102 protein-coding genes and 3 pseudogenes (2 of these 105 cut by a window edge) are annotated in these 115,343 nt (G+C 50.6%); 63 read left to right on the top strand and 42 right to left on the bottom strand.

Annotation, left to right across the window (positions count from 1 at the left end):
* The 9 genes from EBB_RS22285 to EBB_RS22245 all read right to left on the bottom strand — a co-directional run.
* On the bottom strand, positions 1-1,028 hold the 5' portion of the coding sequence (locus EBB_RS22285) for a phytoene desaturase family protein (RefSeq protein WP_192395866.1). It extends 526 nt beyond the left edge of the window; the window shows 1,028 of its 1,554 coding nt (coding positions 1-1,028); it begins with the start codon at positions 1,026-1,028; its stop codon lies off the left edge, out of view.
* A 333-nt stretch (positions 1,029-1,361) separates the two neighbouring features.
* Positions 1,362-1,595: an integrase core domain-containing protein gene (locus tag EBB_RS22280; protein ID WP_306790035.1), complete on the bottom strand. Its 234-nt coding sequence runs from the start codon at positions 1,593-1,595 to the stop codon at positions 1,362-1,364.
* A 5-nt stretch (positions 1,596-1,600) separates the two neighbouring features.
* Positions 1,601-2,233, bottom strand: coding sequence for an IS3 family transposase (locus EBB_RS22275; protein ID WP_229427645.1), 633 nt, complete (start codon positions 2,231-2,233; stop codon positions 1,601-1,603).
* A gap of 11 nt (positions 2,234-2,244) precedes the next feature.
* On the bottom strand, positions 2,245-2,556 hold the full coding sequence (locus tag EBB_RS22270) for a transposase (protein WP_192395864.1): 312 nt from the start codon (positions 2,554-2,556) through the stop codon (positions 2,245-2,247).
* A gap of 155 nt (positions 2,557-2,711) precedes the next feature.
* A complete protein-coding gene (locus EBB_RS26220) occupies positions 2,712-2,966 on the bottom strand; it encodes a transposase (protein ID WP_225587714.1) in 255 nt (84 codons plus the stop codon).
* Positions 2,967-3,118: 152 nt separating this feature from the next.
* Positions 3,119-3,763, bottom strand: a complete 645-nt coding sequence (locus EBB_RS22260) for a DUF4276 family protein (RefSeq protein WP_192395863.1) — start codon at positions 3,761-3,763, stop codon at positions 3,119-3,121.
* 4 nt (positions 3,764-3,767) lie between these two features.
* A complete protein-coding gene (locus EBB_RS22255; RefSeq protein WP_192395862.1) occupies positions 3,768-5,042 on the bottom strand; it encodes an AAA family ATPase in 1,275 nt (424 codons plus the stop codon).
* A 189-nt stretch (positions 5,043-5,231) separates the two neighbouring features.
* On the bottom strand, positions 5,232-6,515 hold the full coding sequence (locus EBB_RS22250) for a DUF2130 domain-containing protein (RefSeq protein ID WP_192395861.1): 1,284 nt from the start codon (positions 6,513-6,515) through the stop codon (positions 5,232-5,234).
* A gap of 129 nt (positions 6,516-6,644) precedes the next feature.
* Positions 6,645-8,237 (bottom strand): SulP family inorganic anion transporter, encoded by a 1,593-nt coding sequence (locus tag EBB_RS22245; protein WP_192395860.1) that lies wholly within the window; start codon positions 8,235-8,237, stop codon positions 6,645-6,647.
* A 345-nt stretch (positions 8,238-8,582) separates the two neighbouring features.
* On the opposite strand from EBB_RS22245, the gene pgaB reads away from it, so the two are divergent.
* From pgaB to EBB_RS22115, 26 genes and pseudogenes are all read left to right on the top strand, one after another.
* Complete coding sequence (pgaB, locus tag EBB_RS22240) at positions 8,583-10,496, top strand: poly-beta-1,6-N-acetyl-D-glucosamine N-deacetylase PgaB (RefSeq protein ID WP_225587713.1); 1,914 nt, start codon at positions 8,583-8,585, stop codon at positions 10,494-10,496.
* 7 nt (positions 10,497-10,503) lie between these two features.
* A complete protein-coding gene (gene pgaC / locus EBB_RS22235; RefSeq protein ID WP_192395859.1) occupies positions 10,504-11,850 on the top strand; it encodes a poly-beta-1,6-N-acetyl-D-glucosamine synthase in 1,347 nt (448 codons plus the stop codon).
* Entirely contained in the window at positions 11,847-12,281 is a 435-nt protein-coding gene (gene pgaD, locus EBB_RS22230; protein WP_192395858.1) for a poly-beta-1,6-N-acetyl-D-glucosamine biosynthesis protein PgaD, read from the top strand. The genes pgaC and pgaD overlap by 4 nt, the downstream gene beginning before the upstream one ends.
* An 81-nt stretch (positions 12,282-12,362) precedes the next feature.
* Entirely contained in the window at positions 12,363-12,887 is a 525-nt protein-coding gene (locus EBB_RS22225) for a glycine cleavage system transcriptional repressor (protein ID WP_192395857.1), read from the top strand.
* 4 nt (positions 12,888-12,891) lie between these two features.
* A complete protein-coding gene (locus EBB_RS22220) occupies positions 12,892-13,365 on the top strand; it encodes a peroxiredoxin (RefSeq protein ID WP_192395856.1) in 474 nt (157 codons plus the stop codon).
* A gap of 188 nt (positions 13,366-13,553) precedes the next feature.
* Positions 13,554-13,793 (top strand): OadG family protein, encoded by a 240-nt coding sequence (locus EBB_RS22215; RefSeq protein WP_192395855.1) that lies wholly within the window; start codon positions 13,554-13,556, stop codon positions 13,791-13,793.
* Between the two features lie 53 nt (positions 13,794-13,846).
* Positions 13,847-15,652 (top strand): sodium-extruding oxaloacetate decarboxylase subunit alpha, encoded by a 1,806-nt coding sequence (gene oadA / locus EBB_RS22210; protein ID WP_192395854.1) that lies wholly within the window; start codon positions 13,847-13,849, stop codon positions 15,650-15,652.
* Between the two features lie 131 nt (positions 15,653-15,783).
* Positions 15,784-16,911, top strand: coding sequence for a sodium ion-translocating decarboxylase subunit beta (locus tag EBB_RS22205; protein ID WP_033156515.1), 1,128 nt, complete (start codon positions 15,784-15,786; stop codon positions 16,909-16,911).
* 24 nt (positions 16,912-16,935) lie between these two features.
* Entirely contained in the window at positions 16,936-18,177 is a 1,242-nt protein-coding gene (locus EBB_RS22200) for a glycosyltransferase (RefSeq protein WP_192395853.1), read from the top strand.
* Positions 18,178-18,225: 48 nt separating this feature from the next.
* Positions 18,226-19,296 carry a glycosyltransferase gene (locus tag EBB_RS22195; RefSeq protein WP_192395852.1) on the top strand — a complete coding sequence of 357 codons (1,071 nt, stop codon included), beginning with the start codon at positions 18,226-18,228 and terminating at the stop codon, positions 19,294-19,296.
* A complete protein-coding gene (locus tag EBB_RS22190; RefSeq protein ID WP_192395851.1) occupies positions 19,296-20,180 on the top strand; it encodes a glycosyltransferase family 2 protein in 885 nt (294 codons plus the stop codon). The genes EBB_RS22195 and EBB_RS22190 overlap by 1 nt, the downstream gene beginning before the upstream one ends.
* A gap of 15 nt (positions 20,181-20,195) precedes the next feature.
* Complete coding sequence (locus EBB_RS22185; RefSeq protein WP_192395850.1) at positions 20,196-21,551, top strand: flippase; 1,356 nt, start codon at positions 20,196-20,198, stop codon at positions 21,549-21,551.
* A gap of 43 nt (positions 21,552-21,594) precedes the next feature.
* The gene (locus tag EBB_RS22180) at positions 21,595-22,209 is read left to right on the top strand and encodes a hypothetical protein (protein WP_192395849.1); all 615 of its coding nucleotides are present in this window, start codon (positions 21,595-21,597) and stop codon (positions 22,207-22,209) included.
* The gene (locus EBB_RS26795) at positions 22,203-22,961 is read left to right on the top strand and encodes a DUF268 domain-containing protein (protein WP_192395848.1); all 759 of its coding nucleotides are present in this window, start codon (positions 22,203-22,205) and stop codon (positions 22,959-22,961) included. The genes EBB_RS22180 and EBB_RS26795 overlap by 7 nt, the downstream gene beginning before the upstream one ends.
* Positions 22,962-23,000: 39 nt before the next feature.
* Complete coding sequence (locus EBB_RS22170; protein ID WP_225587712.1) at positions 23,001-23,762, top strand: FkbM family methyltransferase; 762 nt, start codon at positions 23,001-23,003, stop codon at positions 23,760-23,762.
* Positions 23,759-24,631 (top strand): alpha-1,2-fucosyltransferase, encoded by an 873-nt coding sequence (locus tag EBB_RS22165; RefSeq protein WP_192395846.1) that lies wholly within the window; start codon positions 23,759-23,761, stop codon positions 24,629-24,631. The genes EBB_RS22170 and EBB_RS22165 overlap by 4 nt, the downstream gene beginning before the upstream one ends.
* Before the next feature lie 132 nt (positions 24,632-24,763).
* Positions 24,764-25,522: pseudogene (locus EBB_RS26210) on the top strand (IS5 family transposase).
* Positions 25,509-25,748 carry a transposase gene (locus EBB_RS26205; protein WP_225587711.1) on the top strand — a complete coding sequence of 80 codons (240 nt, stop codon included), beginning with the start codon at positions 25,509-25,511 and terminating at the stop codon, positions 25,746-25,748. The pseudogene EBB_RS26210 and the gene EBB_RS26205 overlap by 14 nt, the downstream one beginning before the upstream one ends.
* Positions 25,749-25,936: 188 nt before the next feature.
* On the top strand, positions 25,937-26,905 hold the full coding sequence (locus tag EBB_RS22150; RefSeq protein ID WP_192395845.1) for a hypothetical protein: 969 nt from the start codon (positions 25,937-25,939) through the stop codon (positions 26,903-26,905).
* Between the two features lie 195 nt (positions 26,906-27,100).
* Positions 27,101-27,778, top strand: coding sequence for a class I SAM-dependent methyltransferase (locus EBB_RS22145; RefSeq protein ID WP_192395844.1), 678 nt, complete (start codon positions 27,101-27,103; stop codon positions 27,776-27,778).
* A complete protein-coding gene (locus tag EBB_RS22140; RefSeq protein WP_192395843.1) occupies positions 27,775-28,512 on the top strand; it encodes a ParB N-terminal domain-containing protein in 738 nt (245 codons plus the stop codon). Before EBB_RS22145 ends, EBB_RS22140 begins: the two co-directional genes overlap by 4 nt.
* A complete protein-coding gene (locus tag EBB_RS22135) occupies positions 28,509-29,321 on the top strand; it encodes a methyltransferase, TIGR04325 family (protein WP_192395842.1) in 813 nt (270 codons plus the stop codon). Before EBB_RS22140 ends, EBB_RS22135 begins: the two co-directional genes overlap by 4 nt.
* Positions 29,322-29,422: 101 nt before the next feature.
* Entirely contained in the window at positions 29,423-30,037 is a 615-nt protein-coding gene (locus EBB_RS22130; protein WP_223146907.1) for a class I SAM-dependent methyltransferase, read from the top strand.
* Complete coding sequence (locus tag EBB_RS22125) at positions 30,034-31,029, top strand: NAD-dependent epimerase/dehydratase family protein (protein WP_192395840.1); 996 nt, start codon at positions 30,034-30,036, stop codon at positions 31,027-31,029. The genes EBB_RS22130 and EBB_RS22125 overlap by 4 nt, the downstream gene beginning before the upstream one ends.
* Entirely contained in the window at positions 31,026-32,129 is a 1,104-nt protein-coding gene (locus tag EBB_RS22120; protein WP_192395839.1) for a DegT/DnrJ/EryC1/StrS family aminotransferase, read from the top strand. The genes EBB_RS22125 and EBB_RS22120 overlap by 4 nt, the downstream gene beginning before the upstream one ends.
* Entirely contained in the window at positions 32,126-33,076 is a 951-nt protein-coding gene (locus tag EBB_RS22115) for a glycosyl transferase (RefSeq protein WP_192395838.1), read from the top strand. The genes EBB_RS22120 and EBB_RS22115 overlap by 4 nt, the downstream gene beginning before the upstream one ends.
* A 16-nt stretch (positions 33,077-33,092) precedes the next feature.
* Here EBB_RS22115 and EBB_RS22110 read toward each other — a convergent pair whose 3' ends face one another.
* The 5 genes from EBB_RS22110 to EBB_RS22090 all read right to left on the bottom strand — a co-directional run bounded on the left by EBB_RS22110 (position 33,093) and on the right by EBB_RS22090 (position 38,419).
* Positions 33,093-35,213 (bottom strand): YgiQ family radical SAM protein, encoded by a 2,121-nt coding sequence (locus EBB_RS22110; RefSeq protein ID WP_192395837.1) that lies wholly within the window; start codon positions 35,211-35,213, stop codon positions 33,093-33,095.
* Complete coding sequence (locus EBB_RS22105) at positions 35,210-36,013, bottom strand: spermine/spermidine synthase domain-containing protein (RefSeq protein ID WP_192395836.1); 804 nt, start codon at positions 36,011-36,013, stop codon at positions 35,210-35,212. The genes EBB_RS22110 and EBB_RS22105 overlap by 4 nt, the downstream gene beginning before the upstream one ends.
* 210 nt (positions 36,014-36,223) lie before the next feature.
* Positions 36,224-36,844 carry a glutathione S-transferase family protein gene (locus tag EBB_RS22100; protein WP_192395835.1) on the bottom strand — a complete coding sequence of 207 codons (621 nt, stop codon included), beginning with the start codon at positions 36,842-36,844 and terminating at the stop codon, positions 36,224-36,226.
* 28 nt (positions 36,845-36,872) lie between these two features.
* Positions 36,873-37,334, bottom strand: coding sequence for an amine oxidase (locus EBB_RS22095; RefSeq protein ID WP_192395834.1), 462 nt, complete (start codon positions 37,332-37,334; stop codon positions 36,873-36,875).
* Positions 37,335-37,483: 149 nt separating this feature from the next.
* A complete protein-coding gene (locus tag EBB_RS22090; protein ID WP_192395833.1) occupies positions 37,484-38,419 on the bottom strand; it encodes a hypothetical protein in 936 nt (311 codons plus the stop codon).
* Between the two features lie 276 nt (positions 38,420-38,695).
* On the opposite strand from EBB_RS22090, the gene EBB_RS22085 reads away from it, so the two are divergent.
* From EBB_RS22085 to EBB_RS22070, 4 genes are all read left to right on the top strand, one after another.
* Complete coding sequence (locus EBB_RS22085) at positions 38,696-39,073, top strand: hypothetical protein (RefSeq protein WP_225587710.1); 378 nt, start codon at positions 38,696-38,698, stop codon at positions 39,071-39,073.
* A 307-nt stretch (positions 39,074-39,380) separates the two neighbouring features.
* Complete coding sequence (locus EBB_RS22080) at positions 39,381-39,767, top strand: hypothetical protein (RefSeq protein WP_225587708.1); 387 nt, start codon at positions 39,381-39,383, stop codon at positions 39,765-39,767.
* Between the two features lie 114 nt (positions 39,768-39,881).
* Positions 39,882-40,532 (top strand): DUF2760 domain-containing protein, encoded by a 651-nt coding sequence (locus EBB_RS22075; protein WP_192395831.1) that lies wholly within the window; start codon positions 39,882-39,884, stop codon positions 40,530-40,532.
* On the top strand, positions 40,529-42,364 hold the full coding sequence (locus tag EBB_RS22070) for an Hsp70 family protein (protein ID WP_192395830.1): 1,836 nt from the start codon (positions 40,529-40,531) through the stop codon (positions 42,362-42,364). Before EBB_RS22075 ends, EBB_RS22070 begins: the two co-directional genes overlap by 4 nt.
* A gap of 114 nt (positions 42,365-42,478) precedes the next feature.
* Here the strand turns inward: EBB_RS22070 and EBB_RS22065 are convergent, their stop codons facing one another.
* The 5 genes from EBB_RS22065 to EBB_RS22045 form a co-directional block, all read right to left on the bottom strand.
* Positions 42,479-43,366, bottom strand: coding sequence for a YiaD family glycine zipper/OmpA-like lipoprotein (locus tag EBB_RS22065; protein ID WP_192395829.1), 888 nt, complete (start codon positions 43,364-43,366; stop codon positions 42,479-42,481).
* Between the two features lie 276 nt (positions 43,367-43,642).
* The gene (locus tag EBB_RS22060) at positions 43,643-44,821 is read right to left on the bottom strand and encodes a PepSY-associated TM helix domain-containing protein (RefSeq protein ID WP_229429440.1); all 1,179 of its coding nucleotides are present in this window, start codon (positions 44,819-44,821) and stop codon (positions 43,643-43,645) included.
* A gap of 219 nt (positions 44,822-45,040) precedes the next feature.
* Positions 45,041-47,509 (bottom strand): TonB-dependent siderophore receptor, encoded by a 2,469-nt coding sequence (locus EBB_RS22055; protein WP_192395827.1) that lies wholly within the window; start codon positions 47,507-47,509, stop codon positions 45,041-45,043.
* Between the two features lie 196 nt (positions 47,510-47,705).
* Entirely contained in the window at positions 47,706-48,668 is a 963-nt protein-coding gene (locus EBB_RS22050) for a FecR family protein (RefSeq protein WP_192395826.1), read from the bottom strand.
* Positions 48,669-48,740: 72 nt separating this feature from the next.
* Positions 48,741-49,280, bottom strand: coding sequence for an RNA polymerase sigma factor (locus EBB_RS22045; RefSeq protein WP_192395825.1), 540 nt, complete (start codon positions 49,278-49,280; stop codon positions 48,741-48,743).
* Between the two features lie 267 nt (positions 49,281-49,547).
* Between EBB_RS22045 and EBB_RS22040 the strand changes: the two genes are divergently transcribed.
* A complete protein-coding gene (locus EBB_RS22040) occupies positions 49,548-50,669 on the top strand; it encodes a sensor domain-containing diguanylate cyclase (RefSeq protein ID WP_192395824.1) in 1,122 nt (373 codons plus the stop codon).
* On the opposite strand, the gene galE is transcribed toward EBB_RS22040, so the two are convergent.
* The 5 genes from galE to EBB_RS22015 all read right to left on the bottom strand — a co-directional run bounded on the left by galE (position 50,666) and on the right by EBB_RS22015 (position 56,348).
* Positions 50,666-51,712, bottom strand: a complete 1,047-nt coding sequence (gene galE / locus EBB_RS22035) for a UDP-glucose 4-epimerase GalE (protein WP_192395823.1) — start codon at positions 51,710-51,712, stop codon at positions 50,666-50,668. The two genes, EBB_RS22040 and galE, sit on opposite strands and share 4 nt — an antisense overlap.
* A gap of 15 nt (positions 51,713-51,727) precedes the next feature.
* The gene (ttcA, locus tag EBB_RS22030; RefSeq protein WP_192395822.1) at positions 51,728-52,585 is read right to left on the bottom strand and encodes a tRNA 2-thiocytidine(32) synthetase TtcA; all 858 of its coding nucleotides are present in this window, start codon (positions 52,583-52,585) and stop codon (positions 51,728-51,730) included.
* Positions 52,586-52,632: 47 nt separating this feature from the next.
* On the bottom strand, positions 52,633-53,853 hold the full coding sequence (gene fabB / locus EBB_RS22025; RefSeq protein ID WP_192395821.1) for a beta-ketoacyl-ACP synthase I: 1,221 nt from the start codon (positions 53,851-53,853) through the stop codon (positions 52,633-52,635).
* A gap of 10 nt (positions 53,854-53,863) precedes the next feature.
* Positions 53,864-54,379 (bottom strand): 3-hydroxyacyl-[acyl-carrier-protein] dehydratase FabA, encoded by a 516-nt coding sequence (gene fabA, locus EBB_RS22020; protein WP_033156420.1) that lies wholly within the window; start codon positions 54,377-54,379, stop codon positions 53,864-53,866.
* Positions 54,380-54,455: 76 nt separating this feature from the next.
* Positions 54,456-56,348, bottom strand: a complete 1,893-nt coding sequence (locus tag EBB_RS22015; protein ID WP_225587706.1) for a transglycosylase SLT domain-containing protein — start codon at positions 56,346-56,348, stop codon at positions 54,456-54,458.
* 127 nt (positions 56,349-56,475) lie between these two features.
* Here EBB_RS22015 and EBB_RS22010 point away from each other — a divergent pair, with 127 nt between their 5' ends.
* Positions 56,476-58,272, top strand: a complete 1,797-nt coding sequence (locus EBB_RS22010) for an ABC transporter ATP-binding protein (protein ID WP_192395819.1) — start codon at positions 56,476-56,478, stop codon at positions 58,270-58,272.
* Positions 58,272-59,102: a PHP domain-containing protein gene (locus tag EBB_RS22005; protein WP_192395818.1), complete on the top strand. Its 831-nt coding sequence runs from the start codon at positions 58,272-58,274 to the stop codon at positions 59,100-59,102. Before EBB_RS22010 ends, EBB_RS22005 begins: the two co-directional genes overlap by 1 nt.
* Here the strand turns inward: EBB_RS22005 and EBB_RS22000 are convergent.
* The 7 genes from EBB_RS22000 to EBB_RS21970 all read right to left on the bottom strand — a co-directional run bounded on the left by EBB_RS22000 (position 59,099) and on the right by EBB_RS21970 (position 72,260).
* Positions 59,099-61,939 carry an EAL domain-containing protein gene (locus EBB_RS22000; protein WP_192395817.1) on the bottom strand — a complete coding sequence of 947 codons (2,841 nt, stop codon included), beginning with the start codon at positions 61,937-61,939 and terminating at the stop codon, positions 59,099-59,101. The genes EBB_RS22005 and EBB_RS22000 overlap by 4 nt on opposite strands.
* Position 61,940: 1 nt before the next feature.
* Positions 61,941-64,085, bottom strand: a complete 2,145-nt coding sequence (locus EBB_RS21995) for a putative bifunctional diguanylate cyclase/phosphodiesterase (RefSeq protein WP_192395816.1) — start codon at positions 64,083-64,085, stop codon at positions 61,941-61,943.
* Positions 64,085-66,829, bottom strand: coding sequence for a response regulator (locus EBB_RS21990; protein WP_192395815.1), 2,745 nt, complete (start codon positions 66,827-66,829; stop codon positions 64,085-64,087). The genes EBB_RS21995 and EBB_RS21990 overlap by 1 nt, the downstream gene beginning before the upstream one ends.
* A gap of 32 nt (positions 66,830-66,861) precedes the next feature.
* Positions 66,862-67,482 (bottom strand): YfiR family protein, encoded by a 621-nt coding sequence (locus EBB_RS21985; RefSeq protein ID WP_225587704.1) that lies wholly within the window; start codon positions 67,480-67,482, stop codon positions 66,862-66,864.
* 42 nt (positions 67,483-67,524) lie between these two features.
* A complete protein-coding gene (locus tag EBB_RS21980; protein ID WP_225587702.1) occupies positions 67,525-69,528 on the bottom strand; it encodes a TonB-dependent receptor plug domain-containing protein in 2,004 nt (667 codons plus the stop codon).
* A gap of 68 nt (positions 69,529-69,596) precedes the next feature.
* Positions 69,597-71,564 (bottom strand): TonB-dependent receptor plug domain-containing protein, encoded by a 1,968-nt coding sequence (locus EBB_RS21975; RefSeq protein ID WP_192395813.1) that lies wholly within the window; start codon positions 71,562-71,564, stop codon positions 69,597-69,599.
* Positions 71,565-71,999: 435 nt separating this feature from the next.
* The gene (locus EBB_RS21970) at positions 72,000-72,260 is read right to left on the bottom strand and encodes a DUF2024 family protein (RefSeq protein ID WP_033156411.1); all 261 of its coding nucleotides are present in this window, start codon (positions 72,258-72,260) and stop codon (positions 72,000-72,002) included.
* 989 nt (positions 72,261-73,249) lie between these two features.
* On the opposite strand from EBB_RS21970, the gene EBB_RS21965 reads away from it, so the two are divergent.
* From EBB_RS21965 to EBB_RS21925, 9 genes are all read left to right on the top strand, one after another.
* Positions 73,250-74,008: a class I SAM-dependent methyltransferase gene (locus tag EBB_RS21965; RefSeq protein WP_192395812.1), complete on the top strand. Its 759-nt coding sequence runs from the start codon at positions 73,250-73,252 to the stop codon at positions 74,006-74,008.
* Between the two features lie 193 nt (positions 74,009-74,201).
* Positions 74,202-74,537, top strand: coding sequence for a trypco2 family protein (locus tag EBB_RS21960; RefSeq protein WP_192395811.1), 336 nt, complete (start codon positions 74,202-74,204; stop codon positions 74,535-74,537).
* Positions 74,538-74,562: 25 nt separating this feature from the next.
* Positions 74,563-76,014 carry a trypsin-like serine peptidase gene (locus tag EBB_RS21955; RefSeq protein ID WP_192395810.1) on the top strand — a complete coding sequence of 484 codons (1,452 nt, stop codon included), beginning with the start codon at positions 74,563-74,565 and terminating at the stop codon, positions 76,012-76,014.
* Positions 76,011-76,997 carry an AAA family ATPase gene (locus tag EBB_RS21950; protein ID WP_192395809.1) on the top strand — a complete coding sequence of 329 codons (987 nt, stop codon included), beginning with the start codon at positions 76,011-76,013 and terminating at the stop codon, positions 76,995-76,997. The genes EBB_RS21955 and EBB_RS21950 overlap by 4 nt, the downstream gene beginning before the upstream one ends.
* Positions 76,997-79,966: a formylglycine-generating enzyme family protein gene (locus EBB_RS26200; RefSeq protein WP_223146906.1), complete on the top strand. Its 2,970-nt coding sequence runs from the start codon at positions 76,997-76,999 to the stop codon at positions 79,964-79,966. The genes EBB_RS21950 and EBB_RS26200 overlap by 1 nt, the downstream gene beginning before the upstream one ends.
* Before the next feature lie 118 nt (positions 79,967-80,084).
* A complete protein-coding gene (locus EBB_RS21940; RefSeq protein ID WP_192395808.1) occupies positions 80,085-80,903 on the top strand; it encodes a formylglycine-generating enzyme family protein in 819 nt (272 codons plus the stop codon).
* Positions 80,904-81,037: 134 nt separating this feature from the next.
* Complete coding sequence (locus EBB_RS21935; RefSeq protein WP_503466901.1) at positions 81,038-81,475, top strand: hypothetical protein; 438 nt, start codon at positions 81,038-81,040, stop codon at positions 81,473-81,475.
* A 79-nt stretch (positions 81,476-81,554) separates the two neighbouring features.
* Positions 81,555-82,682, top strand: a complete 1,128-nt coding sequence (locus EBB_RS26565; protein WP_192395807.1) for a PEP-utilizing enzyme — start codon at positions 81,555-81,557, stop codon at positions 82,680-82,682.
* A gap of 111 nt (positions 82,683-82,793) precedes the next feature.
* Positions 82,794-83,081, top strand: a complete 288-nt coding sequence (locus tag EBB_RS21925) for a hypothetical protein (RefSeq protein WP_192395806.1) — start codon at positions 82,794-82,796, stop codon at positions 83,079-83,081.
* A 54-nt stretch (positions 83,082-83,135) separates the two neighbouring features.
* Here the strand turns inward: EBB_RS21925 and EBB_RS21920 are convergent, their stop codons facing one another.
* From EBB_RS21920 to EBB_RS21910, 3 genes are all read right to left on the bottom strand, one after another.
* Positions 83,136-83,612: a hypothetical protein gene (locus EBB_RS21920; RefSeq protein ID WP_192395805.1), complete on the bottom strand. Its 477-nt coding sequence runs from the start codon at positions 83,610-83,612 to the stop codon at positions 83,136-83,138.
* Positions 83,613-83,853: 241 nt separating this feature from the next.
* Positions 83,854-84,708, bottom strand: a complete 855-nt coding sequence (locus EBB_RS21915) for a hypothetical protein (RefSeq protein ID WP_192395804.1) — start codon at positions 84,706-84,708, stop codon at positions 83,854-83,856.
* Between the two features lie 82 nt (positions 84,709-84,790).
* Positions 84,791-85,540 (bottom strand): DUF2971 domain-containing protein, encoded by a 750-nt coding sequence (locus EBB_RS21910; protein ID WP_192395803.1) that lies wholly within the window; start codon positions 85,538-85,540, stop codon positions 84,791-84,793.
* A gap of 581 nt (positions 85,541-86,121) precedes the next feature.
* Here EBB_RS21910 and EBB_RS21905 point away from each other — a divergent pair.
* From EBB_RS21905 to EBB_RS21885, 5 genes are all read left to right on the top strand, one after another.
* Positions 86,122-86,466, top strand: coding sequence for a nucleotidyltransferase family protein (locus tag EBB_RS21905; protein ID WP_192395802.1), 345 nt, complete (start codon positions 86,122-86,124; stop codon positions 86,464-86,466).
* Entirely contained in the window at positions 86,463-86,867 is a 405-nt protein-coding gene (locus tag EBB_RS21900; RefSeq protein WP_192395801.1) for a HEPN domain-containing protein, read from the top strand. The genes EBB_RS21905 and EBB_RS21900 overlap by 4 nt, the downstream gene beginning before the upstream one ends.
* Before the next feature lie 73 nt (positions 86,868-86,940).
* Complete coding sequence (gene hrpA, locus EBB_RS21895) at positions 86,941-90,834, top strand: ATP-dependent RNA helicase HrpA (protein ID WP_192395800.1); 3,894 nt, start codon at positions 86,941-86,943, stop codon at positions 90,832-90,834.
* Between the two features lie 42 nt (positions 90,835-90,876).
* Positions 90,877-91,584 carry a rhomboid family intramembrane serine protease gene (locus EBB_RS21890; RefSeq protein WP_192395799.1) on the top strand — a complete coding sequence of 236 codons (708 nt, stop codon included), beginning with the start codon at positions 90,877-90,879 and terminating at the stop codon, positions 91,582-91,584.
* 155 nt (positions 91,585-91,739) lie between these two features.
* A complete protein-coding gene (locus tag EBB_RS21885) occupies positions 91,740-92,063 on the top strand; it encodes a hypothetical protein (RefSeq protein WP_033158040.1) in 324 nt (107 codons plus the stop codon).
* Between the two features lie 787 nt (positions 92,064-92,850).
* On the opposite strand, the pseudogene EBB_RS21880 reads toward EBB_RS21885, so the two are convergent.
* Positions 92,851-94,122: pseudogene (locus EBB_RS21880) on the bottom strand (IS256 family transposase).
* Between the two features lie 353 nt (positions 94,123-94,475).
* Between EBB_RS21880 and cysK the strand changes: the two are divergent.
* A complete protein-coding gene (cysK, locus tag EBB_RS21875; RefSeq protein WP_192395798.1) occupies positions 94,476-95,453 on the top strand; it encodes a cysteine synthase A in 978 nt (325 codons plus the stop codon).
* Between the two features lie 142 nt (positions 95,454-95,595).
* On the opposite strand, the gene EBB_RS21870 is transcribed toward cysK, so the two are convergent.
* The 4 genes from EBB_RS21870 to EBB_RS21855 all read right to left on the bottom strand — a co-directional run bounded on the left by EBB_RS21870 (position 95,596) and on the right by EBB_RS21855 (position 98,299).
* Positions 95,596-96,153, bottom strand: a complete 558-nt coding sequence (locus EBB_RS21870) for an IS3 family transposase (protein ID WP_192395797.1) — start codon at positions 96,151-96,153, stop codon at positions 95,596-95,598.
* Complete coding sequence (locus tag EBB_RS21865; protein ID WP_225587194.1) at positions 96,102-97,448, bottom strand: IS5 family transposase; 1,347 nt, start codon at positions 97,446-97,448, stop codon at positions 96,102-96,104. Before EBB_RS21865 ends, EBB_RS21870 begins: the two co-directional genes overlap by 52 nt.
* Before the next feature lie 129 nt (positions 97,449-97,577).
* Positions 97,578-97,925, bottom strand: coding sequence for an IS3 family transposase (locus EBB_RS26560; protein ID WP_225587838.1), 348 nt, complete (start codon positions 97,923-97,925; stop codon positions 97,578-97,580).
* Between the two features lie 59 nt (positions 97,926-97,984).
* The gene (locus tag EBB_RS21855; RefSeq protein WP_192395795.1) at positions 97,985-98,299 is read right to left on the bottom strand and encodes a transposase; all 315 of its coding nucleotides are present in this window, start codon (positions 98,297-98,299) and stop codon (positions 97,985-97,987) included.
* Positions 98,300-98,370: 71 nt separating this feature from the next.
* Between EBB_RS21855 and EBB_RS21850 the strand changes: the two genes are divergently transcribed.
* From EBB_RS21850 to EBB_RS21830, 5 genes and pseudogenes are all read left to right on the top strand, one after another.
* Positions 98,371-98,661 (top strand): PDC sensor domain-containing protein, encoded by a 291-nt coding sequence (locus EBB_RS21850; protein ID WP_192395794.1) that lies wholly within the window; start codon positions 98,371-98,373, stop codon positions 98,659-98,661.
* Between the two features lie 124 nt (positions 98,662-98,785).
* Complete coding sequence (locus EBB_RS21845) at positions 98,786-101,089, top strand: PAS domain S-box protein (RefSeq protein ID WP_192395793.1); 2,304 nt, start codon at positions 98,786-98,788, stop codon at positions 101,087-101,089.
* Positions 101,090-101,105: 16 nt separating this feature from the next.
* Positions 101,106-103,604 (top strand): GGDEF domain-containing response regulator, encoded by a 2,499-nt coding sequence (locus tag EBB_RS21840; RefSeq protein WP_192395792.1) that lies wholly within the window; start codon positions 101,106-101,108, stop codon positions 103,602-103,604.
* A 117-nt stretch (positions 103,605-103,721) separates the two neighbouring features.
* Positions 103,722-103,997, top strand: a complete 276-nt coding sequence (tnpA, locus tag EBB_RS21835; protein WP_192395791.1) for an IS66 family insertion sequence element accessory protein TnpA — start codon at positions 103,722-103,724, stop codon at positions 103,995-103,997.
* Between the two features lie 186 nt (positions 103,998-104,183).
* Positions 104,184-105,796 (top strand): annotated as a pseudogene (locus EBB_RS21830) (IS3 family transposase).
* Positions 105,797-106,284: 488 nt separating this feature from the next.
* Here EBB_RS21830 and EBB_RS26190 read toward each other — a convergent pair.
* Both EBB_RS26190 and leuA read right to left on the bottom strand, forming a co-directional pair.
* Positions 106,285-106,731 carry a class I SAM-dependent methyltransferase gene (locus EBB_RS26190; RefSeq protein ID WP_225587700.1) on the bottom strand — a complete coding sequence of 149 codons (447 nt, stop codon included), beginning with the start codon at positions 106,729-106,731 and terminating at the stop codon, positions 106,285-106,287.
* 14 nt (positions 106,732-106,745) lie between these two features.
* Positions 106,746-108,521: a 2-isopropylmalate synthase gene (gene leuA / locus EBB_RS21820; RefSeq protein WP_442785865.1), complete on the bottom strand. Its 1,776-nt coding sequence runs from the start codon at positions 108,519-108,521 to the stop codon at positions 106,746-106,748.
* A gap of 118 nt (positions 108,522-108,639) precedes the next feature.
* Here leuA and EBB_RS21815 point away from each other — a divergent pair, with 118 nt between their 5' ends.
* The 3 genes from EBB_RS21815 to EBB_RS21805 all read left to right on the top strand — a co-directional run bounded on the left by EBB_RS21815 (position 108,640) and on the right by EBB_RS21805 (position 110,374).
* Positions 108,640-109,113 carry an Lrp/AsnC family transcriptional regulator gene (locus tag EBB_RS21815; RefSeq protein WP_192395790.1) on the top strand — a complete coding sequence of 158 codons (474 nt, stop codon included), beginning with the start codon at positions 108,640-108,642 and terminating at the stop codon, positions 109,111-109,113.
* Between the two features lie 119 nt (positions 109,114-109,232).
* Entirely contained in the window at positions 109,233-109,457 is a 225-nt protein-coding gene (locus tag EBB_RS21810; RefSeq protein WP_192395789.1) for a thioredoxin domain-containing protein, read from the top strand.
* A complete protein-coding gene (locus EBB_RS21805) occupies positions 109,454-110,374 on the top strand; it encodes an EamA family transporter (RefSeq protein ID WP_192395788.1) in 921 nt (306 codons plus the stop codon). Before EBB_RS21810 ends, EBB_RS21805 begins: the two co-directional genes overlap by 4 nt.
* A gap of 59 nt (positions 110,375-110,433) precedes the next feature.
* Here the strand turns inward: EBB_RS21805 and EBB_RS21800 are convergent, their stop codons facing one another.
* Complete coding sequence (locus EBB_RS21800; protein WP_192395787.1) at positions 110,434-111,144, bottom strand: autoinducer binding domain-containing protein; 711 nt, start codon at positions 111,142-111,144, stop codon at positions 110,434-110,436.
* A gap of 235 nt (positions 111,145-111,379) precedes the next feature.
* On the opposite strand from EBB_RS21800, the gene EBB_RS21795 reads away from it, so the two are divergent.
* From EBB_RS21795 to EBB_RS21765, 7 genes are all read left to right on the top strand, one after another.
* Positions 111,380-111,811, top strand: a complete 432-nt coding sequence (locus EBB_RS21795) for a GNAT family N-acetyltransferase (protein WP_192395786.1) — start codon at positions 111,380-111,382, stop codon at positions 111,809-111,811.
* A gap of 7 nt (positions 111,812-111,818) precedes the next feature.
* Positions 111,819-112,934 (top strand): NAD(P)H-dependent oxidoreductase, encoded by a 1,116-nt coding sequence (locus EBB_RS21790; RefSeq protein WP_192395785.1) that lies wholly within the window; start codon positions 111,819-111,821, stop codon positions 112,932-112,934.
* 11 nt (positions 112,935-112,945) lie between these two features.
* The gene (locus EBB_RS21785; protein WP_192395784.1) at positions 112,946-113,464 is read left to right on the top strand and encodes a class IV adenylate cyclase; all 519 of its coding nucleotides are present in this window, start codon (positions 112,946-112,948) and stop codon (positions 113,462-113,464) included.
* 49 nt (positions 113,465-113,513) lie between these two features.
* Positions 113,514-113,939, top strand: coding sequence for a PaaI family thioesterase (locus EBB_RS21780; protein WP_192395783.1), 426 nt, complete (start codon positions 113,514-113,516; stop codon positions 113,937-113,939).
* The gene (locus EBB_RS21775) at positions 113,939-114,292 is read left to right on the top strand and encodes a cupin domain-containing protein (protein WP_223146905.1); all 354 of its coding nucleotides are present in this window, start codon (positions 113,939-113,941) and stop codon (positions 114,290-114,292) included. The genes EBB_RS21780 and EBB_RS21775 overlap by 1 nt, the downstream gene beginning before the upstream one ends.
* A 209-nt stretch (positions 114,293-114,501) precedes the next feature.
* Positions 114,502-115,062 (top strand): histidine phosphatase family protein, encoded by a 561-nt coding sequence (locus tag EBB_RS21770; protein ID WP_192395781.1) that lies wholly within the window; start codon positions 114,502-114,504, stop codon positions 115,060-115,062.
* A gap of 65 nt (positions 115,063-115,127) precedes the next feature.
* Positions 115,128-115,343 carry the beginning of a LysE family translocator gene (locus EBB_RS21765; protein ID WP_192395780.1) on the top strand. It continues 405 nt past the right edge of the window, so only the first 216 of its 621 coding nucleotides appear in the window; the start codon lies at positions 115,128-115,130; the stop codon falls past the right edge of the window.

Here is a 115,343-nt window from a genome sequence, read left to right as displayed (position 1 = left end):
TCATGGGCGTGGTCTTGCTCGGAGAGGGGCAGGTCGGTGGCGATATAGCAGGCGAAAATCGACAAGGACGCCGACAGCTTTGCCAAGCCTTCGCAATAGCCGCTCGGCAAATGTTCCTGGCCAATTAGCAATTCGGCAGTTTGCTGGATGTCGATATTGGACACCACCGTTTCGGCCCGGATTACCTGGCCGTTTTCCAAAACAATGCCGCAGGCCTTACCGGCTTCGACGCAAATCCGCCGCACGCTGGCATTCAGCAAGACTTCGCCACCTTGGTTTTCGATAGCGGCCGCCAGTTGATTGGCGTAATTCTGGAAACTGCCCCGGCAGTAATAGCCGCCTTCGTAGGTGTATCCGGCCATCATCGAAGCCCAATACAGGAAAGACAGTTGCGAGGGCGGTAAACCCAAGTAAGGCCAGAGCATCGCGCAAGCGCTTTTCAGGCGGGCATCCACTAAAAACTCGTCCAATGCCTCGGCCAAGGTGGTGCGGCGGTAGCGGAACAAATTGCCGAGCATTTGCATGGGGGAAACCCGCGTTGCCTTACTTTGGGATAACACTTCCTCGGCCAGCATGGCTTCTTCCGCCAGGACTTTGCACAGGCGGATTAGTGCCAACAAACCTTCTTTTTCTGCCGGAAAATTTTCGGTTAAGCCTGCTACGAACGCTGCTTCGCCGGCCCGCAAGGGGATTTCGAAATCCGGAAAAACCGCGCGGGCGTAAGAGGGGACGGGGATGAACAAGCTCTGCGGATCGATGCCTACCGCCCGGCAAATCTTATTCATAGTGCTGCCGTTGCCGTAACCTTCCGGGCTGCAACCGCTGACCAGATGCACGCCGGCATCGAAATGAAAGTGGCGGCGCTTGAAGCCATGGGCATAACCGCCCGGCCTGTCGTGCCTTTCCACCAGCAACACCGACTTACCGGTTTTCGTCAGCAATGCGCCGGTACTAAGGCCACCAATCCCCGCGCCAATGACGACGACGTCATAAACTTCTTTTTTCGATTCCGTGTGTATGCCGCGCATTGGCTGTCTTCTATGGAGATAAATAGCCGGCTAGCTTAGGAATAAACTTAATGGAAAACAAGTGGTAGGTTTTGTATCGAGGCAATGGCGCGGGGGAAGCAATTGTTACTCAGCGTCGCGTGTCGGGTACAGGCGGTTCGTCCCATTAGGCTCTGGTTCCCAAGCTCCAGCTTGGGAACCCAGCCCTCGGAAGCTCCAGCTTCCCAAGTCCTCACCAGTCTTTAACCACCTCGATCAAGCCCTCCATTCCGGCGTAATTCCGTGCGCTGGAATAGCGCCAATGCTCAGGCAAATCCACATAACTGTAATGGTCAACAAAAACCGGACACCTGTTTAGGCAGCGTTTGTCGTAAATTCCCGCTCGAATTCGATCGGGGATTGATAGCCCAATGTTGAGTGCGATCGACGGCCATTGTAAAAAGCCAAATAATCGATCACGCTCAGTTTTGCCGCCTCTTGGGTTTTGAATTTTTCGTAGTTGAGCTGTTCATGCTTCAAGCTACGAAAAAAGCGTTCCGTCGGTGAATTATCCCAACAATTGCCTTTCCGGCTCATGCTCTGCTCCATCTTCATCACCGCCAGATGTTGCCGATATTCCCGACTGGCATACTGGCTGCCACGATCCGAGTGATGCAGCAAACCAGGCGGCGGTTTACGGCGCCACTTGTGCCCTGTGGGTAGAAGGCCATTTGCAACGCCTGGACACAGAGCGAGGTCCGCATATGGTTATCAATGGCCCAGCCCACCACTCGGCGGGAAAATAGATCGATCACGACCGCGACATACAGCCAGCCCTGTAACGTCCAGACATAGGTAATATCCGTGGTCCACACTTGATTGGGCTGAGCGACCTTGAATTGGCGATCCAACCGATTGGGGGATATGGCCTCGCTGTGGTTGCTATCCGTGGTCACTTTAAATCGTTTGGGATAGCGAACCTTCAACTTTAAATCTCGCATGATCCGCCGCGTTTTAAAGCGGCCAACGGCAAAACCTTGTTTCTGCAACCGATCCGCTAAACGACGCGAACCAAAGCACTGCTTGTTATCGGTAAAAATCTGCTTCACGTTTTCGGCAATTTGTTGATCTTGATGTTTTTTATCGTCGTTTAGTGGATTGTTACACCACGCATAATAAGCACTGGTGCTCACCTGCATCACTCGACACAGCACGATCACTGGATACGTCTTCTGTTGCTCTCGAATAAACGCGTACTTTATTCGGTTTCTTTCGCAAAGAAGACGGCGGCCTTTTTTAAGATTTCGCGCTCCATTCGCAACTGTTCATTTTCCTTGCGTAACCGGATCAATTCGTCGTGCTCCGACAGATTCAGGCAAGACTTTTTTACCGCCGATGCGTTGGCCGCGGGTTTGCGTTCCGCTCGTACCCAGCGTCCCAGGGCGCTTTGCGATATGCCCAGATGATCGGCCGCTTGCTGTTGACTGTAGCCTTTTTCAAGAACCAGTCTGGCATCTTGTTTGAATTCCAGGCTGTATTTGGGTCGATTGTGTTTTTTCTCGTTACTCATGGTCACCTCTGCTAGCAGTATAAATTCTGCCTTTAGAAGTGTCCGGGGTTATTAGACCATTTCAAACCACGCTTGACCGGATTAAGGTGAATATAATCCAGCTTCTGCCGCATCACCGCTTCGGATTCGATCAGCAGCGGATGGCTACCTTCCTCTCAAACCTGGTAGTCACTCTCAGTCTTATGCGGCCGCTTCAACAACGCCAATATTTCCAGCACCCGCGTCGAACCGCTTTGCTGCAAATGACCGATGATTTGCTTGGCGGTATAAGCCTTAAACCGCTGCACATCCCGGCTCAAATCCGGCGAAGCGGCGATCAGATGCAAGTGGTTTTCCAGGATCACATAACCGTATAGTTGAAACCCGCTGTCGCGCTGTAAAAACCGCCAGGAATCCAGCACGATATTCACCGTCGCAGGGCGCGTAAACAGCGGCAGCCACTGATTGATCGTTGCGGTCAGGTGGGGTATTGCAGGACTCGCTAACGGCTACGGGTCGGGCGGAACTGAAGCTGGAGCTTGGGAGGTCGCAAATGGTGCTACCCCTCCCAATTAAAGCTACTTTAAGAGTTTGCCAAATCTTGTAGCTTTTTCAGAAAATAATTGAAACTGGGCGACAAGTTATTATTCAAGTCCATGTGAGGTGAAATATTTTCAGCCCACGCCGATTTTTCAGTGCCTACCACTTGCCACCCTAAACTGGAAAGTTGTTGCGAGCCGCCTCTATAGACTGCATCAGCAAGACGTTCCCAAGTGCCGCAAATTGAGTCGCTGACATAAGCATTCAGTAAGGCCTCTTTGGCTTTTGGATAGGCTTGTTTTATGGCCGGAATATCGCCAAGAAACCAGGCTTCACCTTCTTCAATTGCGATACAAAAACGGGTTTCTGGGCGAGGATTACATGAACTCAGCACCCTCATAAGTTCTTCTCGAAAGGTCTTCAGGCATTTATTATCTAGATCACAAACAACAATAACGGCCCCATATCCATGCGGCCATGATTTTCCATAACCACCTAATAACCTGGGTAAATTATCTAGTAATTGGCGTTTACTCGCATCAACAGCAGTATTCATGTTTTTGGGAATTCGACCTACTCCCTTGTAACGTTTAACATTGAACGTATGCTGGTCGCCGATAATTTTAGGCATAAGAATATCTAAAGTCACTTTTCCAGATTGGTCTTCCACAAGTATTTCGAAGTGCATGGAATCACCTGGCATCCAGATAATCGCTATACCAAAGTCCGCCAAGTGGCAATCCCTCCTCGACCATGTTTTTTACTAATTCGTCATCGCTGGCTCTCCGAATTGTCGAAAAACCATCGGCGCATTTTTCCAGAATCCAAACTTCATTAGGTTCAAGCGCATCGACAAGATAAGGTTGATGTGTAGTAATAAAAACCTGGGATCCACCTTTGCGGCCTGTCGCATGTTCCCTAAATTCTTTGGCTAGAGTTTCCAATAATTTGTGATACAAGCCATTTTCCGGTTCTTCAATACACAAAAATGGAGGCGGCACGGGATCTTCCAGCAAAAGTAGATATGCGAATACTTTTAAGGTGCCGTCTGACATTTGTTGGGCATAAAACGGATCTTGGAAGCCCTTGTCATTGAAGCGTAAAAGCAATCGTCCATCGGCAGTTTTTTCAGTATCAATTTTATCGACACCTGGAATTTTTTTTGCAATACGTTCTAATACTTTTTTAAAACGATCTTTGTGCTCTCTCTCCATGAATTGGACAACATTGCCGATATTGTCACCTTTGATGTTCAAGTGTTTTTGCGGCCCGGCTAGAGGAAGGCTTCTAGCTGAATTTGGCTCAAAATAGCTAAGGTACCAACCCTCTATAAATTGCCGAAAAAGTGAAATTCTTGGATGTTGTTTTAGCGAGCCTAAAGTAGCTATGCCTAATTTTCTTTTGTCAGAAAGTTCAACAACTTCGGTTTCTTTACTCTCTTCTTTATAAAAGGATTCAAGCCATCGATCCAAATCATTGTCAGCATTGGTTTCATCCACACCTTCAGATTCACCTTTCCAAGCTACGCCTTTGCCATTTGCCAAAATTAAAAATGAAAATGGCCTTCCCCAGCTTTGATTTTTACGACGTTGGCGAAGGCGTTCTTTTTGGACAAACGGACGCCCTGAATTATCGGCATCAATAGCTATTTCGTAGGTTATAGGGCGAGCATTGCCATCCTCTTTGTAATATATTTCAAATTCGATTGCTCCGGCTTGTACTTGAGAACGTATTTTTTCAAAGCCCCCCCGGCCCCGTAAGTCGCAGGCTTCTTCTACGCCAAATTTAAGCGCGTCGGCCAAAAAGCCGAATACATCGAATAAAGTACTTTTGCCGACACCATTTTTACCAATAACTACAGTCATCGGTGTCAGCGGTTCTGATTGTTGCTGATTCCATAGCCTTCCAAGAGAAATATCTTTTAAAGCTCGAAAATTTTTTACCCTAATACCTTCGATTTTGGCCATTATTTTCCTTCCAGTTTTACCGGTCAAAATATTTACTATTATTGATTCGGCGAATTAGTTTTAGTCTTGGTTGCAAGCTAAAAGATCAATGACTATACAGTTGCATTCTAAATAATAAGCTATTTCCGTTGCAGGAGCTTGGGAACTAGACGAAACCAGATCGACGAGATCGACCGTCGGGTCGACAGCTCACTCCAACTCATCATCCATCCCCAGCGCCCGCATTTCCAAACCTTCAATTTCCTGCAAAGACTTGCCGGCGATGCCCTGCAAATCACCGTACATACCGACCGTAGCGTTCATCACCCGTTCGATTTGCGCCTCGCGTTTAGCCCATTGTTTGGTGATGGCTTTGCGTTCCTTTTCCAGGTCTTCCTGCATGGTGGAGAAGGCTTCGACGATGGCTTCCACGCGGTGGCGGAAGCGCGGGCCGGTCAGGTATTGGTAGACCATCTCGGTTTTGCCGTGCTGGCCTTCGGCGGCGAGGCGGGCCATGCCGACTTCCAGCAGGGTATGGCGCAGCACGGTGGCGACCGGCAGGGCGGCGCGTGGGCCGGTGACCCAGACGCCGTCTATCACTTCGAAGCTGTCCACGCCTTTGGGCAGGGCGTGGCTGACCAGCACGGCGATGTCGGCCTTGGCGTTACGTTGATCTTCGCGCAGTTTTACCAGCCAGCCGTCGCTCCAATTTTTGGTGCGTTTGGCTTCCCAGAGGATACTGCCGGCTGACTGCCCGGAGCCGCCGGCCACGCGCTGCAACAGGTCGCCGCCGAATTCGCCCTTGGCAACGGGTTCGATGTTGTCGAACGGAAACTTGGCGCGCAGCAGGTTTTCCAATTCCAGCTCTTGCACTTCGCCTTGCAGTTGCTGCGAGCCTTGTTCGGCTTTTTGTTTCAGTTCTTCGATTTTTTGCTGCATGGAGGCGATGGTTTGGTCTTTTTCCATTACCCGCAGTTTCAGGCCTTCCTCGGCTTCACGCTTGGCTTGGTTGCGCACTTCGGCCAGATTGGTCTGTACGCGTTTTTCGATGGTCAGTTCCAGCTCGCGCTTGGCGTCGTCCAGTTCGCGCTGTTTTTTGATCAGTTCGGCTTGGGCTTGTTGGGCTTCGGCGAGTTTGGCGTCGCGGACTTTCAATACTTCGTTCAGTTCGGCCAGCTCCCGGCTCTTGTGTTCCAGTTCGGCGGCGGCCGCTTGTTTGGCTTTGCGGGTTTCTTCCTCGATCACCCGCTGGCGTTCGGCTTGCAGTTGCTTGGCAACTTGTTGTGCCACTTGATCGTCCAGGCCGCGCTTGGCTTCGGTCAGTTGTTTTTCCTGATCTTTGATGCCTTGTTCGCGCAAGGCGATGGCTTGGTCTTTTTGTTGTAGCTGTTGTTCGAATTGTTTGCGGGTGGCGGCAATTAGCGGCGCGGCCAGCGATTCGGTCAACGGTACTTGCGTGCTGCAATTCGGGCAGGTGATGGTGGCTTCGGTCATGTTAAGGGGCTTTATATAGAGATTCAGGATACGCAGGTATTGGCGCCAGACACGCTCTTGGCATTTTGACCCCGGCATCCGTGCCGGGTGAGAATTTACTGCGTTTGATGGATGGGTGTAAGCCGATATTTATCTGCGTTGTCTAGCGGCTAAAGCATGGTCTCCCAAGGATTCCAGGTCGGCCAGCCCATGAATTTCGCAGCGGCCGCCGCGGGCGATATAGTCTTCTCGGTAATGGGCGATAAACTCCATCACGGTGTGGTCGATCAAGTCGGTGGCGCTTAAATCGAAGATCACGGTTTGGCCGTCGGCCAGGCCGGCGACTTGGCTTTTTAAGGCCAGAAAGTTGGAGAATAAAGCTGCACCGCTGACTTTAATAATCCAGCTGTTTGGTCCGTTGGCTTGCAGTTTAAATGAAATAGACAGCAGGTTGCCCAAGGGTACGCCACGGCCGATGTGCAGCAACAATTTGGCGGCGATGCCGATCAGCACGCCGACCAACAGATTGCTGGCCAGGATCGCGAAAATGGTAATCACGAACAAAGCCAACTGCTCCTTGCCCAAGTCCATGCTTTTGGCAAAGGCTTGCGGCGAAGCCAAGCGATAGCCGGTATAAACCAGCAGCGCGGCCAACGAGGCTAAGGGTATCGTCGAGATCAAGTCCGGAAACAGCACCACAAATAGCAAGACGAAGCCACCGTGGAAGAAATTAGCCCAGCTGCTGCGGCCGCCGGCGTCGATGTTAGCCGAGCTGCGGACGATTTCCGCAATCATCGGTAAACCGCCGATCATGCCGGACACTACGTTGCCGATACCTACCGCGCGCAATTCCTTGTTTAAGTCGGAGTAGCGTTTTTCCGGATCGAGTTTATCGACGGCGGCGGCGCTGAGCAGGCTTTCCAGGCTGCCCACCAGACAGATTGAAATCACGCTTTCCCAAAAAGCCAAGGTGCTCAGTTTGCTGAAATCCGGCAAGTAAAAACTGGTCAACAGACTGTCCGGGAATGTCACCAGAAAGTGCGATGCAAACAAAACATCTTTAGGAACGATGAACGCTTCGCCAGGCTGTAATTGGTCGAGCTGGAACATATGGCCGAGCAGGATGCCGGAGGCGATGACGATAATCGGCGCCGGAATCTTGCGCAGCAAAGGCTGCTGGATGTGCGGCCAACCGATCAGCACCACAATGCCTGCCAATGCGATCAAGCCGATTTGCGGCATAAAGTAAATCAGGCTGTGCGGCAAAGCCACGATGCCGGACAGGATGCTGGCACCTTGGCTTTGCACGCCGGCCATCACCGGTAATTGTTTGCTGATGATGATAATGCCAATCGCCGCGAGCATGCCGTGTACCACCGAGGCGGGGAAAAATGCCGCCAAGCGGCCGGCTTTGAAGTAACCCAGCACGGTTTGCAAGGCGCCGGCGATGACGATGGCCGCTAAAGTGTAGCGGTAGCCGGCCATTGCATCGCCGTCGCCGAGGGTTTGCACCGCGGTCAGAATCACCACTATCAAGCCGGCGGCCGGGCCGGTGATGGTCAGTTGCGCGCCGCCGATGCGCGATACCAGCAAGCCGCCAACGATGGCGGAAATGATGCCGGCCATCGGTGGAAAGCCGGAGGCGACGGCGATACCCAGGCATAAGGGCAAGGCGATCAGGAATACCAAAAAGCCGGCGGTGAGGTCTTGCCGCCAATGATTTGCTAGCGAGGGTTTTTGCATGAATTCTCCAGGTATGGTGGGCGTGGCCCGATATACGCGCAGTTAATCGGGTAACCGGTTGGCTGAGGTTTTTTATTCAATCATAACCAGTTTTTTCCGAACGTTATGAAGTTTGTGGGCGGATGCCGCTCCGGCTTTTTGTTACGGGTATGGCTAAGCGGGTATTGAAGGCCGCAGTGGCAGGTTGGTTTTAACGTTTGCATAGGCCTGCGACAGTGTGTCGCACGGACAAATAAAACGGGCCTAGCCTGATGATTCGGGTAAAATGCGCCGGCCAATTCTGGTCTTTTTTTAACACTGAGAACCAGCTGTTTCCTGTTTCTTTTCCCGCTTAAATTAATAAATATGCACATTGTTGCTCATGTAATTTTTGTCTTTTTCTGTTTGTTTGCCCGGCCCTTACTGGCCGCCGATTCGGGTAACTCCAGCTTTCTGGTATTGAATTATCACGACATTCTCGAAGAAGAAGAGCGCGTGCCGCCATTCGACCGTATCGCGGTCAATAAAGACCATTTGGCCGATCATTTTGCCTGGTTGAAGCAGAACAACTATCACGTTATCAGCGTCCAGGATTTACTGGATTGCATGAAGGGCGACAAGGTGCTGCCCACTAAAGCTGTGATGTTGACGTTTGACGACGGCTACCTGAGTTTTTATACCCGAGCCATGCCTTTGCTGAAAAAGTACAAATATCCGGCCACCTTGGCGGTAGTCGGTTCTTGGCTGGAGCAGCAAAATGTGCCAGGCGTTAAACCGTTGATGACGCCTGCGCAGATTCGCGAAGTGGCGGACAGCGGTCTGGTCGAGATTGCGTCGCACACCTATGACTTACATCACGGCATCGTCGCCAATCCGCAGGGCAATCAGCAAAGCGCGGTCACTTCGCGTTTGTACAGCAACGAATACGACGAATACGAGAAAGATGAGGACTATCGCAAACGGATTTTCCAGGAAGTGGATAAAAGTTCCGAGCGTTTGTTTCAGATTTTGGGCAAGCGGCCGCGGGTGATGGTGTGGCCTTACGGCGAATATAACGCCATCGCGCTGGAAGCCACCAAATTGGCGGGCATGCGTCTGACCATGGGCCTTAACGACGGCGCCAATACGCTGGCCGACGCTTACGTGATGAAGCGGATGATGATCACCGACGATGTCAACGCCAAACAGTTCGGCGAAATCGTCAAAAATCAGCGTGTGGGACAGGAGTTGCGGGTGGCACACGTGGATATGGATTACATCTACGACGAAGACGAAGAACAAACCGAAAAGAATTTGGCCTTGGTGGTGGAGCGTATTAAAGCTAGCGGCGCGAATACGGTTTATCTGCAAGCCTATTCCGACCCGGATGGCGACGGCAACGCCGACAAGCTGTATTTTCCCAATAGGCATTTGCCGGTGCGCCGGGATATGTTTAATCATGTGACCTTGCAATTGCGCACGCGGGCCGGCGTCAGAGTGTATGCCTGGATGCCGATCATGGCTTATAAAGCCGATGTGCCGCTGAAATGGTACGTCAAGGAATGGCGCGACGGCGAACCGCAGCTATCCCGGCATATCTACACCCGTTTGTCGCCGTTTAACCCGGAAGCGCGGCAGTTTGTCGGCGAAATTTACGAAGACCTGGCCAAGCATTGCGACTTTAACGGCATTCTGTTTCACGACGACGGGATTTTGTCGGATTTTGAAGACGTCTCGCCGCTGGCGATGGACTTCAGCCGCAACGTCTGGGGTATGCCTTCTGAGTTCGACAAGATCCACGCATCCAGCGAGTTACGCTTGCGTTGGGCCCAGCATAAAACCGAGTTGATTGGTCAGTTCACCGATTATTTGACCGACAAGGTCCGGTTCTACCGGCCCTATATCAAAACCGCCCGCAATTTTTATTCGTTGCCGCTGTTAAAGCCTTATAGCGAAGAATGGTATGCGCAATCGTTCCCGGCGTTTTTAAAGCATTATGATTACGTGGCGGTGGAAGCGATGCCTTTTATGGAAGAGGCGGAAAATCCCAAACAATGGTTGATAGAGTTGGTGGAAAAGACCGCGCAATATCCGGACGGATTGGACAAGATGGTGTTCGAATTGCAGGTGGTTAATTGGAAAACCAAGCAGGATATTGCCATGCCGGTGTTTACCGAGCAATTCGAGTTATTGAAAAAACATGGTGCCAAGCATATCGGCTATTACCCGGACAATGTTTTTAATGATCAGCCGAAGTTGACGGAGCTGAAAAAATTCTTCCCGGTTTCCAGAAAGGATTAAGCGATACATGGAGAACTTGATAGACCAAGCCTGGGTGCAGCAATTTATCGACTGGTGGTTGATCACCCTGGAATATTTACAGGAAGTGCCGTGGTGGCAGTTCAACGAATGGCTGTCGCGTTTTGTGTTTTATTATCCGCTACTGATGGCCTATGTTTGGATGTTGGGCGGCATGATTTATTACGTGCGCTGGGAGCGTAATCGCGGCAATGTGTTGTCCGATCTGCCGCGGTTACCCGAATATCCGTCCGTGTCGATTTTAATCCCTTGCTACAACGAAGGCGAGAATGTCCGGGAGACCATTGAATATCTGCTACACCAGGAATATCCCAACTACGAAATTATTGCGATCAACGACGGCAGCAAAGACAACACGCTGGACATTTTGCACGAACTGGCCGACCAGCACCCACAAATTCGGGTGGTCAATTTAGCCAGCAATCAAGGCAAAGCGGTGGGTTTACGTACCGCGGCATTACTAGCCAATAGCGAAATTTTGATCGGCATTGACGGTGACGCCTTGCTGGCGCCGAATGCTACGGCCTGGATAGTTCGGCATTTTCTGGATGACCCGCATGTCGGCGCGGTGACCGGCAATCCACGTATTCGCAACCGCTCCACTTTGCTGGGCAAAATTCAGGTTGGGGAGTTTTCCGCCATCGTCGGCATGATTAAACGTGCGCAACGTTCTTACGGTCATGTGTTTACTATCTCCGGGGTGATAGCCGGGTTTAGAAAAACGGCGTTGCACGATGTCGGCTATTGGAGTCCGGATATGGTCACCGAGGACATCGATATTAGCTGGAAATTGCAACTGGCCGGCTGGGCGATTCGTTTCGAGCCGAATGCCTTGTGTTGGGTGTTAATGCCGGAAACCCTCAATGGTCTGTGGAAGCAACGCAGCCGCTGGGCGCAAGGTGGAGTCGAGGTCTTGTTACGTTATTTCCGGCCACTGTTTAGCTGGCGTTCCCGTGGTATGTGGCCGCTGTATTTGGAGTGTTGTATCAGCCTGACCTGGGCGTTTCTGGTGGTGGCGATGCTGGCGCTGGTGCCGTTCGATTGGCTTAGCAGCGAACCGCAGGAGGCTTTGGAAGATTTGTCGCCGCATTGGACCAGTATGTTGTTATGCGTCACCTGTTTGATTCAGTTTGCCGTCAGTTTGACTATCGATTCCAGTTACGAGCGTAAGAGCGGCGGCTCCGCACAGCATTATTATTGGATGATCTGGTATCCGATTATCTATTGGCTGATCAATGTTGGTACCACGATTAACGGCTGCATCAAGGCCTTGCGCAAAAAGCGCGGCCAACGTGCCGTGTGGGTAACCTTGGATAGAGGCCTGAGGCAAAAATGAAAGACATCATCATCAACCAACCGCATCTACAAAGTTTCTCGCAAAAATGCGGTTCGGCGTTTATGTCGGTATTAAGCTGGGTACTTTGGTTGTACTTTTTGTGGCCCCTGTTTACGCTCGGCGCCTGGCTGATGGGCTTAAAAAGCCTGTCTGACGAGATTCGCTGGTTTGGTGGTTATAAAACGCTGTTGGAGTTGTTGCAGTTGTACGGTGAAATTGTGGCGATCATTGCCGGCATTTGGTTGTTTTGGACTTTGTATTTATCCTGGTTGCATGCCAGCGTCGCTCCGAAGCGGACCGCGCCCGTCACTGATCAGCAGTTGGCGGTGGCGTTTAAAGTCGATGAAGCCTTGGTATTGACGGCCCGGGCCAGCAAAAAAGTAACAGTGCACTTCGATAATCACGCGGTGATTACCGAGATAGATTCGTAGTAGTCCGGATTGCTGGGTCGCGGTTCTGCTTTTCGCGGTGTTGGTGTTACACTGCGCTAGGCGTATTCAAGGACTTACATTATGCAACTTGCAATCACAGTGTTGGGCGGCAAGTCCAACGGTTTTATCGCGGAAATCCTCTCGGCGTTGAGTGCCTGTCAGTGCAGTGTCGTGGAACTGCGCACGTCCAACCTGACCCAAATCACTGCGGCTTATCTGCTGATTGCCGGCAATTGGAATCATGTCGCCAAGCTGGAAGGCATGCTGGAAGCGATAAAAGTTCGCTTCGAAATTCAGATGAGTTTTTTACGGCCGGATGAAATTCCGCCGGTATTGGAGGGGGTGCCTTATACATTGGAAACCATTTCCATGGATAAAAACGACGTGCTGTTCGCGGTGACATCGTTTTTATTGGACAGAGGCATCTCTATCGAAGAAGTGACTGCCAGCCGCCATCAAGCGGCGTTTTTTAACACGCCGGTGTTCTCCACCAAATATGTATTGCTGGTGCCGCCGGAAGTGCGCATTTTATCGCTGCGTGAAGAATTTCTGGATTTTTGCGACAGCTTGAATATCGACGCCATTCTCGAACCCATCAAAAGGTGATCTGATGACCTTAGCTACTCTCGGCTCCGCCGTTCCCGATTTTGAAATTGCCGCTACCGGTGAAAAAACCGTCAAACTCAGCGACTATCGCGGCAAAAAAGTCGTTTTATATTTTTATCCCAAGGACAGCACGCCCGGCTGCACTCAGGAGGGTCAAGGCTTTAGGGATAACATCGAACAGTTCAATCAATTAAATGCCGTTATTCTCGGTGTATCCCGTGACAGCGTGAAAATGCACGAGGGATTTAAATGTAAACAAGAGTTTCCGTTCGATTTGTTATCAGACCAGGACGAGAGCCTTTGCAATTTATTTGATGTCATCAAAATGAAAAACATGTACGGCAAACAGGTGCGCGGCATAGAGCGCAGCACTTTCCTAATCGACGAAGACGGCGTGTTGGTCAAGGAATGGCGCAAGGTTCAGGTTAAAACCCACATCGCCGAAGTGTTGGATTATTTGCAATCTGCCGCTGAATAAATCGGCGCCCGTCCATCCTCATTGATGAGGCTATTCAGTTAGCGTCAGACTACTTAAGACGACAGTCTAAGAATCCTCTTTTGCCTTACGCCGACTAAGGCAATTAAACCCTGCGCGCCGCTCAGGATTGTTTAATCTGGCGGTTTTGGCGATAATGAACACAGTTTTTAATCATTTGGACGAAACACATGAACGAAATGCTGTCCTCAGGGATTGAGCTGATGTTGATAGGCATGGGTATGGTCTACGCATTTTTGGCCATGTTGATCGTGGCTATCAATGTGATGTCCCGGCTGGTACGCCGCTATTTTCCGGAAGTGCCTGCCAAGTTTTCGGATCAACCTGTCGTGGCAGGCAACGATAAAGCCGTCATTGCTGCTATTACTGCAGCTGTTCATCAGTACCGCAAAAAACATAAACACGGATAATCATACCCACAAGGTAGCAGTACTCGACCCAAAAACGTCATTAGGAGAAGAGAGTGGAAAAGGTAAATAAGCCCCTAGGAATTACTGAGGTGGTATTACGTGACGCCCATCAGTCAATTCTGGCGACCCGGCTACGTATCGAAGACATGCTGCCGATTTGCGAGCAGCTTGATCAAATCGGTTACTGGTCTATCGAGTCCTGGGGAGGCGCCACCTTTGATGCGTGTATTCGCTATTTGGGCGAAGATCCTTGGGAGCGTTTGCGGCTGTTGAAAAAAGCCATGCCCAACACCCCGCAGCAAATGCTGTTCCGGGGGCAAAATATTTTGGGCTACCGGCATTATGCCGACGATGTCGTCGATAAATTTGTCGAGCGTTGCGTGGTCAACGGTATAGACGTATTTCGGATTTTCGATGCGATGAACGATATGCGCAATATCGACCGCGCCATCAAAGCCGTGCTACATACCGATGCCCATGCCCAAGGCACTATTTCCTACACCACCAGTCCGGTGCATACGATCAAGAAATGGGTTGAGCAGGGCAAGCAAATCGAGGACATGGGTGCCCATTCTATCTGCATCAAGGACATGGCTGGTTTGTTGACGCCTTATGATGCTTACGAGCTGATCAGCAAACTGAAAAAAGCCGTCGCTATTCCAATTCATATGCAATGCCATGCCACCACCGGCTTAAGTGTCGGGACATACATCAAGGCTGTTGAGGCTGGCGTCGATAATGTCGATACCGCGATTTCGTCATTGAGCATGACCTACGGTCACAGCCCCACCGAAACCATCGTGGCGGCCATGGCCGGCCAAAAGCGCGAAACCGGTCTGGATTTAACCAAGCTGGAAAAAATCGCCGCTTATTTCCGAGAAGTGCGCAAAAAATATGCGCAATTTGAAGGCAGCCTAAAAGGCGTGGATGGCCGGATTTTGGTCTCGCAAGTGCCGGGCGGCATGCTGACCAATATGGAAAGCCAATTGCGGGAACAGGGCGCTGCGGATCGGTTCGACGCGGTGCTGCAGGAAATTCCTTTGGTGCGGAAAGACTTGGGTTACATCCCGCTGGTCACGCCCACTTCGCAAATTGTCGGCACCCAGGCGGTGCTGAACGTCTTGGCAGGCGAGCGGTATAAAACCATCAGTAAGGAAACGGCAGGTGTGCTGAAAGGCGAGTACGGCGCTACGCCGGCCCCTGTCGATAAAGAATTGCAGGCGCGCGTGCTGAACGGTGCCGAGCCGATTACGTGCCGACCGGCGGATTTGCTGGAAGCCGAGATGGATAAACTGGTCGCCGAAGTAAAAGCCAAAGCCGCGGCAGAAGGTGTAAAACTGGCCGATAGCGTTGAAGAAGACGCTCTTATCGATGGCTTGTTTGCGCAAGTTGGTTGGAAGTTCATTCAAAACCGCGGTAACCCGGCGGCTTTTGAACCTAAACCGGGAACAGAGAGTGCGGCAGCGCCAGTGCCCGCCGTTACCCAGAAAACCGTGGTCGCTGAGACGTACACTGTTAACGTCGATGGCAAAAACTATCACGTAGCGGTGGCATCCGGCGGTGCCGACTTAGTGGTTAAACCGGTTACGGTGCAGTCCGTCTTGGACAGCGGCCCTATGTTGGCAGCAACCGCGCCTATCGTTAGCGGCAGTGGTGTTGTGGAGTCGCCGCTGGCTGGTGTGGTGCTTAAAGTCAATGTCAATGTTGGTTCCCACCTTTCCGAAGGCGATGTCGTTTTGATTATGGAAGCCATGAAAATGGAAACTGAGATCCGCGCCAAAGTCGCCGGTATCGTCAGCGCGGTAAACGTCCGTCAGGGCGATTCCGTGGCAGTCGGCGATGTATTGGTCACCTTGTAATATTTCTTATCGTTTAAATGTGGTCTCGGGCCGATAGCTTAGGCCCGGGATCTAAGTAATCCTCTGATCAGCTATTCGCGCCACGCTGCTGGCGGTGATTCTGATCAAACAACCGATTGAATACATAATCCATGGAAAATCTTAGACTGTTGTGGGAAAGCACGGGTATCTATAATGTTACCGGGCCGCAAGTCATTATGATGGCGGTGGGATTTTTGCTGTTGTATCTGGCTATCAAGAAAGGCTTTGAACCTTTGCTGCTATTGCCGATAGGATTTGGCGCGGTGCTGAGTAACATTCCGGTGGCCGGCATGATAGACGAAGGCGGCATCCTTTATTACCTATATGGTGGTATCAAGGCCGGCATCTTTCCGCTTCTAATTTTTATGGGCGTTGGTGCGATGACCGATTTCGGCCCGATGCTGGCTAACCCTAAAACTTTGTTTTTAGGCGCAGCCGCCCAATTCGGGATATTCGCCACTCTATTCGGTGCGTTGGCGTTGAATGCCGTTCCAGGTATGGATTTTACGCTTAAGCAGGCGGCTGCGATTGCCATCATCGGCGGCGCTGACGGCCCCACTGCGATCTATGTGGCGTCCAAATTGGCTCCTGAATTGTTGGGTGCAATTGCTGTGGCGGCATACTCCTACATGGCATTGGTGCCCTTGATTCAGCCGCCCATTATGCGCGCCTTGACCAGCGAACAAGAGCGGAGGATAGAAATGCAACAACTTAGAGTGGTTAGCAAGGCCGAGAAAATCGTATTTCCTTTGATGTTGCTGGTGTTGACCGCCATGTTGCTGCCTTCGGCGGCACCGCTGGTGGGCATGTTTTGTTTGGGTAACTTGATGAACGCCAGCGGCGTGGTCGAAAGACTGAGCAAAACCGCGCAAAACGAATTGATCAATATTGTCACGATATTCCTGGGTTTGTCGGTAGGCTCCAAACTGAGCGCCGAGGCGTTTTTAAAAATGGAAACGCTGGGTATTTTAGGCTTGGGCGCAGTCGCTTTTTCTATTGGTACCGCCAGTGGCGTGCTGATGGCCAAAGTCATGAATCGTTTCAGCAGTACGCCGATCAATCCATTGATTGGCGCTGCCGGCGTTTCTGCGGTGCCAATGGCTGCCCGGGTAGCTAATAAAATAGGTTTGGAAAGTAATCCGCACAACTTTTTGTTAATGCACGCGATGGGGCCAAATGTCGCCGGCGTAATAGGTTCAGCAGTCGCCGCGGGTGTGTTGTTGAGTTTGGTGCGTTAGCGTCCACGCAGACCAAAACTCTGTATGAGTGATCAGTCAGCCAAGGACAAAGCGATCAAGGTGCTTTGGCTGACCTCAAGTTATCCTCGCAGTAAAGACGACAGTGCTTCGGTCTTCTTGCGCTACTTAGCGGAAGCACTGGCCAACAAAAAAGTTAGTCTTCATATCCTCTCACCGGATCATCCGGAAGTCCAAGCAACTACACAACCTGACGGTATAGTCTGTCGCCATTTTCGCTATTTTTGGCCGCGTAAGCTGCAAATGTTAGCCTACGGTTCAGGAATTTTGCCCAACTTGGGGGCCGCGCCATGGCTGTTTTTGCAGGTGCCTTTTTTCGTTATGTCCATGTTTGTGACTGCGGCCTGGATTATGGTTGTCCAGCGGCCGTCTTTGATACACGCCCACTGGATTTTTCCGCAAGGCACGGTAGCGGTATTGCTAGGCAAGCTATTCAGAACCCCGGTGTTGGTTACTGCACACGGCGGTGATGCCTTTGCATTGCGAGGTAGCGTTTTAGGGGCTATCAAACGCTGGACTATAAAGCATTGCGCAGCTTGGACCAGTAATACCAACGCGACTGCCGATGCCTTTGGGCCAGATTTGCCCAAGCCGCACATCATTCCAATGGGCATAGACTATGAAAAATTTGCTGCTGGCAACGCTAAAACTGTTCTCAAACCAAGCAATCCGCAAAAATTAATTCTGCTATTTGTTGGGCGTTTGGTTGAAAAAAAAGGCGTAGCCGATCTGATAGCGGCTGTAGCTGGTTTGCCTAAAAACCTACTTGATCGCATTGAATTATGGATTATTGGCGATGGTATCGAGCGTGAACGTTTAAAAATGTTAGCGGTTGATTTAAAGATTGAAGATAAAGTAGTTTTTCACGGCAGGCTACCGAACGCCATCTTGCCGGATTACTATACGGCTGCGGATATATTTATCGCGCCATCAATTGTCGATACCAATGGCGATACGGAAGGCCAGGGTTTGATTTTATTGGAAGCGATGGCTAGCGGCACCGCTGTGATAAGTACGCGCACGGGTGGCGTTGCCGAGATCATTGAACATGGAAAAACTGGGTTGTTAGTTGAGCCTAAGCAAATAAAGTCGCTTTCAGGCGCAATTGAGCAACTATTAGTGGATGAAACTTTAAGAAAAGGACTGTGCGCATTGAGCAAGCAGGCTGCAGAACCTTATGATTGGAAAAAGATCGCCAGTAAGTTTGTCGCTATTTATAGTCGACAATCATGCATTGCTAAGCCGTAACCAACCCGTTTACACAAAATTCAGGACACCCTCTAATCGTTTGCTGTAATGAACATCTACTTCCTGTGTAAGCGCTATTACACCAACAAAGATCTAATTGATGATCGCTTTGGGCGGCTCTACCACTTGCCGGTGCAATTGGTCACTGATGGTAACCATGTTCTTGTTGACGCCATCGACTATCGAAATAACACCGAAATAAGCGTTAACGAAGCGGGTGTTTCTTTTCATACCATCCCCGCAACGGCAAGGAAGATACCTCGATTCCTTCTGAATGCCTATCGCAGTGCTTGTATTGCCAAACCGGATGTTCTCGTCGCAAGTGGTGACATTTACATCGGTTACGTAGGGCTTTGGATAGCAAGAAGACTTGGAGTGCCGTTTGTCTACGATGTATACGATTATTACCCGTCTTTTCGGATTAACCGGTTCAAGGTACTAGCTTGGCTGTTTGACCATACGATTAAGAACGCCGATTTGGTTTTATGTGCGAGCCAGCCTCTGTTACAAAAAGTCCTTAACGGACTTAACCAAAATGCTTTATTGATTGAAAATGGAGTTAATACAAACTTATTCGATAAAGGCGATGACTTACTGGCGAGACAGGCGATGAAACTGATAGCCGATATTCCATTGGTTGGATATTTCGGTTCCATTACGCCATCCAGAGGCCCGCTTCTGATCGAAGCTTGTCGAAAGATCAGATTGGCTCAGCCGAATTTGCGCCTTGTATTGGCGGGACGAGTAACAGATATTTGTCTCGATGAGCCGTGGATAGACTATTTTGGCGAGTTGGAGCAATCTGACATACCCAAACTTATTCAGGCTTGTGACGTGGTATGTGTACCGTATGCTGATGACACATTTAATAGTATGTCAGGCGCGTGCAAAATTGCGGAATACCTATCTTGCGGAAAATCAGTCGTAGCTACACGGGTTTCCAATCATGAAAGTATATTTAAAGACGCGCCATCGTCGGTCTGTGATCCTGACCCTAACGATATGGCTAGAGCAATCCTCTTACAGCTTCAAAACCCGCAAATAGCTTTGTTTCCTGAAGAGTTGGCTTGGCAATCAATTGGTCAAAAACTTTATGAAGCTTTGACTAAGCTTGTCTGATGAAAAATCTTTATATCATCATTACCGATTTCAATGGTTACGAACAGACTCAACGTTGCCTGAGGGCGTTGGCTGCTAGCCAATATCAGGAATTCACAATATTGCTGGTCGATCACGGCACTACTGATACTACAAAAATTGAACTAGCTAAGGATTTTCCGCATGTGATTCGCTTGGAAGGCTCATCCGAACTTTGGTGGACTGGCGCAACCAATTTGGGCATCCGTACAGCTATAGAGTGTGGTGCGGACTATGTCATGTTGCTAAACAACGATTGCTATGTGATGCCAAATACCGTAGGCCACCTTGTCCAATTAACCGAAGCATATCCCGAAAGTATTATTGCTCCGGTACAACGTGATTGGCAAAGCGGACAAATTACTTCAATCAGTCCAAGCACTTGCTTTTTGTTAGGCTTTTCCACTATAGCCGGACCCAAGAAACTTAGCGCTAAGATGCTCTCCAGAGACGTTATCCCAGTCAAGCTAATCGTGGGCGGAAGAGGAGTGTTAATTACTAATTCTGTATTTAACAAAATAGGGCTTTTCGATGAAAAACACTTGCCGCACTATGGTGCAGATCATGACTTTTATTTGCGTGCGCTCAAGGAGAATATAGCCCTATATATTGCTCCAAAAGTATTCGTGCAAATAAGTAATATGCATACATCGCTCGCGGATAATTTAGAGAGTTTAGATATTCTCAAATTCATGAAAACTTTGAGAAGCGTCAGGTCTCATCGTAATATATCTGATGTGAATACGTTGTTCAAAACACATTATCCGATTTCAAGTCTATACTTTTTAGGCGTGACATTATATGTTATTCGTTATGTTTTTCTATATTGTTTGCGGCGCATTTTTTATAAAATAAAAACCAATTAAGTAATGAACCACTAAATGACTACTGACTTGTCGTGGATTAAATTTCTTCCAAAATTTATAAGTAATCGATTAATTGGTAGGTCCGAACTACAGTTAATCGTAGCTAATACGAGTTGGTTATTCATCGATAAAATCATTCGGATGGGTGTAGGCTTGTTCGTTGGAGTGTGGGTTGCGCGATATCTGGGCCCTGAACAGTTCGGTTTGTGGAGTTACGCTATCGCTTTTACATCATTGTTTAGTGCATTCGCCTCGTTTGGAATAGATAGCATAGTGGTGCGTGAATTGGTAAAAAATCCCGAGCGTCAAAACGAGCTTTTAGGAACAGCGTTTGTACTCAAACTAATTGGCGGAACGTTGACTCTGTTGATTGCTATTGTTGCTATTTTATTATTACGCAATGGTGATACGCTAACTCTATGGATGGTGGCCATTTCTGCGGCGGGTTTTATTTTTCAGTCGTTCAATGTAATAGAATTCTATTTTCAGGCAAAGGTAAGGTCAAAATATACTGTTTTAGCAGCAAGCAGTGCATTTATATTCGTGACGGTAGTTAAAGTTATTTTGATTTTGAGTTTTTCGCCTCTTATTTTATTTGCATGGGTGGGATTGATTGAGGTTGGGTTAACTTCATTATTTTTAATGGTTTCATATAAGAAAGATCATAATAATATTTGTTCGTGGAATTATAACAAGAGCACAGCTATAAGCCTAATGAAAAATGGCTGGCCACTCGTGTTCTCAAGCTTGGCAATAATGATACAGGCTAGAGTTGATCAAGTTATGTTGGGTGATATGATTGGTAATGCTGAAGTTGGACAGTATTCGGCAGCAATGCGACTTATAGAAGTGTTTTCATTTTTGCCGACAATCATAGTGAGCACATTGTCGCCATATATAACAAAAGCCAAGTTGATTAGCGAGACGCTTTATCATGAAAGATTGTTGGAAATATATAGATTAATGTTTATTTTGTTTTTAGTGGTTGCTATTCCTATATATTTTCTGGGTGGGGAGTTTGTGTTATTTGTGTTTGGTGCTGAATATAAAAGAGCTGGAGGGTTATTGTCTCTGTTTGCCATAAGGCTTTTTTTTGCAAATTTTGGTGTTGCTAAGTCTTTATTTACTGTCAACGAAAGTCTTTTTAAATATGCTCTAATAACGGCAGTCATTGGTTCAATAGCTAATATTCTAGGAAATTATTTATTGATTCCGTATTATGGTGCTGAAGGGGCAATTATTTCGACAATAATTTCTTTTTCAATTACTATATTTATGGTTGATTTGTTCTATACTCCGACTAGGTTAAATCTTTATTTGATGGTCTATGCAGTATTTGTTCCATATAGGTTAATAAGAGATAAGGGGTAATAAGGTGGGGATAGTTCGTTTCGGAGTACCAGAGCAGGAGGTAATGCATATTGCAAAATTGATGAATCTGTCAATTTTTTTTGAGGGAGGTACATATAAGGGGCAGACTGCTTTAAGGGTCAGTCGAATGTTCAAGAAAGTTATCACAGTCGAGCGCTCAGAAACAATGTTCAAAATGGCGCAGGCGAACATTGGACATGTTGAAAATATTCAGATGTTAAAAGGCGATACCAGAGACTACATAAAAATAGTTTTAGAGAATAATGATGATGTTCTTTTTTGGTTAGATGCTCATTGGAGTGGCGCGGCAACGTATGGTGATAATGACGAATGCCCGTTGTTAGAGGAATTAAGCTTAATATTTAAATATAAAAAGGATTATGCCATTCTAATAGATGATGCAAGATTATTTATGTCTCCACCACCTAAGCCGCATAAACTAGAGAGTTGGCCAACGCTTAAGGCAATTATTATGATTCTTCCGCATGATTGGGAGTTGGTAATATACGAAGATGTTATCTATTTGTTGCCTGAAAAAATCAGTCTAGTGTGTCGAGAGTACTTTCAGCAAAAAGCATCAAACAAGTGGTTGGCAGCAGAAAGTGATGGTTCATTATTCGCTAGGGTGCGAAAAGCAATAGGAATAATGCGGTGTTAAAATCGGTTTTGTCGAAAAATAGAGTTATTAAAAATTTATATGTTATTTTAAGGTTGGTTACGATTGATTTTAAGTTGTCAAATTTAAGGAACTTTATATGGTTTTTCAGAGATTTTATCTTATTAAGTAAGACACGAAACCGTAATTTTAAAAGTGCGCCGTTTCATCCTTGTCTTGATGATAAAAGTTACAAGACTCCAATTGATCCAACTTATTTTTTTCAGGACAGTTGGGCAGCAAAGAAAATATTTGAAAATCATCCGAAACACCATTTTGATATTGGTTCAGCGGTAAAAACTATAAGTATAATATCTCAATTTACGCCTACGACTATGATCGACATACGGCCAATTGATTTAAAGCTCGATAACTTTGACTTTGTTCAAGGGTCGATACTCTCTATTCCTTTTGCAGATAATTCCATAATCAGCCTTTCGAGTCTTTGCGTTATAGAACACATAGGTTTGGGAAGATACGGGGACCCGATAGACGCGTTCGGAAGCGAAAAAGCCGCAAGAGAAATTCAGAGAGTCTTGGCAAGAGGTGGGGATTTTTATTGTTCCTTGCCTGTGGACAAGGAATGTAATATTTATTTCAATGCACATAGAGCATTTTCAAGGAGCTATGTGTTTGAGTTATTTTCAGATTTAATCTTGCTGGAAGAGAAATACCATTATGGCCGCGTTATGTATGATAATTACGACGCTCAAAAAGGTTTTGGAACAGGATTATTTCATTTTATGAAAAGGTAAATGAGAATGTTATCGCGACCTGGTCTTTTTCGAAAAGTCTTGAAGCTTGGTTTATTGCGCTTATTTTCGATCATTGAAAATAATAATAATTGCGAATTTTCAACTAATGGAGAAATGCGCTTTCTTGATAATTTGCTGGATTATTTCTCCGGAATAGAAGAGCTCATAGTATTTGATGTTGGTGCTAATGTTGGAGATTATTCGCAAATGTTTGTAGATATGGCGAATAAACGCAAAACAAAATTCGCACTACATGTTTTTGAACCAACTATGAAATGTTTTTTTACGTTGCAAGAAAGGTTCGGATGCATGACAAATATAGTATTGAATAAAAAAGCGCTTTCTTATCAGGAAGGTGTCTTAAGTATCTACTATGACAAAGAGCAAAGTGGACTTGCATCATTATATAAGAGAAATTTGACTTATTATGAAATAGAAATGTCTGAATCTGAAAAAGTAGAGGCAGTTTCCGCTGAAAACTATATCCATACCAATAGTGTTAGACACATTAATTTCTTAAAAGTCGATGTTGAGGGGCATGAACTACAAGTGTTACATGGCTTTGGTGACTATTTGTCTGGCGATTTTATTGACTTTATTCAGTTTGAATATGGGGGGGCGAATCTAGATTCTCATACAAGTCTAATGGAAATCTATTTTGTTTTGCAAAATAGAGGCTTTACGCTAACAAAAGTTATGGCGAATGGCTTGGAAGTAAGAGAATACTGTCCTTATATGGATAATTTTAGCTATGCTAATTACGTTGCAATTTCTAATTCAATTATAAAATCAATCCAATGATTGTATTTATGGCTGATGGGCGGCTAGGTAATCAGATTTTTCAGTTTGCATTTTTAAAACAGTTTGCAAGAAAGAACGAAATCATTCTTTGTCTGAATATGGCTAAGTTCTTTGACGTTTTTGAGTACGATTTAGAAGGTGTCATTAACTGTAGTAATAGATATATCATATATCTAATGAGGAAGCTTGTGATTCCTTATTTAATCGTGCCTTTATCAAGGCTTGGTATAATTGGTTATGTCGAACAGAAATTAGATGATAATAAAGCCCCGCTTTCTGGATATTTTTTTAAAAATGGTTTGCTTTCAATAAACTTTGTAAATATTGATTTTTTTCAGTCTGAATTTTTTTTTGATTTAGATTCATTCAGTTCGAATGTTAAAATAAAGCCTGAATACAGATTGGCAGCCTATCAGTTTTTGGATGATATTCCAGATGAATATACTAAGGTGTTTATTCATGTGCGCCGTGGCGATTATCTTCTAGAATACTTTGGTGGGATTAAAGGTATTAGTTTGCCAAAACGCTATTTCAAAAATGCAGTGAAAATAGTGAAAAATAAAATAAAAAATCCATTTTTCATATTTTTATCTGATGATCCACCTTATGTTGAGCGCTGTTTTAATAGTGTACGCCCTAAGATAATATCAAGGAATTCAGTGGAAGTGGATTTAGCTATCATGTCGCAGTGTACTTGCGGCATAATTTCAAACAGTTCATTTTCGTGGTGGGGTTCGGCATTGATGGAGCATAAAACGCTTGTGATAGTTCCAAAGTATTGGTATGGATGGAAACAAAAAGTGGATTCTCATCCATCTATTTACCCTTCATGGGGGACATTAATTGATGTTAACGGTCTATCAGACTGATGAAACGCTCGCAAACAAATTCCTCCGAGGCATATATCAGCCTCCATCGGTTAAAATAGGCTACCTAAATTTGGAGAAGCCCCATTGCGCGGACACGATGCCATCCAAAACAGTTAGTTCAGCTACGTCAGCCTGGAAGAGCGCATTCCCAAACATCTACGTTGCGTCGTTTACGGCTCTCGTCGATGGCGTATTGGCCGCCATGGATGCCATCTTTGCCGAATGCTACTCCACACTGGCCGCCCGTCGATTGCACCCGAAAAACTGCTGCGCGCCTTGCTGTTGCAAGTACTGTACACCGTTCGCAGTGAGCGTCAGTTGATGGAACAACTGGACTACAACCTGCTGTTTCGCTGGTTTGTCGGTCTGGGCATCGACGATTCTGTTTGGGAGCGCAGCGTGTTCAGCGCCAATCGCGAACGCCTATTCTCCGAAGCGCTGAGTCGCGAACTTTTTGAGCGGGTATTAGCCATAGCCGAATGGCAGAATCTGGTGTCCGACGAACACTTCAGTGTCGATGGCAGCCTCATTGAAGCCTGGGCTTCCCACAAAAGCTTCGTCATTTATGCCCTATGGGTAAAAAGGATGGTAGTGGTCCCGATAAACCCGCCGGCCGCAATCCCTAGGTCGACTTCAGCGGCGAAAAGCGTAGTAACGCCACCCACCAAAGCCCGCGACCCTGAGATCTACTCGAGCAAAAAAGGCAACCAATGGTTTTTCGGGAGAAAATTCCACATCGGCGTTGATAGCGAAACTGGTTTGGTGCATACCCTCAAAATGACTTCGGGCCACGTCAGTGACGTGGCGGAAGCCGTCGCCTTGGTACACGGTGAGGAGCAGTTCGTTCACGGCGATGCGGGGGGGCAAACGGCCCGAGATGCTCAGCGATAATCCGTCAAGCTGCGTGATTGCGATGCGTCCTGGCAAACTGACGAAGCTCACGAAGGACAAGAACGAAAAGGCTCAGCTCCTTCGCCGCGCCAGGGGCGAACAAGTGTTTCGGGACATTAAAATCCGCTTTGGCTACGCCAAGAATCGCTATCACGGTTTAGCTAAAAACACCGTCCGGTTAACTTTGTTAACGGCCATTGCCAATGTACTGCGCAGGGACGCCTGAGGGCGTCTGCAAGTTGAAAAATGGACCAAATAAGAAGCATTGTGGGCGCAACACGGACTGTTTTAGATCAATCACCAGCCACTTTTTGAATTTTGACGGGTTATTGAAACTGATGTATTTCAAATCGGCAATTATTCGGAGGTTCTTTGGCTTGTTCGATATTATTATGAATTTGTTTTAAACAACTTATGAAAAGTTCTATACTCCTGCTGGTATTTAATCGCCCTCATACAACATTACAAGTTTTCGAATCCATTCGCAGGGCTAGGCCACCTAGGCTCTATGTGGCGGCAGATGGTCCACGCAGAAATGTTCCAGATGATATTCGGCTTTGTGCTGAGGTTCGAAAAGTAATAAATCTTGTAGATTGGCCATGTGAAATAAAAACTCTATTCAGTGATGATAACTTAGGTTGCAAGTTTGGGCCAATTAAAGGTATCAGTTGGTTCTTTGAAAATGAGGAAGAGGGTATTGTGCTTGAGGATGATGTATTGCCTATTTCTACTTTCTTTACTTATTGTGACGAGCTTTTAGAGCGCTATCGTGAAAACCAGCATGTTGGGGTTATTAGTGGGTGTAATTTAATTTCAAGGCAATTTTGTCCGGAAACCAGTTATTTTTTTACACGCTATAATCAGATTTGGGGTTGGGCAAGTTGGAGGCGCGCATGGAGCAAGTATGATCATTCTATGTCAGCGTGGCCGAGTTGGCGGGACCAAGGTGGGCTCGAGTCTATTTCCAGTGGCAGTAAGGTGTTCGAATACTATTGGAAAAGATTGTTTGATGCAACGTACTATAATTCTAAGAATGTTACTTGGTGGGACTATCAATGGGCATTTAGTTGTTGGTTTCATGGAATGCTCGGTGTTCAGCCAAAAACAAATCAAATTACCAACATAGGTTTTGGAGAAGAAGGTAAAGGTACACACACGACCGCTAAGATCCCAAAGTATGTATTGGATTCCTCTCCGAGGCCATTAATTTTTCCTTTGAATCATCCCGAAGAAATTGCCCGACATTTTCTCGCCGAAGCACTTATTGATAAGCATGTATTTACAATGACATTGCGATGGTATTTACTTAAAAGGGCTCGTAATTCCGTATTGATCTCAAGTGTCTTACGCGCTTTAAAAAACATAGCTAACTTTTCAATGTAAATTTTTATTTGCCTTTCCTCTTTTCTGTGTGGAGGCCGTAACCGTCGTTTGTTGAATGATACAAAATTTCAGATGGTATCATTTTTTTGATTTTGAAGATTTTGAAGATTTTGAAGATTTTGAAGATTTTGAAGATTTTGAAGATTTTGAAGATTTTCAAATTTTTAATTCAGTATTTTTTTTGTTTGATATGGTATGGGAACTTCTAAAAATAATTATAACTACGATGTAGCTCTTTCTTATGAGCGCGATAGGCAGTGTGAAGCGCATTGGGAAGAAGAAAATTTATTCATACAGGAATATTTTTCTTGCAACAAGCATAAGGGCATTCTAGATGTCCCAGTGGGAACGGGTAGGTTTTTTCAGTTTTACCCTGACAATTCTCGAGTTGTTGGTGTTGATATTTCGATCAATATGTTGGCTCAGTCTCAAGAAAAGGCGGCTTTAATTGATAATAGTGATATATTTCTTATGTTGTCAAATGCCGAAAAGTTGGCATTTCACGACGATTCGTTCGATATTGTGGTTTGTTGTAGACTATTTCACCTTCTTACTCAGGATGAAAGGTTTTTGGTTTTAAAAGAGCTAGGAAGGGTGACAAAAAAAACAATATTATTGCAAGTGTATTTGTCGAATAAATCAGAAATTTTATATGCTTTTTCAGCTAGAATTAAAAAATTAAAAGACCGCTTTCTAAGAAAAAGATGTGATACTGGACTTGAGCTAAAGCCTTGGTCGCATATCATGTCATACTCTCTTACAAGAACGCAGTTGAAATCGCTTATTAGGCGCACAGGCCTTAGTGTGATTAAAGAATCCGGCTTTTCATGTTATGAAGGAAATATTGTCGGTTTTCTTGTTTTAAATAAATGAAAAATATTTGCGAGATTGAGATTAAAGATTGTGTGCATTATAGAGGTTTTCGCTATGGTGGGTTTGGTAATAATATATATGAGGATTATATAATATCGCTATTGGCTGGTGAAGATATTTATGTTATAAAAAAGGAATTTGTGTTCAGGGTTCTTTTATATAACGGTTCGGATTTTGGTTCGGCTTTGGGGTTGACCCTTGATCGAATTTACAGGCCTTGGTTGTTTCCATGGATATTTGCGCCATATTATATTAGCAATAACTATTGTTTTGATCTTTATGATGTATATGAGAATCCAGATATTATTTGCCATTTTAGCTCCGAGGGAGTTCTTGCTTCGCATATAAATAGGGAGTTTGTTTTTTTAGAGAAAGCCCTGAAAAATATATCTAAAGGTTACCAGCCCGATACTTTTGGTTACGTAACTGTTACTAAAATGATGCTTGGTTCTCAAGTTAGATATCTTGTGCTAGACGGTAACCACCGAATTTCTGCATTACACGCGCTTGGTTATAAAACAGTGCGAGCAAAAGTCTTAAGTACTTGCTTGGCTCGCAGATCATTGATGTATATTTGGCCAGGCGTTATTACTAATTATTTTGCAATAGAGGATGCTTTAAAAATATTTGATAGATATTTTTATGAAAATAACATTCCGTTCACAGAAACGCCATTTAGAAATATTATTTTTGATGAGCCTCTTGATTTTAAATTCGCTGAGAATTTTGTTTGATTCATAATATTTTTGATATTTCTGCTGTCAGGCGCTATGTTAAAAAAATTGGCCGTGGCCGTAACCAATTTCTTGATGGTGTCAATTCTTGGAAAGAGGCTAGTCAACATTGCTCTGGATACGATGCGGATTCAATTATGAGAAAAGTTCTGACGTCAACTCTTAAAGTTAAACAAGGCGTGGCGGAGTTTGAGAGAGACTCAGTGCTTTTTTACGCGTCTGAATATACTTGGCCGATAATTGCTGGGTTATTTCTTGTCGCTTCGCAAACAGCAGGTAGGCTGAATGTGCTCGATTTTGGAGGAGCGTTAGGTAGTACGTATTTTCAAAATCGTAAAATTTTTAAGACCTTACAGGACGTTCGTTGGAACGTAGTGGAGCAAGCTCATTATGTGGAAGCCGGAAGAACGTATATTCAAGACCATGTACTCAGATTCTATAGTTCGATTGATGAGTGTTTAGTGGAGAATAAACCCAATGTAGTTCTTCTGTCGAGCGTGTTACAGTATCTGGAGTTTCCGTTGGAGGTCGTCAAAAAGTTATCTCTCACAGGTGTTTCAACTTTAATAATTGATCGCACTCCGTTTTCAAAAATCGCCCAAGACAAACTGTTGATTCAGCGCGTCCCGCCATCTATTTATAAGGCGAGCTACCCTATGTGGGTTCTTTCTGAATCTGAATTTTTGAATGTAATTAACCAGGATTGGCGCATGTTAGGCGAGATAAAATGTCCAGAAGGCACGGTTTATTCCGATAAAGGCTTTGAATTTGCTTTTCAAGGCATGTTGTTACAACGTCGTGATTTATGAATCTTTTGAGATCGTATTATTTTAGACAAATGTACACACCCGGATTACTGGGTATTTTTGTAAATCCTTTTTATTTCGCTCGATTGGGTTTGTACCATGCCATGAAGGAATTATCACCTAAATTGAGAGGCGCGATATTGGATGTCGGTTGCGGTACAAAACCTTATAAACAGCTTTTTAAGTTTAGTGCTTATACTGGCTTGGATATAGATAGCGCTTGTTCCAGGGCTCGTGGAGTCGCCGATTATCTTTACGATGGTAAACAATTTCCGTTTGATGGTGTGTGTTTTGATGCTGTTCTTTGTAATCAAGTGCTCGAACACGTAATTAATCCTGATGAATTTCTAGAGCAAATTAATCGTGTGTTAAAGCCTCATGGCAGATTATTGCTTACGGTTCCGTTCGTTTGGGATGAACATGAACAGCCTTACGATTTCAGGCGGTATTCCAGTTTCGGATTGTTCGCTTTGCTGGAAGCTCACGGGTTTAAAATTATCGTGCAAAAAAAGACTTGTGCTGATGCATCTGTTTTGTTTCAGCTGATAAACGCTTTTCTTTTTAAGATTAGCCAATCTCTCCCAAAAATATGCAAAGTACTCTTAACGTTTACTGTCATGGCACTAATTAATCTAATCGGTATATTTTTTTGTCGGCTACTGCCTGCAAACCCTGATCTATTTCTCGATAATATCGTTTTGGCGGAAAAAATTTCTTGAAGTCATACAAAGGCAAAAATATATTAATCACAGGAGGTCTGGGTTTCATCGGCTCCAATCTTGCAAGTGCCCTAGTTAAACTTGGTGCACACGTTACTCTTGTGGACAGTCTGATACCGCAATATGGTGGTAACCCTTTTAATATCGCGGATATCCGTGAGTGCGTTTCTGTAAATGTTTGTGACGTACGCGATTCATTTGCGCTCGCCTATTTGTTACAAAATCAAGATTACCTTTTCAATTTGGCTGGTCAAACAAGCCATCTGGATTCGATGGTTGATCCGCGAACAGACTTGGAGATTAATGCCGCCGCACAGCTTTCCATATTAGAGGCATGCCGCAAAGTTAATCCTGAAATCAAAATTGTTTTCGCGAGTACCCGCCAGCTTTACGGTAAGCCGGATTATTTACCAGTTGATGAGAAGCATCCGATTCGCCCTGTGGATGTCAATGGCATTAATAAGTTGGCTGGCGAGTGGTATCACCTACTCTATAACAATGTTTATGGTATTCAGGCTTGCGCGTTGCGCCTGACTAATACCTATGGTCCCGGAATGCGCGTCAAGGACGCACGTCAAACCTTTCTCGGTATCTGGGTAAGGTTACTAATTGAAGGTAAGCCGATAAAGGTTTTTGGAGACGGGTTGCAATTAAGGGACTTTAATTATGTGGATGACTGCGTTAGGGCCTTATTACTGGCTGGTGCTAGCGAACAAGCAAACGGTAAGGTATACAATTTGGGTAGTAAGGAAGTGATAGGCTTAAAAGATTTGGCAAAGATGATGATTGAACTTGGCTATGGTGGTGCTTTTGAATTGATACCTTTTCCACCAGAGCGAAAAGCGATTGATATAGGCGACTACTATAGTGATTTTTCGCTAATTACCGCCGAGTTGGGTTGGAAACCCGAGATTGGTTTAGGCGAGGGGTTAGCAAACACCCTGGCTTATTATACGGAACATCACCAACACTATTGGGACGCGAACGCATGATTTTGATGAATGACTTTAAGGCCGAGCCTCTGGAGTTACGAGAGGCTATGCTGGAGGCAGCGAAGCGCGTCGTCGAATCAGGTTGGTTTGTTTTGGGCAAAGAGGTTTCTGCTTTTGAGCAGCAATGGGCTTTAACCTGTGGCCTAAAGTATGGTGTGGGGGTTGGCAATGGAATGGATGCTATAGAGATTGGCTTACGTGCGCTTGGAGTTGGGCCCGGTGATGAGGTGATCACCACGCCGATGACCGCATTCGCTACAGTACTAGCAATTATCAGAGCGGGAGCCACACCGGTTTTGGCTGATATAGAACCTCAAACCGCGTTGCTGTCTTTGGAAAGTGCAAGTCGTTGTGTCACATCACGTACCAAGGCTGTAGTCTTGGTTCATCTTTACGGACAAATTCGTGCTATGGATTTGTGGAAGGCGTTTTGTGCAAATTATGAAATTGCGCTTATTGAGGATTGCGCCCAAGCGCACTTGGCGTCATTAGGTGGTAAAACAGCCGGTAGCTTTGGGGTTATGGGAGCATATAGTTTTTACCCGACCAAGAACCTCGGTGCCATGGGTGACGCCGGCATGATTGTAACAAATGTCGAAAAGTTGGCCGAAAGAGCAAGCCAATTACGCAACTACGGACAGAGTGTGCGCTATCAGCATCCTGAGTTAGGCTTGAATAGTCGATTGGACGAAATGCAGGCTGCTATTTTGGCGGAGAGACTCAAGTGGTTATCTGTTTTTACCGAGCGTCGACGGCAAGTTGCGACGGCGTATTTTGACGGTATCAAGAATCCCAATGTCACTTGCTTGGCGTTGCCTGAATCCCGATCCGAGCACGTCTATCATTTATTCGTCATCACTTGTCCTTGTCGTGACGCACTTCAAGAACATTTGCGACAAAATCAGATCCAAACATTTATTCATTACCCCGTTCCCATTCATATACAAGAACCTTGTCGCAATCTTCGTCATGATCCGCTTGGTTTGGTTAACAGCGAACATCACGCTGATACTTGTCTTTCTTTGCCCTGTCATCCCCAAATGTCGGACGAGGATATAGCGGCTGTTATAGCCGCTGTAAATTCTTTTCAGGGCAAATGAACGAAAATTACGTAACCTTATTTGACAGCCTTTTTTTACCGCAGGGCCTCGCTCTGCATATGTCCATGGAGCGGCACGCAGGAGCTTATACCTTATGGATTCTGTGTATGGATGATGAGGTTTTCGAAAAATTGGGATGTCTTGATCTTCCAAATGTACGATTACTTCAATTAAGTAAACTCGAGACGGATGAACTGATTCGCGTTAAACAACAACGCACAATAGCAGAGTATTGTTGGACACTTACTCCCTTTTCCCCCCGTTTTGTTTTTGATGCTGATTCGTCCGTTCAACGCGTGACTTATCTTGATGCGGATGTATGGTTTCGTAAAAATCCAAGGCAGATTTTTCGGGAGTTTGAAGAGTCCGGCAAACAAGTATTGATAACTGATCATGCTTACGCTCCGGAGTATGATCGATCAGCTACGTCCGGTCAGTATTGCGTGCAGTTTATGATTTTTAACAGAGATGGCGGAGAAGAAATTCGACGTTGGTGGGAAGCCCGCTGTTTAGAGTGGTGCTATGCACGCGCGGAAGACGGTAAGTTCGGAGACCAAAAATATCTGGATGATTGGACAGAACAATTTCCCGAAGAAGTTCATGTATTGATCGATAAAGAGCTTATGCTGGCGCCCTGGAACGCCACCCGTTTTCCGCATGGCCGAGCGGTTTGCTGGCACTTTCATGAATTACGCATTTTAAAAGGCTTTTCCGCAGCCGGTTATGCTGTTGATTGCGGTTCTTACCCATTACCATTGGTAACGAGACGTTATATTTATCGTGAATACTTCATCGATCTGCGTCGAGCAATTAACACCATCACAACTTTTGGGTGGGAAGTGAGGGCTCAGCGCAGGTGGACTCTAAATGACAGATTCTTTGGATTGCTTCTTGGTTTTTGGCGGCAAGCTTGGAGAGTGACTATACATTGGCAGCAGCCTTTATGAGCCAAAAACTCAAGATTTATCTTTGTTTACGCTTCCTATCTGTGCCAGAAAATACGGTATGTTTAGTTCTGAAAGCCTGAGTTTTTTTTGTATTTGTATTAGCTATTCCGTCAGCTTTCGGCTGGAAACTCGGCACCAAATGTTGTTTACCATTACCAATCAAATCCGCTCTGCCCATGTCTTTCAAGGCTTCGCGCAGTAATGGCCAGTTTTTCGGGTCGTGGTAGCGCAGAAATGCCTTGTGCAAGCGCCGTTGTTTGATGCTCTTCGGAATCGCTATGTCCGGGCTGTTACGGGCTACTTTGTGCAAAGTATCTTTACCGGAATGATACATCGCCGTGGCGATCGACATCGGCGATGGCAAAAACGCCTGCACCTGATCGGCGCGGAAGCCGTTGCGTTTCAGCCATAGGGCCAGATTCAGCATGTCCTTGTCCTCGGTGCCTGGGTGAGCGGCGATGAAGTAAGGGATTAGATACTGCTCTTTGCCGGCTTCCTTGGAGTACTTATCAAACATCGCTTTGAAGCGATCATAAGTGCCCATACCGGGTTTCATCATCTTCGACAGCGGGCCTTGTTCGGTGTGTTCCGGGGCGATTTTTAGGTAACCGCCGACATGATGGGTCACCAGTTCTTTTACATATTCCGGGGTTTCCACGGCGATGTCGTAGCGCAGGCCGGAGGCGATGAAGATTTTCTTGATGCCCGGTAGTTTTCGGGCACGCCGATACAGTTTGACCAGCGGGGTTTGATCGGTATTCAAGTTCTGGCAAATTCCCGGGTAGACGCAGGAGGGTTTGCGGCAAGATTCTTCAATTTTCGGGTCTTTGCACGCCAGACGCCACATGTTGGCAGTGGGGCCGCCCAAGTCGGAGATATGGCCGGTAAAATTCGGCGAAGTATCGCGGATGGCTTCAATCTCGCGAATGATGGAATCCTCCGAACGGTTCTGAATGATGCGGCCTTCGTGTTCGGTAATCGAACAAAAACTGCAACCCCCAAAGCAGCCGCGCATGATCAGCACGGAATGCTGGATCATTTCAAAAGCGGGGATATTGGCGCTACCGTAAGATTTATGGGGTAGCCTGGAGTAGGGCAGGTCGAAGACGCCATCCATTTCCGGCGTGGTTAAGGGTAATGGCGGCGGATTGATCCATACCTCCCGGTTGCCGTGGCGTTGAATTAAGGCGCGGGCGTTGCCGGGGTTGGTTTCGCCGTGCATCACCCGGGAAGCGTGTGCGTATAAAATCGGATCGTCATTTACGGCTTCGTAGTCCGGCAAGCGGATCACGGTTTGCGTGCGCTGCTTGTTGGCGATGGGTTTGAATTGAATCACCTGCTCGTTTTCAGCAAGCGATGGTTTATCTTCACATGCCGGTTGTTCTTGATAGGGGTTCACGTGAGAAATCACCGCTCCCGGTTTATCGATGTCGGTGGAATCTTTTTCCATCCAGCCTTGCGGAACCTGTTTCACAAAATGCACAGTACCGCGAATGCCTTTCAAGTCGGCGATGGTTTCGCCCTTGGCCAAGCGCTGGGCAATTTCAACCACTTGCCGTTCGGCATTGCCATACACTAGCAAATCAGCTTTGGAATCCAGCAAAATGGATTTTCGCACTTTGTCCGACCAATAATCGTAATGGGCGATACGGCGCAGACTGGCTTCGATGCCGCCGATGACGATAGGTACATTCTTATAAGCTTCCCGGCAGCGGTGGGCGTAAACATTCACGGCACGGTCTGGACGTTTACCGGCCGCACCATCGGCGGTATATGCATCGTTGGAGCGGATTTTCTTGTCCGAGGTATAACGATTGACCATCGAATCCATGTTGCCGCCGGTCACCCCAAAAAACAGCTTGGGTTGTCCCAGTCGTCTAAAGTCCTCGGCACTTTGCCAATCCGGTTGCGAGATGATGCCGACCCGGAAACCTTGCGCTTCCAACACCCGGCCGATCACCGCCATGCCGAAGCTGGGATGATCGACGTAGGCGTCCCCGGTCACCAGAATCACATCACAGGCGTCCCAACCCAGGGCTTCCATTTCCGCGCGGCTCATCGGCAATTCCGGAGCCGGCCCAAAACGGTGCGCCCAGTATTTTTTGTAGCCGAAGATGTTGGGAGCGTTGTGTATCACGATTTTATAATCCGGTTGAAGACGTTGGGGTTGTGGCGTTTTAAATCCAGCAAATAGATGGGGAATTCCAGTTGGTACATCTGTTCCAGCCGCTTGGCCTTGTCGATCAATTGTTTGATACTTGGCTTTGCCATGGCTTCACCGAAGGCAAAGCCGATGACATTACCGCGATTGCGTACCGGCAAAAACAGCATGCGCCTTTCAAACACACGGCCCAGATTCCAGGCCACTTGCTGGAACATGTCCTTATCGGTGCCCCACAAATTGATCACCAGCAGACCGTTCTTGGTCAGCAAGGTTCGGCAGTTGTCGAAAAAAGTTTCGCTGCTTACTTCCGGGGCCATGCCGTCGTGGTCGTAAGCGTCGATGACGATCAAGTCGTGCTGTTTGCTCTGTACCTGGCTGGCTTGGCGCACATGTTGCGCGCCGCAGCCAATCTTGATTTTCAGGCGTGGGTCGAATGGCAGGCCAAAATGGCTGCGCGCCACTTTTAACACACTGCTACGAAATTCCACTACCTTGAGCCGGCAATCGGCAAACTGGCGCAACATGAATTTGGCGATAGTGCCGCCGCCCAAACCTATCATCAGTATTTCGTTGGGGGTGTCGTGGAACAGCAGGCCGGCCATCATTGCCCTGGCATACAACGAATGCAGCCGGTCGGGTTCCATCAGCAGCATGCTGCTTTGCCGGGCATGCGAGCCAAAGTGCAAGGCTCTGACGCCCTCCTTATCAACGATTTCTATGATGCCTTCGTCGTCGTGGCTTTGGTGTATCACCAAGCCTTCATATTTGTACATGCGCTGTAGCGAATGGAAAAGAGAGCGCTATTTTCCTTGAAAATCCGGCGCTTGTCTTGTGAATAGTGCGCTGATGACGATTTAGTCACCTTGTAAAAGTGAAGGGATATTGGCTTAACTCGGCTGGTTGGATGGATATGAGTGCGAATGGCTTCGCATCGTGAATCGACGGATTGGAGAAAGCGAAAACAGATGGCGCGGGGATAAAAGTCACGCCACTCGATAACCTTCCTCCATCAACACTCGCCTAACGACCGGCCGCGACACCATCAAGCGATAGTGTTTCAAGCAGTTTTCCGGCAGCGTAACGCCAGTTTTATCCGCCCAAAATTCCACGTAAAACAAAGCCGCATCGGCGATGCTGAATGCGCCCAATGCATAGCCTTCGGCTGGTAGCTGCTTATTCAATATTGCAAAGCCCTTATTCACAATATCCAAGCCTTGCGCCTTAATAGCCTCGTGATCGGCAGGATTGGGCGTAAATTTCTCAGTGGTAAAAATGCGGGCAAAGCCTTGGCCATGCAGCGTGCCGACCGCATAGTCCATCAACTCGATGGCTTTCGCGTCGCCATCCGCATCGCCCGGCAACAGCTTGGCCTTGGGGTAATTCCGCGCCAGCCAGTAGGCGATAGCTTGGAATTCGGTCAAGGCAGTGCCGTCGTTACGGACCAGGGTAGGGATGCTGGCTTTGGGGTTGATTGCCAGATAATCGGCTTGATGTTGATCGCCGGCCATTAAATTGACCAGATGAGCTTCAAAAACCAGATCCAACTCTTCCAGTAAAATATGGATGCCGGTCGTGCAGGAGCCGGGTGTCATGTAAAGTTTCATAAATTATCCTGTCTGCAAAACATTTGCCTTAACGGCGTTCCAGAAAATAAGCGTTAATATCCAGCGCAAAGTTCCGCCAAATTAAGGCGATATCGCTGCGCACTGCGCTGAGGTAGACCTGGTCGGGTTTATGTTCGTCAGGGAAATTGGAAAGCGCGCAGGAAGTGCGATGCTTATCCACCACGGTCAGTAAAAACTCGTCGATGAAACCGTCGAATACGGCTAGGACTGCTTTGGTAAGATCCACCAAGCCCTGATTGACCGTGCTGCCGGTGTGATCAAACGGTAATGTCTGCAATTGAGTCATCGCGTCTGCATAGGTTTTTTCCAATACGATCAAGATATTGCGTTGAAAACAACCGTCCCATTGTTGGTGAGATAGGTCATGGGCCAGTAATTGATCGTACTGTTTCTTCATACTGGCTTTTTGCTCAGTGATAAATCGGCTAAATTCGCCGATGCTGGTAGTGTTAAGCGTTGAATGGTTCATATCAAAGTCCGTTAGTTGAGTGTTAATGCGCTAAAAACCCGATCACTTGCCGCCATGCGCCTTCCAAATACCCGCAGGATCTACTGGCTGTTTCCGTCCCACAGAAGTAGAGTTTGTTTTGCCCATGATCGCCACCGACAGCATCGCGATCACGCCATCCGCGTTGTTTGGCATGCCAAGGAATTATTCCGCCATAAGGGTAATTTCGGCGCTTCGGTCGATGCGCTGGGCATGATCAATTTCTTGCGAAAAATATCCCAAACGCCGTCATAGCGTTGTTGCACCCGGATGCTCCAACCCCAAACGATAGGTAAATGTACGGGCACCCAAATATAAAGATCCGGCCTATCCGGCCCGGCGTTTTGCATGAAGTACACGGTATATTTTTCCAAAACGCTAATTGACGCGACAGTATTACCGGCAATTTCGGACGGAATGGATTGGGTCACGACCTGGCTGAACAGCAGTTTTTGCTGCTGGCCTTGCTGTTGAAACCCGCCAAGCGGTATGACCGGCGCAGACCTTTCTTTGCCGGACAGATACAAAACCGGGCCGCCTTCTTCAGTCTCGGTATCCAGTAAAGTCATCGTTTTGCCGTCGGCGAAGTGTGCTGTTCGGGTGGACTCCAGCAACTGCAAGATGCCCAATTGGCTGCAAAAACCGGCGGTGTCCCATGCCAGTTCGAAATGGGGCGAAATACTTAGGGTTGGCATATCATCCGCCAAGCTTACTGTGGGCGCGGCCATGCCAGCGTCAATCAAGGTCAAACGATTCTGATTGGGGTACTGCGGGTGAGTGGAGTCAAGATCTAAGCAGCTTTTGAGCGGCGTGCTCAGTAAATCGCTGTTCCACACGAATGCTTGTATTGGTGTTTGTTTCGTATCCACGGCTATCGCCACGCCCTGTTCGATGCTTAATGGGTAATCGCCGAGTAAGCCGTTTTGCAGATCATGCTCCACATCACTGAGTGGGTTGTCAGCTAATTTTTGGGTGTCGAGGCTGTAGCGATACCCTGCTTGTAGCAATGGATTGTTGGGTTTGGGCGGTGCAGGCATCGGGCGGGACAGTCGGAAAATGTGTTCCATCATTGGGCTGCTTATGGCGAAAGCCATCAGGCAATCAAGAATGATGCCAATTGAACAAAGCACCGCATGAGTGTGTAGGTTATGGATAGCTTGGGATTATTGTTCTAAGGCAACTTGCCAAACGATGTCGTGGATCCGACAAAATCGGCGATCTTGTCACGACAACACAATTAAGTCGGCGTTATCGTCCGTGCTTGCTATCCACGTAGAACACTTCTACAGTTCCCAGGTATGTTCATTATTTTTAGGAAAGTCATGCGAAATTTATTGATAACGATGTTGTTACTGCTCCCAATCGCTGCTGCGGCTGAAAACGATGCGTTTAAAAATATGGATAAAGCGCAAATGCAGCAAGTGATGCAGAAAATGAAAGCCATGCAAGACTGCGTGAAGAACATTGATAAGACCGACATGCAGGCCTTTCAAGCGCAGGCCAAACAAATGAGTGCCGAGGTGGAGCGCTTATGCGCGGCGGGAAAACGCGATGAAGCGATGGCCAGAGCGATGGATTTTGGTAAGGATGTGTCGGCCAATAAGGCTATGCAGCAAATGAAACAATGCGGCGAGGGAATAACAGAAGCCCTGCCTTTATTGCCTGATGCCACTCAAGACCAAAATCAGACCGGTTCGTCTAGACATGTTTGCGATCACTAAGTTTTAGAGCACCAATTCGGTTGGTTTTTTCGACACTGTCATTTGCAAGAAACCCGCGCCAGTCGTTATGTGAATAGCGGGTTCCCGCCCCTTGGCGTCGCTTTTAGCTCGCTGCCTGGTATCTTGGTGTTCTGGCGTTGAAACGCGAGTTTGCCCTGAGCCTGGGTGAGTTTACAACTGGCCGCAATGAGCTGGCTGACTAGGCTAGGCCTATTCTGAGCGCCTGCTGCTGCCGACTGATTGTTCATTTCCGCCAGCATCGCGTAAAATCGCCAGCCATTATTACGCCCCCATTGGAGAGCAAATCATGACATACCGATTAATAGTTGCATTGATGATGGTCGCAGGTTTGGCCTGTGCCGAGGAAGTCAAGGAAGAATGGAACGAAACTACTCTAAAAGACGAGACTATCCAAAAGATTCAGCAAGCGCAGTACACCTATAAAAAATGTGTAGTGGATACTATGCAAAAGCCCGAGTTTGCCAAGATGGAAAGCCGCAATGCCACCGATGTGATCATTAAATCTTGCGAGCCGACCTTGGCCGAAATACGCAAAGTTTATACCGACGCTGAAGTGCCGGGCGTGGTCGCTGACCGGCATTTGAAGAAAATGCGTATCCAGGTAACGCGCAATTTGCTGCAGGAATTGATGTATGCAGAAGCGGCGAAGAAAGCCGGCATGCCAGGCAATTGAATCTCTAAAGCCCGCAATGGCATTAACGTAAAAATTTAGCGTTATCTGTTGCGGCAAGCTTGAAGATTAGACGCTACAGCCCTTGTTTCAATTAACAACCATCACTCGTTTTTCATGAATACCTACACCATCGATTTATCCTTGCGCCCGACCACCTTCGATTTGTGGCACGTGTGTTTGGCCGGTACGGCCGCACTGTTAGCTTTGATCTTGATTGTGGTTTTAGTCTCGGTATTGCTGGGCATGCGCCGTTGCAAATCCGCCGCACCGGCAGTAGTCGCTCCCGCCCCTGCGCCGCAACCGGAAGTCAAAATCGTCGAGAAGATCGTCGAAGTGGAAAAAATCGTCCAGGCTCCGGCGCCTGAACCCGTGGTATTAAAAGAAGCGACTCCGGACGCCGCCCTGCAACTATTGAGTTTGCTGCAAAAAGAAGCCCGCTTTATCGACTTTATCAAAGAAGACGTCAGTGCTTTTTCCGATGCCGAAATCGGCGCGGCGGCGCGGGTGGTGCATCAAGGTTGCAGCAAAGCGGTTAGCGAGCATTTCACCCTGGCCCCTGTGAGCAAAGATCCCGAAGGCAATCGGGTGACTCTAAACAAAGGTTTCGATGCCGCGTCATTTCGTTTGACCGGCAATATCGTCGGTGAGGCGCCGTTTACCGGCACCTTAGTGCATAAAGGCTGGCAAGTCACCGACCTACGATTACCGAAATTGACCGAAGGCCATAACGCCAAAATCGTCGCGCCGGCCGAGGTGGAATTATGACCGCGCGTTATTCGGTCGGTATCGATTTAGGTACCACGCATTGCGTATTGTCTTATGTCGATCTGGAAGCCGGCGACGACCAAGTAGTCTTGGATGTGTTGGCGATTCCGCAGCTGACCGGCCCCGGCACGATAGAAGACAAGGCACAATTGCCCTCGTTTACCTATTTGGCCCATCCGGCCGAGATTGCCGAAGGCGCGACTGCGTTGCCGTGGACCGGCAACCCCGAATATCTGGTGGGTGAAATCGCCCGCAATCTGGGCGGTAAAACCCCCATCAGATTGGTATCCAGTGCCAAGAGCTGGTTATGCCATGCCGGCGTCGATTGCAAGCAAGCGATTTTGCCGGTAGAAGCGCCGGAGGACGTGACCAAGATTTCCCCGTTTGCCGCCAGCAAGGCCTATCTGCAACATTTGCGCGACGCCTGGAATCATCGATTCCCGGAACACGCGTTACAAGATCAAGATGTCACCATCACAGTGCCGGCGTCGTTTGACCCGGCCGCTCGCGAATTGACGGTCGAAGCGGCCCGCGCGGTGGGACTGGGCCAGGCGGTGTTGCTGGAAGAACCGCAAGCTGCCTTGTACAGCTGGATCGAAAACAGCGAAGGCGATTGGCGCAACCATGTGCAAATCGGCGACGTGATTTTGGTCGCCGACATCGGCGGCGGCACCACAGACTTATCCTTGATTGCGGTGACCGAACAAGACGGCAACCTGCAATTGACCCGAGTAGCGGTTGGCGACCATATTTTGTTGGGCGGCGATAACATGGACTTGGCGCTGGCCTATACCGTTAAAGCCAAACTGGAGCAAGACAGCGGCAAGCGCCTGGAATCCTGGCAACTACAAGCTTTGACCCACGCCTGTCGGGAAGCCAAAGAAAAACTATTCAACCAGCCCGAATTGAGCAGCATGCCTTTAGTCGTAGCGAGCCGAGGATCGTCCTTGATTGGCGGCACCTTTCGTACCGAACTGACCCGTGACGAACTGAACCGCGTTTTGGTCGAAGGCTTTTTACCGTGGGTACCGGTCGAAGAAAGGCCTGTGGTCAGACCGCGCAGCGGTTTGCGTACCGCCGGTTTGCCTTATGCGCAGGATGCCGGCATTACCCGCCATCTGGCTGCATTTTTGTCGCGACAAAAAGAAGCGACCGGCGAATTGCCGGATCATGTCTTACCTGAACACGCCAGTTTCTTGCATCCGACCGCGGTGTTGTTCAATGGCGGGGTGTTAAAAGCCGGTTTAATGGCCGAGCGTTTGATGCAGATATTGAATAATTGGTTGGAAGCCGAACAGGCGGCGCCAGCCAGACTGTTACAAGGTGCCGACTTGGATTTGGCGGTCGCGCGAGGCGCGGCATATTACGGCTTTGTCCGCAAAGGCAAGGGCGTCAGAATCAAAGGCGGTACGGCGGCCGCATATTATGTCGGCATTGAGAGCTCCATGCCCGCGGTTCCCGGATTGCCAGCGGAAATCGAAGCCTTGTGCATCGCGCCGTTTGGGATGGAAGAGGGCAGCGAACAGGAATTGCCTAATGACGAATTCGGCTTGATCATCGGCGAACCGGTACGCTTCCGCTTTTTTGGCTCCAAAACTCGCCGCGACGATGCGGTAGGGGTAAGACTGGAATATTGGCAGGACGACGAATTGGAAGAACTGGAGGAAATTGAGATCACTTTGCCGGAAGAGGGGCGGCACGCCGGCGACATCGTCCCGGTGCATTTGTCGGTGGCCGTGACCGAAGTGGGGACTTTAGAGTTAAAAGCGGTTTCCAAACGCGATCAACAGCGCTGGAAAATTGAGTTTGATGTCAGGGCTGGCGACGCTTGATATTAATAATAGCTAGCGGCTGAACCAGAGCCGAATTTCCGCGGTTAAACTGAAACCCGCTTCTTCCCCTGAAAGAAGCGGGTTTTTTATGATGGCTGGTTTGTATCTGAAGCTTTATTGTTGTTGGTAATAAGGCTGTGGATACTGTTGCTGATATTGCTGGTTCTGTTGCGGGTAACCCTGTTGCGGATAAGTTTGCTGTGGATACCCCTGTTGCTGTGGGTAACCCTGGTATTGCTGATTCTGCTGAGGGTAACTTTGCTGTTGCGGGTACCCCTGCTGATACGGTTGATTTTGCTGCGGATAACCTTGCTGCGGTTGTTGCGGTTGTTGCGCGGCGCCAGCATTTTGATTGGCGTTGATGGCCAGTTCCACCCGCCGGTTAATCGCCCGATTGGCATCGCTGCTGTTCGAGACTTTCGGCGAGCTTTCGCCCATGCCCTGCTGGGAGATACGCATCCGGTTCACACCGCGTTGCGCCAAAAAGTTAGCTACGCTGGTAGCCCGTGCTTCGGATAAACGTTGATTGTCGGCATCGGAGCCAACATCATCGGTATGACCGGTGACGGAAATCGTCGACTCCGGGTAATTGGTCAATACCCTGGCGATGGGGTCCAGCGCGTGCTGGGCTTCCGGCGTCAAGTCGGCTTTGCCAAACGCAAATGTCACATCACTGGTGCTGGGCATGTTTAAGGTCAGCTGATTTTGCGCGGTGCGCTGAACTTCAATTCCGGTGCCTTGCAGCGATTGCTGCATCTCTTCCTGTTGCTTGTCCATGTAATAACCGACCCCCGCGCCAACCGCGGCACCGGCTAATGCGCCCAGGCCGGCGTTTTTCCAGTCGTTTCCGCCGAATAAAGTACCGGCGCCTGCTCCCACTGCCGCGCCGACACCGGCGCCCTTGCCTAGGTTGCTCATGCTGGACTGGCCGGTATAGGGGTTAGTGGTACACGCTGTCAACAAGCTGGTACCGATGGCGATAGCAAGTAATTTTTTAGTCATTATTTTTTGTCCTGGATGCTGTTCATAAATACGTTGAGTCGGGCGGCTTATTGATTCTATAGGGTATTGTCAATAGAAGCCGGCCTCCGACCGCGTGGCGATTAAAACCTTAAAGGCTTAACGCGCACTTAAAATGGACCGGCAGGCGGGGAAATGGTTTCCTGAATGGCTTAAACCCGGCCCTATTTAACCAGGGTATACCGTGCGGGCTAAGCGCATCGAAATTAAGGCGAGCGAGCCCTTCGACAGGCTAAGCGCGAACGGGATTGGGTCGGGTCAATAACTTGATTCAGCAGCCTGCGGCGGTTGGCTTTTGTTTTGACTGTTTGACTTAAGAGGCTGTTTCGCCCGCCGTTTATGCAGCCAGCGTATCACGCCGGTGACGAATAACACCGGACAAGCCAAACCACTCAACAACACCAGAATCCGGCCCGGCCAACCGAAGGCATGGCCGCTATGCAAGGGCCATTGCCAATCGTAGAAAACGTCGGCATTGGAACCGGTGCCGGAATCGTAGACTTGCAGAATTTCGCCGCTGTATTGATCGACGGCAATCTCCCGATAGCCGACGAAGCGGCTTAATTCGTCGACATCGCGCTTCATGACCCGGAACACGTCGGTTCTGTCCTTGGGGGCATTCAGCATCCACAGCCGGCCGCCGGGGTAGTTTTTCTGCGCAATTTCTTCCACCCGCGACAAGCTTATCGCCGCTTGTCCATCAGCGGAAGGGGCGCTGTCGATCGTTTCCGGAATGCCGCTGTAGGCATTCGGCCGGGTCATCGTCGAGAACGGCTTGACTAAAACGTCTACTCGCTCAGGCAGCGTCATATAGATCCCGGAAAACAGCACCGGCAGTAACGCGATGCTGAAATAAAAGCCGGCGGTTTTATGCAGATCGAAGTTAAACCTGACCGGCCCCGCGTTGGCTTTAAATGTCAGTGCTTGTCTGAATTTGCCGGTCAGCGGCCACCAGACGATCAAGCCGGTCAATACCGATAAAATGGAAAATGCGCCGAGAATCGCGACGATAGTGCCGCCGGTTTTACCCAACAGCAAACACCAATGCAGTTGCATGATGAAACTGACCAGTGGCCGGCCCCAGTATTGATCTTTCGGATGCCAGAGTTGCAAGCCCTGAACCCGCGTAGTGTAAGGATCGACAAAAATGTAATAGCCGTCGCCTTTGCCGGGCGGATTTTGTTGCCGGACAAAATATAGAAATTTATAGGCAATGTCGGCTTTTCGGGGGTAATACACCTTAAAAAAGTAACTGCCGGGCGGTTTGGCGGACTCCGCCGCGGCGACGATGTCGTCTAACGACCGCAAGTGCCGTTGTTCTAAGGCGGGTAAGGAAACGACCGATAACTCCGGGTTCAGTATTTCCTGCATTTCCAGATAAAACACCAATATGCCGCCGGTCAGGCCGACGACGGCCAACAGCAATCCGGCACTCAAACCTAAATACAGGTGAACAGCCAGCCACCGTTTGCGACGGGATTTAAGCTTCGTTAACCGTCGCGCACTGGCATTGGGTGCGGGAGGCATTGTGCTGAGGGACATTAAATTCTCAAGAGCTGGTTTCATAACAATTTTTAAAAACGACTTCAGTTAAAGAATAAAAGCGGTTTGATCGCAAAGCACCGTAAACACTCCCGCTGTTTGCGACTTGCCCGGTCAAAATTCAACCTTGACAGAACCCATGAAAGACCGGGGCGTACCCCAGGTCGCGCGGGTTTGGTATGGCATTGCAAAGCCGTCGTGGACGTATTCCTTGTCAAGTAAATTGGTAACGTTGAGCTGTAACGTGACGTTGGTTTTCGCCACCTTCCGCGTGTATGCCGCCAACAGGTCGATAACACCGTAGCCGGCGAAACTAAAATCGTGATTGTCGAAAGTGGCTTTTTTATCGCTGACCAGTTCCAAACCGGCCCCAAGCTTGAGTCCGCGCAGATAATCCTGCTGGAAATCGTATGTCGTCCACAGCGTGGAGGTGTGTTTGGGAATGCCGCGAAAGCCGCCGCCAACTTTGATGTTATTCGGGTTGTTTTCTTTGACAACTTCGGTTTCGGTATACGCATAGGTGGCAATGGTGTTCCATCCCGGCAAAATTTCACCTTTAACATCCACTTCAACGCCCCGGCTTTGCGCTTCGCCAGTCGCTACATTGAAGTTTGGGTTGAGTAAATCGGTGGTTGCAATGTTTTGCTTAGTCAATTGGAAATAGGCGACCGTACTGGTCAAGCGATCCTCGAAAAACGCGGTTTTAAAACCGACCTCCCATTGTTCGGCGGTTTCCGGCGGCAAAAACGATCTATCGCTAGTCAAATTTCCGTTGGTGACGCCAAAGTTTTCGACGTAGTTACCATAGAGGCTCAGCCAGTGAATCGGCTGCCAAAGAACGCCAACCTGCGGTGTCACCGCATCGGCTTTCTGGCCGATTGTTCCGGCCAGCACGTCGTACTGCTCCACGTTTTGGTAGCGGAAGCCACCCAAGACGTGGATGTTGTATGGCAGTTTGATTTGATCCTGTAAATAAATGCCGTAAAAGTCGGTTTGGGTATGAAACGACTGGCTAGCGCGCGTAGTCGGATCGATGGGCGGATTGCCGGTATGAATCGGGTTGTAAATGTCGATGGTGCTCGCGGCTGTGCTGCTGTATCCAACCGAATTGGTGTCTTGCAGGTAATAATCGCCGCCTATCAACAAGGTGTGTTTTAGAAGTCCGGTATCGAAGTGCCCGGTCAAATTAGTGGTCGTGAAATAACTGTCGTTTGTGAAAAAGTCGCTGGTGAGTATGCGTCTGTTCAATGTGCGCTGGTCTGCTTGCAGCGTGCCGGGTAACATCACCAAGCGGTCCCGGTCCAACAGCTGGATACTCAACTGTTCGGTCAATACCCAATCGTCGTTAAATTTATGGGTGAGATTCAAGCCGATCAGCTTGTCTTCGACGTGATTGCGGTTGTCTTCCATTAAATTTCGTTCGCGGGGAATATCCGCCAGACGCGGATTGATCCAGGAGCCGTCCGCCCTGGTGCCGTCGATAATCAACGGCCGGGCGTGCAGATCGTACACATTGTTTTCCTTGCGGTACTCCAGCTCTAACAGCGCGGTAGTGTCTGGACTGATATTCCATTGCAGCACCGGCGCAACGAACAGTTTGTCGTAATCCACGTTTTCCCGGAACGAACCGCTTTTTTCGAAAGCGAGATTCATGCGGTACAGCAAATCCTTATTGTCGGTCACCGGTCCGGTGGCATCGATACTGGAGCGGAACAAATCGTAGGAGCCGAATTGCTGCTGGAACGCGTAATACGCGGTATCCAGCGGCTTTTTTGTGACGATATTCAGCATGCCGCCTGGTTCGACGCGGCCGTACAGCATCGCGGCAGGGCCTTTCAGTACTTCCAGACTTTGCACGTTTGCCATGTTTCGCGTGCCTTCCGGGCCGGATGCGTCGATACGAAAGCCGTTGCGAAACAAATTGTAGTTATAGAAGCCGCGTATGGTCACTTGGTCCGTCAAACCACCAGCAGCCTGCCCGGTCGTCACGCCGCTGACGTATTTCACCGCCTGATCGATTTTTATGGCTTGATTGTCGTCCAACACCGCCTTCGGAATCACCTGGACGTTTAACGGCGTCTCCATGATCGGCGTATCGGTTTTAGTGGCGAAACTGGTGTTGGGAACCGAGTAATCTTTGCTGTAGGGATCGTTAGGGTCGTATCGCCGTTGCCCGGTTACCGTTACGGCTGATAATGTCGCGGCGTCCGTTGCGCGTGAGTCGGGCGCTATTTGTAAAGTCACGCTATTCGTTCCGGTCAAGTGGTAACTCAAGCCCGTGCCTTGCAACAATTTCTGTAAGGCCTGTCTCGGGGTGAAATTACCGATGACAGCACTGGAACGGGTATTTTGGGCAATGTCGGCCGGAAAACCGACTTGCCAGTCACTGACGGCAATGAAGGCGTTCAACGCATTGGTCAAGGCCTGGGCCGGGATGTTGAAGGCTTGCGTGGCGCCGGGATTGTCGGTTTGGCTGGTCTCGGCGGCATAAACCGGCTGCGGCCGAATAGCCGGCAAAGCCAAAGCGATAGCAATGGCGAGTTTGCGTAATGCCCTGGGTGGGAGGGGGGGTAGCCGATACATGAATACTCCTGGTCTGTGAAGTGAATAGTCAGCGCAAAAAGCACATGGCTACCGAGACGTTTCAGAAAATGGAATACACAGTAAGGTAAGCGATATTTTTATCGGCAAGCCTAGCGTTGTCTAATTTGCAGGTAATTGAGCTAAGGTTTGAACCGGCGTGCAATCTGGGCAGCAAACGGTTGGTGAGGTTTTGGGCTTAGTTTTTCAACACTGTCAGATAAGGCGAGATATTGATGGTTTTGGCTCCCGCAATGTCCGCCAGGGTTCGAATCAGGGCTGTCGTATCTTCCAGTTTGTAATTGCCGGTGATGCGGGTTTGGCCCAACTTGGCGTCGGCGATGGCGATGGCGCCGGGATGGTAGCGATCCAGTTCGCTTATCACGTCTGCTAAGGTTTGATCTTGAAAAATCAAGCGGCCTTTTAGCCAGGCAAAGGTTTTACCGGTATCTATGGTGCTGATTTCCGCAACGCTGTGGGTATCGATCTCGGTATGTTGGCCGACGCTTAATTGTCGGTTTTGCCCTTGTTCGGCGCTACAAATCACTAGGCCGCTTTCGACATTCACTTGGGTAGTATCGCCGGTTTTGACGCTGAAGCGGGTGCCAACCACCCGCACGGTTCCCTGTTTTGTCGTCACAATAAACGGCCGGTCTTTGTCGGCTTGCACCTCAAAATATGCTTCGCCGCTTAATAAGGTTACGCCGCGTTGTGGGCCGGCATAATCCAGTTTTACCGCGCTATCGGTATTGAGAACCAGCGCGGAACCGTCCGCCAGTATTACTCGGCGCTGTTCGCCGGTGGCAGTGGTAATGTCTGCTTGCCAGCGTTGCAACCAATCTGTTGAAGCCAGGAACCAGCTGCTAACTAAGGTAATGCTGGCGGCGGCTGCCCAGCGCCGAATGGTCGATTTACGCTGTGCGGGCGGACGAAGCGGGATGCTGGCATATTGGCTTAGGGCCACGTTTAATGCCGGCGATTGCCAGAGTTGCACCACTTTGTCGTAAGCGGTTTGATGTGTAGGGTCGGCGGCTAACCAGCAGGCAAACTCGGCTTGATCGGCCGCACCGCTTTTATTGTCTTGTAAGCGGGCAAACCAGGCGAGTGCTTGATCTTGGACACTACCCAGTGTTGGAACTTCCTGATCAAAACGTAAAAGCATGGCGGTTGACGGGTTAGGCAATGAGGCGAATTTTATCAGTATTGGCGCTGGGTTAAGGAAAATCAGTATGGCCTAAGGTAGTGGATAGTCTTGCCGGCTGACTAATAAATGAGCTAGAGCTGCCTGTACATTCTTCTCTACCGCGCTGCGCGATATGCCGTAATAGGTGGCGATCCGCTCGTAATTCCAATGGTGAAATTTGTGCAACACCAGAATTTGCCTGCGCCGTTCGGGTAATTGCTCAAGCGCTGCCAGCATCAATGCCAGTTCTTGTTGGTCGGACGCTTGCTGCTCGGGCGTCGGAGTATCGTCCGGCAAATTGTCCAGCAGTGATATATCGTCGTCCGTATCACCTGTTTTTGAGTCGTCGGCGCGTTGGCGAATACGCTCTTTACGCAGATGATCCAGCGCCAGGTTTTTTGCGATTTGGTACAGAAACGGCCGCGGGTAACTAATGTCTTGGTTTTCCAGGGCGTGCAGCATTTTTATGTAAGCTTCATGCGCCAAGTCTTCGGCGGTTTGCGGGCAGCCGACGATGCCGAAAATAGTGTGAATCAACGAATCGCGATGGCTCAAAAATAAATCGTCGATGTTGAAGGCGAGGCTGTTCATAGCTAAGACGTGTTTGACGTGCTTGGAACCCGATAGAACCGATCTACAGCAATATTTGAACCAATAAGCAAGTGTGTTGATTTTGAAAGACAAAATGACATGGCACCTGGCGGCTAGGTATGGCATATGCCGTTTTAATAGGTGAAATGCCTGATTTATTTACAATCAGAATGGACGGAAGATGAGCGCTGGAAGTGCCTACAACTACACACTTTTTCTGCGAAAACTGCTAGTCTTATCACCTCGATTAAGCGGGTGGGGCCGAGCTTGGAACAGGATATAACAACAGATCTGCGGGTGTTGGAAAGTCATTTGGACGGTATGCTCAACCGCGTCCAACACAACAGCTTGACCTTGAAACGATTGCAAAGCTTTGAAATGCGTTTACTGGGGCTTAGTTCGTTGGCGGAGATGATAGAGTTCATTCTCGGTGAAGCCAAGGCCTTGTTCCAGTTGGACGTGATCAGTTTGTGTTTGATCGACCCGAAAAATGAAATCGCCGGTTATCTGGAAGTGGATAATTATAATTTTCGGGACCGGGAAGGGCTATTTTTAGCAACTAGCGAATGGCAATTGCGGCATAGTTTTGGTCTGTCCGACCAGCCGTTTCTGGGGAGCTATCAAACCACGATTTGCGAGAAGTTTTTCTCCGAATCCAATCAACAAAAACCGGCGTCGGTGGTGATTGCGCCGCTGATTCGCCGGGATCGGTATTTGGGCTCGTTGAATCTGGGCAGCTATCATAACGAGCGTTTCATGCAAGGCATGGCGACCGATTTTGTAGAGCACATCGCCTCGGTCATCAGTATTTGCCTGGAAAACAATTTAAACGTCGAAACCATGCGGCGCACCAGTTTGGTCGATCCCTTGACTGGCGTGAACAATCGGCGATTTTTGGAGCAGCGTATAGAGGAAGAGCTGGATCGCAGTCAACGCAATCGCGAACCTTTGTCCTGTCTATTTCTGGATATTGATTTTTTCAAACGCATCAACGACGGTTTTGGACACCAGGCCGGCGATCATGTGTTGGCTGTCGTGGCCGGCATCATCAAGAAATTGCTGCGCAATAACGATGTGCTGGCGCGTTACGGCGGCGAGGAATTCGTGGCCTTATTGTCGCAAAGCGATGGAAATACGGCCTCGGAAATTGCCGAGCGGATTCGTTTGAGTATTGCTAATTTGCAGGTGGAATATGGCGACCAAGCGATTCCGGTGACTATTTCGATTGGTGTGGCGACTTACCAACCAAGCCGGTCGCAGAAAAAGCTTGTCGCCGACATTGCGTTGCAATTGGTGCAAACCGCCGATGCTGCCTTGTACGAAGCCAAACGCAAAGGCAGAAACCGTATCGAGAATGGCGGTTTGGTGTTGGTTACGGAGCCTGCTTAGTGGTAACCGCTGGGATTGTTCTTCTGCCAGCGCCAAGTGTCGGTCATCATTTGTTTTAAATCCCGCTCGGCTTTCCAACCTATTTTTGCTTCAGCCAAGCTCGGATCAGCGTAGCAGGCCGCAACGTCGCCGGCTCTGCGCGGTGCGATTTTGTAAGGTACCGCTTGGCCCGTCACTTCAATGAAGGTATTGACCATGTCCAACACGCTGTAGCCGTTGCCGGTTCCTAAATTAACCGCGTCGCAAATCGCGGTATCGGCCGATTTACCAAGCAGGTATTGCAAGGCTTTGATATGGCCTTGCGCCAGATCGACGACATGAATGTAATCGCGCACGCCGGTACCGTCCTTGGTGGGGTAGTCGTTGCCGAACACCGACAGGACGGGCAATTTGCCGATGGCAACTTGCGATAAAAACGGCATTAGATTATTGGGGATGCCGTTCGGATCTTCGCCGATCAAACCGCTAATGTGCGCGCCGATCGGGTTGAAATAACGCAGTATTGCAAATTGCCAGGGCTGGCTGTTGCCGTTCAGGCTGTCGGCATTGCTGACATCGCGCAGGATTTCCTCGATAAACAGTTTGGTGCGGCCATAAGGATTGGTGGCTTGCAACGGAAAGCTTTCCAAGATCGGTACGCTGTGCGGATCGCCGTAAACGGTGGCGGACGAGCTGAATACCAATCTTTTTACCGAGAACTCATTCATCGTTTCCAGCAACACTTGGGTGCCGTAGATGTTGTTACGGTAATAGCTTAAGGGTTGTTGGCAAGATTCGCCGACGGCTTTCAGGCCGGCAAAATGAACCACCGCATCGATTTTATGCGCATTGAAAATCTCGCGCAGCGCTGCTGGGTCGGTAATGTCGGCTTGATAGAAACCGGGTTTGTGTCCGGTAATGGTTTCGATACGTTTCAGCGACTCAATTTTGCTGTTACTTAGGTTATCGACAACGATGACCTCGAAACCGTTATTCAGCAGTTCTACGCAGGTATGGCTACCGATATAGCCGGCACCGCCCGTCACTAAGATGGTGTGTGTCATCGTTGTATTTCCTGGTTAGCGCTCTAGGATATCTAGTCCGGCTTCGTCCGAGACGACACGCGGCAGACTTGCGTCGAGGTCGCGGCGCAGGCCGGCAAAATCGAACAAGCTGGCGTCGGCCATTTGCGAAGGTGCGATGTTTTGCAGGCTGGCGAAAATGGTCTCGATACGGCCAGGAAATTGTTTGTCCCAACCGTTCAGCATTTGCTTCATCGCCTTGCGCTGCAGGTTTTCTTGAGAACCGCACAGATTGCAGGGGATGATGGGGAATTGCTTGAAAGCCGCGAAGCGGTTGATGTCTTTTTCCCGGCAATAAGACAGCGGACGTATGACGATGTTTTGCTTATCGTCGCTGAGCAGTTTCGGCGGCATGGCTTTTAGTTTGCCGGCGTAAAACATGTTCAGGAAGAAAGTCTCGATAATGTCGTCGCGGTGATGGCCTAGGGCGATTTTGGTGATCTTATGTTCCTTGGCAAATCCGTAAAGCGTGCCGCGACGTAGCCGCGAACAGAGGCTACAGGTGGTTTGGCCTTCCGGGATAATGCGTTTGACGATACTGTAAGTGTCGTGCTCGATGATGTGGTAGGGCACGCCTATCGATTGCAAATATTCCGGCAGCACGTGTTCCGGAAAGCCCGGCTGCTTTTGATCCAGATTGACGGCAATAATCTCGAAATTAATCGGCGCGGTTTTCTGCAAGTTCAGCAGAATGTCCAGCATGGTGTAAGAGTCTTTGCCGCCGGACAGACAGACCATGACCTTGTCATCGGGTTCTATCATATTGAAGTCGGCGATGGCTTCGCCAACGCAACGTCTCAGGCGTTTTTGCAGCTTGTTAAACTGGGTGCGGGATTTGTGTTCTGGATCTGACATGGGTGCGGGGAAGGGCGGCTGAAACCAAAATTGCAGCCGCGCCAAAGTTAGCCGTTATAGCGTTGGAAAATCAGCGTGGCGTTGGTGCCGCCAAAGCCAAAGCTGTTGGACATGATGGTGTTCAGCGTGACGTTATCGCGATATTCTCTAACGATAGGAATGCCGGCCGCGCCGGGGTCGAGCTGATTGATATTGGCGGATGCGCTCAAGAAGTTTTCCTGCATCATCAGCAAGGAATAAATGGCTTCGTTGACGCCGGCCGCACCCAAGGCATGTCCGGTTAAAGATTTAGTCGAGCTGACTGCCGGTACGCCGTCGGCACCAAACACTTCGCGCATCGCTTCCAATTCGCGGGTATCGCCCACCGGCGTGCTGGTGCCGTGCGCGTTGATATAGTCAACTTTATCGGTGACGGTAGCCAAGGCCTGTTGCATGCAGCGCACTGCGCCTTCGCCGGACGGTTGTACCATGTCGTAGCCATCGGAGGTGGCGCCGTAGCCGACCAGCTCGGCATAGATTTTTGCCCCGCGCGCTTTGGCGTGTTCCAGTTCTTCGATGACTAACACGCCGCCGCCGCCGGAAATGACGAAGCCGTCGCGGGTTTCGTCGTAAGGCCGTGAGGCCGTTTCTGGCGTGTCGTTATATTTTGATGATAAGGCACCCATCGCATCGAACATCACTGACATAGTCCAGTGTAGTTCTTCACCGCCGCCGGCGAACACGATGTCTTGCTTGCCCAATTGAATCAATTCCATGGCGTGGCCAATGCAGTGGGCGCTGGTGGCGCAAGCGGAGCTGATGGAGTAATTGACGCCTTTGATTTTGAACGGTGTGGCAAGACAGGCGGTATTGGTGCTGGACATGGCGCGCGTCACCATGTAAGGGCCGACTTTTTTCACGCCTTTGGAACGCAGAATGTCAGCGGAATCGACTAAATTGGACGTTGACGGTCCGCCGGAGCCCATCACTAAGCCGGTGCGGATATTGGAAACTTGCGATTCTTCCAGGCCGGAGTCGGTAATAGCTTGCTCCATCGCCAAGTAGTTGTATGCGGCACCGTCGCCCATAAAGCGTTTAACTTTACGGTCTATCGCTTCATCCAGATCAATATTAACCGGGCCGTGTACATGGCTACGAAAGCCCATCTCGGCATAGACCGGTGCGTGAACGATCCCGGAACGGCCAGTGCGCAAAGAATCGACGACTTCGTCCCGGTTGTTGCCGATGCTGGAAACTATCCCTAAACCTGTTACAACGACGCGTTTCATGATGGTTTCCTTAGAAATCTTGAGTGGAAGTGAACAAGCCGACTCGTAAATCGGTCGCTTCGTAGATTTGTTTGCCATCGACTTCCATCGTCGCATCGGCGATGCCCATGACCAATTTACGCAGAATCACACGCTTCAAGTCGATTTTATAAGTGACTTTTTTGGCTGTCGGCAGCACCTGGCCAGTGAATTTCACTTCGCCGCAACCTAGTGCGCGGCCTTTGCCGGGGCCGCCCAGCCAGCATAAATAGAAACCGACCAATTGCCACATCGCGTCCAAACCCAGACAGCCTGGCATGACCGGGTCGCCTTGAAAGTGGCAATCAAAAAACCATAATTCTGGAGTAATATCCAACTCGGCGATGATTTCGCCTTTGCCGTATTTGCCGCCTTCATCGGAAATATGGACGATGCGGTCCATCATCAGCATATTGGGAAGCGGTAGCTGCGCGTTGGTCGGACCGTATAATTCACCTCGGCCGGACATTAATAATTCTTCGCGCGTGAAACTGTGCTGCTTCTCCATCTTGATTTTTACCTGGTTGGTGGGTTCAAAAACTGCGGCATTATCTAATAATCGGCTTAAAAAATCAGCTCAATTTTTAGCCGGGCATGACCTCGCGCATTAGATCGTCGATCTTTAAGCTGTCGCGTTGCAGGCGCTGCTGGTAGATCAAGCTATACATCAACACCGACGCGACATAACCCCGAGTCTCTTTATAAGGTATGTTTTCGATCCAGATGTCGGCCGGCAAAGCCCGGTTTTCCGGTAGCCAGCGCTTAACTTTATTGGCACCGGCGTTATAGGCGGCCGTTGCCAGTGCGACGTGACCATTGAATTGGCGCAAGAGTTTTTTGAAATAAAACGCGCCGTATTTGACATTGAGTTCCGGTTTAAACAGGCTGTAATCGCTATCCCAACTATCGCGCAATTCCGCAGCAATTTGCCGGCCGGTGTTCGGCATGATCTGCATCAAACCTTTAGCGCCGGCCGGCGAGTCGGCCAATTCATCGAACGCGCTTTCCTGGCGGATCAAACCCAAAATTAAACCCGGATCCAATTGTTGCGCGGCGGCGTTGCTTTGGATTGCCTGAACATATACCAGTGGAAAGCGCAGATTGACGTCATCCCATTGATTAGCCTTGGCGATAGTGGCAATTGCCAATGCCGGACAATTGGCTTGTTGGGCCAGTTTTGCGGCGACGGGTAGCTGGCGACTATCGAGTTTGGCTACTGCGTACCACCATTGGCGTTTGGCTTCCGGTTTTCTGTCGATTGCGAGTAGTTCGGAAAACACCTGGAAATCCGGTCGATTTTGTAAAGCCTCAAGGTCGCTGCTCGATACCGTCAAAGGTCTGTCTACCAGTTCAATCGCTTGCCTCAATTTGCCGGCCGCCAGAAAACCGTAAAAACTGCGATTCTTTGCCAACTGTTGAAACAAGGCATTGGCTGCTGCTGGCTGGGACGTCTCCGCCAAGCCGCGGGCTTGCCAATACTGCCATTTTTCCTGAGATTTTTCGTCGTCGTGAAGGCCGGCAATGGCAGTAGTGACGTCTTGCCAGTTCTGCGTATTTAGCGCGGCTCTGACTCGCCATTCCCGGGCCGATTCGTCTCTGTTTTCCAGTTGCGACAAGCGGGTGTAAGCGCGACTGTCGTGTTTCAAGGCCAAGGCGACAGCGATGCGTTTTTCGATAAAAGCCGCGGTTGCCGGCGTAATGGCGATTTGCGATTTATTACTGTCCCAAGTCGTCATGGCCGTTTCGACATTGCTCTCCAGCCAGCGGTCAATCGCGTGTGCAAACAACTCGCCGGCGTGTTCGGGGTAGTCTCGCCAGCCAGACTCCGACGCAACGCTCTCAGGCTGCCTGTGTAGTTTTAACCAGGTATTGGCAAGATTGAGTTCCGCGTCGCTGAAAAATCGGGTCAAGTAGCTTGCCAGGCTTTGATTGTCGCGCTTGAGGGCGGCGTGAAATCGTTGGTTGATCAGTTCCTTATTAAAGTACGGCGATGCTTTATAAACGTCGAACAAGGCATCGCAGTTATTCGGGTGCGTCTTACCGTTTAGCCATAAGGCGCGGGCCTGATTGAATGCTTCCAAGGCTTGTCCGGTTTGAAATTGAGCCAGTCCGGCGTAGCATTGCAGCTCAGGATCGTCACTGCCTTGGTAATAATTCACCAGCACCAGCCACTGCTGCTTTTTACCCAAAGCCAGCAACCACTTTTGCCGGAGCCCGGCCGCGTAACGGCTGTTGGCGTGGTCGTTTAAAAACTGTTTGATGTCGGCATCGGCATCTAAATGATTTTTTAGCCATTGGTATTGCAGATAAGGATACAGCGGGTAGCCTTTTAGACTTGAAGCGAGTGCGAAATATTCGGCATCGCGATTCTGGTTAAGCGCTTGCTCGGCGCGCAAAAATTGCTGACGTTGGCTGGCTAAAGAGATTTCATCCGCCCGGGCACTGTTCGGCAAAACGCCGGTCAGAGCGGCAAGCATTAAAAAACACGGGATAACATGCATATCAATTTCCACGACAGCCGAGACTAAACACTGAGCAAGAAGTTTTTGCAAAGTGGGTCGGGCCATTATAATCGTTAAACTTCATCGAATTTGTTTCATTACCTTGAAAACCACACATCGCGCGGCGCAAGCCGAATATTCCTGGCAGTACATTTACAGCATCGCTAAGCAGCATAAAAAACAACTGATCAACGGGCATTTGGTCGCCATATTGGCAACGGTTGCCAGCGTACCGGTCCCCTTATTGATGCCTTTATTGGTGGACGAGGTTTTGCTGAACCATCCGGGCGTGGTGCTGAACAGCCTCAATCCGTGGCTACCCGGCGAGTGGCAGCAACCTGCGATTTACATTGCCATTATTTTGCTGCTTAGCTTGCTGTTGCGCTTGTTCGCCTTGGTGCTAAACATTATGCAGACTCGGCAGTTTTCCAATATTGCCAAGGATGTGATTTTTCGGATTCGTGAAAGTTTGGTGAAACATTTGCAACACATCTCGATGTCCGAGTATGAAAGCCTGGGCAGCGGCACGGTCAGTTCGCACATGGTGACCGATTTGGACACGTTGGATAATTTCATCGGCACCACGATCAGTAAATTGTTGGTGGCAGTCCTGACCGTGTTCGGCACGGCCTTGATTCTATTGTGGATGCACTGGCAATTGGGTTTATTCATTATCTTTTTGAACCCGTTGGTGATTTATTTGGCCCGGGCTGTTGGTTCCAGGGTGAAGGAACTCAAAGCCAATGAAAACAAAGCTTACGCGATATTCCAGCAAGCTTTGAGCGAAACCCTGGAGGCGATTCATCAAATCCGCGCCAGCAACCGCGAGGAGCACTATTGCCGACAGTTAATCGGCAGCGCGCTGGCGGTAAAAAATCATTCGACCATTTATGCCTGGAAAAGCGATGCGACGGTGCGTTTGAGCTTTTTGACCTTTCTATTTGGCTTCGATATTTTCCGCGCAACAGCGATGCTGATGGTGTTGTATTCCAATCTGACCATAGGCGAAATGCTGGCGGTATTCGGTTATCTGTGGTTCATGATGGCGCCGGTGCAGGAGATATTAAGCATTCAGCAGTCTTTTTATGCTGCCAAAGCCGCGTTGGCCCGCGTCAATCAGCTGACCCTGTTGCAGCGCGAACCGTATTATCCGCATTTGCAAAACCCGTTTATCGGGCGTAAAACCGTGTCGGTCAGTGTCAAGAATCTGCATTTTAGTTACAAGGACGAACCGGTACTGAACGGTATTAATCTGACCATACCGGCCGGCGAGAAAATCGCATTGGTCGGAGCCAGCGGCGGCGGCAAATCGACGCTGGCGCAAACCTTAATCGGTTTATATCCGCCGGGCAGCGGTATGATTTATTTCGACGGCGTGCCGCTGAACCGGATAGGCTTGGATGTGGTGCGCGAACATGTCGCGACCGTTTTACAGCATCCCGCTTTGCTAAACGATACGATACGCGCCAACCTGACTTTGGGTCGGGAGATTGCGGATGCTGAATTGTGGCGAGCCTTGGAGATTGCGCAAATGAAGTTGACCGTGGAAGAACAGCCGCAGGGTTTGGATACCGTGGTGGGCAGACAGGGGATGCGCTTATCCGGCGGCCAACGGCAACGGCTGGCCGTCGCCCGGATGATAGTCAGCCAGCCAGCGGTGGTGATTCTCGACGAAGCCACATCGGCGCTGGATAGCGAAACCGAGTATAAACTACACCAAGCCTTGAGTACCTTCCTGGAAGGTCGCACCACCATCATCATCGCGCATAGGCTCAGTGCCGTGAAACAGGCCGACCACGTCTATGTCTTTGAACAAGGCCAGATTTGCGAACAAGGCAAACACGATGCGTTGATTCAACAAAACGGCTTGTACGCCAAACTTTACGGTGATTATCAATAGTGTCGGAATTATACGATTTACACAGCCACTCCACCGCGTCCGACGGCGCGTTGTCGCCCACCGAGCTGGTGCTGCGCGCCCAACAGCAGGGTGTCACCGCGCTGGCTTTGACCGATCACGATACAACTGCCGGCTTACAAGAAGCGACCGAAGCTGCCGCACAAGCGGGCATCCGCTTGATTCCCGGCATCGAACTGTCGGCCAGTTTTGAAAGCCATTGTCTGCACATCGTCGGTTTAAATATCGATCCGCAACATCCGGGCTTACTCGAAGGTATTGCCAAGCAACAATGGATTCGCGACCAACGCGCGCAAAAAATTGCCGAAAAACTGGCGAAGAAGGGCATAACCGATGCCTATCCCACGTTAAGGCAAATTGCCGGTAACGGCGAAATCACTCGCCTGCATTTTGCCGATTTTCTGGTTAATCAAGGTGTGGTCGAAACCCAGCAGGACGCATTTGATCGTTATTTGAGCAAGGGCAAGCCCGCTTATGTACCAACGGTTTGGGCCGGTCTGGCCGATTGTGTCGGCTGGATTCGGGCCGCCGGCGGTGTGGCGGTGTTGGCGCATCCCTTGCGTTATAAACTCAGTACCAAATGGATCAACAAAGCATTGGTGGCATTCAAGGTGGCAGGCGGGCAGGGCATAGAAGTGGTGACAGGCCGGGCCAGCGTTGACGATATCCGCTTAAGTTATTTGCATGCCAGCAAACATCAATTGCATGCATCGATGGGCTCGGATTTTCATGCGCCGGGCAACCCATGGCTGGAGTTGGGGCGTCTGGCGGCCTTGCCGGACGGCGCGGCGCCGGTTTGGCAGTTATTTTAACCAGGCGTAAACAGCTGGGCGAATTCGTCGGCGGGCAAGGGTTGATTCCAATAAAACCCCTGCGCTTTGCGGCAACCGAGTAGATGCAGTTGCTCGGCTTGTTCTTTGGTTTCAACACCTTCGGCCAAGGTCAGCAGGCCCAGCGTATCGCCCAATTGCAGGATGGCTTTGACGATAGCGGTGTCTTCGGCTTTGCCTGAGGTTAAATCCCGGATAAACGATTGATCGATTTTTAGTTTGTTCACCGCAAAGCGCTTCAAATAACTCAGCGAGGAATAACCGGTGCCGAAATCGTCGATGGCAAAGCTGACGCCCAAGGCGCGCAACTGGGCAATAGTATTGATGACGGCATTGGTGTCGAACATCAGGACCGATTCGGTTAACTCCAACTCTAAATAATGCGGTTCCAGGCCGGATTCAGCCAATGCGTTTTGCACCGATTCCAGTAAGTTGCCGCGCTTGAACTGTAGGGCGGAGATATTGACGGTAACCAGCAGTTTCATGCCGGCGTCGTGCCAAAGTTTATTTTGCTTACAGGCTTCGCGTAATACCCAGTCGCCTATCGGGACGATCATGCCGTTGTCTTCGGCGATAGGAATGAACTTGGCCGGCGGGATCATCGGGCTGTTTTCCGGTTGCCAACGCAGCAAGGCTTCCGCACCGATCACCGTGTTGTTTTGTATGGAATATTGCGGCTGATAGTGCAAGCGAAGTTCTTTGCGCTTCAAAGCCATGCGCAGGCCGTTCTCGATATTCATCCGCTCGATTGAAGCCAGGTTCATATCGTTGGAAAAGAAGCGGAAGGTATTGCGGCCTTCGTTTTTTGCCGAATACATTGCCGTGTCGGCTTTGTTGAGTAAACCGTGAAAATTCAGGCCGTCATTGGGATACAAACTGACGCCTATGCTGAAGGAGGTGCAAAGCGTGACGCCTTCGATGACAAAAGGTTGTGTCAGTTGATCGAGAATTTTCAGCACAATTTGCGTGATAGCATCAATGTCGGGAATATCGGTGAGGATAATGATGAATTCATCGCCGCCTTGCCGGCAAACCGTGTCCACCTCACGCACGCATTGCACCAGTCGCTCCGCAATGCCTTGCAGCAAGCGGTCGCCGACGTCGTGTCCCATCGTATCGTTAATATTTTTAAAATGATCCAGGTCCAGAAACAGCAAACCGACCAGCGTGTTGTTACGCACGGCATGGGCCATGGCCTGGTCGAAACGGTCGCGCAACAAGGTGCGATTGGGCAGGTTGGTGAGCGGATCGTGACGCGCCAGATATTCGATTTGGGCTTCGGCGGCCTTGCGCTCGGTAATGTCCGAAAAAATGCCGATGTAATGGCTGATGAGGCCATGGGTGTTATACATCGCGGAAATACCCAGCCAAGCGGGATAAGATTCGCCGTTTTTGCGGGTATCCCAAATTTCGCCTTGCCAGTAGCCGTTTTCGCGCAAGGCCTGCCAGATGCGTTGATAGTGGTTGAGGTCAAGATGACGCGCATCGAGAATTGAGGGTGTTTGCTGCAACACTTCTTCGGCTCTGTAACCGGTAATCGTTGTGTAGGCCTGGTTGCTGGACACGATGCGGGTATCCGGATCGCACAGGAAAATGGCCTCGCCGCTGTTTTCGAACACTTTGGCCAGCAAATTCAGGCGTTCGGCTGCGGTTTTGCTGTCGGTGATGTCGGTGTGGGTGCCCAGCATGCGCACTGGCTGATGATTGGCATCGCGCTCGACGATACTGCCTATCGATAAAACCCATTTCCAACTGTCGTCGGCACAACGCTGCCGGTATTCCAGGCGATATTCTGCCAGTTCCCCGGCGATGTACAGCTGGTAAGCGTCGGAAACGCGCTGCCGGTCATCAGGATGCAAGCGCATGATCCAACTGTCGATATTGATGTCGAAACAGGCGGGGTTGTAGCCGAGCATGCTGGCATATTCGGCGTTGATGATCATGGCCCCGGTTTGCGGATTGATGTCATAAAAACCTTGTTTGGCTGCTTGCATGGACAGCCGCAAGCGTTCCTCGCTATCGGCAAGGGCTTGCTGTGTGCTGCGCATTTCGGTGATGTCGTGCGCTAGGCCGTTCACCGCAACCACCCGGCCGTGGTCGTCGAGCATAGGCGACTCATTGAGGCTGAGCACACGCAGACTGCCATCCTTGCTGCGCACTTCCACTTCGTAGTTGGGTGGCTTGATGCCCGCCAGACATTGCTCGGTGTAGGTTCTGGCAAGCCGATTGATCGGGTTGTTGGTCGCGATATCGAAGCAGTCGCAATGTAGTTCGTCGGGTTTGTAGCCGAGGATATGCTCTACCGAAGGACCTAGGTAAGTAAAAATACGCTCGGTATTGTGGGAATACAGGAAGTATTCGTTACCGATACTTTCCACCAAATCCCGAAAGCGTTGCTCGCTTTGCTTGAGTAGCGTTTGTTGCTCTATAAGACGTTGTGTAGTGCGGTGCGAGCGCAGCACATAGCTGATTCGATGCGGCAACAGCGGCCATTGGATGGGTTTGCCGATAAAGTCGGTGGCCCCCAGCCGAAAGGCGTCTTCCACCGCTTGCGTATCCTCGATAGCCGTCATCATGACAATGGGTACCCTTTTGTCGCTGGCGGCGCGCATGCCTTGTAAACAACTGAAACCATCCATCTCCGGCATCATCACGTCCAGTAGAACCAAATCCGGCTCCGAGGCGATAAATTGTTCCAGCCCGGCCCGGCCGTTGTCGGTTTCGATCAGTTCGTAGCCGTCGGCTTGCAACATTTGCCTGACCAGCAGGCGGACCATCGGATCGTCGTCGACTAACAGGATGCGCGGCTTGGCGGACATGTCAGACTTTGTCGGCTAACAAGCGTTGCGCATTGAATGCACGGACAAATGCGGCAAATTCAACGGCGGGCATGGGCTTGTTGTACAAAAAGCCTTGAACTACTTCGCAACCGCTATCCAGCAGGAAGTTGGCTTGATCCTCATTCTCCACGCCCTCCGCGACTACCTCCAGCGACAGCGCGTCGGCCAAGGCCAATATTGCCGCGGTAATCGCCATGTCGTCTTCGTTGTGCGGAAGATCGCGGACAAAGCAATGATCGACTTTCAATTCCGAGATTGGCAATTTTTTTAAATAAGACAAGGACGAATAACCGGTGCCGAAATCGTCGATACTGATTTTGACGCCCAACGCTTGCAATTCCCTTAGCGTCACTAACGCGTCGTCGATATGGTCGAGCAAGATGGTTTCGGTCAGTTCCAGCTTGAGGTAGCGTGGTTCCAGGCCGATGCCGGTCAATACTTCGCGGACATGATTGCCAAAGCCGTATTGTCTGAATTGAGTGGCCGATACGTTCACCGCCATGATCAGTCCTTGGCTCAGTCCCGATTGTTGCCAGTCCAAAGTTTGCCGGCTGGCATTTTCCAGCACCCAATCGCTGATTTGGGCAATCAAGCCGGAATCTTCGGCAATTGGAATAAACTGCGACGGGCCGATCAAACCCAGTTCCGGGTGTTGCCAGCGAATCAAGGCTTCGCAGCCGACGACTTGCTGGCGGCGGATATTGATTTTGGCTTGATAGTAAAGCTGCAATTCATGGCGTTCTATGGCCCGGCGCAGGCTGTTTTCCATCGCTAGTTTATGAAACGCGGCAACATTTAGGGATTTACTGAAAAACTGATAATTATTATGGCCGTGTTCGCTGGCATGGTTCATCGCAAACTCGCCGTTTTTGATGAAGCTGTCTTCATCCTGACCGTCGCCCGGATAGACGGCGATACCGATATTGATCCCCAGAAACAATTCGGTGTTCTCCACCGGAAAAGCGTGCTGCATCGCCTGAAAAATCCGCTTAGCCACTTTGACGCTATCGCGCGTGTCCTCGATATGATTCAGCAACACGGTAAATTCGTTACCGCCCAACCGGGAGACCGTCATGTCCGCCAAATCGTAATCGGCGTTGATAGAAATGTAGTCGCAGTCCCGCACTTCGGCCAGCAAGCGCTCGGCGAACAATTTCAACACTTGGTCGCCGATTTTGGGACCCAGGGTTTCGTTGATGCGTTTGAAACGATCAATACTGATAAATAGAGTCGAAATCACCGTACCGTAGCGCGTGCAATAGGACATCGCTTGCGCCAGAACTTCCTTGAACAGCGTCCGGTTGGGCAGACCGGTTAGCGGGTCGTAGTAGGATAAAAGCCTTACCCGTTCTTCTATGTGCCGGCGTTCAGTAATATCTTGCAGCGTACCGTGGATATGGCTTACCTGCCCATCGGCGATAACGGGTTTGCCTTGAATATGAATCACTTGGTTGGCGCCATCGTCATGAGTAATCGATAATTCCAGGCGAAAACTGCGTTGGTTTTTTACACAAAGATCAATGGCTTGTTGCAGTTTGCCGACTTCCGATGGCTGCATGGGTTTGTATAAGTCGCGGCATTTATGTTCGAACGATGAACGATTCGTGCCGAGGATATTAAAGACTTCTTCCGACCATTGCATGTTGTCGTCGGCAATAGACCAGTACCAACTGCCTAGTTGCGCTATTTTTTGCGCTTGGCGCAGTTCCGCTTCGCTCCGGGCCAGTTCTTCTAACGTGGCGACCGAGCGCAGCAAATAACGTAAGCGGTGTGGTAAGGTCGGCCAATTGAGCGGTTTGGGGATAAAGTCGGTCGCGCCCAATTGAAAGGCGCGATTGACCGATTCCAGGTCGTCCATGCCGGTCAGCATCACGACGGGCAGCAGGCTGTTGCCGGGCATGTTTTTGATGGTTTGCAGGCAGTCGAAGCCATTAAGGTCCGGTAACATAACATCCAGTAATACCAGATTGGGCCGTTCGCTGGCTGCCAATGCCAAGCCTTGCTTGCCGCTAGCCGCGCAAATGACATCAAACGCTTCTCTTTGCAGAATTTCTTGCAACATCAGACGCACCATATCGTCGTCGTCTATCGCTAAAATCAGGCTGCGGGCAGGTAATCGTTCCATTATGAGGGTTTGAGTTGCGAAAGCCGCTGGAGAATTTCTTTATATTCTGTTTGCAGGCTTTCGGCAACCCGGCTATCGAATTGCAAAGTGTTGTTCCGCGCCGCATGTTCAAGCGCACGGGCCAGTTCCGACAAGTTTAGTGCACCGATATTGGCGGCGGCCGATTTTAAACTATGCGCGGCATGCCGCACCGTTTCCGTATTGCGCTCCAACAGGCCGGAGCGGAGTGTCGCGATATGTTGCTCGACATTGGTCCTAAACAAGGCCAATACGTCGTCGACCAGCGCGCTGCCGCCAATTTCCAGTAAGGTATTCAGCGCGGCCGGGTCTAGGGTGGCGGCAATCGATTTGATCTCGGGTGCAGCTGTATTAAAGTTGGTTGTGGGCAGCGGGGCTGCCAACGCCTGGATTTTGTCTTGCAAGGTTTTTTGTAAAAACGGTTTACTAAGATAATCATCCATGCCGGCCTGCAAACAGCGTTCGCGATCACCTTCCATAGCGTTGGCGGTGAGGGCAATAATGGGGATTCGGGGCAAATTGCGGCTGCTTTCCCGATTGCGGATGTATTGGGTTGCAGTGTAACCGTCCATGACAGGCATCATGCAATCCATCAAGATGAGATCGACAGGTTCGCGGTCGATAATATCCAGCACTTCCCGGCCGTTATTCGCCAGCGACAGGGTGTAGCCTAACTGGCGCAACATGGCGCTGCATACTTTCTGGTTTACCGGATTGTCTTCGGCCAGCAGGATTCGAATAGTGCCAGCAGCAGAAGCGGGCGCCCTGAGCGATTGCGGTTTTTGCGCCATCAGCCCCAGCAGCGCATCGTGCAGGGTGCGTCTGTGCAGAGGTTTGTGAAGATACAGATCGCAGGCGCTGCCGCGAATTTTGGCTAATACGTCTTCCTCGTTGCTGGACGTAATAATGACGATGCGGATATTGGCAAATCGCCGGTCTATGCGAATCCGTTGGGTTAATTCGACGCCGTTCATGCCCAGCATTTTCATGTCCAGCACGGCAATATCGAAGAACAGGCCCAAGTGTGCCGACTGATCGAGAATTTCCAGGGCATGCGCGCCATTTTTGGCGACGCGGGTAAACATGCCGAAAACGCTCAAATGATTTTCCAGGATTTTCGCATTGGTGGCATTATCTTCCACCAGTAAGACCTGCTTGCCTTGCAGATCGTTGCCCGGCAGGGTTGCAGGCAGGGCTTGGTTAGCTTGGCGGAGCGGGATATGCAGGGTAAATACCGAGCCGCTGTTCGCACGGCTTTGCACTTGGATATTGCCGCCCATCAATTCGCTTAGTTCCTTGCTGATTGCCAATCCCAGGCCAGTGCCACCGTATTTGCGCGTCGTGGAGCCGTCGGCTTGACTGAAAGATTTGAATAGGCGGGCTTGAGTGTCCGGGGTGATGCCGATGCCGGTATCGCTAATACAAAACTCCAGACACATGCCATCAGCTGATGGGCAGCGATCCGATTCGGCCACATTCACCTGCATTTTCACCGAGCCGGCTTCGGTAAATTTGATGGCGTTGGATAACAAGTTGGTGAGTATTTGCCGTAATCGATAAGGGTCGCCTCTCACGTCGCGCGGCACCCGCTTATCGACGGTGCAAACCAGTTCGATGTTTTTGCTGCTGGCGCGTTCGAAGAATAAGGCGGCGAGTTGGTCGGTAATATTGATCAAGTTAAAATCGATTTCTTCCAGCTCCAGCTTGCCCGCTTCGATTTTTGAAAAGTCCAGAATGTCGTTAATCACGGTCAGCAGTGAATCGGCGGAACTGAACACGGTTTCGGCGTATTGGCGTTGCGTGGTGTCCAGGTCGGTGCCCAGCAGCAATTCGGTCATGCCCAGCACACCGTTCATGGGGGTGCGGATTTCGTGGCTCATGGTTGCCAGAAATTGCGACTTGGCGATATTGGCGGCTTGGGCATCGACGACTGCCTGACGCAGGTCGGCGGTGCGCAGATCGACTTGTTTTTCCAGGTTGCCGCGCTGATTTTCCAGTTCGGCATCGCGTTGTTGTACCCGCTCTATCATCTGGTTGAAGCTTCTTACCAATTGGCCGATTTCATCCTCGCCTTCACCTTGGGCGCGCACCATGTAGTTGTTGTCCCTGGATACCTGTTTGGCCAGGGACGACAGCCTGATCAGCGGTGCGGCGATCGATTCCGCCAAGCGCCGGCCGAAAAAAACCGCCAGAATAAACGAAACCACCATCACCAAAAAAATTTGCCCCAGACTGATAATCACCATACGCCACATGGGTTTTAAGTCGAGCTGCAAGCGCAAGGTGCCGATCACGTCGCCGTTATCGTCGGGTAAGGGGTTTAAAATGACCTGGCTCAATATCCGCAGGCCCTGGTTGCGTTGTTGTTGTTCCGCATCGCTCAAGGTGGCGGGGAAGCTGTCCGGTGCGGCCTTGGCGGGGTAATGGGCGAAAATTTCGCCGTCATTTTTGTAGAGTTGCGCGGAGATGACTTCGGATTTGCCGCGTAAGGTGGCCAGAATCTCGGTGCCGGTTTTGGTGTCGCCAAACAGCAGCGCAGCGTTGGCGTTAAAACCGATCATTTTGCCGAGCGAGCGCACTTCCATTGACAGTTCGCGCCGCTCCTGCCAGATATGCGTCATGCTGGTAATCAACAAGGTAAACAGTAGAGCCAATGCCAAGGTGATGGCTTGCAAGCGTTGCAGCTTGTAGGTCATCGGCAGATTGGTCAGTTTGTCGCGAATCATGGGTGGCGTCGAGAGGTCATCTGCATGTGGGCTTATTTACCGGCCAAAATGTTTTTAGCCAGTTTCAGCAGCTGGGCGCTGATTCGCGTGTTGCCGGCGTTGGCGGTTTCCAAGTTAATTTCGAAGCTGAGCCTGTTGCCGTCCTGGATCAAACCTATGGTGCCGCCCTGGTTGATAAACCCGGATTTGTCGCTGACGCTGACTACCGACGAGCCTTTTAATTCGCGGGCGTAATCGCCCGGATTATCGGCGGTATCGATAAAGATCAGATGGCAGGATTTTATATCTTTGGGTGATATATTGCGGACGATATCCAAGGGCTTGCCGTTCACCGTTTTGCCTTCCAACATCAATAAATGGTCGCCGAAATCGGTATGACTGCTCAGGCACAAGGTATAACGATTCGGCGCTGTTGCAGGCTCCGGCCATTCGATAAACTTAAAGAAATTGTATAAAAACGCCACTTTCACCGCCGCTTCGCTGGCCGCTTCGGCGTGGCATAAATGGCCGCTAAACAGCAAAGGCAGCAACAGCATTTTGCTGAATAGCGTGATGGGTGCGAATTTTGGTTTTTTCGGCGCGCGCAGGAACGACGCATTGCAGCCGCGATTTCGGTACAATCTTGCATAGCGATGGCGCAAGATTCGACTCATGTTCGACACCGGTTCTTTGCGATATGCATAGTGTCGGGCCGCTTAAAAGTCCCAGCGCAAGGTGCCGTATACCTCGCGTTGCACGGCTGTGGCGGTGGAAAACATATCCGAGCCGTATTCGAAATGACTGCTGTTCAGCAAATTCCGGCCCACCAGCGCCAGTTCCACGCCCGCGCCCAAGTCCCATCCCAATCGTGCATCCAGGTCCTGATAGGCTCTGGATTGCGCGCCGTTAAGGCCGGTCGCGTCTGAGTAACGCCAGTTCAGATCCAGCTTGAGTTGCGGGGAGAATTGGTACATAGACCAGAGCATGGCTTTATGGGCCGGGTAGCTGTCTCCGGAGATCAATGTGGTGTTGGCAGGCGCCAGCGGCGACAGGCGGAAGCGTTCTTCTTCGTGGCTATAAGTGGCCCGCAGTTTCCAATTTTCAGTTGCTTGCCAGTCGACACTGATTTCCCCACCGAAGACTTGCACATGCCCGTAGTTGTTGTAATCCAGCGTCTGCAACATGTAGCCGGCGAAGGGTTGGGTGTTGGGCGTCAAGCTGGCGTAATCGTCGTAGCTGTAATGATATAAGGCTACATCAGTACTGAGTTGGCGACTGAGTTGGCCGCGCCAACCCAGTTCGAAGCCGATCATTTTTTCGGCAGTGAGGTCCGGGTTGCCGTTTAGACCTCTCAGCATGGGGCCCATTGGGGTTGGTTGGGTTTGCAGGCTGTAAGAAATGTTCTGCTCGACCCAATTGGGCGTGCGCACTGAGCGGGATACCGAGCCCCAAAACGAATGTTTGTCGTCCGGCGTCCACAGCAAGCGCGCGTTAGGTTGCACTTCGAATTGCGTGACCGGGTTGTGCTCCAGCTTGCTACCCAAGGTCAAATGCCAACGATCAGGCACCAAGGTAATATCGTCCTGCCCAAACAGGCTATAGATACGGTCGGTTCGATTGTTGGCACTCATGGAAATTTGCGCGCTGTCCTCGAAATTATTCAGATTGAAACGCACGCCGCTGCCCCACACCAACATGTGGCTATCGTTCAGCTTGTAGTTATGCTGAAAATCGACATCGATATTGTCGATTTGATATTCCGAATTCAAGTAAGGCGATTTCCGGCTATGCCTGTCCCAATACATGCGCAGTACAGTATTGGAGTCCGAGCTTTGATATTGCTCCCAGCGTGCTTGAATGTAATGGCCGGAGAACAATTGGTCCGTTGGTAATTCCCGAGAAAAGGGCGGCGCCAGCACCGGCGTCCGTTGCGATGTTAATGATGGGAAGTCTTGCAGTGCGCCATTGCTCTCGCCAAGGAATGCATCGCCTTGCAAACTGAGTTTGTTGGTAAAGTCAATGGCTTTGTCGTAACGAAAACCGATTTTGCTCATCTCGCCTTCATCGCCAGCCTTACTGCTGCTACCCAGGGTTTTTGAGTCGCCGTAGTTAGTGTGGCGGCCGTAGACTTTTAGATAGGCGTCGCCGCCCAAATCGGCGCCGTAGCGCAGACCGCCGCCGGAGCGTTGGCTGCCGACATGGCCGGATAGCAAACCGCCTTGTGTGTCTTTGGCTGATTTAGTGATGATGTTGATGACGCCGTTGACCGCATTGGCGCCCCACAAGCTGGCGCCGGGGCCGCGGATGACCTCGATGCGTTCGATGTCTTCCATCATCACATCTTGTTGATCCCACCATACCCCGGAAAACAGCGGGTTATAAACGCTACGGCCGTCCACTAACACCAGCAATTTATTGACAAATTGGCTGCTGAAGCCGCGCATCGATACGGCCCATTTATTGCCGTCCACTTTAGCCACGTGCATGCCCGGCACCACGCGCAAGGCTTCCGGGATAGTCGTAGCCCCGGTTCGGCGGATTTCGTCGCTGCTCAGTACGAATAGGGCGGCTGGAACGTGTTTGATATCGGTGGGGACTTTCATTACCGAGGTCACATCGAGATTCATCAATTGCTCAACGCTGAGGCCGGTCAAATCCGGTAAATTGTCGCGTTCAGGCTCTTGATTGGCGGCGTGCGAGGTGGTTTGTCCCAAACACAAAAGCGCTCCCAGGCCAATAGCCCAAGATTTCCGTCGATGAAACGCCTTTTTCATATGATCGGCCCTTTTTAAAACGTCAACTGTAGTTTCAAGCGAAATTCCCTGCCGTTCATCTGTAACAGGTCGAAGCGGTCACTGTTGATCAGCATTTCATAATGGCTGTCGAACAGGTTATAAACCCCGAAAGACACGTCCAGGCCACGCATCAAACGATCCGTGCTCACATTCAGATTGACGAGATTGTAGGCATCGGCTTTGCCGCTCTGAAATGACTTACGGTCGCCAATGTAAATGTTCTCGATACCGAGCTTTACAAAATCGTCGAACAAAGGCTCAGCATAGTGTAATTTGAAAATATTTTGCGGCGAACCGGTTGCCCACACCCCGTGTCTGGCTTCGTTGGTAAACAAGCTGTAGGTGTACGATGCCTTGAACATTCTGCCGCTGTCCCAACGTTTTTCCGCTTCCCATTCCGCACCGTAGGCATGGTATTTTCCAACATTGTCCAGCAGCGCCGTTTCGGGGTTGGCTTTCAGTAACTCGGTGATGTCGTTGTAAAACAAGGAAACCAGCAGTTTCAGCCCGGCATTGGAATGCCATTCGGCAATCGCTTCGTAGCTTCTGATTTGCTCTTCTCTAAGCTCGGGGCTGACGCCGTAATAGTAGTTGTTGTAATCCAGGTTCCAGGCATGCGGTGCGCGAAATGTCGAGCTGTACAGCAGCTTGAAGGTGGTACTTTCCAAAGGGTTCCATATCAAGCCCAGACGCGGATTGAGTTGCAGGCGTTTGAGCATGTGGGTCTGATCTAGGCGCAGGCCGGCGCTGAAAACCAGATTGTCCAGTAACTGGATGTCGTCTTGAGCGTAGAGTTCGACGCGGTGGCCGCTGAGGTCGCTATCCTGATAAATTTGATAAGGGTCGGTAACATAGCCGAATTGGCGCTGGGTTTGGTCGTATTGATATTCCAAGCCGAAAAGTAGTCTATGTCCGTCGAATACGCTAGTCGTTAGTTGTGCTTCGCCGCCCCACCAGCGGCCGCTGGTTTGGTCGTGATAAATGTAATCACCGGCGTCATTGAAGGGGTCTTCGGCCATGTAATCGTAGCCTTGGTAAAAACCCTTAGCCATGAACGAGGTCTTCGCACTCAGGGCTTTTTGATATTTCAGATTGGTGAAAAATTGTCTGTCGTAAGTATGAGCGCGGGGATCGTTGAAAATGGCACCGTATGCCGCAGTCGGCACGCGTTTGTAGCGATCAACAAAACCGCCGCTGAGGGTGAATTCTTCGAACTGCATCCGCCCGAACAAGCGGTCAGCGCGCTCGGTATCCATGTTATGCGCGATACCGTTGTTGGTGCCGGAGTCATCGAAAGCCGGGAAATATAAATTTTCCACGCCCTGGGTATCGAAATGCGATGCCGACAACAGCACATCGGCGCCGTTGTCGAATTGCTTACCGACACTGACGCGGCCTTTGTAGGTGTCAAAACTACCTACTTCACCGGCTATTTGCGCCCCGTTCAAGGCTTTGCCTTTTTTGGTGACCACGTTGATCAAGCCCAAAAAGGCGTTGGCGCCATAAATAGTGGAGCCGGAACCGGGAATAAACTCGATACGTTCCACCAAGTCCATGTCCAGCATGAATTCTTGGCCGATATTGCCGGAGTCGAAGATGTTTTCGTTCATGCGCTGGCCGTCGATCATGAACAGCACGCGGGAATTGTAGTCGCCAGACTGAATGAAGCCGCGCACGCCGACAAAGCTATAGTTGCGGTCATTGCTGGTGAACAAACCGCGCATGCTGTTCAGCGCGTCCGCCAGTGTGCGCCAGCCGAAAGTGCGTATGTCGTTTGCCGTTAAAATAGAAACTGAGCTGGGGGCTTGACTGGCTTTTTGACCCAGCCTGGAAGCGCTGATGATTTCCACATTCAGCAATTGCTCGATGGAAAGTCCAGTTAAGTCTTCCGATGCCTTACCGGCCGCTTGCGCGGTAGCCAAAGGCATCAACAGCATACCTAGGACGATCAGCGCGCGCATTGAAAGTCTTGTCTAGTGGGTGGCGGGGACATGAATAATGATAAGACTTGGCTTAGTGCGTACAAACTGTCGATTAACGCAATATTAAAAAACGATTATTTTACAATAGATTATTGTGGTTCAAGCTAGTTAGATTTCAATTCTGGTGTTTTTGGGTGGGGATTGGTGGGAGATGCTGGCAAAGGCCGACGTATCGTTTTGAGATAGTCTGATGGGTTGGACGCCATTGTTCTCCCGGGGCCGCATGGCAAGGACAACCGTATAGGGCACCCTTTCGGCGCGTGTAAGTTCGATGTTGGTAGCTATGTCGCTGCTGACGAGGATGCCACTGAGGTCGTTACTGATGCTTTTCGGAAAACAGGTATTTCATCCTTCTAATCTTAAGGCCTTGCAATGCAAGGCCTGGATGTCATTAGCATGACAGCAATATTGCTATCAAGCCGGACAACCTTCCATTTTGTATATGAAGTAACCTTGGCGATTGATAGTGTCAATCACATTAGCCGGTGCTTGTTGAGTATGGCAAAAGCGACATTCCTTACTGGAGACTACCGCATCGCTTTCCCCGATTGAAGATAGCCACTGTTTGGCATACTGAATGGCTTGCTCACTGTCCTTGCTGGCGGTAAATACATCAAAATGCATGACATGGTTGTCGTGTGCTTTTACATAGGTATCGTAAACGTGGATTTCCATCAAAAACTCCCGGATAAATAAAGTAAAAATTGCTCGATGCCATTAAAGAAATGGCCGGATAAAAAACGTCCAATGCGCTTTTTCGGTTCGGCGCTTGTCAGTCAATCTCTGAAGGTTTGGTTTTCGGAACTCTCTGACAACGTCATGGCAAAGATGCCGAGATGACGGATTTACATCCGTCATCGGCAGAGATCCGCAAAAACGTTCCCCTTGGGGTGAAAACGCCTCAACGGATTCGGTGAAATTCTATATTAATATCGAATCGATATAAAATGGTTTTTCATTATTCCGATTTCGGTCATGCACTCATACCAATACGAATGCCGCCACTTTCCATGCGGGCAGATGTATATCAATGTCGCCGCATGAATACGGAGTTGGATGCACCTATACATGCGGCGCGTAGGATCGTCGAATGACTAGCGGTTTTACTGGTACTGAAACCGCAGCGTATTGCGCGCAACCTGCTAATGGCAAACGCAACGCATGGCTTGAAACCCACTAATTGATGTAAAACAGCTGTTCGACAGCTAACGATGTTGGGTTTTTAAGGCAGTCCCCAACCTCTGTCCATTCAAGTTAAATCGAACCGGCTCGCCATAAATCTCCCATATTACAAGGGGGACGGAGCGTCATAGCTTGGTGTGTGGTAACGGAAGCGCTTAAGCAAGCAGGCGAAGCGGTTCTCCAATGTCTTTAAAGCGGCGTCTATTGTCCAATCAAAGGCTGATTATTTATCCACCGGGCGGTTTGCGGTTTCGGGAAATAAATCACGGGTCGCTTAAGTATGGTTACCGAAAAATTTACCGCGGGGATATTGTTAACCTTGCTTGATAGATGTCAGCTTTTTGGGAAAGTGGCTGGCTCGGTATCCGTAGCGCATTTATCTGATTATAATTTCAGAACAAAAATACGAAGTCCACACACTCCTTCCTGCGCGCTGCAATCAAGCACAGGCGCGTATTTGTTAAACAAACCAGGACGCTTTTATGAATTCGAATGAAAATGCCGTGATGCCTTCTTTGACCGCACAGAATCCGTTTACCGGCCGTATCGGTGAAGAGTACGATTTTCTCGGTATGATGTGTCCCAATGTCGTGGTTCTGACGCAAAAGCTCGGAGAGACAGTCGCCGCATGGCACCCTGGCAATGGCATTCAGGGGCTTGAGATCGGCTGCGGTACAGGACTGAGCACGCTGTCCTTGCTTACCCAGCGCGAGGACCTGCATCTGCGCGCTTTCGATGCCTCAGCGGCAATGCTTATGCAGGCGCGCGCGAATTTGGCGGAATATGTCGATAACGGCCGTGTCGAGTTCATCGAGAGCGATGCGCTAGCTTTTTTACAGCAGCAACCGGACGCCAGCGTTGATGTTGTTGCCTCCAATTATGCCATTCACAATTTTCTGAATGACTATCGGGACCAAGTCTTTGCCGAAATCTGGCGGGTGCTTAAACCGGGTGGATTGTTCGCAAACGGCGACCGCTTCGCTATCGATGATGCCGCTCGGCATCTGGCTTCCACGCAAGCCGACATTCGCCACTGGTTCAAGGCTTTTGGAGAGCTAAAGCGTTACGATCTTTTGGAAGATTGGGTGGTACATTTGCTGAGCGACGAATCACCGGAACACATCATGCATGTGCCAGCCATAATAGCCACCTTGCAATCTCTCGGTTTCAGCGATGTGCAATCGCTTTATCGTGAAGGAGTGGACATGCTGATGATCGCGATAAAGCCTAAATTGGCTTAGTTTTTTATCGGTCATCGTTCCCGCGCTCCGGCGCAGCGCTGGAGCGAGGGAAAGATCACTGTCGGGGCGTTTGAGTTCAAAGATAATCTCAGAGCGCTCAGAAAGGCGTGCGATGGCGAATAACTGACAATTGGAAAACACAGTCGGTTAGTTAGGCCCAACACTTTAAAAAAAAACGATGAGGGGAGCGGCTATGAACGAGAACGACAAGCTGAACTTGGCGGAAGTGATTCAAGAGCTGAGACAAAGTTTGGTGACTGCTTCAATGCGCGGGGAGGCGGAAACCATTCGCTTCAATGTGAATAGCGTAGAAGTGGAATTGCAAATGGTGGTCGAAAAGTCAGTCGGTGGAAAAGCTGGCGGTAAATTTAATTTCTGGGTGTTGGGCGGCATCGATGCTGAAGCGTCAGCCGCTTATAAAAGTGCAGCTACGCATAAGATCAAATTAAGTTTACAACCGGTGGATGTGAAGAATCCGGACCCGCAGACGGGTGAGCCCAGTAAACTATTGTTGTCAGGTGATGAATAACCGAGGCATTTAGCGGGGATTAATTATGGATACCAAGCTGATTGCAAAGATTCTGCCGACGAAAAAAGATGGCAATCGCACTATTGGCACAGCTTATCCCATCGCTCAGGGTTTAGTATTGACGGCACGCCACGTCGTTGTTTTTGATGAGCGTGATAAGGCGGTGCCTATTGTGATTGAATGGCCGGATTCAAAGCATTCAGATACGAATGTCACCGAAATTGTTTGGGTCAGTGATGAACACGACATTGCAATACTCAGGTGTCAAACCCCGCCAAACATGTCACTTTCCTCAGAGTTATTGGCGAAACGCGATCCAAAAGGCCATGAACAGTGGAGTGGTTATGGCTATCCGGCTATCGGCAAGGACGCTGAATCGGGATTGCGCGAAAAAATACCGGTGATGGGGGAGTTCTTTCCACCGAATGTCGCCACGCCTAAACTCACCATTTCCTGCAAAAGTGATGCTTTGGAGAAGGCCGGTTGGTGCGGATTATCGGGAGCGCCGGTATTTCAAGGGCCGCAATTATTTGCGATTATCACCGAGACGCCCCAAAAGCGTGATGAATGTTTCACCGCGGTTTCCATACCCTGGTTAATTCGAAACGATCAAGAATTCCAAGAAATAACCGGTATACAAGGCCAAATTCAAAAACATCAAAAATTCGTTGCCGAGCAGAAACGACAAATTAGCGATCTTTTGTTAAAAATGACCGCAGAGAATCTACTGTTCAAACAAATCGCCGGTCAGTTGAAGTTGAATATCGAGCATATGTCCGATAAAAAGTTAACTGAAAAATTGCTGGAAGCCTTCGAACAGGATGACTTGGCGGTTTTAGATTTGTTGCTTTGCGCCGGTGCCGATGCGTTCAAACAAGATTCCGGCGAGTCGATACGCCAGAATCTCAGGCAGCTCTTCTATTTGTTCGCTGGCTTGATGGCCCCGGAATGCCAAGCAATCAAGCAGGCATTGATTAACTTGCCGGTGCGCACCGCGATGGCGGCTGAATTGTCGCTGGCGGCGATTTACGATACCAATCCCGAGTTTGTCAGACATGACGGCAAAGTCCTTGGCAGGCATACGATCAATGCGGACGTGTTTACCCGCGAAACCGGTTGGAGCCAGACAGAGTTCATAAAAGACGCCACCGAAACGATTTACAAGGCCATTCACAAAGCGCCGCCGCCAGAGCCGCTGGATACTTTTGAGCTTGAGGCTTTGAATTCCACGATTAAACAGCGGCAAAATCGCTCGTTAAACCAACTGCATCGCCTGGAATTAAATAGGCGGGATGCCAATTTGACTAACAACCCTTTGCTTGATGCAGCCAATTGCCAGGCTTTAATTGCCGCAGATTGCCTCCCGGATTTACCCATCGTCCACTATGGCGAAGCCGTAGCGGAAAAAGAAGCCAAACTAAGTGCCAAAATCACAGAGCTCTTCAACATACTCGAAACCAGCCAACCAAGCACATGACAGTAACCACCCTCAAACATTTTCAAGCCGATAGCGTTATCGATTACGCGGACTGTGGTTCCTGGCGGCAAGGCCGTTATTTTCTGGATAAAGCCAGCGCTTATGCCCTGGAAATGGCCTTGGCGACCCGCCGGCCTTTGTTGGTCAAAGGTGAACCGGGGCTCGGCAAGAGCTACTTGGCGCGCGCGGCAGCGGCCAAACTCAAACGTAAATTTATTGCCGAAGTCATCAACATCAACACCGAAGGCCAGGATTTGCTCTGGCGTTACGATCCGGTCGCTCGCCTCAACGACGCTCACGCCGGTATCAAAGACGATGACAAACTCAACCCCAAGCATTATCTCAATCCCGGTGTGCTGTGGTGGACCTTCGGATGGGATAGTGCGGCCAGGCATTACAACGATGTCTGCCGCCATAAAGTCTACCGTCCGCAGATTTCGGACGACGGCGAACTGGACAACGGCATTGTTTTATTAATTGACGAAATCGACAAGGCCGAGCCTTCGTTGCCGAACGCACTATTAGAAGTGCTGGGTAACGGCGGTTTTGACGTACAGCTGTTAGGAGAAACCATCGGCAAGACACAGCAAACGGCAGACAAACAACCGACGCCGCCGCTAGTGATCATTACCAGCAACGACGAGCGTGAACTGCCGGCGGCATTTATTCGACGCTGTTTAGTGCTGAATTTGGCGGTGGATGATAAAAATCTTGATACGTGGTTTTTGGATAGAGCCGAGGTGCATTTTAATAATAATCAGTGCAGCGACATCATCAAACGCCTGGCGCTACAACAACTAATCGCCGACCGGCAGGAAGCTGAGCGCCACGGCACCATCAAGGCCGGTTTGGCCGAATACCTGGATTTATTGGCGGCGCTGGATGAAATGACCGATTCCTCGGTGCAAGGCCAAGAACGGGATACTTATCAGCAATGTTTGCTGGCTGAGATTCAGCACTTTGTGTTGCGCAAAGCTTTGTAATGCCGATTCATACTCAGACTAGTCGCGGCGACTTACTGCGCTGGCTGCAGCGCTGTCAAACCCAGGACGAAAAATGCCTGAGCGCTACGATTTTGGGTTATGAATGGTGTGCGCCAGTCACGATAATCGATGAAATTGATTATAAAGCGCCCCCTCCGGAGCCACCCGAAATCGACCCAGATCCTGTTCCTACGCCGGCTAAATTCACGCTGAAACGCCCGCAAGAATTATTCTATGCCCTTGCACATCAGGAGCATTATGCTGATCGGCAACAGCTCGGCGACAACTTGCCGTCCGTGCTTCAAGGCGTTGAGCCGCTCTCCGACGCCGATTTGCAGCCCTTAGCCAGCGGAGAACCGCTGCCGCATCAAGCCATCGTCCCCGACGCCCGCATGCGCGATTTTTTGCGCCAATCCATAAGCCATAGCTTGGGGCTGCGACTGGATATGCCGCAGTTGGTCAAACGTATCGCCCGCCTGCAAACCTTATATCATCTGCCGCGCAAGCCACGAGTCGTGCCGGCCGGGCGGGTTTATGTCGTCCTCGACCTGAACAAACGCTTGATGCCGTTCTGGTTGGACGCCCATCGCTTGTGCGAAGGTATCGTCCGTCAGTACGGATTGAACGGTCTGGAAATTCGCGTCATTGACGATGACCCGCTAGGTGAATATTGGGATTGGTTTGATCAACAGCAACTTCCTAAGCAGTGGCAAGCCCTCACCGCGCAAAGTGTGGTGTTCATCGTCAGCGACCTGGGGCAACTGGCTGAACAACACAGCCCGATACGCACACGGTGGGACAGTTTTTTCCGGCAACTAAGCCGTAAAAACACCACGCCAGTCGTGCTGGCACCCGTTTCGGCGGCCCAGCAACAGCCCGAGCGCCTAAAATCCATCCGTCAAGTGTTGTGGAACAAACACAGCAAGCTGAAACCGGAAAAGATCGATCCCGATACAGAGGCCCACGCTGAGCACGTCCGTAAGGTCTTGGCATTGTTATCCATCGCCGTACACGTCGAACCAGAATTGCTAAGAGCCCTGCTGCGCTGTTTACCCGCTGAACAAGCCGATAGCGGCATCGAAGCGGCGGTGTATCAGCATGCCGATATGCAGTGGGGTTATACAGCCATCAGCATGCGCCCGGAAAAGCGGGCGGAGTATCAGGCCGAATTTAAACAGCTGGACGCTGGCTTGCAATATCAAGTCTTGAGTTTGCTCAAACGCCAGCATATCGGCCAGTTTCCGGCGATTTGGGCGGAAGAAGTCATCAACGCCTTGCCCTTGGTGGGTTTCCCGCTCGAACAGCTGGCCGATGTCCAACAGGCGGAAACCTTTATGCAACGCGTTGCCAAAACCCTGCAGGGTGCACAGCCCGACAGCGGCATGACTCAATTTGCCCGGCGGCATTTAAACCGGTTGAGCGGCGAGGCGATTTGTCACTATAACGACTGCTATACCAGCGCGCTTTATGGGCTGGCGTATCGCGAACAACTGCGGGCCGGCGCCCCATTGCCTGCGGAATACGATGCCGCCATCGTGCACGAGCTGATTCGTGAACGTACAGAATTAGCTCGCTATGGCATCTGGCAAGTTGGTGAAGCCCTGAGTATCGCTTATGCTGACACCAGGCCCGTAGCGATAGGTGGCGCGAAACTGGCCGAATTCGACGCAATCCACGACAGCATCATGCTGTTCAAAAGTTGGGTAGAAAATGGCCGGATGCGAGTGGATAAACAATTGCTTCGCTTGCCGGTCCATGGCGAATCGTGCCTCATCGATCAGTTGAATGGGCAGACCCTGGATTTTGATACCGGATTGGCGAGACTGACGTTTGCAGCATTTGATAAGCCCCGTTGGGCTGACAGTATCTTCCGCAATTCAGAAGGACTCTCGGCCAATTTGCGCTTTGCGGGCAAAGATTATCGCTTTTTGTTACAAGCAAGGGAGGGCTTCAACCCTTACATCGAGTTAAAACTGTTGACCGAGGCCGAACCCGTACCGGGAAAATGGGGCGAGCGGTTTGTGAATACCATTCTGTTAAATCAGGAAGATAGAAGGAGGCTGCTTACCCAAGTGCGATGGGAGCCGGATAACTTAATTGACTGGCCAGTCGGGATAGACCGCTACGGCCTCTATGCCGACCTCACCGTCAACCAGGTCACCCAACGCTTCCGCTGGATAGAGCCCGGTAGTTTCATGATGGGATCGCCGGAAGACGAGCCGGGACGCTACGACGACGAAACGCTGCATGCGGTCACCTTAACTCAAGGCTTCTGGCTAGCCGACACCGCCGTCACCCAGGCTTTCTGGCTGGCGGTGCTCGGTGGCGACAACCCAAGTGGTTTTAACGACGATCCGCAAAACCCGGTCGAACAGATCAGTTGTGACGACGTTCAGCGGTTTATCGAACATCTGAATACTCTGGTGCCTGGTTTGCGAGCCCAATTGCCGACCGAAGCGCAATGGGAGTACGCCTGCCGGGCTGGTACCACCGCACCGTTTTCATTCGGAGCCAACATCACTCCAGAACAGGTCAATTACAATGGCACTGCTCCCTATGCCGGTGGGGAGAAAGGCATTTATCGCCATAAGACCGTGCCGGTGAAGAGCTTGCCGGCTAATATATGGGGCTTGTACGAAATGCATGGAAATATCTGGGAATCGTGTCAGGATGGTTGGCAAGAAAATCTTGGCACGGAGGCAGTGCTTGATCCGCTGATCCAGCCAGACAAAGCCGAAGGTGATCGCCGTGTAGTGCGGGGCGGGTCGTGGGGCAGCGTTGGCTGGAGCGTACGCTCCGCTTTTCGCGACTATTTCCAGCCCGATTTTCGCGCCCGCAGCTTCGGCTTCCGGCTTGCCCTAGGTCAATCTGAGCTCAGGCCATCACCGGCAAGCGGAGCCGTAAAACCAGTGACGGTCAGGGACACGCCCTGGCCGGACAGTGGCATCGCGGAGCAGTCGCAGGCTTGATTGACGGCGACGATGCCTGAATATTGGCGTAAGCTGACCGAAATTCAAAAATGATGAAGTATCTTTTGCCAAAGACTAAACGCGAATTTTGCCGCTGATGTTTATCTGCCTGTAAATTATGAGCTCACCCCACCGCAATCACTTGTCGCCACCGATGTTCCCCCTGGCTTGGGCCAGTGAATGGGGTGAGGATGGTTATGGCTTATGGCAGACTTTAATATTCAACGATGTCAGGCAAGTGTTTCGCTGGATCGAGCCGGGGACATTTTTGATGGGTTCCCCGGAGACTGAAACAGGACGCTACCACTACGAATCTCGGCAGCGGGTGGACTTTGAATCAGGCTTTTGGCTGGCCGACACCGCTGTAACTCAAGCGCTGTGGCTGCAAATTTACCCGGGTGATAATCCTAGCCGCCATCAGGAACATCCCGACTTTCCTGTGCATCGGGTGAGTTGGGACGATGCCCAAGCGTTTATTGCGCAGTTAAACGAGACTATCCCCGGTTTTCACAGCCGGCTACCTAGCGAAGCGGAATGGGAATACGCCTGTCGTAGCGGTAGCGATACGCCGTTCAATTTTGGTGAAACGATTGATTCGCAGCAAGCGAATTTCAACGGTAACTACCCCTATGCAAACGCGCCTAAGTGCGAATTTCGCGGTAAACCCGTGCCGGTAAAGAGTTTTCCCGCGAATGCCTGGGGGCTTTACGAGATGCACGGCAATATTTGGGAGTGGTGCCAGGATGAATGGAAAGAACATTTTTTTGTTGCTAACTCGATAATGTCGCCCTTGCCGTTGCTTCAGGCTGGAGACGCTGTGGCTCGCGGCGGCTCCTGGGATGCCGACGCGACCTTCGCCCGTTCCGCCTACCGATACCACTTCGATAAATCCCAACGCAGCGAGTTCTTTGGGTTTCGTTTGCTGGTTGATGGTTGATGGTTAGCTTCAATTATAAAATTTCTGAAAAACACGGCTTTTGTAAACTATTCCTGCCGCGAATTGATTTTCTGTCGACGAGCATCGAGCCAAGCACTTTATAATTACGCATTTTGCCCGCTCTTCACCTACTCATGCTTGTTCAACCAGAGTTAAAACGCCTTTCTCAACAGCTAAATCAAGTTATGAGCGTTGATCGCCATGGCTTGAAGCGCCAACTCGACCGCCTGCGTAGCGAGACCCACAAGGGCAAGGATGTGGCGGCACAGGTGCAGCAACTGGCGGATAAGATCGAGCGTTCGGTCGGGCGTAGCAATCAGCGCCGTGCGTCGGTGCCGGTGATCAACTATCCGGATTTGCCGGTCAGCGGCAAGAAGGACGAGATTGCCGGGCTGATTAAAAACCATCAAGTGACCATCGTCTGCGGCGAAACCGGTTCCGGTAAAACTACCCAGTTGCCGAAGATTTGTCTGGAAATCGGCCGTGGCGTCACCGGTTTGATCGGCCACACCCAACCGCGCCGAATTGCCGCGCGCACCGTCGCTGACCGCATCGCCGAGGAATTGGGTTAACCTATCGGCCAGGCGGTGGGTTACAAAGTGCGTTTTCACGATCAGACTCATCCCAATTCGTTGGTCAAACTGATGACCGATGGCATCCTGCTGGCCGAGTCGCAGAACGATCCTTATTCAAACCAGCATCATCGGCGCGACGGTTGGCGAAGCGGATGCGCCGGCGACCTTTGATCGCTTGCTGGCGTACTGCGAAACCAAAACAGGTTTCGTCAATAAGGAACTTTACCGGCTGGCACGGCGGATAGCGGAGCACCCCAAACTCGTGCAGGCGTTGCGCGCCCAAACTGGTCAGCAATTTCTGGCTGCCGGCGGATTCATACAAGAAGCAGATATTGCAGCCGCTTTCCAGCGTTTTTTACAGGATCATGGGCATCGGGAAGTGGAGTTCGATCCCTACCATCCGACCTGGTTGGAAGCGCCATGGCTGGTGATTGAAAATCTGAAAATGATGTTGGACTCTGCCCTGGAAGACCCTGCCGAAAAGGAACGTATTCTGAAAATCCGGATGTTGGAAACCGAGCGGCAATTGATCGGCGGGTTGCCGGAGGATTTGCGGTTTCCTGTGCAGGAGTTGTTGCGCTTGACTCGGGTTTATACCGCATTGGACGACATCGAACATTACCAGACAACACGGCTGACATTGCCGTTCCGCAAGGGTTTACTGGCCTTGGGCGTAGCATTGCAGGCGAGGGGCATCATTACAGAAGCGATGGATGTGTTCTTTGCCAGAGCCGAACAGCTCTCGGAAACAATCCGCCTTAACGATGCCGAGTCGTGGTGTCGTTTGGCGGATAGCATAGTCCGGGAAAAACAGGCTTATCAAAACCATAGGCAGCATTCACCGGAATGGGAGTTGGGTAAGTCACAAGCCTGTTCCGCTAAAGACGGGGATTTTGTTGGTTTGCCTGGTAGTCCCGGCGTTGCCTGCGGCGCGGTATTCAAGGTGTTGTCGCAGGACGATTTCGCCGATTTTCCGGCCAACGCGGTACTGGTAGCTCGTACCACCAACCCGGCCTGGACACCTTTATTTTATAAGGCGGCGGCTGTGATCACCGAAAGCGGCGGACCTTTGTCTCATGGCGCAGTGACTGCGCGGGAAGTGGGTTTACCCGCGGTAATGAGCGTCAGAGGTGTGCTGGATGCTTTGACGAACGGCGACAAAGTGATAGTCGATGGTACTGCGGGCCGAGTAAGACTGGATTGAAGCAAGTCTTCGTAAGCAGGTCGGTCGGTCCACTTTGCAAAAATTCGGGACATCCCCGGTTTTTGTCATGACCGCAAGATTCAGCGCTTTGCGCGCAAGCCAATTAGAGTTGTGCGCAAGGCTTTTCAGGATTCGCGCAAGCTTATTTGCCTGGCGGGCAAGGCTTTTTTCCTTGCGCGCAAACCATTGAAGCTAGCGCGCGAATCAAAGAAGGTGGCGGTTTGGCCTCAAGGCCTTGCGCTTAAGCCATTTCGGCTTGCGCTTTTGGCAAATTGCCTTGCCCGCGAAGCAATTTACCTTGCGGGCAAGGTTCTGAAAGTGGCGAGTGGCTCTAATAAGCTTGCGGCTTTAGCGGAAAGGCTTGCGCGCTATGCTTTTATCTATTCCGCCAAGGGATAAAGCTTATTCCGCAAGCCGGAAAGCCTTGCCGGGCAGTCATTATGCTTATCTTGCTTAGCCGGTAGGTTGGGTGGCCTGGGTTTTTGCCTTGGCGCCGCGGTTAAACCGAACAGACATCGCCTGCCGCAGCGTTTCCAAGCCCGCGCCCTTGCCGGCGATTTTCAACGAGGCGTAAGCATCCAGGCTAAAACTATAAATATCGCTGCCCAGCGCCATGTCGGTATCTTCGCCTCTGCTCATTAAATCGCGCAGGCGATGCAGGCGAGGGCGGAGTTTGTCGAGCGTCACCAAATCGGCTTGCGCTTCGACGACATCGAGACCGGGCGGAATGGCATGAGTGTTTTGGGTGGCCACCGTCAGCGTCTGGCGGCAGAACGCTTCGGTTTTATCACCCATCTTCAGGATGGTGCGGCGTTCTTCCGGGGTTAAAACCAGGAAGCCGGCGAAGCGGTCTTCCAATGTTTTTAGGGCAGCGTCTATGTCCGTCAGATCATTGTCGGAAAGGCTTAAAGAAATCAGATGTTGACTCATGTTTATCTCCTTTTTTGGCGTTGCTGATATTACGGATGGCGGGGTGTGGTCCGCAGAAGAAAAGCGTAGGCTATTTTTGCAGAAGCGCGTTACTTTATTTGCTAGGAATTGGCGGCGTTTTGATTGATTCTGGTTTCCAAGCTTTGGCTTGTAATCGGCGGCAGTCGGCCAAAAGCTGTCTATCGCGGTGGAATTTTGAATGACTGGTTAACGCTGGAAATTGCTCGTTTAACGTTCTAGGTTAGAGGTGCTCCGCCGCGCTTTTTGGCGGAGCGTTCTCGATCACAGAGTTAGGGAAAATTTTACGGGCCAATTGTTTATAAGGCTCAATTCCCCTGACCATAGAATCAATTTCACTCTCAATATATGTATAAAGAGCCCCACCTCGCTCAGCAACAATCGTAGGCGCATTTCCTCTTCCTTTAGCATGCTTGTAAAGGGTAATTACAGCACAGCGATCAAAACGGTAAAAGCTTGATACGGGGGTTTCGTCGTGAATCCATATGCTAAAATCAAGAGAAAAATTAGAAACGGATGAAAATAATGCTTTATATTCTTCAATAGCCTGTCTAATTCTTCGTTCCATTGTTGCCGAGTCATTAGCATTAAAACGCTTAGCAAGATCCTTCATTATCTCTTGATTATCTGGATCAGGGACAATTAGCCTGATTCGGCAGTTTTTCTTTGCAGCCAAAAATCTTAAATCTTCCTCGAAGGTCGCCCTCCAGGTATTTGCATAGCAAACAAAAATATCAAGCCGTTCAGATGAACGGATAATCTTTGTAAAGTCTGGTCCTCTAACTGGATTGAGTGATACACCTGTAACACCAACAGTACGTATATCCTCTGCCAAACCAGTTTTAGCTAACAGCTCGTCGAGGAACGCTCGTTTTGAAAACAGCTCCCAAAGCATTGCGATAGAAACCGATGCTATTAACAAAGCACCAAAATTTGATATTACTGACTTTAGCCAGAGATATCCTGAAGGAAAAGTTGCTTGCTCTGCAAAACCAAGAAAAAGCAATCCAATTATGAACATTGCTCCAGAGGCTATATAAGTCCGCAGATTAGTAATTTGTTTAAATTGCTGGTTCATTGGCTAAACTTTCTATAATGCCCGCGTAATAGGCGCGAGCTTGCGAGCGTCCTAATTGACGCGTTTGTTAGGCCATGCCTCACTAAAATACTGGTTCTTTTGCTAGATTTGACTGCTTGACCTCAAAGTCACACCCATAACGTTTCGCAACGCCTGCGACGACTTCAAAGAACCACTTGGGAGCTACAGGTGAAACATATACGTTTTCAATTAATTTCTTTAGATCAACCTTAATTGATTTTCCAAATTCATTATTTACAAGAGAATAATCAAGGCCTTTGTCTGGCTCTTCTAAACTTGGAAGGTCTTGAATTAGTACCCGTAGTTCCTTCTCATGTTCAAAAGACTGTCTCTTGTGAACGTACGGCCAAAATCCATTACCCTCGGGTAACCAGTCCTTGTCATAATCTATGTAGTGAACGACACCAACATAAGTATCTTTCGCCAAGTTATCATGGAGTTTTGTATAAGTTGATTGGATTGCTACCGCCTCATTGGTTTGGGCATACAGCTTCCACATTGCCGCTGATTCAGTGTTATTCATATGCCAGCAATTTACATACGTCCATGAACGTGTCCATTTTGTAAATTTAGACAATTGTTGTAGCGCTTCTTTCGGAATGCCTTTCTCGCCGTAAAGATACGGCCTCATAATAGCGTTAGCATGAGAAGTTGCACCTTCATAAGGGTCTTCAAACTTGTCTACTCGAGACAAAAATAGAGACTCAGTTTCAAGTAACGACACAAACTTAGTGAAATCCATGTATCGCCAAATTTTCACGCTTTTATCTTCAGGAGGCAAAAAACATGGATGATCAGTTTCGGCTGGCATAATTCTCCTCTTGGGGCCTAACTAGTAATTAGAAAGTTCTGTATATCCACCCAAAAATGACCTGTGACAAGATAATTTATTGATCAGCATGTGATTTTCCCTTCTGTATATCACCGATGATAGCCAGCTATGACTGGTAACGATTCAATCTCTGCCATTGAATCACATTAGACGATAGGCTGAAAAGGGTCGATTGCTACATCCAAAAGCCGTCATTCGCTAATGGCGTAATCTTATCGGATTCGGTGGCTGGTAAGAGGAAATATTCGATTTCTTGGATTTAATCTTGGTAGGTTTAGGCGAAGGGTGGATTTTTCTAAGTAGACAGTGCGAATTTCGATCGAAACTCCGCTTACTCCGATACAAAGCCACTCAAACATTGAATGCCGGACGTTGGACCAAACGATAGGCCTGTAGCGGAGCTGCGCCGGGCCCGTGATCCAGCTTGTTGATTTTACAGGGCGTGGCAGCGAGTCTATTTTAGGTGTGGGTGTAAGCCTACATTAAGCAAAAATTCCGATTCGCTAAGCGTCGGCAAATAGTAAGATACTGATTGGTTTTTTAGCGCATTATCTTTACCTATGCCTCCACGTCCAATAGACCCTAACACCTTAGCGGCTGCGCGGCTATTTATCGGTCGAACGGCTGGCCGGTTCCGTTTAGTCGGAGCGTTGCTGTTCGGCAGTCGGGCGCGTGGTGATTATCAGGCGCAAAGCGACACCGACGTGGCGGTGTTGTTATCCGGGGCGCCCGGTCCATTCCTAGAAACCAAGCTGGCTTTGGCGGACATTGCTTACGATGTATTGCTGGAAACCGGAGTGTTGATCCAGCCCCTGCCTATTTGGCAATCTGAATGGGATTGCCCGGAAAGCTCCGCGCATCCGCACTTATTGGAAAATGTGAAACGCGACGGTGTGCCGTTATGAATGCCTGCGAATGGTTGCAAAAGGCCGAACGGGCGTTGGCATCGGCGCGCTTGCTGTTGGCCGATGGCGATAGCGAGGGGGCTTGCAACCGGGCGTATTATGCGATGTTCGAATCCGCGCAAGCGGCTTTGTCGGTCAGCGGCCGGATGATTGGCGCCGAGGCTAGCCGCACTCACAACGGCCTGATCACGCTGTTCAGTTTGCATTTGGTTAAGCCGGGCGTGATAGCGGTAGAACTTGGGCGGTCACTGAATCGTGTCCAAGAAATTCGTTTGTTGGCCGATTACACTGGCGATGCGATTGATCTCAAACAAGCTGAGGATGCCGTCGTCCAAGCAGAGTGCTTTGTGAGCGGTATGCAAGACTATGTGGCAAAACTTGATGGTCCGCAGTCAGGTTAGTTCTCGCAAGGCAAATGTAAACCCGCCCCGTCTGCCCTTATAATGCAGGGCTTTTATCAGATTCTCCGTCCTCATGTCCGTTCCTGACACTCTCAAACAACTCGCCAAAAATCTTCAAACCTGCATGGGTACCGACCGCCACGGCTTGAAGCGGCAACTGGACCGTTTGCGGAGCGAGGCGAGTAAGGGCAAGGATATAGCCGGGGCGTTGCAGCAAGTGGCTGATAAGATCGAGCGCTCGGTCGGGCGTTGCAACCAGCGCCGGGCGTCGGTACCGGTGATTAATTACCCGGACTTGCCGGTCAGCGGCAAAAAGGATGAGATTGCCGAGCTGATTAAATATAACCAGGTCACCATCGTTTGCGGCGAGACCGGTTCCGGCAAGACTACGCAATTGCCGAAGATTTGTTTGGAAATCGGCCGTGGCTTAACCGGTTTGATCGGTCACACTCAACCAAGAAGAATCGCGGCCCGCACCGTCGCCGACCGTATCGCCGAGGAATTGGGCCAGCCCATCGGCCAGGCAGTGGGTTACAAGGTGCGCTTCCACGACCAAACCCATCCCAATTCGCTGGTCAAATTGATGACAGACGGCATCCTGCTGGCCGAGTCGCAGAACGATCCTTATTTAAATCAATACGACACCATCATCATCGACGAGGCGCACGAGCGCAGCCTGAATATCGATTTTTTAATGGGCTATCTGCGCTGGTTGTTACCCAAAAGGCCGGATTTGAAGGTGGTGATTACTTCCGCGACCATCGATCCGGAGCGCTTTGCCAAGCATTTTAATGATGCGCCTATTGTGAATGTGTCCGGTCGCACCTATCCGGTGGATGTACGTTATCGGCCTATCGAGTTAATCGAAGAAGACGACGAAACCTCCGCCGATTTACAGCAAGCCATTCTGGATGCGGTAGACGAGTTGTATCGGGATATGCGCGGCGACATTCTGATTTTCTTGAGCGGCGAGCATGAGATCCGCGAGACCACCGAGTCCTTGCGCAAGTCGCACAATAATACCCGCTACGAAGTGTTGCCACTGTATTCCAAACTCAGCGTGGCCGAGCAGGAGCGGGTGTTCAAGCCCAGCGGCAACAAGCCGCGCATCGTCTTGGCGACCAACGTGGCGGAGACTTCGTTGACCGTGCCGGGCATCCGCTGCGTGATCGATTCCGGCCACGCCCGTATTAGTCGTTACAGTCATAAAAGTAAGATTCAGCGTTTGCCTATCGAGCGTATCTCGCAAGCCAGCGCCAACCAGAGGGCAGGGCGCTGCGGCCGGGTGGCGGAAGGTATTTGCATCAGGTTGTATTCCAAAGAGGATTATTTGGCGCGGCCGGAGTTTACCGAGCCGGAAATCCTGCGCACCAATTTGTCGTCGGTGATTCTGCAGATGGCGGCTTTGAAGCTGGGCGACATCGAAGATTTTCCGTTCGTCGAGCCACCGGACGACAAGATGATCCGCGACGGCAAGAATGCGCTATTTGAGGTGGATGCGCTGGATAAGGCCGGCCGGTTGACCGATACCGGGCGACAACTGGCAAAGATTCCCACTGACCCCAAACTAGCGCGGATGTTGTTAGCGGCGGCTGAGCTGGGCTCGCTGCATGAGGTGGCGATTATTGTGTCGGCATTAAGCATTCAGGACCCGCGTGATAAGCCAGCCGATAAAATGCCGCAGGCGGAAGCGAAGCATGCGCAGTTCAAGGCCGAGGATTCCGACTTTTTAAGTTTGCTGAATTTGTGGAATGCCTTTGAAGAACAGAAGAAGCATCTGACCAACAGCAAACTGCGCAAGTATTGCCAGGATAATTTCTTGTCCTACATCCGCATGCGTGAATGGCATGACATCCACACCCAGATTATGCAGGTGGCGCGTGGTGATTTGGGCTTGAAGACCAGTGGCAATCCGGCCAATTACGAACAGATTCATATGGCGTTGTTGCCGGGTTTGTTATCGAATATCGGTTTTAGACACGAGCAATACGAATATCTCGGTGCGCGGGGGTTGAAGTTTTTCATCTTTCCGGGTTCCGGCCAGCATAAGGCCAAGCCGAAATGGATCATGGCCGCCGAACAAGTCGAAACCAGCAAGGTCTATGCGCGCACTGTCGCCAAGATCGAGCCGGAATGGATAGAAGCCTGTGCCCAACATCTGGTCAAACGCAATTATTACGACCCGCATTGGGAGAAAAACGCCGGGCGCAGCGGGGTTTACGAACGCACGCTATTGTACGGTTTGACCTTACAAGCCAAGCGCAAAGTGCCTTACGAAAACGTCGATCCTAAAGCCGCGCGGGAGATGTTTATCCGCCATGCGCTAGTGAATCATGATTACCACAGCAATGCGCCGTTCTTTAAGGCCAACGAAACTTTGTTGGAAGAGGTGGGCTACATTCAGCATAAGGGCCGCCGAGTCGACTTGGTGGAAGACGAGGAATGGCTGTATCAGTTTTACGATAAAAAACTGCCGGCCGAGGTGGTGAGCGGGATTACCCTCGATCAATGGCGCAAGAAAGTCGAGCGCGATAATCCGAAGATTTTGTTTTTAAACAAAGAAGATCTGACCCGTAGCGACGACAATCAGATTAACGATTGGGATTTTCCGGACAGTAAAAAAATCGGCGATTTAACCATCGAATTGCATTATCGCTTCGAGCCGGGGCACGACGAAGACGGGGTGACGGCGATCGTACCTGTGCATCAGCTCAATCAAATCCGCCAAGCGCCGTTCGATTGGCTGGTGCCGGGCATGCTGGAAGAAAAGGTGACGGCGTTGATCAAGTCCCTGCCCAAGCATCTACGTAAGCACTTTGTGCCGGTGCCCAATACCGCCAAGGCTTGTTTGGAAATCGAGCCGGATTTTAAAGGCTCATTGTTCGAGTGGTTGAGCGGTCGTTTGCGCAAATTGACCGGCGAGTCGATACCGCTGAACGAATGGCAGCCGGATGCGTTGCCAGATCATTTGAAAATGAATTTCCGGATTGTTGACGATCATGGCCGGGCCTTGGGTTACGGTCGCAACCTGGCCAAGCTGCAAGCCGACTATGCCACCAAGGCCGGCGACAGTTTCGATAAGCTGGCGCAAGAAGAGATGAACCACACCGGCTGTATCGCCTGGGCGTTTGACGACTTGCCGGAGACTTGGCAGTTCATGCAAAAGGGCCAGACATTCATCGGCTTTCCGGCCATTGTCGATGAAGGCGACACGGTGGGGGTGAAGATTCTCGACACCCAATACAAGGCCGATCTGGCGCATTTCGACGGCTTGACCAAGTTGTTTCAATTGCAATGCCGCAAGGACGCCCAGTATTTGTTAAAAAACAGCGGCGTACAGGCCACCTTGCAATTGGCCTACAATCAACTGCCCAAGCATCCGTTTTTGACAGAACGGCCGGGCGGCGATTTTAAGGAGGATCTACTATTCTTGATCTTTAATAGTGTGTTTGTTGCTGATAGTACGATTCGCAGCCAGCAGCAGTTCGAAGCGGCGCTGGCGGCCAAAAAGTCTACGCTGGTCACGGTTGGGAATCAGGTGGGCAAGCATGTCACGGAAATCATGGCAAACTACCAAGCGCTCAGACAGCGATTGAAACAGCCGGGCGTGAACCCAAGTTTGCGAGAAGACTTGGAAAAACAGTTGAGTTTGCTGTTGTTTAGCGGTTTCTTGCGGTATACGCCGCTGGCGCAGATACAAGCGATGCCGCGTTATTTAAAAGCCATTGAGTGCCGTCTGGATAAGCAAAAGCCCGATTCGGCGGATATCCAAGGTCTGCACAGACTATCGCAACGCTTTTGGCAGCATGTCGAAAAACAAATGAAGACTTTGGTGCCCATGCCTGAGCGCGAAGCCTTCCGCTGGAGTTTGGAGGAATTGCGCGTGTCCTTGTTTGCGCAGCAACTGAAAACGGCTTATCCGGTTTCGGTGCAGCGGCTGGAGAAGACTTGGAACGAAAAATTTTAATTCGCCTCTGATTTATGTGCCCACTACTTTAGGAAGCCTAAGATGATACCCATACGCGACTCGATTCCGTGCAACACCAAACCTTATGTGACCTGGGGCATCATGGCTATTTGCATAGCAGTGTACGTGGCGATGCTGTTTATGCCGGACGAAATGGGCCAACACTTTGTCTACATGTACGGGATGGTGCCAATTCGCTATTCCAATCCGGATTGGGCTTATAGTTTTGGTCTGCCGCCGGATTATTATCTGTCGTTTTTTACCAATACGTTCCTGCATGGCGGTTTCCTGCATCTGTTGATGAACATGGTGTTTTTATGGATCTTTGCCGACAACATCGAAGACTTGATGGGACATAAACGCTTTGTGGCGTTTTATGTGTTGTGCGGACTCTTGGCAACCTATGCGCAGTGGTATTTTTACCCGAAGATGGCGGTGCCGGTGGTCGGTGCATCGGGGGCGATTGCCGGGGTGTTGGGTGCGTATTTCTTCCGTTTCCCGCAAGCGACCGTAGTGATACTGGTGCCCATCCTATTTTATCCGCTGTTTTTCCATGTGCCGGCGATAGCTTTTCTGGGATTTTGGGTGATCATTCAGATTGGTGATGTCTTCACCGCAGCGGTTTTAGATAATGTGGCGGTGGATTCTGCATGGTGGGCGCATCTGGGCGGTTTCGTCGCAGGCGCTTTGCTACATCCGTTTTTTATCGAAAAGAAACCCGCGGCATATCAATTTCAGTCTGATGAATAGGCGTCCAAGCCACGGTTAACCGGCAAAAAAGCAAGAAACGGTAGGGCTTTTATTTTATAATGCCGCCAGTTGGCTAACCGGCTGAAAAGGCAACGAAAATCAAATACGTTGCCTGTGTTTGCTAAAGATTCTTCATTCATTCGAGACAAATAAACATGAAAAACCTTAATGTCGCATTGGTAAGACTGCTGCAGTTTGTGGTGTTCGCGCTGTTCACATTCATCGTATTGTTGTACTTCGGTACTTTGATTTTGTTGCCGCTGGATATAGTGGTGTTGATTACCAAAATGCTGCATATGGTAGGTATCGGTACATTGTTCGGTGCGATTGTTGCTGTGCCAGTAGTGGCTTACATGGGCAAAATCGTTTACAGCACACCGGGCTTGATTCAAATGATCGTCGAGAATGGCATCGATTTAGCCAATACCGGCAAACAACGGGTTGAAGCGTTTAACAAAATTGCTGAAGCGGTTAAATAGACTGCTCCACGCAATCGTAAAAAAGGGGCTTACAAGCCCCTTTTTTGTGCCTGTCGGTTTGCCGAATTTTAATTGTTTTTCCAAATGGTTGCGCGGTCCGGCGGCTTGAATAATGGTATTTGGCCCGGTAAATTCCCTGCTAGCCGGCCAGACACCTGGCGTTTAGCAGCTGTCGGAATTTTTTACAGTAGCCTTTTTGCAAACAAACAAACTGGTTCAGTTGATTTTTTCGATTTCACTCCATTAGTCGCTGAAATTCTGCAAATTGGCGTATTAAGCGGCTGGTTAGCATAAATCGCTAAGTCGAGAAAATTTACACCTGATCGTTCGGCTTTCGCTGGGTTTAATCGGCGGCTATTAAAAGTCTTTTAAGTACATAAGCTTGTGTTCTGTGTGTATGTTTTTTGCTTAGCTTTTAACGTAAAAAAATTTGTTAAATAATCCTGTAAGTATGCGTAAAGCAAGGGGAAGATTATGGACGCAAAGAAATTAGATACATCAACTAAAAGTAGAAATGACGAGCACTGCGACCACCCGTCCTTAGCCAAAGAATATGTCTCCGGCGTACCCACCGGAAACTTTGTTTGCGCACAATGCGGCCGTCATCTGACTTCAATTATCAGAACATCCAAAAAGTAAATTCTTCCGATCCCGCGCATGCCTTGACCGGTGTGCGCTTTCAGGATCATTTCATCAAACCTTCAATCACTTTCCGGTAACGCTAGGCTTTGGCTGGCGGTGCTTCCTGGCGGAGAAATAGTCAAATCTGGTGTATAGGCAAATTGAATCAGGCGGCGATCTGCTGATTTTCTGCGGCTTTATCCGACTCAGTAATGACAGCAATGCCATCCTGAAATCGAATGCCGTTGATCACATCCGGTAGTTGTTTAAATCCGCGTATCTTGCGCCAACTTTTTTCGGCGGTCAGTGCCAACTGGAACACTAGGCCTAGCAGCGAATGCCGTGACACGCAGTTCTTGGTCCGCGTTGTCCGATGGCGAATGGTCGCAAAGCTCGATTCGATCGGATTGGTGGTGCGGATGTGTACCCAGTGTTCAGCGGGAAAATCGTAAAACGCCAGTAACGATTCACGGTCTTTTTCCAGAATATTGACCGCTTTGGGGTATTTGGCCTCAAAGTCACGCCGGAAGCTGTCAAAGGCTTTGCTGGCATGGTCTTTGGTTTCTGCCAGCCAGATATTTTTCAAGCCAGCCTTGGCTTTAGCCTGAATCGAATCCGGTAATGCAGCCAGCACATTCGCCGTTTTATGCACCCAGCAGCGTTGCGTCCGTGTCTGCGGCCAGGTTTCATTCACCGCCGCCCAGAAACCCAGAGCCCCATCGCCGGTGGCCAGTTTCGGCGCGTCCTGTAAACCGCGAGTCTGCAAATCTTGCAACACGCTCAGCCAGGATGCCTTGGATTCTCGATAGCCATCCGAGAGCGCCAAAAGCCGCTTTTCACCGTGCTCATTGACACCAATGATCACCAACAGACACAAGCGGTCATCTTCGCCGCGCAGGGTCGAATAAATACCGTCGGCCCACACATACACATAGCGCTGATTCGACAAATCCCGCCGATGCTAGGCTTGATAATCCTCGGCCCATTGCGCTTTCAAACGACTGACCACCGCTGGCGACAAGCCTTTCGCCTCTGTGCCCAGCAGGACCGACAAGGCGTCCTGCATGTCACCCGTCGATATACCGCGCAAATACAGCCAGGGCAATGCCGCTTCCACCCGCTTGGCCTTGCGAACATACGGCGGCACTAGCGACGAGTTGAACTTGACCCCGCCGCCAGAACGATCTCGAACCTTGGGGATTTTGACCGTCACGTTACCCACACCCGTCACGATTTCCCGCTCCGGCAAATAGCCATTACGCACCACCGTTTGTCGGCCCCGTAAATCGGTCACCTTGGCATATTCGCCCAGAAACGCTTGTAACTCCGCCTCAACGGCCTGTTGGATCAAGGCCTTAGCGCCCATCTTCAACAAATCTGTCAAAGGGTCGTTGAGCGCACTAGCGCTATCCCACTCTTTTGCATTATCTTTACTCATGGCGTCTCTCATTTTGCTGGTATTCGATCTCGACAATCTCATTTCAGCAGAGGGCGCCACCTTTCTTCAAGTCCGGCTGTACTCCAGATTTAGTTATAACTCTTCCTGGCGGCTTGAATTTGCTGTCTTTGATTTATGGCCGGCTATCCCTGGGATGCGCGATGGGCCTGGCTGTAGGTTGCAAAAATCTTCAAACAGGCGCAATCTTGGAGCCGTGGTACTACGGCTACCCAGGGCGTGTGCAGCACGTTTTTCTGATTTAGCTGTGTGAGCTTAATTCAACCCCATAAACAGCCAGTGCAAGTCCATGCGCACTGGCTTTTTTTGGACTATCCATTTTGAAGGAAAATGTTATGGCATATTGGTATCCCGACAATTCGCAGTCTATCGGTAAAACACCGCTGGTTAGGCTTAACCGCATTACTGACGGCGCTCAAGTCACCCTATTGGCTAAAGTCGAAGGGCGTAACCCTGGATATTCGGTGAAATGCCGCATCGGCGCGGCGATGATCAACGATGCGCAACAGCGCGGCTTGCTGGGACCAGGTAAGGAGCTGATCGAGCCAACCAGCGGCAATACCGGCATCGCACTGGCGTTTGTCGCCGCTGCCCGCGGTATTCCGTTGACTTTAACGATGCCAGATACGATGAGTATCGAGCGCCGCAAATTGCTGGTGGCCTACGGAGCCAAGCTAGTGCTGACCGAGGGCGCCAAAGGCATGAAAGGGGCCATCGCCAAGGCCGAAGAAATTGTCGCTTCCGATCCGGAACGCTACGTATTGCTGCAGCAGTTCAAAAACCCCGCCAACCCGCAAATTCACGAACAAACCACCGGGCCGGAAATTTGGCACGATAGCGACGGTGCGGTCGATATTTTAGTGGCCGGCGTCGGCACCGGCGGCACCATTACTGGCGTGTCGCGCTACATCAAGCTCACGCAGTGCAAACCCATCGTTTCCATTGCCGTGGAGCCGGAAGCCAGCCCGGTGTTAACTCAGTATCGTAGCGGCCAGGATATAAAGCCGGGGCCGCATAAAATCCAGGGTATAGGTGCCGGATTTGTGCCCGATGTATTGGATTTATCCATGGTCGATGCTATCGAGCAAGTCAGTAATGACGAAGCGATTGAATATGCGCGGCGTTTGGCGCGGGAAGAAGGCTTGTTATCCGGCATTTCTTGCGGTGCGGCGGTTGCGGCGGCAGTGCGGGTGGCAAAACGGCCGGAAAATGTGGGCAAGACCATTGTGGTAGTACTGCCGGACTCCGGCGAACGCTATTTGAGCTCGGCCTTATTCGAAGGCTTGTTCGATGCGCAGGGAGTGGCGCTCTGAGTCGGCGCTGAAGCTAAGGGGGAAGCGGCTAAGGTTTTTGTAAAAGCTTGGCAAACTGGCTGCTGTTCCCTTTAGTATTTCCGCTATATGCATTATCAGGTCCAAACATCATTGTAATGGTCAACAAAAACCGGACACCTGTTTAGGCAGCGTTTGTCGTAAATTCCCGGTCGAATTCGATCGGGGATTGATAGCCCAATGTTGAGTGCGATCGACGGCCATTGTAAAAAGCCAAATAATCAATCACGCTCAGTTTTGCCGCCTCTTGGGTTTTGAATTTTTCGTAGTTGAGTTGTTCATGCTTCAAGCTACGAAAAAAGCGTTCCGTTGGTGAATTATCCCAACAATTGCCTTTCCGGCTCATGCTCTGCTCCATCTTCATCACCGCCAAATGCTGCCGATATTCCCGGCTAGCATACTGGCTGCCACGATCCGAGTGATGCAGTAGCCCAGGCGACGGTTTACGGCGCCAGAAGGCCATTTGTAATGCGTTGACACAGAGCGAAGTCCGCATGTGGTCGTCAATCGCCCAGCCCACCACTTGGCGGGAAAATAGATCGATCACGACCGCGACATACAGCCAGCCCTGTAACGTCCAGACATAGGTAGTCGTCCCTGAAAAAGCCGATATTTTCCGAACACCAGCATTCAGGCCGACAATAAAAACGGCGCGCTCAATGGCCGCGCCAAAATCCGACATGGCGGTCTCCAAAAATGAGGCAAAAAAATCCTCAACTGCCTGAGGATCATACGGATATTGTGGCCAGCACCGCATAAGATGGCATGCATGGCATCGCCCAGTTCGCCTTTCAGGTAATTGCGGCCCAGCAATCCGTCGTTTTTGAGGTGCCCGATGACGGGTTCGATGGCATTGCGGCGTTTGAGGGCGCGTTTGAGTCGCCGGGTGTTTATTCCTCTCTTTTGCCGGGCTTTGTAAATGGTCACGTTCGGGACCTCGACACCACGGTATCCTAAATCCACAAAAGCTTCTTTTGCGCGTGTACCGCTTAGAATCTCCGCCTGTTCCAGACACGATTCCAGGGTGTGTCCATCGTAGGGATTACCGGAAAAGCTGCGGGCGCCGAGCACAAAATTACTTTTGTTGGTGACGGTGATGCCCACTTTGACGCCGAATTCATACTTCTTGTGGACTTTGCCTTTGGAAATGCATTCGACTTCCGTGGCGTGGAAACTGTACAGCTTGTTTTTATCCTGGGGTTGTTGGTTCAAAATCCGTTGGGTTTTCTCTAGCGTCTCTTTAAAAGCCAATTTGACTGCATCGGATTGATCCGTCAATTGGCGCTCGATATCTCGGTAAACCCGACCCACCAAAGTTTTGAGCTGTTTGAGCATTTTGCGTTTGCGCTTCATTTGCTTGGCATGACTGTACCGGTTCGCCATCATCAGCAAATAGGGGGCTTTGCGGTTGTAGTTCTGCCGTAGTGTAATCTCATGCTGCTCAGCCAGACGTACCATGTGCTGGCGACAGCGTTCATACAATTTTCCATCGGTCGGATACGTGATGGCTTTCTCTTGCACCGTGCTATCAACCGTCACCGATTCAAAATCCTGTTTCTTCACGGTCTTGCTGGCTACGCCAGCCTGGATCGTCACCGATAACATCCACTCGCAACCTTCTTCTCCGATCCGTTTTCGCCAATAGGTCAGTGACGTGGGGTGGCAAGGTATCTGGTGTTGGAAATACTCTTCGCCACAAAAATATTGCCAATAGGGATTTTCAAGCCACTGTGCCACGACCGCTTCGTCCGAGCGTGCAAACGCATGTTTGAGGTAATGAAGCCCGGCAATAAGACGCGTTGGCAACGCCGGAGCGCCTTGGTTCTCGGTAAAAAATTCACCGAACGCATCATCCAGTACTTTCCAATCGATCAAATTTGCCAGTTGGTAAAGCTCATGCTTCGGATTCAACAGGTCGGCCAGTGGTGTGTTGAATAGATCGATTTGGCCGCTACTTTCTTGGGATTTTGGCTTCATTTTCGATAAAAATTTGCAAGAAATTAATATCTATTTTACTAATTTCTTGCAATTATTGCCCGTCTTTTTCTTCAATTATTTATTGTGTTTCAATGCTTTAGCCGTGAATTTGTGGCTTTTCAGGGGCGACTAGGTAATGTCCGTGGTCCACACTTGATTCGGCTGGGCGACCTTGAATTGGCGATCCAGCCGGTTCGGGGAGATGGCCTCGCTGTGGTTGCTGTCCGTGGTCACTTTAAAGCGTTTGGGATAGCGGACCTTCAATTTTAAATCTCGCATGATCCGCCTCGTTTTAAAGCGGCCGACAGCAAAACCTTGCTTCTGCAATCGGTCCGCTAACCGGCGTGAACCAAAACTTTGCTTGTTGTCGTTAAATATCTGCAGCACATTTTCGGCAAGCTGTTGATCTTGATATTTTTTATCGCTGTCTGGCGGACTGTTGCACCACGCATAATAAGCACTGGTGCTCACCTGCATCACTCGACACAGCACGGTCACGGGGTACGTCTTCTGTTGCTCTCGAATAAACCCGTACTTTATTCGGTTTCTTTCGCAAAGAAGACGGCGGCCTTTTTTAAGATTTCGCGCTCCATTCGCAGTTGTTCATTTTCCTTGCGTAACCGGATCAATTCGTCATGATCCCCCAGATTCAGGCCAGACTTTTTGGTCGACGAGTCGTTGGCCGAAGGCTTGCGCTCCGCTCGTACCCAGCGTCCCAGGGCACTTTGCGATATGCCCAGATGATCCGCCGCTTGCTGTTGACTGTAGCCTTTTTCCAAAACCAGCTTCGTAGCATCTTGCTTGAACTCCAGGCTGTATTTTGGGCGATTGTGTTTTTTGTCGTTACTCATGGTCTCCTCTGCTAGCAGTATAAATTCTGCCTTTAGAAGTGTCCGGGGTTATTAGACCATTTCATGAGCACATGGCTCACTTGATTAAGGCTTTTCCAGATGCGTTCGGAACATCTTACTTTGATGCAAACGGTGATTTTCTCTATTCATCCAATCCGAATACAAAACCCTTCAACATTAGTGACCGTGAGCATTTTAAAAAGGCTCGTGATACTCCAAGTAACGACTTGATCTTCTCCGATGCCGACATAGCGCGTTCTTCAGGACGCTGGGCGGTAGTGGTTCAAAGAAGAATCAGCAACTCTCAAGGTCAATTTGCAGGCGTAACCAGATTTTCGAATATTACAAAAACTGATAAATAATGCAAGTGGACGAACTGTCGGCGCGATTCCGTGAAACTATTTTTACCATACAAACATTAGCACCTGACTCCGAATTATAGATTATGATTAGGCCTAGTGTCTAAACCGAGGCGGGGTACTCGCTATGCTTGAATCGAAAGCTGAAACTCTGCGGATACAAAAGCTGCACGAATACTGCATCCTCGACACGCCTCCCGAATCAAACTTTGACGACATTGTCCGGCTGGCGGCACTAATGTGCGATACGCCTTTTGCTGTGATCACGCTGGTCGATAGTGATCGCGAGTGGTTTAAAGCCAAAAAGGGCATAGCGGCCAACGAACAACCCAGAGACTGCGGATTCGGCACACCAACCCTATTACACCCGGATGTGTTGGTTGTACCGCATGTCGAGCGTGACAGTCGCTTCGCGGCCAATCCCCTGGTGGTTTCCGAGCCGCATATCCGTTTCTATGCGGGCAGCCCGATTCTAATTCCCACCGGTGAAGCATTGGGCGCACTTTGTGTGTTCGATGTCGTACAGCGCGAGTTAAGCGTCAATCAACTTGAGGGCCTCAAGATTCTTGCCGGTCAAGCCGGTACAGCCTTGGCGCGCAGACATAAGGAAAAAAGCCGGTCCGACATCCTGGAAAAACCCACAGCCCAACCCTCGCCGGCCGACTTGGGCCGGCAAGATACAGCGCGCAACGCCGAACATTTTAATGGCGCCATATTGGATTCCTTGTCAAAACAATACTGTGTGTTGGATGGAGCTGCGAATATCTTGAAAGTCAGTAGGCCTTGGCTTGATTTCGATCAGGCATACGCCGGGGATAAAGCAAGCCTTCAACCCGGACGAAATTATCTGGCCCTGCTGGACACCGGGCTGACCAACGATAGAGGCGGAAAGGCGTTCGCAGAGGGTATTAGGTCGGTTTTGAACGGCATTTTATCCAGCTTTTCGCTCGAATATCCTTATTACACCGGTTCCGGTCAGCTCTGGTTTACAGGGAAAGTCATCCTGTTTCCCGACCAGAACTTAGCCCGGCTTATTGTAATCCATGACAATATTTCCGAGCATAAACAACTTGAGGATCGGTTGCGGCAAGCAGTAGAGTCGGCACCAAATGCCATCGTGATGGTGAATGAGTCTGGCACCATAGTTATGGTGAATGCGCAAACGGAAGCATCCTTCGGTTACGTGCGAACCGAACTGATCGGGCAGATGGTGGAGATGTTGATTCCGGAACGTTTTCGCGGCGGGCATATCGGTTTCCGCCAGGCCTACCTTGCCGATCCGGTTTCCAGGCCCATGGGGGCCGGACGTGATCTGTACGGGCTACGCAAGGACGGTACTGAATTTCCGGTCGAAATCGGCCTGGGTCTGATCGAAAGCCATGAAGAAACCCTGGTGCTCAGTTCGATCGTCGACATTACCGAGCGCAAGCGCCTGGAACAACGATTCCGGCAAGCAGTGGAGTCGGCACCAAATGCCATCGTGATGGTGAATGAATCTGGCACCATTGTTATGGTGAATGCGCAAACGGAAGCATCCTTCGGTTACGTGCGAACCGAACTGATCGGGCAGATGGTGGAGATGTTGATTCCGGAACGTTTTCGCGGCGGGCATATCGGTTTCCGCCAGGCCTACCTTGCCGATCCGGTTTCCAGGCCCATGGGGGCTGGACGCGATCTGTACGGGCTGCGCAAAGACGGCACCGAATTTCCGGTCGAAATCGGCCTGGGCCTGATCGATGACGATAACGGCATAATCGTCCTTAGCTCCATCGTTGATATTACCGAGCGCCAGAGTGCCCACGATAAACTGAAACAAACCCTCAAAGAGAAGGAAATGCTGCTTAAGGAGGTCTATCACCGAGTCAAGAATAACCTACAGGTGGTGTCCAGCCTGATCAACCTCCAAGCCGGCAATGTAACTCGTCCGGAGACCGCAGATTTACTCAAACAAAGTGCTGATCGCATCAAAGCCATGGCCCTGTTACATGAAAAACTTTATCAATCCAAAGACCTGGCCAGGATAGATTTCAACGAATACATTCGTAGCCTATCAGACCATTTGTTGTTCGGCTATGGCGCGTATTCCGACAAACTCAAGCTCAACATGAAGATCGACAATGTGTTTCTCGATGTCGATACGGCGATACCCTGCGGCCTGATCATCAACGAATTGCTGTCCAATGCCATTAAGTACGCATTTCCCGGAGATCGGCGCGGCGAAATCGGCATCACTTTCACACAGGAGCAAGACGAATATATCCTGATAATATCCGATAACGGCATCGGCCTTCCCAGCGAAATGGACTTCAAAAAAAGCAGCTCTCTGGGTCTGCAATTGGTCGATACCTTGACCAATCAACTCATGGGACAGATGAGCCTGGATCGGACAAGCGGATCCACCTTTACTCTGCGTTTTACTAAAACTTGTTAAGTGGGAGGGGCTCCGCATGTTAGCCAGTAGAATTATGATCGTCGAGGATGAAGGCATTATTGCCATGGATATTCGTAGGCAGTTGGAAGGTTTCGGCTATGAGGTGGTCGCGACTGCTTTTTCGGGAGGCCAAGCCATCACGCTGGCCAATGAGTATAAGCCCGATTTAGTCATGATGGATATTGTGTTGAAAGGCGAGATGGACGGTATCAGCGCGGCGCATGCCATAACGGAGTCTCTGCATATTCCCGTGATTTTTCTGACGGCTTATAGCGATCCGGCTACCTTGTTGCGCGCGAAAGCCACAGGCGCATACGGCTATTTGATCAAGCCGTTCCGGCCGGATGAACTGCACGCTTCCATCGAAGTCGCTTTGTATAAATATCAGCTGGAGCGCAAGCTGAAGGAAAGCGAACAGTGGTTTGGCAAAACCCTGCACTGTATCAGTGACGCCGTCATTGCCACCGACGCTGAAGGGTTCATCCGGTTCATGAATCCGGTGGCCGAAACGATAACGGAACACAGTCTGGAACAAGCCAAAGGTAAACGGGTCAGCGAACTCATGACGCTGATAGCCGAGTCGAGCCGCAGTGTCATTGAAAACCCGGTCCTCAGTACATTACAGAGTCGGACCGTGACCGGCATTGATTGCCCCACTTTGTTCGTTAGTCAGTCAGGAGTAGAAATTCCGGTGGACGACGGCGCCGCCCCGATACTCGATGACGATGGAACCTTGTTGGGTGCTGTTATGGTTTTTCGCGACATCACCGCCCGTCGGCAAATGGAACACTTACTGCGGGAAAGCGAAGAACGTTTCCATAGCTCATTCGAACTGGCCGCCATCGGCATGGCGCTGATAGCCCTGGACGGTAGTTTCCTGCAAGTCAACAATGCCCTCTGTGAAATTTTAGGCTACACGCGAGATGAGTTGCTGGGTTCCAATCTGCGAATGTTCACGCATGCAGACCATCATGATGATGTGATAAACCACTACTTGCGGCAATTGGTGACTGACTTACTGCCGACGTTTCAGATTGAGGTGGAGTGCTTTCATAAAGTGGTCGGCAAGACCATTTGGACTATGATGAGCGCCTCGCTGGTTCGCACCGCTGGCGGCGATCCGCAGTATTTTATTGTGCAAATTCAGAATATTTCCAACCGTAAATACGCCGAACAGCAATTGATCTATCTGGCCAATCACGACCCCTTGACCGGGCTACTGAATCGCGACCAGTTTCATAACCGCCTTACTCAAGCATTATCGACCGGCCAAAGGCATAACCGCAAACTGGCCGTGATGTATCTTGATTTGGATCGTTTCAAGTTGATCAACGATACGCTGGGCCACCGCTTGGGCGATTTATTGCTGCAAGCCGTCAGCGACCGCCTGAGAGCCTCGGTTCGCTCGAACGATATTCTGGCTCGGTTGGGTGGTGACGAGTTTATCGTGTTGCTGAGTGACATCAACCAAATCGACGATGTCGCCAGAATTGCCCAAAAGACCCTGGACATCCTCACCCAGCCGTTTACCTTGGAAGGCAACGATCTTGTGGTCACCGCCAGCATTGGTATCAGTATTCATCCCGACGACGGCAAGGACAGCCATTCGCTGCTAATGAACGCCGACACGGCCATGTATTTGGCCAAGGACCGCGGTAAAAACAACTTTCAGTTTTATACCCTGGAAATGACTGAAAAATCGATCGAACGCATGAAGGTGGAACGGGGTCTGAGGCATGCCTTAGCCCATGATGAATTACGGCTGCATTATCAGCCTCAGGTCTGTACCGACAGCGGCGTGGTGGTCAGCGCGGAAGCGCTGGTGCGTTGGCAGCATCCGGAATGGGGCTTGGTGTATCCGGACCGCTTCATTACCGTGGCGGAAGAAACCGGACTTATCGTGCCTATTGGTGCCTGGGTGTTGCGTGAGGCCTGTTTACAGGCCAAAACCTGGATTGAAAATGATGGGCCATTCGGCGGTGTAGCGGTGAACGTATCGGCACGCCAATTCCTCGATACCAACCTGTTTCAAACAGTAAAACGAACGTTGGCCGAAACCGGCCTTAATCCCAGCGCGCTGGAGCTTGAAATCACCGAATCGGCAATTATGCAGGATCCCGAGAACACGCTCCAGGTATTGCATCAGTTTCAAGGGCTTGGAGTGCGGCTCAGCATCGACGATTTTGGCACAGGTTATTCCAGCTTAACCTACTTGCGCCGATTTCCGATACAAAGCGTCAAAATAGATCGATCATTTGTGATTGATCTGCCTGGCGACGAAGGCAGTAAAACCCTTGTCCGGGCAATCACCGCACTGGCGCATGAGCTTAAATTGTCGGTCATAGTCGAAGGGGTGGAAACCAAGGATCAATTATCATTTCTAACTGAGCAAAAATGCGATTCGCTGCAGGGCTACATGTTTAGCAGACCCGTGAGCGCGGAACAATTTCAACAGGATTTTATTAATTCCGGGTTTAAGACCTACCTTCCGAATACCTCAAACGATCAACCTTGAAATTAAAATTTAACAAAAACGAGGAAATTGCAAAGTTGATTGTAAGCGCCCAGCCGTCCCCGTCTGTAAAAAATATTCCACCTGCGGCATCCTGTGCTTTTTTGGCCAGGAGAAGTAATGGCGATCACATCGAAATGGCGTCAGCATATTGAAGCGTGGCAACGCAGTGATCTATCGCAAGCCGAGTATTGCGCTGAGCAACAGATTAACGTCCGCACGTTCACGACGCGACTGAGTGACTATCGAAAATTACCGGCACCTGGTTCGTCTGCACTGATACCGGTGCAGATTGAGCAGGCGCCAACTGCGGCGATTATCTTTACGGATGCCCAAGGCCATCGTTTGGAGTTGCCTGCTTCGATCTCGGCGAGTTGGGTTGCGGAACTGCTGTGAATCGCCCCGGTTTTCTCGGAGGCTCCAACCTTTGAGAGAATGGAGCAATGAAAGAGAAAACATCAAACCAATATTCATCAGAAATCCGAGAGCGAGCCATTCGCATGGTGCGAGAACATCAAAGCCCCCTGAGTCAGAATAGTTGTCGCCTCAAATTTCCATTCCTTTTGAAATTTGAGATGAACCATGAGCCGTTCCAAAAAGCAGTATTCTGATGCATTCAAAGACCAAGCGTTGGCGAAAGTCTACAGCCGGGGCAACCGATCCATTCAAACGGTTGCCGATGAATGAAACCTGAGCATACATACCCTAAAAACCTGGATGAGCCACACCTCCTCGACCGATCACCGTCCTGTCACAGCCAAGTCCGCCCAGCGGCCTCAAGATTGGCGGCCCGAAGAACGTTTGCTGGCCCTCCAGGAAAGCCATAGTTTGAGCGGCGAGGTGCTGAATGCCTGGTGCCGGGAGCGTGGCGTATTTACCCATCAACTGGCGCAGTGGAAAAGCGAGTTTTGCGCCTCAGCCAGGTTGCGTCCTGATCGCGAAGAAAGCCAGAATCTGCGTAGCCTCAAGGCCGAGAACCAGCGTCTGGCACGCGAACTCCAGCGTAAGGAGAAAGCACTAGCCGAAGCCGCTGCCTTGTTGATCCTGCAAATACCCACAGGGCACAAGAAAAGGTGCGGGCGCTGTTGGGTGGGCGCGGTCGAATGACCTCCCTTCCGCAGCGCCAGCAGCTGGTCGACTCAGTCGCCGAAGCCACGGCGGCCGGTGCTCGCCAGGACCAAGCCTGTGCCGTACTGGGCCTGAGCCCGCGCACCTTGCAACGTTGGCAGGCCGGGGAAACATTGACGGAAGACCGCCGGCCGCAACGGCACTATACGCCGTCGCATGCCTTGAGCGATGCGGAGCGGAGTCACCTCTTGGTCGTCGCGAATTCGGCTGAGTTTGCCGATCTGCCGCCCAGCCAGATTGTCCCGCGCCTGGCCGACCAAGGGATTTATCTGGCGTCCGAATCGACCTTCTACCGCATTCTGAAAGCCGCAAGGCAACTGAAGCACCGCCGTAGCGAGCGCCCCAGCCAGCCCCGTACCCAGCCCAAGGCGCTGACGGCCACCGCGCCGAATCAGCTCTATAGCGGGGATATCACCTATCTGCCGGCGGCGGTCAAAGGCCGGTTCTACTATCTCTACCTGTTCCTGGATATTTTCAGTCGGCAGGTCGTGGGTTGGCAGGTGTTCGAGGCAGAAAGCGGCCAATTGGCCAGCGAGCTGTTACGGGACATCTATCAGCGCGAAGACCTGCGGCCCCAACAGGTCGTCCTGCATTCGGATAATGGCGGCCCAATGAAAGGCGCCACGATGCTGGCCACCCTGCAACGGCTCGGCATCATGCCGTCCTTTAGCAGACCGGCGGTCAGCAACGACAACCCCTATTCGGAATCGTTGTTCAAAACCTTGAAATACCGTCCGCCATACCCGTTGCAACCGTTTGCCGACTTAACGTCCGCCCGGCACTGGGTGGCTGATCTCGTGCAGTGGTATTTATGACCTTCAGGTTACAACCACGAACACCGCCACAGCGCCATCGGCTTCGTGACCCCGGCGCAACGCCATGCCGGCTTGGACCAGGCCCTGCTTGCTCAACGCCAGGCGTTGTACGAACAAGCCAAGGCTCAAAACCCCCGGCGCTGGAGCCGACAGACCCGCCGCTGGAACCGCGTCCATACCGTGTATCTCAATCCTGACCAGGCCGATACGCAAAACTCTGCCAATACCACAAACCAGGAGGCCGCCAGCTAGGGCAATATAGCCGCATGAGTTTTTGCATTGAGGCGACAACTAGCTTGAAATTTTCCGCCATTGGCAGGTTCGTTTCGTTTGGCGGGTCTTGGCCGAACTAACACAATCAGCTAAGCATTTGACGCATAAGGACCGTGCGAATATCGAACCATATTCATACGGAAAAAGGCATCCCATTCCCCCGAATTCGCTTCGCTATTCGGGGCTACTCGGATTAACGTTTTGCCGATTTCTCCGCTTCAACCTCAAGCAAGACCATCGCCACATGGGCTTGGCCGTCAGCGCACAAGGGCACTTGATCCAGATATCTGGAACATACCGCTTCGATAAAGGCTTCCCGGTATGCCTCGGGAACACGGTGCGTGTAAGGCAGCCAGGTGGTTCGAATTCAGCTCGCCAAACCGGCACGGCCATCGTGGGTCATGTCCTTGGCGACGAGCTCTAGCCGTTCGACGGTAAATCCGGCGGCTTTCAGCATCACCCGGTATTCATCGACTCCCGAAAAGGTGTTCGGAAACTCGAAGCCGCCGAAATACCGCGACCATGGCGCCGTGCCTTTGACTCGGTCCATCGCCGCCCACTGGTTGGTGTTGCTTGACCCAGTGCAGTACCGCGTTGGAGAACACCACGTCAAATTGTTCGGCAAAGCTTAAATTCCCCGCATCCATGACTTGGAAAGCCAGGTTGGGATGTTGCGTTTGCGGGTATCGGCGCTGGGCCAGGGCGATCATCGCTTCCGAGTTGTCGATGCCGACCACCGTGCCTTGATCGACGATTGCGGCGATTTCCGCCGTTACTTTGCCGTCGCCGCAACCCAAATCCAGCACGGTTTCGCGGCCGGTCAAGCGCATGCCCGCGATCAGTTCTTTAGCCCATTGCTGTTGGGCTTGCGAGTTTTGGGCATAATCCTGGGCATTCCGGCGGTAAGTATTCAATGTTGTCTCCTGCGTTAAACGGTTGCCTCGGACGCCGCCGTGCTATCGGCGCTCAAACCTGCATGTTCAATTTTGCGAAATTGCATAATGCCCAAATCGCCGCCCAAGCGATTGCAACCGCTGATCAGCGCCTTAATTGATGCTGTAACGATGTTGGCGTCCAAGCCGACGCCATAGGTCGTGGTTCCGTTCGCTGCCGCCAGTTCGACGAAGGCGCAGGCCTGGGCATCGCCGCCGCTGCCGACCGAGCGTTCTTCGTAACTGCGTACCGACACTGCGCCGCCGAGGCAGTGCAAAGCCTGGACGGCGGCGTCTATCGGTCCGTTACCTACGCCGGTTAATGTGCGCGGTTCGCCGTCCCATTCAATGTTCAGTTGTATGCCTTGGCCTTGCGCGTGCTCGAACAATTGATGGCCCCGGTAACGCAAAGGCTTTGCCAAATCCAGATAGGTCTGGGCAAACAATTGCCACAACGCTTCCGCGCCGATTTCGCCGCCGTGGCGGTCGGTGTGCTGTTGGACCACTCGCGAAAATTCGATCTGCAAACGGCGCGGCAGCACCACGCCGTAATGGCTTTCCAATAAATGGGCGATGCCGCCCTTGCCGGACTGGCTGTTGATGCGGATCACCGCGTCGTAACCGCGACCGACGTCGGCCGGATCGAACGGTAGATACGGCACGTTCCAGACACTATCGGGTTGCCGGACGGCAAAGCCTTTCTTGATGGCGTCCTGGTGCGAGCCGGAAAACGCGGTGAACACCAACTCGCCGGCATAGGGTTGGCGCGGCGGTACGCTCATGCCGGTGCAAGCCTCGAATTCGCCCACCACCTTGTCGATGTCGGAAAAATCCAAGCCCGGCGCCACGCCCTGGGTATAAAGATTCAAGGCCAGCGTCACCAAATCCACGTTGCCGGTGCGTTCGCCGTTGCCGAACAAGCAACCCTCGACGCGCTCGGCGCCGGCCATCAACGCCAGTTCGGCAGCGGCCACCGCCGTGCCACGGTCGTTGTGCGGATGCACGCTGAGGATGACGCTGTCGCGGCGGGCGATATGCCGGTGCATCCATTCGATCTGGTCGGCGTAGACGTTCGGCGTCGCCGTTTCCACCGACGACGGCAAGTTGAGGATGATCTTGTTGTCCGGCGTCGCGCCCCAGGCGGCGCTGACCGCATCGCACACCTCGACGGCGAAATCCGGCTCGGTGGCGGTGAAGGCTTCCAGGCTGTATTGCAAGCGCCACTGGGTTTGCGGTTGGTCGGCGGTCAATTGTTTGACCAAGCGCACCGCATCGACAGCCATCGCCAACACCTCGGACCGTCTCATGCCTAACACCTGGTCGCGAAACGCTTGGGAGGTGGCGTTGACGATATGGACGATGGCCGAGCGCGCGCCCTGCAAGGCTTCGACGGTTCTACGGAGCAAGGGTTCGCGAGCGTGGCTGAGCACTTCGATGGTCACGTCGGCGGGGATCAAACCCTCGTTTATCAAGCGGCGCACGAAATCGAAATCGGTTTGCGAGGCCGACGGAAACGCCACTTCGATTTCCTTGAAACCGATGCTGCATAAGGTGCGGAACAGGCGCAGCTTGCGTTCGGCGTTCATCGGCTCGAACAAAGCTTGGTTGCCGTCGCGCAAGTCGGTGCTCATCCAGATCGGCGCTTGGCTGATCGTGCGATTGGGCCATTGGCGGTCGGCAAGCGCTATCGGTGGAAACGGGCGGTATTTGTGGGAAGGGTCGGTCAACATGGCTTTTAACTCCTCAAAACGGTAGCCGATAGGATAGGCCAAACCGTCCGCCAGCCGATTGCGTTTATGCTGTTTAAAAGGTTAAATATTGATAGAATGTTGCTGTAAATATGAATAAATATTTATTTTATTGTTTTATTAAATGATTAGCGGGCATTTTATGGAGCTGGATAAATACGACAGGCAAATCTTGAACATCCTGCAAACCGACGGCCGCATCAGCAATCAGGAACTGGCCGACCGCATCGGCTTGTCGCCGTCGCCGTGTTTGCGGCGGGTGCGGGCCTTGGAGGAGGGCGGCTTGGTCGTCGGCTACCGGGCGCTGCTGGATGCCAAAGCCTTGGGATTGACGTTGATGGCCTTGATCCACATTTCGATGGACCAGCACACGCCGGAACGTTTCAGCACTTTCGAAGCGGCGGTCGCCGGTATTCCTGAAGTCCTGGAATGTCTGCTGATCACCGGCCAAGCCGCCGACTACCAGCTCAAGGTGGTGGTCAAGGACTTGGACGCCTACCAGGAGTTACTGCTGAAACGCATCACCGGCATTGCCGGCGTCAGCGGGGTACACACCAGCTTTGTATTGCGGCGGGTGGTAGATAAAACGGCGTTTCCGGTTGGGGAAGGGCGCTGACTATTCTAAACTGGCAGACCGCTTCGTATAAACTGCGCTTAAACACGGCGACTGACAGCGGACGAGCCCGTCTACGCTTCGATAACATTCAAGCAATTTTCCAACCGATAGGTTTTCCTATGCTACTAACCTTAATCAGCGGCAACAAAGAGTATTCGTCCTGGCCGCTACGCCCGTGGGTGGCAGAGGCGCAAGTAGCAGCCGATATTATTAACCCGGCCCTATTTAACATGAGTACACCGTTCGGGCTGTGCCTGTCGAAGCCTGATGTGGCCGGTCCTTCGATAGGCTCAGGACGAACGGTATTGAACGGCCGGGTTAATAGTCAGGCGTTTGCAGAATGAAAGCTAAAGTCTGGGCCGCGTTGTTGGCCGTTTATCTGGTGTGGGGATCAACGTATTTGATGATCCGCTTCGTCGTCGAAACATTGCCGCCATTTTTGTCCGGTGGATTGCGTTTTGTCGTGTCCGGCTTCATTTTGTTGGCTTGGCGGCGTCTGGCCGGCGATGCCGCGCCGACCTTAAGGCAGTGGCGTTCGGCCGCCGTTGTCGGTATTTTGTTATTGCTCGGCGGCAACGGCTTGGTCTGTTGGGCCGAACAAACCGTCCCGTCCGGCATCGCCGCGTTGATCATCGGTGCCGTGCCGATGTTTCTGGTAATTGCCGACGCAATCCGGCCCAACGGCGTTAGACCGACGCTGCGCGTACTGGTTGGGTTGGTCATCGGCTTCATGGGGATTTACCTGCTGGTCGGTCCGTCGGTGTTTGCGGACGGTATGCCGTTAAATATGCCCGGGGTGGCGGCGCTATTACTCGCCAGCTTGCTTTGGGCGCTTGGTTCAATCTACAGCAAGACTGCGGATTTGCCGAACACGGCGCTGATGACAACCGGCGCGGAAATGCTGGCCGGCGGCTTTGCGTTGTTGCTGGTCAGTGCACTAAGCGAACAATGGGGTGTTTTCAATCTGGCTCAAGTATCGGCTAACTCCTGGCTGGCCTTGGCGTATCTGATAGTGTTTGGCTCGATGATCGGTTTCGCGTCCTACGCCTGGTTGCTGCAAAACACACCTATCCCGCTGGTAGCGACCTACGCCTACGTCAATCCGCTGGTGGCGGTGTTTTTAGGCAACTGGTTCGCGAACGAACCGCTTACGCCGCGCATCCTGAGTGCGTCGGCGATCATCATCGGGGCTATCGTATTCATGAATAGTGCGCGCGGCTCAAGGGCCAAGCCGGCAGCGGAGCGAGGCGCGAGCGAATGAAGGCCTCAACAAAGGTAGGTCTTTTTTCAGTCCCGGCGGAAGCAGTAACCGATTGCTTATTACAAAAAACCGAGCAGCGCCGCTTTAACGGCCGCCGCGGTTTTGTTGCTGGCATTTAATTTGGCTGCGGCATTGCTGATATGAAAATTGACAGTCCGCTCGGTTATTTTCATGATGTCGGCGATTTCGCCGGCGGTTTTGCCATCGGCCGTCCAGCGTAGTACCGCGATCTCGCGGTTCGATAGTTTTGTATCCGCTTCCGGCAGCAATTTGGGTAATAAGCGGCGCGATAGGGCCATATGCGCAGTTTGGGTCAACCAAGCCATTTTAAAAGCCTTGTCCGCCAGCTCGGCTTTGCTCAGCGGCTCATCGGATCGCGCCAACGTCAGCATACCGGTGGCGCCGGGGACGTCCCGCATGGATTGCGCCCAACCGTACCGCAAGCCGAACGAACGGGCCTCTTCCCAAAACGCCGCCGTTGAGGCGAACAAACCGTCCGTCCACAGGATGGGCTGAGACGAGCGGAGAGCATGTTTGACGGTGGGGTCGATCGCACAATAGTTTTTAGCCTGATATTGCGTTTGCCAAGCCGATGGATAATTGCTCACTTTCACGATCTTCGGATTGCTTAGCGGCAGCGCCAACCGGAGTCCGTAGGCGCAATAATCAAAACCCAATTCCGCACCCAACGCCGCAATGGCTTGAAAAAGCTGATGCTCGCTGTCGCTGGTTTGCAATGCTTGAAGTTGAATTTCTTGCCAAGCTTTCATGGGCTTATTGTCGTTAAATCTGTTCGACAGCTTATCCTAAAGGCTGAGTTCGCGGAAACCCCATGTCCGGTAATACTTACCGGCAAACCAGAATGGCGGTATATGCTGTCAATGTTGACAGTTGTTAGGCGGTTGTAAATAGCGTCTAATCCGGCTAAGCAGGTAGGCGTTTAAACTGCACCCGGTATTATGTTCCAAGCCAACAGCCACCCTTTTTGATTATTAAGCCGTAGCCATGACTTTCGATATTTTCATTGCCGATACCGAGGCGGAAATCCAAGCCTGTTTTCCGGTGTTCAGCGAGTTGCGCCTGTACCTCAAGCAAGAACAGTTTCTAGCCCAGGTTCGCCGCCAGCAACTGCAGTCCTACCAAATTCTGGCTGTTAGACAGCAGGGCGCCGTTAAAAGCGTGGCGGGTTTTCGTTTGGCCGAGTTTTTGGCCTGGGGCAAAATACTGTACGTCGACGATTTAGCTACACTTAGCGGCGAGACTGCGCAAGGCTTCGCCGGCGCCTTGCTCGGTTGGCTGATAGCTCACGCCAAAGCGCACGGCTGCCAGGGCGTGCATCTGGATTCCGGCCATCAGCGCTTTACCGCCCATCGCTTGTATCTTAATAAGGGCTTTCAGCTGAGCAGCCATTACTTTTCCCTGAGCTTCAATACCTAAATTTGCCATGAAAATTCTGGCCTTATACGGCAGCTTGCGGGCGGCGTCCATTAATTCCGCCGTGCTGCGCACTGTGAGGTATTTGGCGCCGGCCTCGATTGAAGTCCGTCTGTTTTCCGGGCTTGGCGACTTGCCCTTATACAATCCGGATTTGGAAAGCACGCTTCCGGCTGTCGCGAAGCAATTGCGCAACGAAGTTGCCGCGGCGGACGCCTTGCTGATCGCCAGCCCGGAATATGCGCACGGGGTTACCGGCACCATCAAAAACGCGCTGGATTGGTTGGTGGCATTCGAGGGCTTTGTTGATAAACCGGTGGCGGTATTGAATGCCACGCCACGCGCCCAGCATGCCGATACCGAGCTCCGGGAAACCTTGATCACGATGTCGGCCACACTGATCGAAGCCGCCTCGATCACCTTGCCTTTGCCGAGTGCCAACATCGGCGAAGCGGAGCTGTTGGCGATGCCGGAAATCGTGTCATTACTGAGCGGCGTGTTAACCAAAGTCCAACGCGCGGTAAAGTGGTTGCCGGACATGAAGCCTTATCTCAGCAGCAGTCTTTATATCGACAGTCAACATCCGGCCATCGTCGCCCAAGCCGCAAAACTGGCCGAAGGTTACAGCGATGAGGAAGCCATCGCCAAACGCTGTTTCGAATTCGTTCGCGACGAAATCAAGCATAGCTGGGACTACCGGCTGAACCCCGTGACCTGTAAAGCCTCCGATGTGTTAAGTCACGTTACCGGCTACTGCTACGCCAAAAGCCATTTGCTGGCGGCGCTGTTGCGTGCCAACGGCATTCCGGCCGGACTGTGTTATCAGCGGCTGACGATAGACGGCGACCCGCCGCCCTTTTGCCTGCACGGTTTGAACGCGGTCTACCTGGAGCCATACGGCTGGTACCGGATCGATGCGCGCGGCAATAAGCCCGGTGTGGCAGCGGATTTTTGCCCGCCGCTGGAAAAATTGGCCTTTCCGATTATGAATTCCTTGGAGCAAGATTTGCCCGGCATCCACGCTGAGCCCTTGCCGGCCGTCATTAAAGCCTTAACCGAACACCAAACCGTCGAGCAGGTTTATCACAACTTGCCGGACATCGATCATCAAAATCAATCTGTCTAACCGAAGCCAATATGGCCAAAAACATTGAAATCAAAGCCCGAATCGATAGCGTCGAATCACTATGGCCGCTGGTGGTCAACGTCGCCGATGAAGGACCTATCGAAATCATTCAGGACGATACTTTTTTTCCTTGCCCCAACGGACGACTAAAACTTCGCGCCTTTTCCGATCATGACGGGCAACTGATTTTCTATCAACGCCCGGATAGCGCCGGCCCCACGGCATCGTTTTATATGATCTCGCCGACCGCATCGCCCGATACTCTCCGTCAAACGCTAGCCCTTGCTTACGGTGAAGGCGGTAGGGTGCTAAAGCAGCGCACACTGTTCATGGTGGGACGGACTCGGCTGCATTTGGATAAAGTCGAAGGGCTGGGTGATTTTTTGGAATTGGAAGTGGTGCTGACAGAAAACGAGCTTAACGAAACCGGTGTGGCAATTGCGCATGAATTGCTGGAAAGGCTGGGCATCTCTGATCGTCTGCTTATCGAGGAGGCTTATGTCGATCTGCTTGCCGCGCCGGCGGTTTGAAAAACCGGAACTCAAACCTTCACATGAACACTCATCAGAGATCATTGCAATGGATGTTTCAAAATTACCCTTCAATCAACTGATCGGCTTGGAGCTAGCCAAGCCGGATAGCGGCTTTTTAGTTTCCTTACCGGAAAACCCTCAATACACCAATCATCTCGGCACCGTCCACGGCAGCGCCTTATTGGCGGTTGCCGAAGCGGGTTCCGGTGCGTTTCTTTCACAGCAGTTTTCCGGTATCGCCGGCATCGTTCCGGTGGTCAGAAAGCTTGAGGCCAAGTTTCGCAAGCCGGCATTGGGGCAGGTGTCGGCCAGATGCGATGTCCCAGTTGCAGGGACTGAACGCTGGTCTACTGAGCTGACGACCCGAGGCCGGGTAGTAGCCGCAATTCCCGTTGAGGTTGTCGATGGTGCGGGAGTGGTAGTCATGTCGGCCGTCGTTGAGTGGTTTATCGTTCAAGGTGCAACCAATTAATGGAAAAATTTATGCAAGCAATCGACCGCTCATCCGCTGAGCACTACACATGGGGCGACGGCTGCGACGGTTGGCATCTCGTAAAACGAGCCGACATGTCGGTGATTTCCGAGCGCGTACCGCCCGGCGCAAGCGAAGTACGTCATGTTCACGCCAGCGCCCGGCAGTTTTTCTATATTTTGGAAGGTTGCGCCATTATGGAAATAAACGGCAAACGCATCCAATTATCCGAAGGACAAGGCATTGAAGTCGCTCCCGAGACGCCACACCAACTCATCAATGAATCCAGCGCTGACGTCCGGTTTTTGGTGATCTCTCATCCCGCCACAATTGGAGACCGTATTGAGGTTTAACATCGCCGTTAATCGGAACGCGTTAACGCGCAGCCCTTACGTTTTAAAATTGCCGTCATCGGCAGAACCCATGGATAAGATCGACCTCAAGCCGGATTGGCAAACATCACGAAATTTATTTGAGCGATATACGGCGCGCAGATCCGAAGAACTGGAAAACCATCATTCGGCAACCCATGAAATGACAATTAACTTCAACAAGAGAACCCATGGAAATTACATTAATCAGGCACGGTAAACCGACATTCGAGCTGAAAGGCAAGGCCAAGGCGCGGGACGTTTGCGAGATTATCAGAAATTATGATTTATCCGGTATCGCGGACGAAGCGCCGGAAAACGCCAAGCAGCGCGCATCGGCTTGCCATGTCGCCGTTTGTAGCGACTTTATCCGTTCTCTGGAATCGGCCAAGGCATTGGGATTTGCCGATATTTTGCTGAGCGACCCCGTGTTTCGGGAAATCGCTACCCCTCATTTCAAACAGGGGTCATTGACGATGTCGGTCAATGCCTGGGGCGTGCTGTTGCGGTGTCTGTCGGTGATTGGATTCTCGCGAAACGGAGAGTCGTTGTTAATGGCAAAAAGGCGGGCGCAAGTCGCGGCATCGACATTAATAGACCTGGCGCATGAGCATCAAAGTGTGTTGCTGGTGGGCCATGGTTTCGTTAATTACTTCATAGCCCAGGAATTGTTAGCCAGAAACTGGGTTGGTCCCGCGAAGCCGGGCGGCGGCTATTGGGAATATGGGGTATATCGCTATCGCACAACATAGGATGAGGATCGAGCTTAGGTCGTTAGCCAATTATCTCTATTTTAGAAACCACATAAATTTCGCACATGGATGAATTTTTCTTTTCCGCCCTGTCGTTTGGGCTTGCCGCCGGGCTCAAACCCGGTCCACTTGGAATCGTCGTTATCCAACAAACCTTGAGCAAAGGTCTGCTGAGTGGCTTTCGTGCAAGCTTGGCTCCATTGATAACCGATGGCCCAATAATCATTGTAGCGCTATGGTTGCTTTCCAGCTTCAAAAGCATCAATTTGTTTGCCACAACG

The organism is Methylomonas fluvii, from assembly GCF_014850975.1.
GTDB classification, from domain to species: Bacteria; Pseudomonadota; Gammaproteobacteria; order Methylococcales; family Methylomonadaceae; genus Methylomonas; species Methylomonas fluvii.
The sequence above is the reverse complement of the archived record's forward strand: the minus strand, read 5'-3'. Positions and strand labels throughout refer to the sequence as shown.

Excerpts from the sequence above, each read along its gene's own strand:
- EBB_RS22280 (WP_306790035.1), bottom strand. The coding sequence starts at position 1,595 with ATGGAGCAGAGCATGAGCCGGAAAGGCAATTGTTGGGATAATTCACCG.
- EBB_RS22270 (WP_192395864.1), bottom strand. The coding sequence starts at position 2,556 with ATGAGTAACGAGAAAAAACACAATCGACCCAAATACAGCCTGGAATTC.
- EBB_RS22260 (WP_192395863.1), bottom strand. The coding sequence starts at position 3,763 with ATGCACTTCGAAATACTTGTGGAAGACCAATCTGGAAAAGTGACTTTA.
- EBB_RS22255 (WP_192395862.1), bottom strand. The coding sequence starts at position 5,042 with ATGGCCAAAATCGAAGGTATTAGGGTAAAAAATTTTCGAGCTTTAAAA.
- EBB_RS22250 (WP_192395861.1), bottom strand. The coding sequence starts at position 6,515 with ATGACCGAAGCCACCATCACCTGCCCGAATTGCAGCACGCAAGTACCG.
- EBB_RS22245 (WP_192395860.1), bottom strand. The coding sequence starts at position 8,237 with ATGCAAAAACCCTCGCTAGCAAATCATTGGCGGCAAGACCTCACCGCC.
- pgaB (WP_225587713.1), top strand. The coding sequence starts at position 8,583 with ATGCACATTGTTGCTCATGTAATTTTTGTCTTTTTCTGTTTGTTTGCC.
- pgaC (WP_192395859.1), top strand. The coding sequence starts at position 10,504 with ATGGAGAACTTGATAGACCAAGCCTGGGTGCAGCAATTTATCGACTGG.
- pgaD (WP_192395858.1), top strand. The coding sequence starts at position 11,847 with ATGAAAGACATCATCATCAACCAACCGCATCTACAAAGTTTCTCGCAA.
- EBB_RS22225 (WP_192395857.1), top strand. The coding sequence starts at position 12,363 with ATGCAACTTGCAATCACAGTGTTGGGCGGCAAGTCCAACGGTTTTATC.
- EBB_RS22220 (WP_192395856.1), top strand. The coding sequence starts at position 12,892 with ATGACCTTAGCTACTCTCGGCTCCGCCGTTCCCGATTTTGAAATTGCC.
- EBB_RS22215 (WP_192395855.1), top strand. The coding sequence starts at position 13,554 with ATGAACGAAATGCTGTCCTCAGGGATTGAGCTGATGTTGATAGGCATG.
- EBB_RS22205 (WP_033156515.1), top strand. The coding sequence starts at position 15,784 with ATGGAAAATCTTAGACTGTTGTGGGAAAGCACGGGTATCTATAATGTT.
- EBB_RS22200 (WP_192395853.1), top strand. The coding sequence starts at position 16,936 with ATGAGTGATCAGTCAGCCAAGGACAAAGCGATCAAGGTGCTTTGGCTG.
- EBB_RS22195 (WP_192395852.1), top strand. The coding sequence starts at position 18,226 with ATGAACATCTACTTCCTGTGTAAGCGCTATTACACCAACAAAGATCTA.
- EBB_RS22190 (WP_192395851.1), top strand. The coding sequence starts at position 19,296 with ATGAAAAATCTTTATATCATCATTACCGATTTCAATGGTTACGAACAG.
- EBB_RS22185 (WP_192395850.1), top strand. The coding sequence starts at position 20,196 with ATGACTACTGACTTGTCGTGGATTAAATTTCTTCCAAAATTTATAAGT.
- EBB_RS22180 (WP_192395849.1), top strand. The coding sequence starts at position 21,595 with ATGCATATTGCAAAATTGATGAATCTGTCAATTTTTTTTGAGGGAGGT.
- EBB_RS22165 (WP_192395846.1), top strand. The coding sequence starts at position 23,759 with ATGATTGTATTTATGGCTGATGGGCGGCTAGGTAATCAGATTTTTCAG.
- EBB_RS26205 (WP_225587711.1), top strand. The coding sequence starts at position 25,509 with ATGCTCAGCGATAATCCGTCAAGCTGCGTGATTGCGATGCGTCCTGGC.
- EBB_RS22150 (WP_192395845.1), top strand. The coding sequence starts at position 25,937 with ATGAAAAGTTCTATACTCCTGCTGGTATTTAATCGCCCTCATACAACA.
- EBB_RS22145 (WP_192395844.1), top strand. The coding sequence starts at position 27,101 with ATGGGAACTTCTAAAAATAATTATAACTACGATGTAGCTCTTTCTTAT.
- EBB_RS22140 (WP_192395843.1), top strand. The coding sequence starts at position 27,775 with ATGAAAAATATTTGCGAGATTGAGATTAAAGATTGTGTGCATTATAGA.
- EBB_RS22130 (WP_223146907.1), top strand. The coding sequence starts at position 29,423 with ATGAAGGAATTATCACCTAAATTGAGAGGCGCGATATTGGATGTCGGT.
- EBB_RS22120 (WP_192395839.1), top strand. The coding sequence starts at position 31,026 with ATGATTTTGATGAATGACTTTAAGGCCGAGCCTCTGGAGTTACGAGAG.
- EBB_RS22115 (WP_192395838.1), top strand. The coding sequence starts at position 32,126 with ATGAACGAAAATTACGTAACCTTATTTGACAGCCTTTTTTTACCGCAG.
- EBB_RS22105 (WP_192395836.1), bottom strand. The coding sequence starts at position 36,013 with ATGTACAAATATGAAGGCTTGGTGATACACCAAAGCCACGACGACGAA.
- EBB_RS22100 (WP_192395835.1), bottom strand. The coding sequence starts at position 36,844 with ATGAAACTTTACATGACACCCGGCTCCTGCACGACCGGCATCCATATT.
- EBB_RS22095 (WP_192395834.1), bottom strand. The coding sequence starts at position 37,334 with ATGAACCATTCAACGCTTAACACTACCAGCATCGGCGAATTTAGCCGA.
- EBB_RS22090 (WP_192395833.1), bottom strand. The coding sequence starts at position 38,419 with ATGGAACACATTTTCCGACTGTCCCGCCCGATGCCTGCACCGCCCAAA.
- EBB_RS22085 (WP_225587710.1), top strand. The coding sequence starts at position 38,696 with ATGTTGTTACTGCTCCCAATCGCTGCTGCGGCTGAAAACGATGCGTTT.
- EBB_RS22080 (WP_225587708.1), top strand. The coding sequence starts at position 39,381 with ATGACATACCGATTAATAGTTGCATTGATGATGGTCGCAGGTTTGGCC.
- EBB_RS22075 (WP_192395831.1), top strand. The coding sequence starts at position 39,882 with ATGAATACCTACACCATCGATTTATCCTTGCGCCCGACCACCTTCGAT.
- EBB_RS22070 (WP_192395830.1), top strand. The coding sequence starts at position 40,529 with ATGACCGCGCGTTATTCGGTCGGTATCGATTTAGGTACCACGCATTGC.
- EBB_RS22065 (WP_192395829.1), bottom strand. The coding sequence starts at position 43,366 with ATGACTAAAAAATTACTTGCTATCGCCATCGGTACCAGCTTGTTGACA.
- EBB_RS22055 (WP_192395827.1), bottom strand. The coding sequence starts at position 47,509 with ATGTATCGGCTACCCCCCCTCCCACCCAGGGCATTACGCAAACTCGCC.
- EBB_RS22050 (WP_192395826.1), bottom strand. The coding sequence starts at position 48,668 with ATGCTTTTACGTTTTGATCAGGAAGTTCCAACACTGGGTAGTGTCCAA.
- EBB_RS22045 (WP_192395825.1), bottom strand. The coding sequence starts at position 49,280 with ATGAACAGCCTCGCCTTCAACATCGACGATTTATTTTTGAGCCATCGC.
- galE (WP_192395823.1), bottom strand. The coding sequence starts at position 51,712 with ATGACACACACCATCTTAGTGACGGGCGGTGCCGGCTATATCGGTAGC.
- ttcA (WP_192395822.1), bottom strand. The coding sequence starts at position 52,585 with ATGTCAGATCCAGAACACAAATCCCGCACCCAGTTTAACAAGCTGCAA.
- fabB (WP_192395821.1), bottom strand. The coding sequence starts at position 53,853 with ATGAAACGCGTCGTTGTAACAGGTTTAGGGATAGTTTCCAGCATCGGC.
- fabA (WP_033156420.1), bottom strand. The coding sequence starts at position 54,379 with ATGGAGAAGCAGCACAGTTTCACGCGCGAAGAATTATTAATGTCCGGC.
- EBB_RS22015 (WP_225587706.1), bottom strand. The coding sequence starts at position 56,348 with ATGCTTGCCGCTCTGACCGGCGTTTTGCCGAACAGTGCCCGGGCGGAT.
- EBB_RS22000 (WP_192395817.1), bottom strand. The coding sequence starts at position 61,939 with ATGTCCGCCAAGCCGCGCATCCTGTTAGTCGACGACGATCCGATGGTC.
- EBB_RS21995 (WP_192395816.1), bottom strand. The coding sequence starts at position 64,085 with ATGGAACGATTACCTGCCCGCAGCCTGATTTTAGCGATAGACGACGAC.
- EBB_RS21990 (WP_192395815.1), bottom strand. The coding sequence starts at position 66,829 with ATGATTCGCGACAAACTGACCAATCTGCCGATGACCTACAAGCTGCAA.
- EBB_RS21985 (WP_225587704.1), bottom strand. The coding sequence starts at position 67,482 with ATGAGTCGAATCTTGCGCCATCGCTATGCAAGATTGTACCGAAATCGC.
- EBB_RS21975 (WP_192395813.1), bottom strand. The coding sequence starts at position 71,564 with ATGCGCGCGCTGATCGTCCTAGGTATGCTGTTGATGCCTTTGGCTACC.
- EBB_RS21970 (WP_033156411.1), bottom strand. The coding sequence starts at position 72,260 with ATGGAAATCCACGTTTACGATACCTATGTAAAAGCACACGACAACCAT.
- EBB_RS21965 (WP_192395812.1), top strand. The coding sequence starts at position 73,250 with ATGAATTCGAATGAAAATGCCGTGATGCCTTCTTTGACCGCACAGAAT.
- EBB_RS21960 (WP_192395811.1), top strand. The coding sequence starts at position 74,202 with ATGAACGAGAACGACAAGCTGAACTTGGCGGAAGTGATTCAAGAGCTG.
- EBB_RS21955 (WP_192395810.1), top strand. The coding sequence starts at position 74,563 with ATGGATACCAAGCTGATTGCAAAGATTCTGCCGACGAAAAAAGATGGC.
- EBB_RS21950 (WP_192395809.1), top strand. The coding sequence starts at position 76,011 with ATGACAGTAACCACCCTCAAACATTTTCAAGCCGATAGCGTTATCGAT.
- EBB_RS26200 (WP_223146906.1), top strand. The coding sequence starts at position 76,997 with ATGCCGATTCATACTCAGACTAGTCGCGGCGACTTACTGCGCTGGCTG.
- EBB_RS21940 (WP_192395808.1), top strand. The coding sequence starts at position 80,085 with ATGAGCTCACCCCACCGCAATCACTTGTCGCCACCGATGTTCCCCCTG.
- EBB_RS21935 (WP_503466901.1), top strand. The coding sequence starts at position 81,038 with ATGCTTGTTCAACCAGAGTTAAAACGCCTTTCTCAACAGCTAAATCAA.
- EBB_RS26565 (WP_192395807.1), top strand. The coding sequence starts at position 81,555 with ATGGCATCCTGCTGGCCGAGTCGCAGAACGATCCTTATTCAAACCAGC.
- EBB_RS21920 (WP_192395805.1), bottom strand. The coding sequence starts at position 83,612 with ATGAGTCAACATCTGATTTCTTTAAGCCTTTCCGACAATGATCTGACG.
- EBB_RS21915 (WP_192395804.1), bottom strand. The coding sequence starts at position 84,708 with ATGAACCAGCAATTTAAACAAATTACTAATCTGCGGACTTATATAGCC.
- EBB_RS21910 (WP_192395803.1), bottom strand. The coding sequence starts at position 85,540 with ATGCCAGCCGAAACTGATCATCCATGTTTTTTGCCTCCTGAAGATAAA.
- EBB_RS21905 (WP_192395802.1), top strand. The coding sequence starts at position 86,122 with ATGCCTCCACGTCCAATAGACCCTAACACCTTAGCGGCTGCGCGGCTA.
- EBB_RS21900 (WP_192395801.1), top strand. The coding sequence starts at position 86,463 with ATGAATGCCTGCGAATGGTTGCAAAAGGCCGAACGGGCGTTGGCATCG.
- hrpA (WP_192395800.1), top strand. The coding sequence starts at position 86,941 with ATGTCCGTTCCTGACACTCTCAAACAACTCGCCAAAAATCTTCAAACC.
- EBB_RS21890 (WP_192395799.1), top strand. The coding sequence starts at position 90,877 with ATGATACCCATACGCGACTCGATTCCGTGCAACACCAAACCTTATGTG.
- EBB_RS21885 (WP_033158040.1), top strand. The coding sequence starts at position 91,740 with ATGAAAAACCTTAATGTCGCATTGGTAAGACTGCTGCAGTTTGTGGTG.
- cysK (WP_192395798.1), top strand. The coding sequence starts at position 94,476 with ATGGCATATTGGTATCCCGACAATTCGCAGTCTATCGGTAAAACACCG.
- EBB_RS21870 (WP_192395797.1), bottom strand. The coding sequence starts at position 96,153 with ATGTCGGATTTTGGCGCGGCCATTGAGCGCGCCGTTTTTATTGTCGGC.
- EBB_RS21865 (WP_225587194.1), bottom strand. The coding sequence starts at position 97,448 with ATGAAGCCAAAATCCCAAGAAAGTAGCGGCCAAATCGATCTATTCAAC.
- EBB_RS26560 (WP_225587838.1), bottom strand. The coding sequence starts at position 97,925 with ATGCAGGTGAGCACCAGTGCTTATTATGCGTGGTGCAACAGTCCGCCA.
- EBB_RS21855 (WP_192395795.1), bottom strand. The coding sequence starts at position 98,299 with ATGAGTAACGACAAAAAACACAATCGCCCAAAATACAGCCTGGAGTTC.
- EBB_RS21850 (WP_192395794.1), top strand. The coding sequence starts at position 98,371 with ATGGCTCACTTGATTAAGGCTTTTCCAGATGCGTTCGGAACATCTTAC.
- EBB_RS21845 (WP_192395793.1), top strand. The coding sequence starts at position 98,786 with ATGCTTGAATCGAAAGCTGAAACTCTGCGGATACAAAAGCTGCACGAA.
- EBB_RS21840 (WP_192395792.1), top strand. The coding sequence starts at position 101,106 with ATGTTAGCCAGTAGAATTATGATCGTCGAGGATGAAGGCATTATTGCC.
- tnpA (WP_192395791.1), top strand. The coding sequence starts at position 103,722 with ATGGCGATCACATCGAAATGGCGTCAGCATATTGAAGCGTGGCAACGC.
- EBB_RS21815 (WP_192395790.1), top strand. The coding sequence starts at position 108,640 with ATGGAGCTGGATAAATACGACAGGCAAATCTTGAACATCCTGCAAACC.
- EBB_RS21810 (WP_192395789.1), top strand. The coding sequence starts at position 109,233 with ATGCTACTAACCTTAATCAGCGGCAACAAAGAGTATTCGTCCTGGCCG.
- EBB_RS21805 (WP_192395788.1), top strand. The coding sequence starts at position 109,454 with ATGAAAGCTAAAGTCTGGGCCGCGTTGTTGGCCGTTTATCTGGTGTGG.
- EBB_RS21800 (WP_192395787.1), bottom strand. The coding sequence starts at position 111,144 with ATGAAAGCTTGGCAAGAAATTCAACTTCAAGCATTGCAAACCAGCGAC.
- EBB_RS21795 (WP_192395786.1), top strand. The coding sequence starts at position 111,380 with ATGACTTTCGATATTTTCATTGCCGATACCGAGGCGGAAATCCAAGCC.
- EBB_RS21790 (WP_192395785.1), top strand. The coding sequence starts at position 111,819 with ATGAAAATTCTGGCCTTATACGGCAGCTTGCGGGCGGCGTCCATTAAT.
- EBB_RS21785 (WP_192395784.1), top strand. The coding sequence starts at position 112,946 with ATGGCCAAAAACATTGAAATCAAAGCCCGAATCGATAGCGTCGAATCA.
- EBB_RS21780 (WP_192395783.1), top strand. The coding sequence starts at position 113,514 with ATGGATGTTTCAAAATTACCCTTCAATCAACTGATCGGCTTGGAGCTA.
- EBB_RS21775 (WP_223146905.1), top strand. The coding sequence starts at position 113,939 with ATGGAAAAATTTATGCAAGCAATCGACCGCTCATCCGCTGAGCACTAC.
- EBB_RS21770 (WP_192395781.1), top strand. The coding sequence starts at position 114,502 with ATGGAAATTACATTAATCAGGCACGGTAAACCGACATTCGAGCTGAAA.